Source organism: Niveispirillum sp. CC-CTL257 (genome assembly GCF_059489915.1).
In genome coordinates this window covers 1303627-1418969 of record NZ_JCAJXE010000001.1, presented here as the reverse complement: position 1 = coordinate 1418969, position 115343 = coordinate 1303627, and the positions used below count along the sequence as shown (strand labels likewise).

101 protein-coding genes, 1 pseudogene, 1 riboswitch and 1 other annotated feature (1 of these 104 running past the window's edge) are annotated in these 115343 nt (G+C 62.3%); of the genes and pseudogenes, 44 read left to right on the top strand and 58 right to left on the bottom strand.

Annotated elements, in window-relative coordinates; all coding sequences use genetic code 11:
* From ABC729_RS06755 to ABC729_RS06740, 4 genes are all read right to left on the bottom strand, one after another.
* Positions 1–223, bottom strand: partial view of a circularly permuted type 2 ATP-grasp protein gene (locus ABC729_RS06755; RefSeq protein ID WP_495606871.1) — the beginning only. The gene continues 1364 nt to the left of window position 1, outside the view; the window shows 223 of its 1587 coding nt (coding positions 1–223); its start codon is at positions 221–223; the stop codon falls past the left edge of the window.
* Between the two features lie 619 nt (positions 224–842).
* Positions 843–1289, bottom strand: coding sequence for a hypothetical protein (locus ABC729_RS06750; protein ID WP_495606870.1), 447 nt, complete (start codon positions 1287–1289; stop codon positions 843–845).
* A 206-nt stretch (positions 1290–1495) separates the two neighbouring features.
* Complete coding sequence (locus ABC729_RS06745; protein ID WP_495606869.1) at positions 1496–2635, bottom strand: UvrD-helicase domain-containing protein; 1140 nt, start codon at positions 2633–2635, stop codon at positions 1496–1498.
* On the bottom strand, positions 2632–4260 hold the full coding sequence (locus ABC729_RS06740) for an ATP-dependent nuclease (protein ID WP_495606868.1): 1629 nt from the start codon (positions 4258–4260) through the stop codon (positions 2632–2634). The genes ABC729_RS06745 and ABC729_RS06740 overlap by 4 nt, the downstream gene beginning before the upstream one ends.
* 563 nt (positions 4261–4823) lie before the next feature.
* Between ABC729_RS06740 and ABC729_RS06735 the strand changes: the two genes are divergently transcribed.
* Entirely contained in the window at positions 4824–5201 is a 378-nt protein-coding gene (locus ABC729_RS06735; protein ID WP_495606867.1) for a hypothetical protein, read from the top strand.
* A 371-nt stretch (positions 5202–5572) separates the two neighbouring features.
* Here the strand turns inward: ABC729_RS06735 and ABC729_RS06730 are convergent, their stop codons facing one another.
* The 3 genes from ABC729_RS06730 to ABC729_RS06720 form a co-directional block, all read right to left on the bottom strand.
* Positions 5573–6340 (bottom strand): substrate-binding periplasmic protein, encoded by a 768-nt coding sequence (locus tag ABC729_RS06730; protein WP_495606866.1) that lies wholly within the window; start codon positions 6338–6340, stop codon positions 5573–5575.
* A 215-nt stretch (positions 6341–6555) separates the two neighbouring features.
* The gene (locus ABC729_RS06725; protein WP_495606865.1) at positions 6556–10143 is read right to left on the bottom strand and encodes an ABC transporter permease/M1 family aminopeptidase; all 3588 of its coding nucleotides are present in this window, start codon (positions 10141–10143) and stop codon (positions 6556–6558) included.
* Positions 10144–10160: 17 nt separating this feature from the next.
* Positions 10161–11039, bottom strand: coding sequence for an ABC transporter ATP-binding protein (locus tag ABC729_RS06720; RefSeq protein ID WP_495606864.1), 879 nt, complete (start codon positions 11037–11039; stop codon positions 10161–10163).
* Positions 11040–11216: 177 nt separating this feature from the next.
* On the opposite strand from ABC729_RS06720, the gene ABC729_RS06715 reads away from it, so the two are divergent.
* On the top strand, positions 11217–11753 hold the full coding sequence (locus tag ABC729_RS06715) for a hypothetical protein (protein WP_495606863.1): 537 nt from the start codon (positions 11217–11219) through the stop codon (positions 11751–11753).
* A gap of 42 nt (positions 11754–11795) precedes the next feature.
* Here ABC729_RS06715 and ABC729_RS06710 read toward each other — a convergent pair whose 3' ends face one another.
* Positions 11796–12200 (bottom strand): GreA/GreB family elongation factor, encoded by a 405-nt coding sequence (locus ABC729_RS06710; RefSeq protein ID WP_495606862.1) that lies wholly within the window; start codon positions 12198–12200, stop codon positions 11796–11798.
* Between the two features lie 182 nt (positions 12201–12382).
* On the opposite strand from ABC729_RS06710, the gene ABC729_RS06705 reads away from it, so the two are divergent.
* The 10 genes from ABC729_RS06705 to ABC729_RS06660 all read left to right on the top strand — a co-directional run bounded on the left by ABC729_RS06705 (position 12383) and on the right by ABC729_RS06660 (position 20949).
* Positions 12383–12535, top strand: coding sequence for a DUF3309 family protein (locus ABC729_RS06705; protein WP_495606861.1), 153 nt, complete (start codon positions 12383–12385; stop codon positions 12533–12535).
* Between the two features lie 80 nt (positions 12536–12615).
* A complete protein-coding gene (locus ABC729_RS06700; RefSeq protein ID WP_495606860.1) occupies positions 12616–13092 on the top strand; it encodes a nucleoside deaminase in 477 nt (158 codons plus the stop codon).
* A 19-nt stretch (positions 13093–13111) separates the two neighbouring features.
* Positions 13112–13744 carry a bifunctional nicotinamidase/pyrazinamidase gene (pncA, locus tag ABC729_RS06695; protein ID WP_495606859.1) on the top strand — a complete coding sequence of 211 codons (633 nt, stop codon included), beginning with the start codon at positions 13112–13114 and terminating at the stop codon, positions 13742–13744.
* 103 nt (positions 13745–13847) lie between these two features.
* The gene (locus ABC729_RS06690) at positions 13848–14570 is read left to right on the top strand and encodes a glycosyltransferase family 2 protein (RefSeq protein ID WP_495606858.1); all 723 of its coding nucleotides are present in this window, start codon (positions 13848–13850) and stop codon (positions 14568–14570) included.
* Positions 14567–14881 (top strand): lipid-A-disaccharide synthase N-terminal domain-containing protein, encoded by a 315-nt coding sequence (locus ABC729_RS06685; RefSeq protein ID WP_495606857.1) that lies wholly within the window; start codon positions 14567–14569, stop codon positions 14879–14881. The genes ABC729_RS06690 and ABC729_RS06685 overlap by 4 nt, the downstream gene beginning before the upstream one ends.
* Positions 14878–16530, top strand: coding sequence for an ArnT family glycosyltransferase (locus ABC729_RS06680; protein ID WP_495606856.1), 1653 nt, complete (start codon positions 14878–14880; stop codon positions 16528–16530). The genes ABC729_RS06685 and ABC729_RS06680 overlap by 4 nt, the downstream gene beginning before the upstream one ends.
* Positions 16531–16608: 78 nt before the next feature.
* Positions 16609–17076, top strand: a complete 468-nt coding sequence (locus ABC729_RS06675) for a RidA family protein (protein ID WP_495606855.1) — start codon at positions 16609–16611, stop codon at positions 17074–17076.
* A gap of 88 nt (positions 17077–17164) precedes the next feature.
* Positions 17165–18340: a GNAT family N-acetyltransferase gene (locus ABC729_RS06670; RefSeq protein ID WP_495606854.1), complete on the top strand. Its 1176-nt coding sequence runs from the start codon at positions 17165–17167 to the stop codon at positions 18338–18340.
* A gap of 188 nt (positions 18341–18528) precedes the next feature.
* Positions 18529–20151 (top strand): tetratricopeptide repeat protein, encoded by a 1623-nt coding sequence (locus ABC729_RS06665; protein ID WP_495606853.1) that lies wholly within the window; start codon positions 18529–18531, stop codon positions 20149–20151.
* A gap of 258 nt (positions 20152–20409) precedes the next feature.
* Entirely contained in the window at positions 20410–20949 is a 540-nt protein-coding gene (locus ABC729_RS06660) for a thioesterase family protein (protein WP_495606852.1), read from the top strand.
* Between the two features lie 25 nt (positions 20950–20974).
* Here ABC729_RS06660 and ABC729_RS06655 read toward each other — a convergent pair whose 3' ends face one another.
* The 3 genes from ABC729_RS06655 to ABC729_RS06645 form a co-directional block, all read right to left on the bottom strand.
* Positions 20975–21826, bottom strand: a complete 852-nt coding sequence (locus tag ABC729_RS06655; protein ID WP_495606851.1) for a GNAT family N-acetyltransferase — start codon at positions 21824–21826, stop codon at positions 20975–20977.
* 87 nt (positions 21827–21913) lie between these two features.
* The gene (locus ABC729_RS06650) at positions 21914–24046 is read right to left on the bottom strand and encodes a prolyl oligopeptidase family serine peptidase (protein WP_495606850.1); all 2133 of its coding nucleotides are present in this window, start codon (positions 24044–24046) and stop codon (positions 21914–21916) included.
* Positions 24047–24167: 121 nt separating this feature from the next.
* Positions 24168–25250 (bottom strand): anhydro-N-acetylmuramic acid kinase, encoded by a 1083-nt coding sequence (locus ABC729_RS06645; protein ID WP_495606849.1) that lies wholly within the window; start codon positions 25248–25250, stop codon positions 24168–24170.
* 83 nt (positions 25251–25333) lie between these two features.
* Between ABC729_RS06645 and tyrS the strand changes: the two genes are divergently transcribed.
* On the top strand, positions 25334–26605 hold the full coding sequence (gene tyrS / locus ABC729_RS06640) for a tyrosine--tRNA ligase (protein ID WP_495606848.1): 1272 nt from the start codon (positions 25334–25336) through the stop codon (positions 26603–26605).
* A 345-nt stretch (positions 26606–26950) separates the two neighbouring features.
* Positions 26951–29275: an ATP-dependent helicase gene (locus tag ABC729_RS06635; protein WP_495606847.1), complete on the top strand. Its 2325-nt coding sequence runs from the start codon at positions 26951–26953 to the stop codon at positions 29273–29275.
* Positions 29276–29284: 9 nt separating this feature from the next.
* Here ABC729_RS06635 and ABC729_RS06630 read toward each other — a convergent pair whose 3' ends face one another.
* A complete protein-coding gene (locus ABC729_RS06630) occupies positions 29285–30247 on the bottom strand; it encodes an alpha/beta hydrolase (RefSeq protein ID WP_495606846.1) in 963 nt (320 codons plus the stop codon).
* Between the two features lie 156 nt (positions 30248–30403).
* Between ABC729_RS06630 and ABC729_RS06625 the strand changes: the two genes are divergently transcribed.
* Both ABC729_RS06625 and ABC729_RS06620 read left to right on the top strand, forming a co-directional pair.
* Complete coding sequence (locus ABC729_RS06625) at positions 30404–30817, top strand: hemerythrin domain-containing protein (RefSeq protein WP_495606845.1); 414 nt, start codon at positions 30404–30406, stop codon at positions 30815–30817.
* 42 nt (positions 30818–30859) lie between these two features.
* The gene (locus tag ABC729_RS06620; protein WP_495606844.1) at positions 30860–31210 is read left to right on the top strand and encodes an ArsC family reductase; all 351 of its coding nucleotides are present in this window, start codon (positions 30860–30862) and stop codon (positions 31208–31210) included.
* A 154-nt stretch (positions 31211–31364) separates the two neighbouring features.
* Here the strand turns inward: ABC729_RS06620 and ABC729_RS06615 are convergent, their stop codons facing one another.
* The 4 genes from ABC729_RS06615 to ABC729_RS06600 all read right to left on the bottom strand — a co-directional run bounded on the left by ABC729_RS06615 (position 31365) and on the right by ABC729_RS06600 (position 34926).
* Complete coding sequence (locus tag ABC729_RS06615; RefSeq protein ID WP_495606843.1) at positions 31365–32180, bottom strand: hypothetical protein; 816 nt, start codon at positions 32178–32180, stop codon at positions 31365–31367.
* Between the two features lie 89 nt (positions 32181–32269).
* A complete protein-coding gene (locus ABC729_RS06610) occupies positions 32270–33028 on the bottom strand; it encodes an ABC transporter ATP-binding protein (RefSeq protein ID WP_495606842.1) in 759 nt (252 codons plus the stop codon).
* Positions 33025–33783 (bottom strand): ABC transporter permease, encoded by a 759-nt coding sequence (locus ABC729_RS06605; RefSeq protein WP_102111342.1) that lies wholly within the window; start codon positions 33781–33783, stop codon positions 33025–33027. The genes ABC729_RS06610 and ABC729_RS06605 overlap by 4 nt, the downstream gene beginning before the upstream one ends.
* 126 nt (positions 33784–33909) lie before the next feature.
* On the bottom strand, positions 33910–34926 hold the full coding sequence (locus ABC729_RS06600; protein WP_495606841.1) for an ABC transporter substrate-binding protein: 1017 nt from the start codon (positions 34924–34926) through the stop codon (positions 33910–33912).
* Between the two features lie 490 nt (positions 34927–35416).
* Here ABC729_RS06600 and ABC729_RS06595 point away from each other — a divergent pair, with 490 nt between their 5' ends.
* Positions 35417–35671, top strand: coding sequence for a hypothetical protein (locus ABC729_RS06595; protein WP_495606840.1), 255 nt, complete (start codon positions 35417–35419; stop codon positions 35669–35671).
* 10 nt (positions 35672–35681) lie between these two features.
* Here the strand turns inward: ABC729_RS06595 and ABC729_RS06590 are convergent, their stop codons facing one another.
* Positions 35682–36473, bottom strand: coding sequence for an RNA methyltransferase (locus ABC729_RS06590; protein WP_495606839.1), 792 nt, complete (start codon positions 36471–36473; stop codon positions 35682–35684).
* Positions 36474–36511: 38 nt separating this feature from the next.
* Positions 36512–38137, bottom strand: coding sequence for a citramalate synthase (cimA, locus tag ABC729_RS06585; protein WP_495606838.1), 1626 nt, complete (start codon positions 38135–38137; stop codon positions 36512–36514).
* A gap of 270 nt (positions 38138–38407) precedes the next feature.
* On the opposite strand from cimA, the gene lipB reads away from it, so the two are divergent.
* The 3 genes from lipB (at position 38408) to ABC729_RS06570 (ending at position 39709) form a co-directional block, all read left to right on the top strand.
* A complete protein-coding gene (gene lipB, locus ABC729_RS06580) occupies positions 38408–39100 on the top strand; it encodes a lipoyl(octanoyl) transferase LipB (protein ID WP_495606837.1) in 693 nt (230 codons plus the stop codon).
* Between the two features lie 3 nt (positions 39101–39103).
* Positions 39104–39313: a hypothetical protein gene (locus ABC729_RS06575; protein ID WP_495606836.1), complete on the top strand. Its 210-nt coding sequence runs from the start codon at positions 39104–39106 to the stop codon at positions 39311–39313.
* A 165-nt stretch (positions 39314–39478) separates the two neighbouring features.
* Complete coding sequence (locus tag ABC729_RS06570) at positions 39479–39709, top strand: hypothetical protein (RefSeq protein ID WP_495606835.1); 231 nt, start codon at positions 39479–39481, stop codon at positions 39707–39709.
* Between the two features lie 412 nt (positions 39710–40121).
* On the opposite strand, the gene ABC729_RS06565 is transcribed toward ABC729_RS06570, so the two are convergent.
* Positions 40122–40526 (bottom strand): acyl-CoA thioesterase, encoded by a 405-nt coding sequence (locus ABC729_RS06565; RefSeq protein ID WP_495606834.1) that lies wholly within the window; start codon positions 40524–40526, stop codon positions 40122–40124.
* A 99-nt stretch (positions 40527–40625) separates the two neighbouring features.
* Here ABC729_RS06565 and parE point away from each other — a divergent pair, with 99 nt between their 5' ends.
* The 3 genes from parE (at position 40626) to ABC729_RS06550 (ending at position 44226) form a co-directional block, all read left to right on the top strand.
* Complete coding sequence (parE, locus tag ABC729_RS06560) at positions 40626–42617, top strand: DNA topoisomerase IV subunit B (protein WP_495606833.1); 1992 nt, start codon at positions 40626–40628, stop codon at positions 42615–42617.
* 10 nt (positions 42618–42627) lie between these two features.
* Entirely contained in the window at positions 42628–43212 is a 585-nt protein-coding gene (locus ABC729_RS06555; RefSeq protein WP_495606832.1) for a hypothetical protein, read from the top strand.
* 705 nt (positions 43213–43917) lie between these two features.
* Positions 43918–44226, top strand: coding sequence for a helix-turn-helix domain-containing protein (locus tag ABC729_RS06550; protein ID WP_495606831.1), 309 nt, complete (start codon positions 43918–43920; stop codon positions 44224–44226).
* A 30-nt stretch (positions 44227–44256) separates the two neighbouring features.
* Here the strand turns inward: ABC729_RS06550 and ABC729_RS06545 are convergent, their stop codons facing one another.
* From ABC729_RS06545 to ABC729_RS06525, 5 genes are all read right to left on the bottom strand, one after another.
* Complete coding sequence (locus ABC729_RS06545) at positions 44257–45018, bottom strand: TylF/MycF family methyltransferase (protein WP_495606830.1); 762 nt, start codon at positions 45016–45018, stop codon at positions 44257–44259.
* A gap of 96 nt (positions 45019–45114) precedes the next feature.
* Positions 45115–46065 (bottom strand): ABC transporter substrate-binding protein, encoded by a 951-nt coding sequence (locus tag ABC729_RS06540; RefSeq protein ID WP_495608649.1) that lies wholly within the window; start codon positions 46063–46065, stop codon positions 45115–45117.
* A 2-nt stretch (positions 46066–46067) separates the two neighbouring features.
* Positions 46068–46841, bottom strand: coding sequence for an ABC transporter permease (locus ABC729_RS06535; protein WP_495606829.1), 774 nt, complete (start codon positions 46839–46841; stop codon positions 46068–46070).
* On the bottom strand, positions 46838–47605 hold the full coding sequence (locus tag ABC729_RS06530) for an ABC transporter ATP-binding protein (RefSeq protein ID WP_495606828.1): 768 nt from the start codon (positions 47603–47605) through the stop codon (positions 46838–46840). The genes ABC729_RS06535 and ABC729_RS06530 overlap by 4 nt, the downstream gene beginning before the upstream one ends.
* A riboswitch (TPP riboswitch) is annotated at positions 47598–47702 on the bottom strand. Its footprint overlaps the gene before it by 8 nt.
* A 49-nt stretch (positions 47703–47751) precedes the next feature.
* Positions 47752–49350 carry a bifunctional aminoglycoside phosphotransferase/ATP-binding protein gene (locus tag ABC729_RS06525; RefSeq protein ID WP_495606827.1) on the bottom strand — a complete coding sequence of 533 codons (1599 nt, stop codon included), beginning with the start codon at positions 49348–49350 and terminating at the stop codon, positions 47752–47754.
* A gap of 307 nt (positions 49351–49657) precedes the next feature.
* Here ABC729_RS06525 and ABC729_RS06520 point away from each other — a divergent pair, with 307 nt between their 5' ends.
* On the top strand, positions 49658–52612 hold the full coding sequence (locus ABC729_RS06520; RefSeq protein ID WP_495606826.1) for a phosphoenolpyruvate carboxylase: 2955 nt from the start codon (positions 49658–49660) through the stop codon (positions 52610–52612).
* Positions 52613–52732: 120 nt separating this feature from the next.
* Here the strand turns inward: ABC729_RS06520 and ABC729_RS06515 are convergent, their stop codons facing one another.
* Positions 52733–52939, bottom strand: a complete 207-nt coding sequence (locus tag ABC729_RS06515; protein WP_495606825.1) for a hypothetical protein — start codon at positions 52937–52939, stop codon at positions 52733–52735.
* A 134-nt stretch (positions 52940–53073) separates the two neighbouring features.
* Between ABC729_RS06515 and gcvA the strand changes: the two genes are divergently transcribed.
* Positions 53074–54048 (top strand): transcriptional regulator GcvA, encoded by a 975-nt coding sequence (gene gcvA, locus ABC729_RS06510; protein WP_495606824.1) that lies wholly within the window; start codon positions 53074–53076, stop codon positions 54046–54048.
* A 4-nt stretch (positions 54049–54052) separates the two neighbouring features.
* Here gcvA and ABC729_RS06505 read toward each other — a convergent pair whose 3' ends face one another.
* From ABC729_RS06505 to ABC729_RS06450, 12 genes are all read right to left on the bottom strand, one after another.
* Positions 54053–54412, bottom strand: coding sequence for a hypothetical protein (locus ABC729_RS06505; RefSeq protein ID WP_495606823.1), 360 nt, complete (start codon positions 54410–54412; stop codon positions 54053–54055).
* A 167-nt stretch (positions 54413–54579) separates the two neighbouring features.
* The gene (locus ABC729_RS06500; RefSeq protein WP_495606822.1) at positions 54580–54963 is read right to left on the bottom strand and encodes a hypothetical protein; all 384 of its coding nucleotides are present in this window, start codon (positions 54961–54963) and stop codon (positions 54580–54582) included.
* Between the two features lie 91 nt (positions 54964–55054).
* Positions 55055–56908: a DNA mismatch repair endonuclease MutL gene (mutL, locus tag ABC729_RS06495; RefSeq protein WP_495606821.1), complete on the bottom strand. Its 1854-nt coding sequence runs from the start codon at positions 56906–56908 to the stop codon at positions 55055–55057.
* Between the two features lie 48 nt (positions 56909–56956).
* Positions 56957–58243 (bottom strand): pentapeptide repeat-containing protein, encoded by a 1287-nt coding sequence (locus ABC729_RS06490; protein ID WP_495606820.1) that lies wholly within the window; start codon positions 58241–58243, stop codon positions 56957–56959.
* 129 nt (positions 58244–58372) lie between these two features.
* Positions 58373–59263, bottom strand: a complete 891-nt coding sequence (locus ABC729_RS06485; RefSeq protein WP_495606819.1) for a DUF817 domain-containing protein — start codon at positions 59261–59263, stop codon at positions 58373–58375.
* Between the two features lie 66 nt (positions 59264–59329).
* Positions 59330–59716 (bottom strand): type II toxin-antitoxin system VapC family toxin, encoded by a 387-nt coding sequence (locus ABC729_RS06480; protein WP_495606818.1) that lies wholly within the window; start codon positions 59714–59716, stop codon positions 59330–59332.
* A complete protein-coding gene (locus ABC729_RS06475; protein ID WP_495606817.1) occupies positions 59713–59976 on the bottom strand; it encodes a type II toxin-antitoxin system Phd/YefM family antitoxin in 264 nt (87 codons plus the stop codon). The genes ABC729_RS06480 and ABC729_RS06475 overlap by 4 nt, the downstream gene beginning before the upstream one ends.
* A gap of 65 nt (positions 59977–60041) precedes the next feature.
* Positions 60042–61685, bottom strand: a complete 1644-nt coding sequence (pgi, locus tag ABC729_RS06470) for a glucose-6-phosphate isomerase (RefSeq protein ID WP_495606816.1) — start codon at positions 61683–61685, stop codon at positions 60042–60044.
* Between the two features lie 194 nt (positions 61686–61879).
* Positions 61880–62428 (bottom strand): hypothetical protein, encoded by a 549-nt coding sequence (locus ABC729_RS06465; RefSeq protein WP_495606815.1) that lies wholly within the window; start codon positions 62426–62428, stop codon positions 61880–61882.
* Positions 62428–63057: a hypothetical protein gene (locus ABC729_RS06460; RefSeq protein WP_495606814.1), complete on the bottom strand. Its 630-nt coding sequence runs from the start codon at positions 63055–63057 to the stop codon at positions 62428–62430. Before ABC729_RS06460 ends, ABC729_RS06465 begins: the two co-directional genes overlap by 1 nt.
* A gap of 277 nt (positions 63058–63334) precedes the next feature.
* Complete coding sequence (locus ABC729_RS06455) at positions 63335–64069, bottom strand: SDR family NAD(P)-dependent oxidoreductase (protein ID WP_495606813.1); 735 nt, start codon at positions 64067–64069, stop codon at positions 63335–63337.
* A gap of 168 nt (positions 64070–64237) precedes the next feature.
* Positions 64238–67285, bottom strand: coding sequence for an Rne/Rng family ribonuclease (locus tag ABC729_RS06450; RefSeq protein ID WP_495606812.1), 3048 nt, complete (start codon positions 67283–67285; stop codon positions 64238–64240).
* 603 nt (positions 67286–67888) lie between these two features.
* Here ABC729_RS06450 and ABC729_RS06445 point away from each other — a divergent pair.
* From ABC729_RS06445 to ABC729_RS06435, 3 genes are all read left to right on the top strand, one after another.
* Entirely contained in the window at positions 67889–69121 is a 1233-nt protein-coding gene (locus ABC729_RS06445; RefSeq protein ID WP_495606811.1) for an N-acetylmuramoyl-L-alanine amidase family protein, read from the top strand.
* A 110-nt stretch (positions 69122–69231) separates the two neighbouring features.
* A complete protein-coding gene (locus ABC729_RS06440) occupies positions 69232–71754 on the top strand; it encodes a penicillin-binding protein 1A (RefSeq protein ID WP_495606810.1) in 2523 nt (840 codons plus the stop codon).
* 180 nt (positions 71755–71934) lie between these two features.
* The gene (locus ABC729_RS06435) at positions 71935–73296 is read left to right on the top strand and encodes a hypothetical protein (protein ID WP_495606809.1); all 1362 of its coding nucleotides are present in this window, start codon (positions 71935–71937) and stop codon (positions 73294–73296) included.
* Between the two features lie 2 nt (positions 73297–73298).
* On the opposite strand, the gene ABC729_RS06430 is transcribed toward ABC729_RS06435, so the two are convergent.
* The 3 genes from ABC729_RS06430 to ABC729_RS06420 are packed head-to-tail and all read right to left on the bottom strand — an operon-like array spanning position 73299 to position 75369.
* Entirely contained in the window at positions 73299–73616 is a 318-nt protein-coding gene (locus ABC729_RS06430) for a type II toxin-antitoxin system RelE/ParE family toxin (protein WP_495606808.1), read from the bottom strand.
* Complete coding sequence (locus ABC729_RS06425; protein ID WP_495606807.1) at positions 73616–73939, bottom strand: type II toxin-antitoxin system ParD family antitoxin; 324 nt, start codon at positions 73937–73939, stop codon at positions 73616–73618. Before ABC729_RS06425 ends, ABC729_RS06430 begins: the two co-directional genes overlap by 1 nt.
* 8 nt (positions 73940–73947) lie before the next feature.
* Positions 73948–75369, bottom strand: coding sequence for a methyl-accepting chemotaxis protein (locus ABC729_RS06420; protein ID WP_495606806.1), 1422 nt, complete (start codon positions 75367–75369; stop codon positions 73948–73950).
* A 308-nt stretch (positions 75370–75677) separates the two neighbouring features.
* On the opposite strand from ABC729_RS06420, the gene lpdA reads away from it, so the two are divergent.
* On the top strand, positions 75678–77087 hold the full coding sequence (gene lpdA, locus ABC729_RS06415; RefSeq protein ID WP_495606805.1) for a dihydrolipoyl dehydrogenase: 1410 nt from the start codon (positions 75678–75680) through the stop codon (positions 77085–77087).
* A gap of 61 nt (positions 77088–77148) precedes the next feature.
* Here the strand turns inward: lpdA and ABC729_RS06410 are convergent, their stop codons facing one another.
* Complete coding sequence (locus tag ABC729_RS06410) at positions 77149–78975, bottom strand: alpha-amylase family glycosyl hydrolase (protein WP_495606804.1); 1827 nt, start codon at positions 78973–78975, stop codon at positions 77149–77151.
* A gap of 264 nt (positions 78976–79239) precedes the next feature.
* Between ABC729_RS06410 and lipA the strand changes: the two genes are divergently transcribed.
* Positions 79240–80199 (top strand): lipoyl synthase, encoded by a 960-nt coding sequence (gene lipA, locus ABC729_RS06405; RefSeq protein WP_495606803.1) that lies wholly within the window; start codon positions 79240–79242, stop codon positions 80197–80199.
* 26 nt (positions 80200–80225) lie between these two features.
* Positions 80226–80657 carry a type II toxin-antitoxin system RatA family toxin gene (locus tag ABC729_RS06400; RefSeq protein ID WP_495606802.1) on the top strand — a complete coding sequence of 144 codons (432 nt, stop codon included), beginning with the start codon at positions 80226–80228 and terminating at the stop codon, positions 80655–80657.
* A gap of 2 nt (positions 80658–80659) precedes the next feature.
* On the opposite strand, the pseudogene ABC729_RS06395 reads toward ABC729_RS06400, so the two are convergent.
* Positions 80660–80979, bottom strand: a pseudogene (locus ABC729_RS06395) (DUF29 family protein).
* A gap of 164 nt (positions 80980–81143) precedes the next feature.
* Here ABC729_RS06395 and ABC729_RS06390 point away from each other — a divergent pair.
* Both ABC729_RS06390 and ABC729_RS06385 read left to right on the top strand, forming a co-directional pair.
* A complete protein-coding gene (locus ABC729_RS06390) occupies positions 81144–81800 on the top strand; it encodes a DUF2975 domain-containing protein (protein ID WP_495606801.1) in 657 nt (218 codons plus the stop codon).
* The gene (locus tag ABC729_RS06385; protein WP_495606800.1) at positions 81800–82048 is read left to right on the top strand and encodes a helix-turn-helix domain-containing protein; all 249 of its coding nucleotides are present in this window, start codon (positions 81800–81802) and stop codon (positions 82046–82048) included. The genes ABC729_RS06390 and ABC729_RS06385 overlap by 1 nt, the downstream gene beginning before the upstream one ends.
* A gap of 32 nt (positions 82049–82080) precedes the next feature.
* Here the strand turns inward: ABC729_RS06385 and purU are convergent, their stop codons facing one another.
* Complete coding sequence (purU, locus tag ABC729_RS06380; protein ID WP_495608648.1) at positions 82081–82953, bottom strand: formyltetrahydrofolate deformylase; 873 nt, start codon at positions 82951–82953, stop codon at positions 82081–82083.
* 194 nt (positions 82954–83147) lie between these two features.
* On the opposite strand from purU, the gene ABC729_RS06375 reads away from it, so the two are divergent.
* The 4 genes from ABC729_RS06375 to ABC729_RS06360 all read left to right on the top strand — a co-directional run bounded on the left by ABC729_RS06375 (position 83148) and on the right by ABC729_RS06360 (position 89219).
* The gene (locus tag ABC729_RS06375) at positions 83148–83582 is read left to right on the top strand and encodes a MerR family transcriptional regulator (RefSeq protein WP_495606799.1); all 435 of its coding nucleotides are present in this window, start codon (positions 83148–83150) and stop codon (positions 83580–83582) included.
* Positions 83583–83708: 126 nt separating this feature from the next.
* Positions 83709–84851 (top strand): thiolase family protein, encoded by a 1143-nt coding sequence (locus tag ABC729_RS06370; RefSeq protein ID WP_495606798.1) that lies wholly within the window; start codon positions 83709–83711, stop codon positions 84849–84851.
* A gap of 29 nt (positions 84852–84880) precedes the next feature.
* A complete protein-coding gene (locus ABC729_RS06365) occupies positions 84881–87223 on the top strand; it encodes a 3-hydroxyacyl-CoA dehydrogenase/enoyl-CoA hydratase family protein (RefSeq protein ID WP_495606797.1) in 2343 nt (780 codons plus the stop codon).
* 202 nt (positions 87224–87425) lie between these two features.
* Complete coding sequence (locus tag ABC729_RS06360) at positions 87426–89219, top strand: acyl-CoA dehydrogenase C-terminal domain-containing protein (RefSeq protein WP_495606796.1); 1794 nt, start codon at positions 87426–87428, stop codon at positions 89217–89219.
* Between the two features lie 140 nt (positions 89220–89359).
* On the opposite strand, the gene ABC729_RS06355 is transcribed toward ABC729_RS06360, so the two are convergent.
* The 4 genes from ABC729_RS06355 to ABC729_RS06340 all read right to left on the bottom strand — a co-directional run bounded on the left by ABC729_RS06355 (position 89360) and on the right by ABC729_RS06340 (position 93422).
* Positions 89360–89731, bottom strand: coding sequence for an argininosuccinate lyase (locus ABC729_RS06355; protein WP_495606795.1), 372 nt, complete (start codon positions 89729–89731; stop codon positions 89360–89362).
* Between the two features lie 74 nt (positions 89732–89805).
* Complete coding sequence (locus tag ABC729_RS06350) at positions 89806–90609, bottom strand: DUF2189 domain-containing protein (RefSeq protein WP_495606794.1); 804 nt, start codon at positions 90607–90609, stop codon at positions 89806–89808.
* Between the two features lie 213 nt (positions 90610–90822).
* Positions 90823–92985 carry a TonB-dependent receptor gene (locus ABC729_RS06345; RefSeq protein ID WP_495606793.1) on the bottom strand — a complete coding sequence of 721 codons (2163 nt, stop codon included), beginning with the start codon at positions 92983–92985 and terminating at the stop codon, positions 90823–90825.
* 101 nt (positions 92986–93086) lie between these two features.
* Positions 93087–93422 carry a DUF1491 family protein gene (locus ABC729_RS06340; RefSeq protein WP_495606792.1) on the bottom strand — a complete coding sequence of 112 codons (336 nt, stop codon included), beginning with the start codon at positions 93420–93422 and terminating at the stop codon, positions 93087–93089.
* An 86-nt stretch (positions 93423–93508) separates the two neighbouring features.
* Between ABC729_RS06340 and surE the strand changes: the two genes are divergently transcribed.
* Entirely contained in the window at positions 93509–94273 is a 765-nt protein-coding gene (surE, locus tag ABC729_RS06335; protein WP_495606791.1) for a 5'/3'-nucleotidase SurE, read from the top strand.
* A 62-nt stretch (positions 94274–94335) separates the two neighbouring features.
* On the opposite strand, the gene ABC729_RS06330 is transcribed toward surE, so the two are convergent.
* From ABC729_RS06330 to ABC729_RS06315, 4 genes are all read right to left on the bottom strand, one after another.
* Positions 94336–95916 (bottom strand): peptide MFS transporter, encoded by a 1581-nt coding sequence (locus ABC729_RS06330; protein ID WP_495606790.1) that lies wholly within the window; start codon positions 95914–95916, stop codon positions 94336–94338.
* A 107-nt stretch (positions 95917–96023) separates the two neighbouring features.
* Positions 96024–97061 (bottom strand): patatin-like phospholipase family protein, encoded by a 1038-nt coding sequence (locus tag ABC729_RS06325; RefSeq protein ID WP_495606789.1) that lies wholly within the window; start codon positions 97059–97061, stop codon positions 96024–96026.
* A 40-nt stretch (positions 97062–97101) separates the two neighbouring features.
* The gene (locus tag ABC729_RS06320; RefSeq protein ID WP_495606788.1) at positions 97102–97884 is read right to left on the bottom strand and encodes a 3-hydroxybutyrate dehydrogenase; all 783 of its coding nucleotides are present in this window, start codon (positions 97882–97884) and stop codon (positions 97102–97104) included.
* Between the two features lie 69 nt (positions 97885–97953).
* Positions 97954–101184: an AsmA family protein gene (locus tag ABC729_RS06315; RefSeq protein ID WP_495606787.1), complete on the bottom strand. Its 3231-nt coding sequence runs from the start codon at positions 101182–101184 to the stop codon at positions 97954–97956.
* Between the two features lie 80 nt (positions 101185–101264).
* On the opposite strand from ABC729_RS06315, the gene ABC729_RS06310 reads away from it, so the two are divergent.
* Positions 101265–101438, top strand: a complete 174-nt coding sequence (locus ABC729_RS06310) for a DUF4169 family protein (protein ID WP_495606786.1) — start codon at positions 101265–101267, stop codon at positions 101436–101438.
* 173 nt (positions 101439–101611) lie between these two features.
* The gene (locus ABC729_RS06305) at positions 101612–103741 is read left to right on the top strand and encodes a KAP family P-loop NTPase fold protein (protein WP_495606785.1); all 2130 of its coding nucleotides are present in this window, start codon (positions 101612–101614) and stop codon (positions 103739–103741) included.
* A 104-nt stretch (positions 103742–103845) separates the two neighbouring features.
* On the opposite strand, the gene ABC729_RS06300 is transcribed toward ABC729_RS06305, so the two are convergent.
* The 6 genes from ABC729_RS06300 to ABC729_RS06275 form a co-directional block, all read right to left on the bottom strand.
* Entirely contained in the window at positions 103846–104247 is a 402-nt protein-coding gene (locus ABC729_RS06300; protein WP_495606784.1) for a GFA family protein, read from the bottom strand.
* 30 nt (positions 104248–104277) lie between these two features.
* Positions 104278–104670, bottom strand: coding sequence for a type II toxin-antitoxin system VapC family toxin (locus tag ABC729_RS06295; protein WP_495606783.1), 393 nt, complete (start codon positions 104668–104670; stop codon positions 104278–104280).
* The gene (locus ABC729_RS06290) at positions 104670–104882 is read right to left on the bottom strand and encodes an AbrB/MazE/SpoVT family DNA-binding domain-containing protein (RefSeq protein ID WP_495606782.1); all 213 of its coding nucleotides are present in this window, start codon (positions 104880–104882) and stop codon (positions 104670–104672) included. The genes ABC729_RS06295 and ABC729_RS06290 overlap by 1 nt, the downstream gene beginning before the upstream one ends.
* A 294-nt stretch (positions 104883–105176) precedes the next feature.
* Positions 105177–105578 (bottom strand): DUF1398 domain-containing protein, encoded by a 402-nt coding sequence (locus ABC729_RS06285; RefSeq protein WP_495606781.1) that lies wholly within the window; start codon positions 105576–105578, stop codon positions 105177–105179.
* 171 nt (positions 105579–105749) lie between these two features.
* Positions 105750–108596, bottom strand: a complete 2847-nt coding sequence (gene uvrA / locus ABC729_RS06280) for an excinuclease ABC subunit UvrA (protein ID WP_495606780.1) — start codon at positions 108594–108596, stop codon at positions 105750–105752.
* A gap of 106 nt (positions 108597–108702) precedes the next feature.
* On the bottom strand, positions 108703–109065 hold the full coding sequence (locus ABC729_RS06275) for an MmcQ/YjbR family DNA-binding protein (RefSeq protein WP_495606779.1): 363 nt from the start codon (positions 109063–109065) through the stop codon (positions 108703–108705).
* 179 nt (positions 109066–109244) lie between these two features.
* Between ABC729_RS06275 and ssb the strand changes: the two genes are divergently transcribed.
* The 4 genes from ssb (at position 109245) to ABC729_RS06255 (ending at position 114050) form a co-directional block, all read left to right on the top strand.
* Positions 109245–109850 carry a single-stranded DNA-binding protein gene (ssb, locus tag ABC729_RS06270; protein ID WP_495606778.1) on the top strand — a complete coding sequence of 202 codons (606 nt, stop codon included), beginning with the start codon at positions 109245–109247 and terminating at the stop codon, positions 109848–109850.
* Between the two features lie 132 nt (positions 109851–109982).
* Positions 109983–111269, top strand: coding sequence for a tyrosine-type recombinase/integrase (locus tag ABC729_RS06265; RefSeq protein ID WP_495606777.1), 1287 nt, complete (start codon positions 109983–109985; stop codon positions 111267–111269).
* Positions 111244–112764 carry a site-specific integrase gene (locus ABC729_RS06260; protein WP_495606776.1) on the top strand — a complete coding sequence of 507 codons (1521 nt, stop codon included), beginning with the start codon at positions 111244–111246 and terminating at the stop codon, positions 112762–112764. The genes ABC729_RS06265 and ABC729_RS06260 overlap by 26 nt, the downstream gene beginning before the upstream one ends.
* Positions 112761–114050, top strand: a complete 1290-nt coding sequence (locus tag ABC729_RS06255; protein ID WP_495606775.1) for a hypothetical protein — start codon at positions 112761–112763, stop codon at positions 114048–114050. Before ABC729_RS06260 ends, ABC729_RS06255 begins: the two co-directional genes overlap by 4 nt.
* Before the next feature lie 36 nt (positions 114051–114086).
* On the opposite strand, the gene ABC729_RS06250 is transcribed toward ABC729_RS06255, so the two are convergent.
* Positions 114087–115315, bottom strand: a protein-coding gene (locus ABC729_RS06250; protein ID WP_495606774.1) for an IS3 family transposase whose coding sequence is annotated in 2 segments (ribosomal slippage) — positions 114087–115027 and positions 115027–115315 — 1230 coding nt in all. Because the reading frame shifts where the segments join, the coding sequence is not laid out codon by codon here.
* Positions 114918–115034 (bottom strand) — a sequence feature (AL1L pseudoknot). (Overlaps the previous gene by 117 nt.)
* Positions 115316–115343 lie beyond the last annotated feature (28 nt).

The following is a 115343-nucleotide window of genomic DNA, read 5'->3' as shown; positions in this document are numbered from 1 at the left end:
TGGCATCGCTATACACCAGAAAGGTGATGCCAAGGTTATACAGCTCCCGCTCCGCGTCAGACGCGCGCCGTCGCAGATCGTCATATTGAAGTTGTCGAAGCCGGTCCTTCACGGCCTCGGTATGCGATGCCGGTTTGCTGGCAGAGCCGAACAGCTCATCATAGAAGCCGTTGGCGTCATAGGACGACAACAGGTCGTCAACACCTTTTCCAGACCCGCTCAACAGAGCCCCCTGCGCCCTTCGTGCCTTGCGATCCGTTGTCGAGGGCGATGCCGACACCGGTTTCGTTTCGCATGCGCGAGATTGAGATTAACAGATCAGTAAGGTTTGACCAGAGGCTCTGTGACCGCTCGCAACGGTTTTACTGCCTGTGCCCTTTTTGCCTGCCGAGACAGTAAGACAGCGGCGGGTTTGCCGGCCCACGCAACCAAGTGAAACACGAAATCCCTGTCTGTTTCAGAAGGGCGGCGGCGACCCCGACAGGCCCCGGCACCGGCGGGGCAGGGCGGATGTGAAACGCTGTGCAACATCGCAGGACAGGATGTTTCACAGGGCGTGGGCTGCCACGGGGCGGCGGCCTACGCAACCATGTGAAACACGAAAACAGGTTTTGTTTCGCAGCAACGGCGGTGGCCGGGATGCGGACATGGGTGGGGTGTTGAGGGGCGCAGTATAACACGGGGGCGGGGGGAAGTCAGCGGTTGGGGTGCGGGTGTTGCCGGACGCAGGCACCCCTTCCCTTATCCGCATGTAGGCCGTAACCCAATGGGCATGCGCCTGAAAAGGTGGGTGGTGTTGTGGTGAAGGGGCGGGAGTGATGGTGTGCCGGGGCGTTGGCAGGCTACAGACAGTCACCGAATGTCGGATTGCCCGGCCGTTCCAACAGTTTGCCCACCTCTTCGCGTAAGAGTTCAGCACCCCTGGTACGGAACTTGTCCCATAAGCCCACCATCTTAGGGGTGCAAAGAAATGCAGGATCAGCGCCCACCCTGGCGTTATTTCGCTTGAACGCCGCGATCTGGGCATCGTCCCATCCACCATTCACCGCGACATAGCGGTCCATAGCGGCGACATTCTCCTCCAGGGCGGCTTGATAGGCCGGATCGACCGTAACGGGACAACGCTTGCCCACCTCCGCCGCCGTCGTGGCAATGGCCCAGAGGCACAAAACCCCTTCTCCCGGCTTGCTCTCCCACGCCGCAGCCATCACGGGCGCGCTCGCCGTCAGTACGGCCCCGGCAAGCAGGGTGGCGGCAACGATGGTGTGGCGGAGTGTGGAAGAGGTCATACGCCGATCATGTCAGGTGTGGAGGGGCGGGGCAAGGTAAGGCGCAGGTAGCAGGGAGGCGGACGAAGGTCTGCTTCGCGCTCCATCGTGGTCGTTGAGCCCTTAACTGCAATAGCCTCAAAGCGGACATTACTCACGACTAGGGCAGTTTGCGGCTGGAGCTTTTAGCATGCAGGTGGCTCCGGAAACATGTTCCGGTGATGTGCCTATTCGAAAACGGAAAATCCTGAAATGACCTCACCGTCGGCGGGGTCGTAGACCACTGCCACCTCATGCCTCGCGCGGGTGAGACCGACATATAGTTTTGCGCGGGTTTCGGGCTTCAACTCCGATTGGGTATTTTTCAGCCAGTCGATCATTTCTTTGGTGGGATAAATAATGACACGGTCGAAGCCGAGGCCCTTTGACCGTCCAAACGTTAGCGCCGGCAGATCGGGAGATGCGATCTGGACGGTCGAGCTCCACCGGAGCTGCACCGGTCGCCTCGTCTCGAGATAACGGGGCAGATCCTTTCGCCGGACGATGAAGAGACCCGCATCATCGGGGGCCGGCTGCCGGCAGTCAGGACATTTGCAAACGGTCGCAGCAGCCAATTTTGGATAGAGCTTTGACGACAGTTCGCAGATAGCGGCGCTATTTCGGTGCGATGTCATGAGGCTGTTATTATCAATATCACAGGTAACCTTTCGCGGAAGTTCCTCCCGAATGAAGTCGGCAATGCCTCCACCCCTGTATTTCTTAAGGCGAGCCTCCAGATGGGTCACATAGGTGACCTGGCGGGGATCACCCACCATGACGACGTTGGCGGGGCTTTGGAAGAGCGCTACCAAAACGTCGAGGTCATAGCCTGCCAGATCTTGCACCTCATCTACGAAAATAAAGGGATAGATACGGGAAAGCCGTTCGATTACAGCACCGTCCGACACCTTGTTGCACCGTATCATCAGCCTCGACAATTTGTCTGAATAGACGCGATTTCGACGATCGAAGTAGCAGAGTCTGAAATCGGCCTCACCCCAATACATGGGACGGCCCTGCTTGTCATGCCCGCGAAAGCCGGACCTTTGAGAAACCAGATTCATGCCAGCGACGTCCCAATCGAACAGCTTTCCTTGAAAGGGTTTGATCCCGTGCTCGATCAGCAGACTGAACCACGTTTGGATATGCACGTTGCCCGGAACCGAGCCATTGATTTCAAAAAATTTGTGCCGAATCTCTTCCTCGTTCGATTCCGTGTAGGTGGTGACGAGGACCCGCTTTTGTTCAACCGCAAGCGCCTGCCTGACGAGGTAGGTGGTCTTCCCCGAGCCTGCCGCAGCAATGAAGAGCTTATTCGGCCCCATCATTTGGCAATCGCATCCAATATATATTTCGGATAACTGATTTTGGTCTTTGCTGAGAAAATCGCCAGCGCACACTCAGTCTTATTGTTCTTCATATAACGATGAAGATTATCGAGATCATGTTTGGTGCCGAACAGTGTATTGAAGGTCTCGACGCTATTGGATTTGACCAGCTTCGGCTCTAGAGTGTTGTAGTTGAAAGGCTTGCCGCTGACTAAGTCGCCATCATCGACCACAGTATCATAGCAAATTGTGATATGATCAACGCCCTTGTATTTGGCGTACTTCTTTTCGAGTGCGGCAATATCCCCATCGTTGTCGGTTACAACCACAACGGGGATTTTCAGCTCCGTCGCCAGTTCGAGAAAACGCAGGAACGAAAGCCCTACCGAGATGACATCAATCTCGTCTTCAATCGGCAATTTTCCGCCGTTGGCATCCATGTAGGCCCGTTGAACGACCAGTTCGTCCGCATCGCCCTCTACAAGAATCGACTTCTGCGACAACACGAGACGCAGCGTGTCATAGCCAGGCAGCTTATGGAAAAAGTCGCTCGCGTCCAGAGCCTTGATCCTCGTGACCTTCGCTTCCCGCAACAGTATCAGGTGGTCCAATCCAAGTTTGTTCGCTACGAAGCTACTATGCGTGGTGATGATGACTTGCTTGCCGCTATTATCGGTGCTGATATCGCTGATGAGCTGATTGAGCTTCGAGTGTGAGAGGTGGTTTTCCGGTTCCTCGATCAGCAATACGGTCGCTTCCCTATTCTTTTTGCTACTCAGCGCGAGGCGCGTTTTGACGATGCATTGCTCGCCCTTGCCGATATAGTGGAAGGGCACATCCTCAATATAAGTCATAAGGCTGTTTTCCCAGGCATTATGAGACGACATATCGACCGAGATACTGACCTTCTTTCGGCTAATCTTCGCCGCCTCCGCCAATCTTTCATTAATGGCGCCGACATTGCCGTCGGCTTTAAAGGCGTCTTTCAGCTTGCGGTGGGCTTGGGATATCGCAACACGTTCCCTGTCGTCCAACAACTCTCTGACAATGCGAGAGATGTACATATCCGAACCGCTTTGCACACGCGCGTTCGTTGAATCTATGAGGGCCGACTTGACAGGAATGGTGCGGGCTGTTGCTGGCTGGCGGGAGAATTCCAACCATTGGACCTGATAGAATTCCAAGGGTATAGAGTTGATCTCTTTGCTTTTCAGCAACTCTGTATAGGCGCCGTCGTATTTCTTATCAAACTCGATTGAGAAAAGGAGGCCACGTGCCTTGTCATTCTTCTCGGAGTTGCCGTTTCCACGAAGGTCTTCCAGCGCCTCGTCATCACCGTTAAGAAACAGTTCGATCTGTATCTCCGGCGGCCGTAGAGGGGATTTAGTGACGAGACTCTCTAGATACGCCCGCTCGATAATCCTATTAAATAGATAGGGAGATAGTTCGTTGCGAAGATACTTTCCATTCAGCATACCCGTTAGGCACAGATGGATCGCTTCGAGCAGCGTGGATTTTCCAGCCTCATTATTGCCAACAATGATATTAACGCCCTGATTGAAATCAACCTCGAACCAACCTTCGAAGCATTTGAAATTCTTGATTTTGACCTTCTCGATGTACATCGATCACCTCACTTCCCGCGAGGCCACTATAGCTTGTTCCCAAAAAAGCGGCGAGCCAAAACGACCGATAATTGTGCATTGATAGCTGCCGTTCTGATGTCGGAACCTGTTGATACACTTATACTCCATGGGATCAGCATCGCTGACCTTGGGCCGAAATCGGACCGCAGCAGCAGATTCTTTGATGCCTGCTTTCGACTATAGATACCCGGACATTGGACTGTCCGCATTCGGCCCCATATTACCTCTACCCCCGCCACCTGATCCGATACCGCCTAGCAGGCTGCTCCTCCGACATTTCCCGCCGTCGTAACTCCGTCTCCACGGCGGCGCGGACCAGAGAAGCGCGGTCTTCGCCGGGGTGCAGGAGCGTGTCCATCCGCTCAAAGGTCCCCTCGGGGAAGCGGGCGAGCATCTGCTGAACATATTTCAAGGGACGGGCCATAGGGCGTGTGTCGCCGATATCCGGGCAGGGGTCAAGGCGATATCGGGAGCTGATTTAATGGATATCCTCCTTGATATTTAATAGATATCTATTAATGTCTTTGCCGGATATCGCGAGCGTGGCCTTCCCACTAGCGGAGCGGGTGCGCGGAACGGGTGACGGGGTGGGAATGATATCGGGTGATGAGACATCGGTGGGCCGTGTCTATGGGCGGGTGCAGGCCCTGTCATTGCCCGTGGCGGGATTGGATGAGGAGGAGCGCGCCGCGCGTAGCCGGGGGCTGGCCGATCTGGTGGGAGAACTGGCGGCGGCACGGGCGATATGTGCCGGAGATGTCCGGTTGAAGCTGTTGATTGTCGCGGACAGGCTGCGTCTGCAAGGACATGTGCGCAGTGCGCCGTTCGGGGGCCTGACGATGCGGTTGCTTGATTCCGCCTGTGAAGATTTGCGGGTGATGGATGGTGTGGTGGAGAGTTCGCGGATTACGCTTCGCTAATCCGCGCTACGGGGTTGGTTCAGTGGCGGGGCGAGCCTGCTGCTTGCTCGCGCCGGTATTGAGTCATATCGGCGCTGATCGCGCCTTATGCTGGGTCCCGGCTTTCGCCGGGATGACGATGGAGGACGGGGCGGGGTGATGGCAGAGGGAACGGCGGCGGGGAAGGGCCGGTTGCCGTGAGTGAACGACCTCATGGGGGTGCCCACCGGTGCCCCCCCGTGTGCCTTTTCGGCCAACTTCACCTTGACCTTCACATCCCCGGTGCTGGCGGCGGGGCATGTCGGTGTCCTGCTGGACCTGCACCGCGCCATTGATGCGGCGATGGCCGTTACGCGGCGTGACGGGACCGTTGTCGGGCCCGTCCGCCACGGTCACTCCGTTACCACAGGTGTCAGGGTGCCGACGGCGGACAGGTCGCGGTAGGCGAGGCGGACGCTGTCGATCAGGGCGGGGTCGGTCGTGCGGCTGAAGGCGAAATAATGGTCGGATTGCAGGCCGGGGATCGGCAGCGTCGGTTCCAACGGCGCACAATCCAGGGCGATTGCCTTGCATCCACTGGTCAGCCCCAGGGACGTGAAGGGGGCAAGGTCGATATTGCCGGCCAACAGCTTGCGGATGTTCAACTCCACCTCCCGTACCGGCACCAGGCCGCCGCCCGCCGTCTCTGGCACAAAACCCTGCTGTTCCAGATAGCGGTGCGTGAAATCGCCCAGGGTGACGCCGACGCGATAGCGCTTGGCATCTTCCATGCTGGTGGGGTTCACATCCTTCCGGCTGCGCAGCCGATAAAAGCTGAAGCTGACCGTGGTGAGCCGGCCGCCCCATTCAAACAGGTCCTCCCGGTCCGGGCGACGGGCCATGGAATAGATCATCACATTCGGCTGGGTCAGCGCCATCTGATAGGCGCGTTGCCAGGGCAGGACCCTGATCGTGTACCGGACCCCAGCCTTTTTCAGCACCGTCTCCACCATCACCGTCAAGACGCCGGTGACCTTTCCCGTGGGACGGTCAATATAGCTGAAGGGGGGAAATTCCTCTGTCACGACAACGAGGTCGGGCGCCGGGGTGGCGCGGGCCAATGGCGTCAGCACCATGATCAGCAGTACGCCGATAATCCCAAGGCGCAGAGCGGTAGCCATGTACCCGGTCTCCAGGGGCGTGAAAAATACCGAATGGGTGGGGCGGTTTTTCGCCCGCATCGATGCCGGTGCCAATCGGCGATTGATGTCTCAAATTTATGACAAGTGCAATATGTCCTGCCATCCACCACCCCGAATGGGGTGGTTGGACGAGGGGGCGCCGGAGCATGCTTCCGTAGACTGAAAACTGCCCTGACGCCCCCCGCTGGTCCGTTTTACTTCACCTCGACCTTCACGATGTTGTCGTCGGAGTTGCGGTCGATCAGTTTGTTGTAGGGGTCGATGCCGGCGTGGGTGGGGAGTTTGTCGGTCACGAACTCGATGACCGACGTGCTGTCATCCACGGGGCGTTTTTCCAGGGCCACGACCTTGGAGGCGTCGAACCCGTCATCGCCGGGGCTGGCGGTGAACAGGCCGATATCGATGGGCAGGGACAGGGGCACCTTGGTTTCCTTGCCCTGGCCATCGGCCTCCACCTTGCCGGCCTTGACGGTCAACGACAGTTTGTAACGGCCATCCGCCTGCTTTTCGGCGCTGGCCGACACGGCCTTCAGATCATATAGCGTGATCTTTTCCAGCGTGTCGGTGATCAGGTCGGCCTTGTCCGGCCCCGCCTCTGCCTTCAGCAGGCGGACAAGGTCGGTGGAGCGGGGGTAGGGGTCGGCTTTGTATTTGGTCTCCGCCACCAAACGGGCCAGGGCGCGGTTGACCACATCCTCCCCCAACTGATCGCGCAGGAAATAGAGCGCCACCGAGCCCTTGCGGTAATGGATGTATTGCTGGTTTTCCACCCTTGCCAGCGGCTGTTCCTCCCGATCCTCCCCACCGCGGGAGCGCAGGTAGCTGTCCAGCTCATATTTCAGGAAGCGGCGGATCTTGTCCGGCCCATAGGCGCGTTCCATCACCATCAGGGCGCTGTATTGCGACAGGCTTTCCGACAGCAGCGTGCTGCCCTGAACGTTGGCGCCCATCACCTGATGCGCCCACCATTGGTGCGCCACCTCATGCGCGGTGACGTAATAGACATAATCGATCTTGTCCGGGTCGCGCACATCGGCGATGAAGCCGATGCTTTCCGAATAGGGGACGGTGTTGGGGAAGGCCTGGGCAAAGGTGGCGTAGGCCGGGAATTCCAGGATGCGCATCTGCCGGTGCTGATAGGGGCCGAAGGCAGTGCTGTAGTAATCCAGGCTGTCCTTCACCGCCGTGATCATGCGGTCCACGTTATAGGCGTGGGGCGCATGATAAAGGACGGAGACGTCCACATCCTTCCACTTGTCCTGTTTGACGGTGTAACGCGCCGACAGCCAGGAATAGAAATGCAGGATGGGCGCATCCATACGGTAATGGAAATACCGCCGGCCATTCTCCGTCCATTCCTTTTCCAGGTAACCCGGTGCCATGGCGATCTGGTCCGGGCTGGTGGAAACGGTGGTCTCAAAGGACACGAAGTCGCTGTCGCTGCGCAGGTAATTGTTGCGCCACTGGCTTTCATCCTCCAGTGCCGCCATGCGGTCATTGGGGGGAAGGTCATATTTGCGGCGGTCGGCGCGGCCCTGCAACATCATGCCGTCGACAAAGCCGATGCCCGGCGTCACCGCCATGTTGTTGATGAAGGTGCCGTTGGGGACAATCTCCGTCGGCCCGCCGCCATTGGTGAAGCCCTGATTATGCAGGCGCGTCACGAAATCCAGCGCCAGCCGGTCCCCCGGCTTCATCGGCGTGGGCAGGGTGATGGAATAGAGATTGTATTTGGCGTCGGTTTTGATGTCGCCGCCATTCTGAATGTCGAGCTTCAGCACTTCCAGCCCCGATTGCGGCGGCTGGAACTGCACATGGATGACGGGGATGTCGCCGCCGGTCTTGTTCTCCAGCATGTAATGGCCGCGCACCTCCATCCGCCGTTCATCGGGGAAGATGTCGGCGTCGGTGCGCACATCGGTCACGCGCGGCTGTGGCAGGTTTTCCAGGGCGGCGCGGTAGGTCTTTTCGTAATCCACCCGGAACTGCTCGCCCTCCTTCTTGGTGACGATCTCGTTCAGGATGTGGGTGTTGTAGAAAATATGGCTGCCCACGGCGGCGAAACCGAGAAGGCAGACGGCGACCAGACCACGTTGTGCATGCGTCCAGCCCTTGCCCAGGGACATCAGACGCTGACCGATGGGGGCCATGGTGCCGCGTGTCCAGGCGCGCTGTGCCAGGACCATCAGGATGACGGCCATGAAGGCCCAGTAGAGGCTGAACCAGGCATTGGCGGGCCCGAAATGGCCCATGCCGTTCATGTCGGACAGGGGGATGTTGGGGGCACCGCCATAGAGCAGCAGATTATCCTCCAGCCCCAGACGGCCCGCCACCATGTTCAGGATCATCCAGGCGACCATGATCAGCATGCCGACATATTTATTGCCGGCCAGGACCTGGAAGAACATGGACAGGACCGCGAACAGCAGGAACTGCGCCGCGGTGGCACCCAGCAGATAGCGGACATAGAGGCCGAATTCGATCTGCCCGCCAAAGCCGCGGAAGACCTGGACACCAATGCCCATGGCCATGCCCACCAGCATCAGCAGGATCAGGACCACGGCCATGGCGGCGAATTTCGACAGCACGAATACCCAGTTGGGGGTGGGCGTGGCGTCGATGATCTCGTGAAACTTCGCGCTGCGTTCGCGCCAGATCAGCTCGCCTGCGAAATAGACGGAGACGACCAGGGGCACGATGGAGAAGGCACCATTCAACAGCTCCACCACCTCCCGCGTGACGGGGTAGATGTCGGTGCCATACAGCATGCTCATGCGCGTCAGGGCGCCCAGGGCGTTGAAGGCGCCCAGCGCCAGCAGCACGATGAAGCCCAGGTTCTTCACGCCGGCCTTCACCTCAAACGCGGTGCGCAGGCGGAACTGCGCCAGCGTGTCGGCAAAGGCGTGGCGGGTAGCCACACGGGGCAGGGCGGGGGCGACGATGGGGGCGGCAGCATCGGCCTTGGCCTTCTCCGCCTTGCGCGGCACCCGTTCGGCAAAGCTGAACCGCCAGATGGTCAGGGCGGTTACGGAAAGCCCGATCCCGGTCCAGAGCAGGCGGTTCCAGAGCAGCATGCCCTCCAGCGGCACCATCTGCGTATTGCGTTCCACCACGGTCCAGTAGCGCACGATATTGCCGATGGCGGGCAGGCCGAACGGGTCCAGCAGGGCGCGGATGTCGCGGAATTCTGGGTCGCTGAACACCCGGCCTGTCACCAGATAGATGATCAGGACGGCCACGAGGCTGACATAGGTCAGCATCAGGCTGCGCGTGGCGGTGGCGACCGCAAAGAAGATGGCGCCCATGGCCAGAAGGTTGGGCACGGCCATGACACCCAGGGTGAACAGATAGTCGCCGGGCCGGAACGGTCCCACCGTTTCCGGGTCCAGCCACCACATGGCGCTGCCAAGCGCCATGCCCACCGCCGTCATGGAAAAGGCCAGCACCACCGCCGCGAAGGCACCCGTGAAGCGGCCGATCAGGTAGGGATACTTGCCGACCGGCAGGGAATGCATGATCCCCGCCATCTTCGTCTCATGATCGCGCAGCACCACATTGGCCAGGATGGCCACGGGGATGAACATGCCGAAGATGGACAGGATGGAAATGGTCTGAAGCACCGCGAAGGGCGAATTGATATGGACCGCGTCGCTGGACCCGATCTGGATATTGTCGATGGTCGCCGACAGAAAGGTCATCAGGCCGAAGACCAGCGCATTCACGATGAAGACGGGCTGGCGTATCTGGTAACGCAGCTCGAACCAGGCGATCTTGCCAAACATGGGCTATGCTCCCCGGCTCAGGCGGCGGCGCGGCTGGCGCGCAGGGTGGAGAAATAGACATCCTCCAGGCTGCCGGGTACGGGTTCAAACCCATCGCCGGGGTCATTGTCGCTGACCACATGCACTACACTGCGGCCTGCGAACAGGCGGGTGGAGATGACCTGATGGCGGGCCTGATGGTCGGCCACCTCGGCCTTGTCCACCACCTTGCGCCAGATGCGACCGCGCATGCCCTCAATCAGGGCCAGCGGCTCCCCCTCCGCCACGATGCGGCCACCGACGATGATCGCCATGTTCTGACAGAGGTCGGCCACATCCTCCACGATGTGGGTGGAGAGAATCACCACCACATTCTCCCCGATCTCCGACAGGAGATTGTGGAAGCGGTTGCGCTCCTCCGGGTCCAGGCCGGCGGTCGGTTCGTCCACGATGATCAGCTTTGGGTCGCCCAGCAGGGCCTGCGCAATGCCGAAACGCTGCCGCATGCCGCCGGAATATCCAGCCAGCGCCTTCTTGCGCACCTGATAGAGGTTGGTCTGCTGCAACAGGGCGGTCACCACCTCGCGCCGTTCCTTGGCGTTGGTCAGGCCCTTCAGCACGGCCAGATGGTCCAGCATGTCCTCTGCCGAGATGCGCGGATAGACGCCGAATTCCTGCGGCAGGTAACCCAGCGTGCGGCGCAGGGCCACGGGGTCGGCCAGAACGTCGATTCCATCAAAAATGATCTGGCCGGATGTCGGCTGCTGCAACGTGGCGATGGTGCGCATCAGCGTGGATTTGCCGGCACCATTGGGGCCCAGCAGACCGAACATGCCGCGCGGCACCGACAGGGTCACGTCGGTCAGCGCCTGGACGCCATTGCCATAGATATGAGACAGGCCCTTGATGGAAAGCATTATTCCCCCAAATGTCACTGATCACGGTGTCCTCGCAGTCCCCTTGGCTCTGCGTTGACGGATCGTTAACCATTTCGCCATGAAGCCATGGAAACTTGCGCCCGCGCAAGGACCGCTTCTGCCATTCCCTTCGGAACCCTTCCTGTCGGACCTGCAACCGCCTATATAGGTCGCGCAATGATGCTCCGGCTGGTGGCGATTACCCCGATCATGAAGCGTACCTACACTCGCAAGGAAGTACAGGACCTGCTGGGCGCCCTGGAAGGTCAGGCGCGTGAGGCCATCCGTCTGGCCAAGAACGCCGAGGAAGAGGCCGCCAAGGACAGTTTCCTGGCCTATAACGACTTCCGCAACAAGGTGGGGGAGTTCCGGGCGCTGTGCATCCTGATTGAGGGGCGTCTGAAATCCGTGGATACGGCGCGCGTCGATGATCTGAAGGAAGAATATGCGCGGCTGGACACGCTGATGCTGGGCCTGCTGGTCCGCGCGTCGATGCGATTCTTCTTCGTGCTGTCGGCCAAGACCATGCTGCCCATGGGTGCCCGCGACATCTTCATCTCCGAACTGCGCAGTCTGCACGATGCGGCGGAGAAGCTGCGCCGCCCGGAATATGCCGCCACCATGGGCGACAAGCTGAAAGGTGATCTGGAGACGGCCGAGCTGATCCTGGAAGAGATCATCGACAAGGCACCGGGCCTGCTGAATTTCGGTTGATGACGGGGCGGGAGATGTTTCCCCGCCCCGTTCAGGATGGAATCACGCGGCGTCCACCACCCTGGTCACGGTGATGCGTTTTTCCCGCCGGTCCACGGTCTGGTAGGTAATGCTCTGCCCCGGCGACAGGCCCAGCAGGGCGCAGCCCACGGGCGTCAGGATCGAAATCGCGTCGGGTGGCACCGGACAGCCTTCTTCCGGCATATGCAGGGTGCCGCTATGGTCGATGCCGGCATCGTCGGTGAAATGCACCCGTGAGCCCAGCCCCACAAAGGGGCGGCGCGTCTGCCGGTCAACGATGTCGGCGCGCAGAACCTCCTGCTGCAGGAACATCGAAATCCGCGCGTAGGAACGGTGCATACTGTCAAGCAACGTCTCAAGCTTCTGCAAATCATCGCGCAGGATGCGGATGGGCGGGTCGCCAATCTGGACTTTACGGTTCATCATTTCCTCTATGCGAAAAGGCACCCGGTACTGGGTGCCGAGGCCAGCAAGCATCATGGCAATGGAAAGGTCAACCCGCCGCGACGTCGCGCCGCGAAAGGGGTAGCCCGTAATTGCCGGCACCCATCCGTGCTTCTGTGTTGTTGAGAAGGTGGGCGTAACGACAACAGAAGATGGAGTGCCCCATGACCACGATCCTTTTGATCATCCTGATCCTTATCCTGATCGGTGCCTTGCCCGCCTGGCCCTATAGCCGGGGATGGGGTTACGGCCCGTCGGGCCTGCTGGGTACCGTTCTGATCGTGCTGTTGATCCTGATCCTGCTGGGCCGGATATAAGCGGTGCAATATCCCCGTGACAGGGAGAGGGCGCGGACGCTATCCCTTGTGATTGTTCCAAATTCAAAGGGTGCGTCCGCATGTCCGATCAAGACCATTATTTCCTGTCGCTGGCCGCCGACATGTCCCGCCAGGGCATGGAAGGTGGCCAGGGCGGCCCGTTCGGGTCCGTCGTGGTGATGGATGGGGAGGTGGTGGGACGCGGCTGCAATCAGGTCACGTCCACCAACGACCCCACCGCCCACGCCGAAGTGGTGGCCATTCGCGATGCCTGCCGCAACCTGGGCCGTTTCGATCTGCGTGGTGCCGTTCTCTATGCCAGTTGCGAGCCGTGCCCCATGTGCCTGTCGTCGGCCCTGTGGGCGCGGGTGGACCGCATCGTCTATGCCAATGACCGGTTCCAGGCCGCCGATATCGGCTTTGACGACGCCTTGATCTATGAACAGGTGGCAAAGGCCCCGGATCAGCGCATCATCCCCTGCGACCACCGCCCCAATGACAATGCCCTGTCGGTGTTCCGCGACTGGGCTGGCAAGGCGGACCGGGTTCCGTACTGACCCGCGACGGAGGGGGAGCATGGCGATGCTGGGCGTGAATGACCTGCTGGTCCTTGTTGATATCCAGAATGATTTCTGTCCCGGCGGCGCCCTGGCCGTGCCGGATGGCGATGCGGTGGTACCGCTTGCCAATGATCTGGCGCGGCGGTTCCATGCCGCCGGCGGTGGCGTCGTCCTGACCCAGGATTGGCACCCTCCCGGGCATTCCAGTTTTGCCGGCAGCCATCCGGGCATGGCCCCGTTCCAGAGCATCAACCTGTCTTATGGTGAGCAGACGCTGTGGCCCGCGCATTGTGTGCAGGGCACAGACGGGGCCTCGTTTCATCCCGGTCTGGATGTGCCCATGGCCGCCCTGGTGCTGCGCAAGGGGTTCCGCTCCGGCATCGACAGCTATTCCGCCTTTTTCGAGAATGATCGCCGGACGCCGACGGGTCTTGCCGGCTATTGCCGGGAACGCGGTTTCACGCGCCTGTTCTTCGCTGGTCTGGCCACGGATTTCTGTGTCGCCTATTCAGCGGAGGATGCGGCGCGGGAAGGGTTTGAGTCGGTGCTGCTGTCGGGTGCCAGCCGGGCCATCGACCTGAACGGATCGCTGGACGCGGCCCTGTCGCGCCTGCACAGCGCCGGGGTGACGGTACGGCACGATCTGTGATCCCGACGCCTGTGCATCCCCGCCGCATCAAAGCGTCACTTTCCTTTCCCATCCAATCGGATTATGCCGCCATGCATGGTCGTCGGCGCGGGCGGGAGGTCGCGTGCAGCTTTCGGTTTTGATCCCGGTTCTGGATGAGCAGGATAACATCCTGCCCCTGCTGGATGAAATTTACGCCGCCCTGGCCGCCGCCCCGGATTTCGAGGTGGTGGTGATCGATGACGGGTCCACCGACGAAACCGCCGCACGGGTGACGCGCGCGCTGGCCGAATATCCGACCCTGCGTCTGATCCGCCATGCTGGTCGCGCCGGGAAAAGTGCGGCCCTGATGACCGGTGCGCGGGTGGCGGCGGGTGAGTGGCTGCTGTTCATTGATGGCGACCGGCAGAACGATCCCGCCGATATTCCCGGCATGCTGGACCGTTGCGAGATAGATCCTGATGTTGTCCTGGTGAACGGCATCCGCACGCGTCGGCAGGATACGCTGTCCAAGCGGCTGGCATCGCGCATTGCCAATGCGGTTCGCGGTGCGTTGCTGCGGGACGATTGTTCCGATACGGGATGCGGGTTGAAGCTGATCCGTCGTGACCTGTTCCTGGATCTACCAGCCATCGATTGTCTGCACCGGTTCATCCCGGCCCTGGTGAAGGGCAGGGGGCTGACCTATGCCAATCATCCCGTGAAGGACCGGCCACGGGCCACGGGTGTTTCCAAGTATACCAATTGGCAGCGGGCCTTGGTCGGCCTGTCCGACCTGTTCGGCGTCATGTGGCTGATCCGCCGTCAGAAGCGGCCGGGTGGCAGCACGGAGATCAAGGCCCCATGATCTGGACCCATATTGAGGCCTGGTGGCATGCCGCCATTGACGGCCAGGGCTGGCTGGTGCTGTTCGGGATGGCGGCCCAGGCCATGTTCATGATGCGCTTTGTCGTGCAATGGGTCAGTTCCGAACGCGCGGGCCGCAGCGTGATGCCCACGGCCTTCTGGTGGTTCAGCCTGGGCGGCGGCCTGCTGCTGACCATTTACGGGTTTTTGAAACATGAGCTGGTGATCATCGCGGGGCAGTTGCCGGCCCTGATCATCTATACCCGCAATCTGCACCTAATCCGCCGTGAACGGCGGGAGGCGGGGGCATGAGCCCGGAACGGGCCATGCGCAAAGTCTGGCTGCTGCTGGCCCTTCTGGCCTTTGCCGCCTTCGGGCAGGGGTTCTTCACCATTCCGCCGTTCGACCGGGATGAAAGCCGCTATGTTCAGGCCAGCCACCAGATGCTGGAAACCGGTGATTTCATTGATATTCGGTTTCAGGAAGAGGCCCGGCATAAGAAACCCGTGGGCATCTACTGGATGCAGGCCGCCACCGTCCATCTGTTGACGGGGGGCGAGGATACGGGACCGGTGTGGATGTACCGCGTGCCGTCCCTGATCGGCGCCATTGCCGCCGTGCTGCTGACGGCCTGGGCTGGACTGGCGCTGTTCGGGCCGGGGGCGGGCTGTATCGCCGCCATGATGATGGCGACCTGCGTCATTCTGGGCGTGGAAGCGCGCATGGCCAAGACGGATGCGGTGCAGCTGGCCTGTATCCTGGGCTGTATGGGCGTACTGGCACGGGCCTATATGCGGCCGGACCGGGAATTGCCCCTGTCCACGGCGCTGCTGTTCTGGGTGGCGCTGGGCATCGGGGTGCTGGTCAAGGGCATTATTCTGATGGTGGTGGGGACTGCCATCCTGGCCCTGTGGCTGATCGATCGGGAGGTATGGTGGCTGCGCCGGTTGCGTCCGGCCCTGGGGCTGCCGCTGTTCCTGGCGATCATCCTGCCCTGGCTGATCGCCATTGCCATTGCCACCAAGGGGGCGTTTTTCGGCACGGCGGTGGGGCATGAATTCCTGGGCAAGGCCGGGACGGGCCAGGAAAGCCACGGCGCGCCGCCTGGATATTTCCTGGCCACATTCTGGCTCAGCTTCTGGCCCTGGGCACCCTTGGTGTTCCTGTCGCTGCCCCTGATCTGGGCGCGGCGTCATGAGGTGGCGGTGCGCTTCTGTCTGGCCTGGATCATCCCGACCTGGGTGATCCATGAGGCGGTGGTGACCAAGCTGCCGCACTACACCCTGCCGGTGCTGCCGGCGCTGGCCCTGCTGGCGGCGGCCATGGTGATTAATAACCGTCGCCCGGTCTTGTCGCGCGGTTGGGTCTGGGTAGCCACCGGGATGACGGTGATCGTTTCCGTCGCCTTTGCCGGGGCCATTATCGGCTTTCCGGTGCAGTTGATGGGGCAGGTGCAGGCCGGGTCGGTGCTGGCGGCTGTTGCCATCCTGGTCGTCGCCGGCCTGATAATCTGGTTGATCCGGTCGGGTCGTGGCGATGCGGCGGCCTATGCCGTGGTCGGTACCGTCTTTGCCTATGTCGGCATCTTTGCCATGGCATTGCCCAACCTGACGCCCATGTGGTTAAGCCCGCAGGTGAAGCAGGTTTTCGACGAGAACAAGCCGTGCCCCGGCAGCATCCTGGCCGCCGGCGGCTATAACGAGCCGTCGATGGTGTTCCTGGTGGGGACCCGGACGCGGCTGGGCGGCGGGGAGTTGGTGGCGTCTCATCTTCTGTCTGATCCGGCCTGTGCCATTGGCATGGTCACCACAGGGCGGGAGGAAGAGGCGTTCAGCGCCGCCCTGCGCGCAGCGGGGCGTGAGCCGTTTCTGGTTGCCGAGCTGTCAGGTTTCAACTATTCGCGTGGCAAGAAAGCCATTCTGCATTTTTACACGCTGTCAGACCGGGTTATCGCTCCATAAGGTGCCGCCAGGGGGCTTTCCCGGCGGGGGCACCTGCTGCTATCAAGGCCGCCACGTATTCTTGTGATGGAGGTTTTTATGGCGGGTCGTATCGATGCGCGTCTGGCCGAACTGAATATCGAGCTGCCCAAGGCCGCCGTGCCGCTGGCCGCCTATGTGCCTGCCGTGCGCACCGGCAATCAGCTTTTCATCTCGGGCCAAGTGCCGATGTGGAATGGCGAGCTGCGCCATGTCGGCAAGCTGGGTGACGGTTATTCCATTGAGGACGGGCGCGAGGCGGCCCGCACCTGCGCCCTGAACATCATCGCCCAGGCCAAACTGGCGCTGGAGGGCGATCTGGACCGGATCGTGCGGGTGGTGAAGCTGGTGGGCTTCGTGAATTCCACGGGTGATTTCAATGACCAGCCCAAGGTGATCAACGGCGCGTCGGAACTGTTCGGCGAAGTGTTCGGCGATGCCGGCAAGCATGCCCGCTCCGCCGTGTCCGCCGCCTCGCTGCCCTTCGGTGTGGCGGTGGAGATTGAGGCCATTCTGGAAGTAGAATAAGGCTTTATGCTGGACGGGCGGTGTCGCGGCGCTTGGCCTTGACCCCGCCCGTTCTATATCCTGACCTTGCAACTGCACGGCGACGCCCATGCCCGATGGTCAGGAACTGGACAATCTCAGCATCGACCTTGTCGATGATATTCGCACCATCCCCGCCGCTGACTGGGATGCCTGTCTGCTGGACACGGGCGGCGGGGCCGATAACCCGTTTCTGCGCCACGCCTTTCTGGCGGCGCTGGAAAGCAGCGGGTCGGTCGGGGGCGATACGGGTTGGGACCCACGGCATATTGCCGTGCGGGACGCGGCGGGCCGTCTGGTCGGCGTGGCCCTGCTTTATGTGAAATACCATTCCTATGGCGAGTATGTGTTCGACCATGGCTGGGCCAATGCCTTGGACCGGGCGGGCGGACGCTATTACCCCAAGCTGCAATCGGCGGTACCCTTCACCCCCGTGACGGGGCCGCGCCTGCTGGTCCGCGCCGATGCGCCGCCGGGCGTGCCGGGGGCGATGATCGCCACCCTGTCCGGGCTGGCGCGGCGCAACGACCTGTCCAGCGTACACGTCACCTTTCCCAACGAGGCCGACCATGACCGGTTCGTGGGGGCTGGCTGGCTGTCGCGCATCGGCACGCAGTACCATTGGGACAATCGCGGCTATCGCAGCTTTGATGATTTCTTGAGCGCCTTCAGCAGCCGCAAGCGCAAGATGGTGCGCAAGGAACGGCAGGCGGTGGCCGATAGCGGGCTGGACCTGTTCACCCTGACCGGGGCCGACATCAGGGACGAGCATTGGGACGCGTTCGACCGGCTGTACCGGTCCACGTCCGACCGGAAATGGGGCTCGCCCTATCTGACGCGGGAGTTCTTTTTCCAACTGGGTCAGGACATGGCCGACCGTGTCGTGCTGGTCATGGCGCGCGATGGCACGCGCTGGGTCGGTGGGGCGCTGAACATGCGGGGAGAGACCACACTCTATGGCCGCAACTGGGGTGGGTCGGAGGCGTATCCGTTCCTGCATTTCGAGGCCTGCTATTACCGCGCCATCGATTTCGCCATCGAACATGGTCTGACACGGGTGGAGGCCGGGGCGCAGGGGGAGCACAAGATCCAGCGCGGCTATCTGCCCGTGAAGACCTTTTCTGCGCATTACATCGCCCATCGCGGCCTGCGCTATGCCGTTACCGATTTCCTGCTGAAGGAACGCGCGGCGATGGAGGCGCATATGGCGGAACTGACGGCGGAAAGCCCCTATCGCCAAGCGTGACGGATTTGCCGGGGAGGGCGCGGAAAATTCCGCCCCTGTCGGGGAATGCCCACCCGGCATCTTTTGCCCCTTGATCGAAAAGTGGCGGATTTCCTGGGTATTTTGCAGTTGGCACACCCTTTGCTTTTATGGCTTCGAACCGATTTGGCCCGGATGGGCCGTGAAGCGCCAAGCCAAGGAGCACCAACATGTCCTTCGTCCAGGATTGCGTCAGCATCTCCCGTCAGCACCTGATGGCCGGTTACCTGGCCGAAGCCGAAATGAGCTGCCGCACGGCGCTGCAGGCTGAACCGGCCCATTCGGAGGCCACACACCTGCTGGGCATCATCGCGCTGCGTTCCAACCGCGCCGCAGAAGCCAACGAGCTGTTTTCCAAAGCCATCGCGCTGGACGGTGCCAAGGCCGAGTTTCATAACAGCCGTGGCGTCCTGATGTATGGCTGCCGCCGGTTCGAGGAGGCGGAGGTTGAGTTCGCCCAGGCCGTGTCCCTGGATGAAAGCGATCCGCTGTCCTACAACAATCTGGGCAATGCGCTGCGCGCCCAGGGCAAGCTGGCGGAGGCCGAGCCCTGCTTCCGCAAGGCCGTCGAACTGCGCCCGTCCTATGCCGAGGCCCACAACAACCTGGGCAACACGCTGCGGGAGATGGGTTCCCTGGCCGAGGCGGAATTCTGCTTCCGCCACTCCCTGGCCCTGCGTCCAAAGAACCTGGATGCGGCCTACAACCTCGCGGCCCTGCTGCTCTATACCGACCGTCTGGACGAAGCAGGCCGCCTGTTCGCCAATGTCCTGGCCGGTGATCCCAGCCGGGCGGAGGCCGCCATCGGTCTGGCCCAGGTCTTCCAGGGTCAGGGCCGCATCGACGATGCCATCGCGTTGCTGACCGGCGCGCATAACCGCATGCCCGACAATGCCGCCGTGCTGTTCGCCCTGCAGCTTCTGCGCTCCACCCAGATCCCCGCTTGGCACATCCCGATGATCAATGATCATGAACGCAACGACGCCTATGAGGCGGCGCTGCTGAACAATGTGAAGCCGGGTGATACGGTGCTGGAGATCGGCACGGGTTCCGCCCTGGTCGCCATGATGGCGGCGCGCGCCGGTGCCGGCCATGTCTATACCTGTGAGATGCACAAGCCGCTGGTCGAGGTGGCCCGCGAGACGGTGGCGCTGAACGGTTATGACAAGCACATCACCGTCATCGGCAAGAAGTCCACCGATCTGGTGGTGGGCCAGGACATGCCGGAAAAGGCCGATGTCTTCGTGTCCGAACTGATCAATGTCGGCATGCTGGCCCCCGATATGCTGACCATTTTGCAGCATGCCCGCCAGAACCTGTTGAAGCCCGATGCCAAGATCATCCCGGCGGCGGCCACCGTCTATGCCAGCCTGATCCAGGCCGATGATATGCGCCGCATCAGCCCCGTGCGCACCGTCTCCGGCTTTGATATGTCGAAGTTTGACCAGTTCCGCACGCCGGGTTACTGCACCATTGATCTGGCCGCCGATGCCCATCGCATGCTGTCCGAACCGGAAAAGGCCTGGTTCTTCGATTTCTACAAGAACATGCCCGACAGCGACGCCAAGGTCCTGACCGTCACCGCCTCGGAAACGGGTGTGGCCCATGGCATCGCCTTCTGGTTCGACCTGCATATGGATGAGAAGGTCGATTACCATTCCAAGTCGTCGACCCGCACCAACCACTGGAAGCAGGCCGTGTATTTCTTCAATCACGACCTGCCCGTCGTGAAGGGCCAGCCGGTGATGATCGGCACGGGCTATGACCGGACGCAGATCCACTTCTACATCTGAACTTCTGATGCGGGCGTCCCAACGGTCATTCTCCATGACCGTTGGAGGCCGCCGACTGGCGGCCCGGCGCCCATGCGCCGTAAGCCAAGGGCGCGGACGCGCCCGCCCGGCGTTTGAGGGCGTCAGCGTCAGCTGAAAGCAAGGATGGTTGGGGCTTGATTTCTTGCCGGACCTCAACCCCTATCATCCTTGCCCAAAACAAGGGGCGGCTCCAAAAGGGGGCCGCCCTTTGTCTTTTCCGCTGTTCCGGTGCTGTCGATGAATTTGATCTTCCGCCTGCTGCGCGTCTTGCTGACGGCCCTGTTGTCGGGACGGCGGGTGGAGCCGCTGGGGACGTCTATCCTGGGCTTTCGTGTCTGGTTGAACGATATCGACACGAACCTGCACATGAATAATGGTCGGTACTTCACCATCGCCGATCTGGGCCGCGTCGATCTGATGATCCGCACCGGCATGTTGAAGATGCTGATGACTCGCAAATGGGCGCCGGTGCTGGGCGGGGCCATGATCCGGTTCCGGCGGGAGTTGAAGCCGTTTCAGCCCTATCGCCTGAAAACCCGCGTGTTGTGCTGGGAAGGCAAGTGGATCTACCTGGAACATGTGTTCGAGGCGATGGACGGCCATCTGGTTGCTGTCATTGTCGTAAAGGGCGTGTTCCTCGAACGGGGCCGCTCCATCGATACCTCGGTCCTGATGCACCATATGGGCATCGACCTGGATAGCCCGCCCATGCCCGACGATATCCGCGCCTGGCAGGAAGCGCAGCAGGTGGCCAGCGACCGGGCGAAGGAGGGGTGAGTTACAACAGCGCCACGACGGTTTGCTACCGCCGCCCGTCGGAGCCGATGCCGGTTGACAACGGGACTATCGGCTTCAAATGGTAATAGGGTATCGCACGGTCCTGACGAAAGCCAAGCGCCCCTGCCAGTTGGCATGACGCGGTATTCTCCAGGCGGCAGGACCAGACCGGTCGTAGATTCGCTTGCAGAATGTCGGAGATCAGACAGGCGGCCACCGCGCGGCCAAGGCCCTGGCGGCGCGCGTGGGGGAAGGTCTCAATACCGATTTCAAACTCGTCACCCCACCGGTAGGAGACGAACGCGATCGCTCCAACCTGCCCGTCCTGTTCGGCGCACCAGCCGCCGCCGGCCGCCAGGAACCGCCGGGCATCGCGCCAGAACCATCGGGGCACGACCTGACCGGGCAGGTCGAAATCGTCGGGGGTGGCGAGGCGGAAATGCCATCCATCCGGTGCTGCCCGCTTGGCGTCGAGTTGCCGGAATGCCTCCATCTCGAAGCGGAAATTCAGCCGTGTGTGGCGGCGGCAAGGGTCGGATTCGACGGCCAATGCCGACGGTACCGCACCAAGGCGCTGATCCCAGTCCAAATCCTGCCAACGGGGATCGATCTGAAGCCATTCATCGACAATGGTGCGGTAGGCCCCGGTGCGGAGATGGCCGATGACCGGTTCGAAACCGTCTGCAACGGCGTCGCCCCAGATCAGTGACATGCCGTAGGTGTGCATGGCATGCAGCACGCGCGGCGCTTCGGCGCGATCCACCCACAGGGCACCGTCCGATGTGCCGTCAAGAACGGTACGGATGAACCCAGTGTTCAGGGGGGCTGAGTCCAACGTGGCGAGCGCCCAAGGGGCGGGCACATTCATACGGATCATGGTTGTTCCCGAAGGGAGCGTGGATCATCAATCGGCGCGTTGAAACGGGGACATGAAAAAAGGGGGGCCGCAGCCCCCCTTTGCATCTTACCGATCAATCAGCTTCTGCGTCAGGTACACGACCTGCAGGGCCGTCACTTCCGCCCGCTGTTTCAGGTTGGCCGCCGCTGAATGGCCGCCTTCCATGTTCTCGTAATACATAACCTTGTGGCCCTGACTTTCCAGCTTGGCCACGAACTTGCGGGCGTGGCCGGGATGGACGCGGTCATCCTTGGTGGAGGTATAGACGAAGGCCTCCGGGTATTTCACATTCTTGCGAACGTTCTGGTAGGGGCTGTATTTCGCGATCCAGGCGCGTTCATCGGCCTTTTCCGGGTCGCCATATTCACCCATCCAGGAGGCGCCGGCCAGCATGGTGTGGTAGCGCATCATGTCCAGCAGGGGCACGGCCACGATGACGGCACCGAACAGGTCCGGTCGCTGGGTCATGGTGACACCGGTCAGCAGGCCGCCGTTGGAGCCACCCTGAATGCCCAGGCGGGCCGGCTTGGTCACCTTGGTCTTGATCAGGTCTTCGGCCACGGCCTGGAAATCATCATAGGCGCGCTGACGGTTTGCCTTCAGCGCCGCCTGATGCCAGCGGGGGCCGAATTCGCCGCCGCCCCGGATATTGGCGACGACATAGGCTCCACCCTGTTCCAGCCAAGCCTTGCCGAACACCGACATATAGGCCGGCGTCATCGAAATCTCGAACCCGCCATAGCCATAGAGCAGGGTCGGATTGTCGCCGTTCAGTTTCATGTCCTTCTTATGGACGATGAAATAGGGCACGCGGGTGCCATCCTTGGAGACCGCAAAACGCTGTTCGGCAGTCAGGTTGGCGGCATCAAACCGGGCGGGCAGGGACTTGATGGCCTGGGGCGTGCCGCCATTTTCCATGATGTACAGCGTGTCGGGCTGCAGGAAATTGGTGTAGTTGACCAGCACATCGGTGCTGCTGCCATCGGTCGATACGATGTTCAGGCTGCCATTGGCGGGCAGGGCGATGTCGGCCTGGGTCCAGCCGGACGTGCCCTTGCGGGCGGCGACCAGACGACCGACGACATTGTCCAGCAGGTCCAGATAGATGGCATCCTTGGCGATGCCCACGCCCTGGATGGCCGCTGTCTCACCGGGGGAATAGATCACATCGACCTTTTCCACCTTGCCCGCCGCCGCCTGGGCCAGCGGTACGGCGATCAGGTCACCCTTTTTCAGGGACTTGCCGGCAACGGACCAGTCATCACGCAGGGCCACAATCAGGTCGTCCTTCATGACGCCCTTCATGTCCACACCCAGCGGCAGGGCCAGCTTCACGACCTTACCGTCGGCTGTCAGCTGGAACCATTCCTCGGTGAAGAAGTCGGGGCCGCGTTGCAGCAGGATGGTGCTGCCCTCAGGCCGGTGGATGCCCCAGGGGCGTGCCCAGACATCCTTGACGCCCACTTCCAGCACCACCGGGGCGGCGGCCAGATCGGTGCCGCGCTTCCACAGACGCACCTGACGGGCATAGCCGCTGTCGGTCATGGTGCCGGGGCCGAAATCGGTGGCGACCAGCAGCGTGTCCTTGTCCATCCAATCCAAAGTCTGTTTGGATTCAACGGTCTGGAACCCATCCTTCACAAAGGACTTCGTCGTCACGTCAAATTCACGGACGACAACGGCATCCTTGCCGCCATCGGACAGATAGACCAGACAGCGGCTGGCATCGGCACCGAAGCAGTTATGGCCCTTATAGACCCAGTTCTTGCCCTCATCCGCCGACAGCTTGTCGATATCCAGGATGGTGTCCCAGGCGGTGTCGGCGGCCTTGTAGCTGTCCAGGGTGGCGCGGCGCCAGATGCCGCGCACATGCGTCTGGTCCTGCCAGAAATTATCGACCTTGCCGCCCTCCAGGCTGCCATAGGCGATGCGGTCCTTGGCGGTCAGAACCTTTTCGGCCTCTGCCCGGATGGTTTCGAAGCGCGGGTCGTTCTTCAGGCGGGCGAAGCTTTTTTCATTATGCGCCTTGCCCCAGTCCAGCGCCTTCTGGCCTTCAACCTCTTCCAGCCAGAAGAACGGGTCCTGCTTGGCCTGTGCCTCCGCGAAAGGATGGCCCGCCGGCGCATCGGCCGCCAGGGTGGGGGTCGCCGAAAGGGCGATAAGGGCCGCCGCCGTCATCAACGCGCTCCGTACTGACATTATCCGCGTATCCTTTGTTGCCTCCATTGGCCGTCCAAAGCCAACGGTTCTTATGGCTTCCTGCGTATCATCGCGGCGCGGGCGGGGTAAGCGGGTGATACAAAGCTGAAACAAATCAGCGTTACGGCTTGGCGCAGAACCGCCCGCCCGTCATCGGTTGCGGCACGCCCGTCGTGCCGGGCAGCGACAGGGGCAGGCCCAGGTGGGATCGTACCGCCAGATAGGCGAATGCTTCGGCCTCCAACGCATCGCCGTTCCATCCTTGACCATCCACGGGGGCGACGGGCACCCCATCCAGCCGGTCGGCCAGCATCCACATCAAGGTCTCATTCCGCCGCCCGCCGCCGCAGATCAACCAGCGCTTGGGCTTGGCCGGCACATGGTCCAGGGCGCGGATGATGGTTTCGGCGGTAAAGGCCGTCAGGGTGGCCGCCGCATCCTCCGTCGACAGGTTGGACATGGCCGCCTTGGCCCAGGCATCGCGGTCCAGTGATTTGGGCGGCGGGGCCGCGAAATAGGGGTGGTTCAACAGGCGGGCCAGCATGTCATCATCGACATGACCCGCACCCGCGATACGCCCGCCATCATCATAGGGCTCACCCGTGCGCGACAGGACCAGATCGTCGATCAGGGCGTTGCCGGGACCCGTATCAAAGGCCACCACATCCAGCGGCCCTTCGCCCAGCCAGGTGATATTGGCGACACCGCCAATATTCAGGATGGCAAGCGGACGGTCCATGTCACTGGCCAGCGCCTGATGGTAGAGCGGGACCAGGGGCGCGCCCTGGCCGCCGGCCTTCACATCCGCTGTGCGAAAATCATGCACCACGTCGATGCCTGTGGCCGCCGCCAGCCGGGCGCCGTCCCCGATCTGCCAGGTGTGGCGGCGGTCGGGGGCGTGCAGGATGGTGTGGCCGTGAAAGCCAATCAGATCCACGGTCGCCGCATCAACCTCCTGCACGCGCAGCAGGCTTGCCACCGCCTCGGCATGCAGGTCGGTCAGTTCCTCTTCCACGCCCTGCACATCGCCACCCCCCCCCAGAACGGCGCGCAGCCGGTCGCGGAACGCGCGGCGGTAGGGGGTGAAGATGAAGCCCAGAGGCTCCACAAAGCCATGGCCATCGGTGCGGACCAGGGCGGCGTCGATACCGTCCATGGAAGTGCCGCTCATCAAACCGACCGTCAGGAAACGCTGCAATGCCATCACGCACCATGCTCTAGATATCTAGATGTGCTACCACGCCCTTGGCCATTGGGGCCATTCTCGAACATCAAGGTCTATGAAAGATGAGCACCACCACCGTTCCCGCGAACATCAAGTCCGAATTCCTGCGCGTGATGGTGGAGCGTGGCTATTATCATCAGGCCACCGACCTGGAGGCGCTGGACAAGCAACTGCTGGATGGGATCGTCACCGGCTATATCGGGTTCGACGCGACGGCGACCAGCCTGCATGTCGGCTCGCTGATCCAGATCATGATCCTGCGGCGGTTGCAGCAGGCGGGCCATCGCCCCATCGCCCTGATGGGCGGCGGCACGACCAAAATCGGCGATCCGTCCGGCAAGGATGAAGCACGCCAGCTGCTGACCAACGACATCATCAACGAGAATATCAAGGGCATCCTGACGCCGTTCAACAATCTGTTGACCTTCGGCGACGGGCCGACCGATGCGCAGCTGGCGAACAATGCCGACTGGCTGGACGAACTGCGCTACATCCCGTTCCTGCGCGATGTGGGCCGGCATTTCACCATCAACCGTATGCTGACCTTTGACAGCGTCAAGCTGCGCCTGGACCGTGAACAGCCGCTGACCTTCCTGGAATTCAATTACATGATCCTCCAGGCCTATGATTTCGTGGAGCTGCAGCGCCGCTTCGGCTGCACCTTGCAGTGCGGCGGGTCGGACCAGTGGGGCAACATCGTCAATGGCGTCGAACTGGGCCGCCGTATCGCCAATACGCAGCTGTTCGGCCTGACATCTCCGCTGCTGACCACGGCGTCGGGTGCCAAGATGGGCAAGACGGCGGCGGGTGCCGTCTGGCTGAACGAGGACCGGCTGTCGAACCTGGATTTCTGGCAGTTCTGGCGCAACACGGAGGATGCCGATGTTGGCCGCTTCCTGAAGCTGTTCACCGATCTGCCGCTGGACGAGATTGCGCGGCTGGCGGCGTTGCAGGGGGCGGAGATCAACGAGGCCAAGAAGATTCTGGCCACGGAAGTCACCGCCCTGGTGCGCGGTCGTGGGGCGGCGGAGCAGGCGGCGGAAACCGCGCGCCGGACCTTCGAGGAAGGAGCGGCCGCTGAAGGCCTGCCCACCATCGAGCTGGCGGCGGGTGCCCTGGCCGACGGTGCCTATCTGGCCGATCTGATGGTGCAGGCTGGTCTCTCGGCCAGCAAGGGCGAGGCGCGCCGCCTGATCAAGGGCAATGGCGTGAAGGTCAATGACGGGGCGGTGTCGGACGAGGCGTACAAGCTGTTCGCCTCCCATGTCGGCGATGACGGCGTCATCAAACTGTCGGCCGGCAAGAAGCGCCACGCGCTGGTGAAACTGGTGTGACCGGCACAGGTCTTTCTGGTCAGACGGGAAGATTTGTCTTATAGTCGGGAGAAGGTGGGACGGTGCTTGGAACACCGGCCCACCCTCCTTATGCCCGGTGGATCGTGATGGTGACGTGGATGACACGCCGCCGCCAGATCGTGAACCGGAGCAACAGGATAAAGGGCATATTCCTCATGCCGCTTTACCTCCGTTGACGGCGGTCCGGCCAATTCCGGGCCGCCGTTTTCGTTTTTGACAGAACTCGCTGCTGATCATAAGGGGAATTTTATAGACTTATACGCGCTATGCGATTGGCGTGATCCCTTTGTCATGGCCGAGAATTCTGTATATGTTCTCCCCACCATGATTGACGATCTGATCGACGAGCCGTTTCCGGCGCACCCGCCCGCCACCGCGCACCGCCCCTATCTGGACGGGTTGAACCCGGTCCAGCGGCAGGCGGTGGAGGCGTTGGATGGGCCTGTCCTGGTGCTGGCCGGGGCGGGAACGGGCAAGACGCGCGTGCTGACCACGCGGCTGGCGCATCTGCTGCTGTCGCGGCGGATCAGCCCGTGGAACGTGCTGACCGTGACCTTCACCAACAAGGCGGCCCGCGAAATGCGCGACCGCGTCGATAACCTGCTGGGCAGCCAGTCGGAAGGCTGGTGGATGGGCACGTTCCATTCGCTGGCCGCCCGTATCCTGCGCCGCCATGCCGAACTGATCGGGTTGAAGCCCAGCTTCACCATCCTGGACACTGACGATCAGATCCGTCTGGTGAAGCAGTTGATGGAGGCGGAGAATATCGACAGCAAAAAATGGCCGGCGCGCATGCTGCTGTCCATTATTGAGCGCTGGAAGGACCGGGCCCTGACGCCCGACAAGCTGAAGCCCGAGGATGCGGGCGACGCCGCCAATGGCCGCATCCTGGCGATCTACAAGCAGTATCAGGACCGGCTGCTGTCCCTGAACTGCTGTGATTTCGGCGATCTGCTGCTGCACAATATCACGCTGTTCCAGCAGCATAATGATGTGCTGATCGAGTATCAGCGGCGGTTCAAATATATCCTGGTGGACGAGTATCAGGACACCAACGTTGCCCAGTATCTGTGGCTGCGCCTGCTGGCCCAGTCACACAAGAATATCTGCTGCGTGGGTGATGATGACCAGTCGATCTATGGCTGGCGCGGGGCGGAGGTGGGGAACATCCTGCGGTTTGAGCATGATTTCCCCGGTGCCCAGGTGATCCGCCTGGAACAGAATTACCGCTCCACCGCCCATATCCTGGGCGCGGCCCATGGCATCATCGCCAATAATCAGGGCCGGCTTGGCAAGCAGCTCTGGACCGAGACAGAGGGCGGGGAGAAGGTGCGCGTCCGCGGCCTCTGGGACGCGGAGGAGGAGGCGCGCTGGGTTGGCGACGAGGTGGAAGCGCTGCAGCGTCAGCGCGTCAGCCTGGGCCAGATGGCCGTGCTGGTGCGTGCTGGTTTCCAGACGCGCGAGTTTGAGGAACGGTTCATTACGCTGGGCCTGCCGTATCGCGTCATCGGCGGTCCGCGCTTCTATGAACGGCAGGAAATCCGTGATGCACTGGCCTATCTGCGCGTGCTGGTCAGCCCGGAGGATGACCTGGCGTTTGAGCGCATCATCAACACGCCCAAGCGCGGCATCGGGGCGACAACCATCCAGAGCCTTTATGTGGCGGCCCGCACGCTGGGTGTGCCACTGACGGAGGCCGCGTGGCAGCTGTCGCAGACGGATGAACTGAAGCCCAAGATGCGCAGCGCCATTTCTGGCCTGTCGCAGGATTTCTTCCGTTGGCGGGCCCTGATCGACCGGGTGCCGCATACGGAACTGGCCCAGACCATCCTGGATGAAAGCGGCTATACCCGCATGTGGCAGGAGGATAAGAGCCCGGAGGCCCCCGGACGGCTGGACAACCTCAAGGAACTGATCAACGCCATGGGAGAGTTCGAGAACCTGACCGGGTTCCTGGAACATGTCTCCCTGGTCATGGAAAACGCGCAAGGATCGGGCGATGAGCAGGTGTCGCTGATGACCCTGCATGGGGCCAAGGGTCTGGAATTCGATGTGGTTTTCCTGCCGGGGTGGGAGGAGGGGGTATTCCCCAGCCAGCGCACCCTGGATGAGAACGGCATCGCCGGCCTGGAGGAGGAGCGGCGGCTGGCCTATGTCGGCATCACGCGCGGGCGCAAGCGCGTCTATATCAGCCACGCCGCCAACCGCCGCATCCATGGCACCTGGGCCACGGCCATCCCGTCGCGCTTTGTCGAGGAACTGCCGGGGGAGCATATCGAGACGGAGAACAATCCCGGCATTGGTGGTGCTGGCTTCGGTGGCAGCGCGCGGGAAAGCGCCTATGGCGGCGGTTTCGGCGGCGGCTGGGGCGGCGGTGGTTTTGGCGACCGGTTCAACCGCATGGGCCAGAAGGCGGCCCAAGCCCCGGCGCGTGCCGGGGGCCGTTTGATCGAGGGGACAGCCATCGACGTAACCCCGCGCAAACGGCCCGACCGCGCCTTCAACCCCGGCGACCGCGTATTCCACACAAAGTTCGGTTATGGCACGGTCAAGGCGGTAGAGAATGACAAGCTGGAAATCAGTTTCGATGTCGCCGGCATAAAGAAGGTGATGGACAGCTTCGTGGTACCGGCGGACAAGGCGGGCTGAGGGGGGGTGTTAAGCCCGCCCGTACCATTCCAGAAACAGTTCCGGCCAGCGGCGGAGCGGATTGTCGGCGGCGATGCGGGTCCCATAGCCGAAGCCGTGGCCACCGCGCGGGTAAAGATGCATCTCCGCCTCCACCCCTGCCTTGCGGCAGGCGGCATTGAACAGCAGGCTGTTCTCCACGGGCACGGCGTTGTCATCGGCGGCGTGCAGTTGGAAGGTGGGCGGCGTGCGGCCCGTGACGGCGCGGTCAGGCGATAGTCGCTCCACCTCATCCGGTGATGGGTTGGGACCCAATAGTCGATCCCGCGAACCGGGGTGTGCGCTGGCTCCCATATCAATGACCGGATAAATCAGCGCCAGCCGGGTCGGGCGGGCCGACAGCTTGTCCGCTGCATCGACCGGGTCATAGACCGCTTCGTCAAAGCGGGTGCCCAGGCTGGCCGCGACATGTCCGCCGGCGGAAAAGCCCATGATCCCCACCATTTCCGGGTTGATCGCCCAGGTCTTGGCCCGGTGGCGGATCAGGCGGAGGGCACGTTGCGCATCCTGCAACGCCACGGTCGGCCCATGTTGCGGCGCTTCCCCCGGCAGGCGGTAGGTCAGGATGAAGGTGGTGATGCCGGCGGCGGTGAGGATGGGGGCCAATTCGCCCCCTTCCTTATCCACCACCACCCGCTGATAGCCGCCGCCCGGCGTGATCAGAACGGCGCGGCCATTGGGGTTGGCGGGGCGGTGGATGGTCAGGTAGGGGCGGGTGATCCCCTCCATATAGCGGTCGGGTTTGGACGGGTCCTGGCTGCGTTCCACCATCCGTTGCTGCAACGAAGCGCCCTTTGACCCCGGCCCCACGCCGCCGGGCCAGATTTCCACGGTTTCACTGGTGGTTGCCGCCGCCGTGGCCAGCCCTGGTGATGCCATCATTCCCGCCAGCATCGCCGATCCGCGCAGCCAATCGCGCCGTGACACCGCCATATCCGTCCCCCGAGGTTCTTCTTATGGTAACCGGTGGACAATGATGCCTGTGCAGGGGCCATCAATCAAGTGCCGCCGCGACACCCCGCCACATGGTGAGCGAGCGTTGCCGCATATAACATGCATATTAAATGCATCTTTTGTGGAGTTTGCATCATGCGCCCCATCGTCCCCCAACTGAAACATGACCATGCCGAGCTGAAGGCCATTCTGGAGCAAGTACGCCAGCAGGGGATCGGCACACCGGCGGGACGCCAAACCCTGCTGGCGGCCCGCGACCTGTTCGTGGACCATATCCGGCGGGAGGATGAGGAATTCTATCCCGATTACCGCCGTCTGGCCCGGCAGGACCCGATGCGCGCCGCCACGGCGGACCAGTTCAGCCAAGAGATGGTGGCTCTGGGCGGCCAGATCCTGGCCTTTTTTGACAAGTATCGGGATGGCGGGTCGGGCATTGAATTCGCGGTCGATTTCGGTCGGATGTCGGCGCTGCTTCAGTCGCGCTGGCACAAGGAGGAGGCGATCCTCTATGCGCGGTATGAAGAGATGGCGGTGCGCTCGGCCGTCTGATCTGTTACACCCGCGCCAGCATCGATGAAACGGAGCGGACCCATGTCGGGCGGCGTCACCCTGTACGGTATCAAGAACTGCGACACGATGAAAAAGGCCTGGACCTGGCTGGACGACAAGGGCGTCGCCTATCAGTTCCACGATTACAAGAAGGCCGGTATCGACCGCGACACCCTGACGGGCTGGGTCGATAAGCTGGGCTGGGAGGTTCTGTTGAACCGGGCCGGCACCACCTTCAAGAAGCTGCCGGACGCGGCCAAGGCCGATATCGACCGCGACCGCGCCATTGCCCTGATGCTGGAACAGCCCTCTATGATCAAGCGGCCGGTCCTGGACCGGGCCGGCCACCTGACGGTCGGGTTCAAGCCGGAAATCTATGGGATGCTGTTCTGATCCGAGGTCCTGTCGGTAGTTTGGCCGCGGTGTTCCGCGGATTACGGCTGCGCCTAATCCGCGCTACGAATGCTACCCGCCGAGTAGATTAACGGGCATCGGCGATGAGGTCTGTAGCGCGGATTAGCGAAGCGTAATCCGCGGAGCCGCAGGCTTACCCGAAATAGCCCGTATCGACATCGGCGATCAGGCCGATCAGGCCGACATCCAGCACCTGATCGTGGAAGGTCTGTAGGCTGTAGGTCGCGATGTCGCCCTGATGGTCGGTCACGGTCACTACCTTGGTATCCAGATCGACCACCACGGTGCTGTCCACGGCCACGCCATCGGCGGTGGTGCCTTCAATCGTGTAGGTCTGGGTGTCGCCGTCGCGGCTCAGGGAATAGTCGAGCGTGCCGGCATCGCCATCAGCCTGGACCAGCGTATAGGTGCCGGTCAGACCATCATCAGTATGGGTCTGCACCAGCGTGACATGGTCGCCATCGGCCTGTACCCGGTCGGTGGTACGGGTGTCATCGTCCCGCGTCACTGTCGTGGTGGTGGTGCCGCTGCTGTCGGACAGGACCGTCTTTACGGTGTTGTCATCCACATGGGTCACGGTCTGCGTCGTGGTGTGGACGCTGCCATCGGCGGCGGTGCGGGTGCTGGTCGTCGTCATGCTGTCATCATTGTGGCTGCGCACCACGACAAGGCTGGACCCATCCTCGAACTTTATCGTCGTCGTACTGCCGCTGTCGCTGCGCACGGTTTCACTGCTGTCGATACCCGGCCTTTCCGTGTGCGTTTCGCCCGGATTGGCTTGATCAGACAGCAGATCCAGCAGGTTGAGACGCAGCACCCCCTCGGCCAGGGGCTGATGCAGGCCGACATGGCCCAGCGCGATATGCTGGGCATTGGTCTGGCTGTTATCGCCGGACGGGGCGGGGCGGTTGGCAGAAGCAGTGCCGACAGGGGCGGGTCGGGATGCCATGGGAACCTCCGAAAAGGGATGATGGGCGATACCGGTTGGCCGGCATCATCCCTTTCACGGATGTTAAGCGACTTACTGTCGTGTAATTTTTAAATGCCTTCGCCATCCACCACGGTGCCGGACAAACGGTCGCGAATGGCGTTCGCGGTATGGCGGGCGGTGGCGTCATCGCGCAGGCGGGGGCGGGAGGCGTCAATCCGGTCGGTGGAGCGCACGCCCGCCGGGCTGCCGGCCAGCAGGATGACGCGGTCGGCCAGATAGACGGCCTCATCAATGTCATGGGTCACGAACAGGATGGTCTTACCTGTGCGTTGCCACAGATCGACCAGTTCATCCTGCAAGCCCTGGCGCGTGATGGCGTCCAGCGCGCCGAACGGTTCATCCATCATCAGCAGATCGGGATCGACCGCCAGGGCGCGGGCGATGGCCACGCGTTGGCGCTGCCCCCCCGACAATTGATGCGGCCAGCGGTCGGCCTTGTCGGCCAAGCCCACCAGTTCCAGCGCGTCCAGCGCGCGGCGGCGACGGGTAGCCTTGTCCAGGCCCAGCCCCTCCAGCCCGAATTCCACATTCTTCACCACGCGCCGCCAGGGCAGCAGGCGCGCATCCTGAAACACCAGCGCATAGGGGCGGCGGCCCGGCGTTTCGGGATTGTCGCGGGTGACCGTGCCCGATGTCGGCTTCACCAGACCGGCGATGACTCGCAGCAGGGTGGATTTACCCACGCCCGAGGCACCGACAACCGCGATGAATTCCCCATCGGCAATGTCGAGTTGGAAATCCTTCAGGACGATAGTGCGGCCACGGTCGCTGTCGAAGGAGAGCGTCAGGTCCTTGATCGAGATCATGCTTTCCACGCCAGCAAACGGTCACGCAGGGCCACGAAGCCCGCATCCACAACGCCGTACAGCACGGCCATGGTGATCATGTAGACGACGACGATATCGGTGGCCAGCAGCGACGATGCCTGCATCATCCGCTGACCCAGCCCCGCCACGCCAAACAGTTCGGCGGCAACCACGGCCATCCAGGCCTGACCCAGGCCGGTCCGCAGGCCCGCCATAATCGGCTGTACCGAGGCGGGCAGGATCACCTTCACCAGCCGCGCCAATGGGGAGCGGTGGCCGAAGGCATTGGCCAGTTCGATCAGGTCCCGGTCCACGGCCTGCACCGCGCTGAGCGCCGAGAAGTAATTGATCCAGAACACACCGACGATGATGATGAAATTCGCCGCTGTCGGTGACACGCCGAACCAGATGATGGCAAACGGCACCCAGGCCAGACCAGGGATCGGGCGCAGCAGGCGGACGATCCAGTTGGTCATGTCCTCCAGCGTGCGCGACATGCCCGTCGCCACGCCCAGCGCGACGCCCAGGGCCGATCCCAGTACCAGACCGGACACATAGTGCCGCAGGCTTTGCAGCACCGCCTCTCCCCAGGCACCCGAGCTTACCTCCTGCCAGAAACTGGCCGGGATGCCGCTGGGTGCCGGCAGCAGCATGGATTTCACCAGTCCCAGGCGGGGCAGGGCCTCCCACAGGGCGAAGAACAGCACGACGCCGAGCAGTGACAAGGACAGGCGGAGGGCGCGGGGGCGGGCCATTTGGTTTGACCGGTAAAAAGGACAGGGGCTTGAGCATAGCGTAGGTCAGGTCGAGCGCGACGCGCGAGCCCTGACAGATAAGGCTTTCAATCCATCTCTGTCAGGGCTCGCTCCGCTCGACCTGACCTACTTCTTGAGCTTCTGATAATAGGACAGGTCGAAAATCTGTTCCACCGGGGTGGCTTCCTTCACGGTGCCCAGCTTCACCTGATAATCCTGCACCAGGGCTGTTTCCTTCAGGATGGAAGCGGGGTCGGTGTTGAACTTTACAGCGGGCGAGGACAGGGCCTGTTCGATGATGGCGGCGGGCACCAGGCCCTTGCCGATGGCGGCCTCAATCGCGGCCACGGCCACCTTCTTGTCCTTCTTCAGCACCTCGGTCGCCTTAGCGGTCAGTTCGACCAGCTTTTGGGCGATGTCCGGGTGCTTGGACGTGAAATCATCGGTCAGGGCGATGACATTGCCGGGCTGATTCTTCAGGATGTCCTGACCATAGGCCAGAACCTTCACATCCGGGTTGCGGCCCGTGATGATGGTCAGGGCCGGTTCGCGGATGATGGCGCCGTCCACCGCGCCGACCAGCAGCGCCTGCTGCGTGGCGTCGATGCCCTGCGGCACCAGTTCCACATATTGCTTATCGACCTTGGCCACTTCCCACAGCCAGTATTGCAGGAAGGTGTTGGGGACCGAACCGGCGGGCTGCGTCGCCAGTTTCAACGGGCGGCCCAGCTTCTTGGACAGGGCCTCGATGGCCTGGGCCGGGCTGCCGCCCGTCTTGGCCAGATCGGGGCCGGCGGCCACCACCAGTTCCTCCACCGCCGTGGAGGCGACGACGCGGATGCCGATGCCCTTGCCGCGCGCCACCACAACGGGAGCGACGCCGGCGATATAGGCGTCCAGCGTGCCGGACGCCACGGCCTGGATGGCGTTGGGGCCGCTGTCAAACTGCTTCAATTGCAGGTCGAAACCGTTCTGAAGGTCCCAGCCCTGATTGTCGATGACAAAGGCCTGTGCCGCACCCAGCACCGGGATATAGCCGGCGCGCACCACCACCGGATCGGCGGCCTGGGCGGAGCCGGCAAAGGCCAGACCCGTCAGGATGGTGGCAGCGGCGAGGCGGGTGGCGAAACGCGAGAGCGACATGGGTGGTGGCCTCCTTGGGGGCATTGGGTTCGGCATGTCCGCCGTCCAGCCCAGGGTTTTACATCCACCGGTTTTCGTCAATCAGAATTGTGGAATATCTTAAATAACGCAAAACATGTGTGATATGCGGAATTAGGCATCTTGAAATCTACGCGAATTGTCACTTGACAGTGGCGGGCAGATCACCAAATCTGAACGCAGACCAGATGGTCCGGCCTGACCCACCAGCAGGGTTCGCGGGAATTTGACGAACAGCAGCTTGCGCCGCGTCACCAAACGCTAAAGCGCCACGAAGGTCCTTCGTGGTTTGGTTCAAACCATTGTGAAGGAGGGCGAAATGGCTACCCATATCGCGCAGAATACCAACATGACCTCTGGTGCTGACGGCTTGATGCGGGGCTGTTGACGCGGGTCTTTTCCGCCTTAACCACCACATCAGCGCTTTGTACAGCGCGGCGACGTTGTTTCGCTGCGACAGGGGGAGTTTATCATGACGAACCAGGCATTCAGCATTGAAACCAGCCGGCATCAGGCCGGTCTTGCCGTGGCCGATGGCCAGGGTTTCCGCTTCTATTCCGCCCATCCGCTGTTCAGCAGCCTGGACGGACGGCATTTCAACTCCGTGGCCGCCGTGGAAAAGGCCGCCCGCCGCCGCGAAAATGAGGCCCGCCATGCGGGCAGGCGGCAGGACAGCCGGGGACAGGTGTTCCGGTCATGGGGTCTGAAGGCAGAGGCGGTGGCGTAACGGGAGACCGTTACCCCTCCACCTTCCGCTGCTTCTTGCGGCCCGTCAGCGCGGCAATGATGCCGTGGAAGGTGCGAACTTCCTGTTCGGTCATGCCGCAGCGTTGCAGGGTGTTGCGCACGTTGCGGATCATGGAGGGGCGCTTATCGGGGTGGGTGTAGAAGCCCGACTGTTCCAGCTCCCCTTCCAGATGGTCGAACAGGTTCTGCAATTCGGCCTTGGTGGCGGGTTCGGACTGTCCGGTATGGAGGTAACGATCCTCCACATCCACGCCCGTCATCCACCATTCATAGGCGATAAGCAGCACCGCCTGACCCAGGTTCAGCGATGAGAAGCCGGGGTTCAGCGGTACCGAGATCAGCGTGTCCGACAGGGTGATATCGTCATTGACGAGCCCTGTGCGCTCCGGCCCGAACATCAGCCCGACCTTGCGCCCCGCCGACCAATGGCCGCGCATCTCATTCGCCGCCTCACGCGGGGTCACCACCGGTTTCACCAGATCGCGCACGCGGGCGGCGGTGGAAAACACCTTATGAAGGTCGGCAATGGCGGCTTCGGTGCTGTCGAACACCCGCACCCGGTCCAGCACCAGGGTGGCGCCAGCCGATGCCGACACGGCCTTTTCATTGGGCCAGCCGTCGCGCGGGCTGACAAGGCGCAGGTCGGTCAGGCCGCAATTCAACATGGCGCGGGCGCAGGCACCGATATTCTCCCCCATCTGGGGATGGATCAGGATGACGGCGGGGCCGTCCCCGTCCGCCTGCATCTTGGCCAGTTCGCGCTTGTTCGTCCCGCTCGACATCACACTGATACCTGATTGCCCATCAAGCGGCCTGAATATCAGGCCGCCTGGGTGCTGTCGAGTGCGGCACCGGACCGGTAAAGGCAATAGGTGATGCTGTCGGAAAGCGCGTTGAAGCTGGCGTCGATCACGTTGGCCGACACGCCGACCGTGGCCCAGCGGTTGCCGTGCCGGTCCGCCGTTTCGATCATGACGCGGGTGACTGCCTTGGTCCCGTCCTGGGCATTCAGGATGCGGACCTTGTAATCGACCAGCCGCATGCCCTCCAGCGCCGGATAGACGGGGATCAGGGCCTTGCGCAGGGCCTGATCCAGTGCGTTCACGGGGCCGTTGCCTTCGGCCACCGTCATGACATTGTCGGGGCCGTTGGGGCCGGGGACCTCCACCTTGGTCGTCGCCTCCGACAGGGTCACCAGATCGCCCTTGGCGTTCCAGCGGCGTTCGTCGAGGACACGGAAAGCGGCGAGGCGGAAATAGTCCGGTACTTCGCCCAACGCGCGACGGGCCAGCAGTTCAAAGCTGGCCTCGGCCCCGTCAAAGGCGAAGCCTTCGAATTCCTTCTGCTTCACCAGATCGACCAACTGTCCCACCCGGTCATCCTTGGGATCGACATTCACCCCCACCTCGCGCAGGCGGGCCAGGATGTTGGAGCGGCCTGCCTGATCGGAGACCAGGACATGGCGTCGATTGCCGACCAGCGAGGGGTCGACATGCTCATAGGAGGTCGGGTCCTTCTCCACCGCCGAAACATGCAGCCCGCCCTTATGGGCAAAGGCGCTTTCGCCGACATAGGCGGCGTGGCGGTTGGGCGTGCGGTTCAGGCGTTCATCCAGCATGCGGCTGATATGGACCAGCCGCCCCATACCTTCCTTGCTGATGCCGACATCAAAGCCCATCTTCACAGACAGGCTGGGGATCAGCGACAGGAGGTTGGCATTGCCGCAGCGTTCGCCCAACCCGTTCAGCGTACCCTGCACCAGCCGCACCCCGGCGCGCACAGCGGCCAGCGAGTTGGAGACGGCGTTTTCCGTGTCATTATGGGTGTGGATGCCCAAATGGCTGCCGGGGATACGCTTGGCAACCTCCGCCACAATGGCCTCCACCTCATGCGGCAGGGTGCCGCCATTGGTGTCGCACAGAACCACCCAGCGGGCCCCGGCCTCATAGGCTGCCTGAACACAGGACAGGGCGTAGTCAGGATTGGCCTTGAAGCCATCAAAGAAATGTTCGGCATCAAACAGGGGTTCGCGGCCCCGCGCCTTGATCTCCCGGATACTGTCGGCGATCAGGGTCAGGTTTTCGTCGCGCGGGATGGCGAGTGCCACATCGACATGGAAATCCCAGGTCTTGCCCACGATGCACACGGCCTTGGCGGGGCTGTTCAGCAGGGCCGACAGGCCGGGGTCGTTCGACGCGCTGTGCCCTGGCCGACGGGTCATGCCAAAGGCCGTGAATATGGCGCGGGGCAGTTTCGGCGGATCGGCGAAAAAGGCATTGTCGGTGGGGTTGGCACCGGGCCAGCCGCCCTCGACATAGTCAATGCCCAGCGCGTCCAGCTCCTGCGCGATGGCGATCTTGTCCGCCACGGTGAAATCAACGCCGGAGGTCTGCGCCCCATCGCGCAGGGTGGTGTCGTAGAGATAGACGCGGTTCGTTTCGTTCATAATCACAGGGCCAATAAGCAATGACGTTGCCGAATGTGGCGCATCGGCGCGTGCGGATCAATGGGCATGTGCGCATGGGGCGGCTGTCCCTTGGTATCGCCAGCCTGCCACCGGCAGGTTGGCTGGCGCGTTGAGCGCCCGCGCACCCATGTGCGCGTGAAGCCAAGCCGCCGGATGGCGGCGCCCGGCGCCTGAGGGCTTAACCTGAACATCCCATTGGTGTTCGGCGCGTTTTGCCCTAAATAGGCGTCACCCCCAGCTTGCAGGTTGATGATGATCGAGTGGCGGATCAGCGACCAGACCGTAGACTATCCCGACGCGATTGCCTTCATGGAGGCGCGCGTGGCCGAGATCCGGGCCGGTACGGCACCGGAGACGGTATGGCTGCTGGAACATCCCCCGCTTTACACCGCCGGGACCTCGGCCAAGGAGGCGGACCTGCTGGTGCCCATGCAGTTCCCGGTGTTTCAGGCCGGGCGCGGGGGCCAGTACACCTATCACGGACCGGGGCAGCGCATCGGCTACACCATGCTGGACGTGCAGGCCCGTGGCGGCGACCTGCATGATTTTGTCTGGCGGCTGGAGGAATGGCTGATCCGCACGCTGGCGCAGTTTGCCGTGAAGGGCGAACGCCGCTGTGGCCGCGTCGGCGTGTGGGTCGATATGACGCCCTATGGTCAGCCGGGGGTGGAGAACAAGATCGCCGCCATCGGCGTGCGCGTGCGGCGCGGCGTGTCCTTCCACGGCGTGTCGTTGAATGTGGAGCCCGACCTGACGCATTTCGGCGGCATCGTGCCCTGCGGCATCCGCGAACATGGCGTCACCTCGCTGGCGGCACTGGGCCATATCGTCACGATGCCAGAGGTGGATATGGCGATGCAGGCGGCGTTCGAGGAGGTGTTTGGTGACGACGCGGTGACGCGCGAACCGGTGGCCTGCGCCGCCAGCGTCGCGGAGGGTTGAGCCATGGGCGCGCGGCGCAGCATCACGGCCCTGGTGCTTTACTTTGTCGGTGCGGCAGCGCTGATCGTGTCTGCCTTCATGCTGATCGCACCCACGCCCGACAGCTATGGCCCCGCCCTGGTCGGGCTGTTGCTGGGCGTGCTGCTGCTGGGCGTGGGACGGGCCTGCCAGCACCTGTCGCGCATCCGCGACCTGATGGAGGGCAGGGGGTAGAGTGTGATCGGTTCAAATGGTATCGTTTGAACCGTGAAACACACGACCAACACTCTCTGTAAATCATTCTCCAGTTATTTCCCGCCCCCATCTTGCAGCTTATGTAATTGGTAAGAAATAAGAAATAACTAATAGCGCCTTTCATTCAAATTTTAAGGATAATGGATGATGATCAATATCAAAATTGGAACAATTGGCAATATTGTTGCTGGAGATTGCATTGGAAATTTCGTAAAGATAATTGATGACAATGATAATACTGGAGGTTTTATTATAATAACCTCTAATAATAGTGATTTTATTGGTGGGCATGACGACTGGGTTGAAAATATGGAGGGGCTTCAGCGCTATTTTTATGAATCTGGATGGCTTGTCAACTGGCGTTGTATTGGATGAATACTTTTCCGCCGACCAAGGCAGATATTGGGGCCGTGAGATCCGGGGGACGCCACCCCTGGGAGGCCATGAAAGGCCTGCGTGTTGGAGGTTTTCTAAGACCCGGCGGGCCTAAGCGCATTGAACGCTCTGCTGTGGACACCGATCTAGTGCAAGACAGCGCCAGCTATACCTAACGGGCGCATGTGTCGTCCGCACCATCACTGACCCGCGCGTTTATGTCCTGCCCCATGCCTATGACGGGTTCGGGCGACTGTCGATCCCGTCCTATGCCGATGGCGCGTCGGAGAGCTAAGCTTACGACAACAACGACAACCGAACGGGCTTTACGCAGCGTGACGGCACGGATTACACAATCAGCACCATAACCTATGACGCACTGCACCGCCCGATAAGCATCGAATGCGGTCCGTCAAACCGCCACCGACCCCGGCACCACGGGGCGCGGGCGGCCATCCTTGCCCAGGGCGACATAGGTGAACACGCCTTCCGTCACCTTATAAGCGGTGCCGTCATAGCGGCGAACCCAGACATCGACGCGCACGCGGATGGAGGTGTTGCCGATCCGCTCCACCTCCGTATAGCAGTTCACCTCGTCACCCACGGCCACGGGGCGGTGGAACTTCATGGCCTCCACGCCGACCGTCGCCACGGGGCCGCGTGCCACGCGGACGGCGGGTGCCGCCCCGGCCAAATCCATCTGCGACATCACCCAGCCGCCGAACACCTGCCCATTGCCGTTCAGATCGGCGGGCATGGCGAAGGTGCGCATGGAGGGCGCGTCGCGGTCGAAATCCGGCATCCGGTCCTGGCTCATGCCCTTAAACTCCCTCTGTCATCAAAATGTAGGGGTCTATGTCGTCGGGAGATACCGCATCTCCTTGAACAAGACCGCGACCCATTCCTATAATGGCGCATGAGCGACCTATTCCAGAACTCCGCCGCCAAGCAGGACAGCTATTCCGCCCAGGACATCGAGGTTCTGGAGGGGCTGGAACCTGTCCGCCGCCGTCCCGGCATGTATATCGGCGGGACCGATGACCGTGCCCTGCACCATCTGGTGGCCGAAATCCTGGACAACGCCATGGACGAGGCGGTGGCAGGCCATGCCAGCCGCATCGACCTGGACCTGTCCGCCGACGGGACTGTGACGGTGCGCGACAATGGCCGTGGCATCCCCACGGACGAGCATCCGAAATATCCCGGCAAGTCGGCGCTGGAAGTGATCTTCACCACACTGCATTCCGGCGGCAAATTCTCCGGCAAGGTCTATGCGACCTCCGGCGGTCTGCATGGCGTCGGCTCGGCCGTTGTGAACGCGCTGTCCGACCGGCTGCATGTGGAGGTGGCGCGCGACCGGCAACTGTTCACACAGACCTTTTCGCGCGGGGTGCCGCTGGGGCCGCTGGCCCCTGCTGGGGCCGTACAGAACCGGCGCGGCACCACCGTCAGCTTCCATCCCGATGCCGAGATTTTCGGGCCGGACGCGCATTTCAAGCCGGAGCGGCTGTATCGGCTTTGCCGGTCCAAGGCCTATCTCTATCGCGGCGTGGAAATCCGCTGGTCCTGCGATACCGCCCTGATCAGCGCCGATAGCGGCGTGCCGGCGGCAGAGGTGCTGCATTTCCCCAATGGGCTGCTGGATTACCTGAACGGCACCCTGAAAAGCCGGGCCACCGTCACGCCCCTGCCATTTGCCGGACAGGCCGATTTTCCGGGTGAGGCGGGGCGCGTGGAATGGGCCATCGCCTGGCCGGAAGATGATGAGGGCTTCAGCCACACCTATTGCAACACTATCCCCACGCCCTTGGGCGGCACGCATGAGGTGGGGCTGCGCGGTGCCCTGACCCGTGGCATCAAATCCTATGGCGAAATGCTGGGCAATAAGCGGGCGGCGAATATCACCGCGGACGATGTGATGGAGGGGGCGACCATCCTTCTGTCCGTCTTTATCCGCGACCCGCATTTCCAGGGCCAGACCAAGGAACGGCTGGTCAGCGCCGATGCACAGAAGCTGACCGAAAGCGCCATCAAGGACCGGTTCGACCATTGGCTGTCAGGTTCGCCGGACGCGGCCAAGGGCCTGATCGAACGGCTGATCGAAAAGGCGGAAGAGCGGGCGCGCAAGAAGGCGCAGAAGGAGATGGCGCGCAAGACGCCGACCCGCCGCCTGCGCCTGCCCGGCAAGCTGGCCGATTGTTCGCGCCAGAGTGCCGAAGATACCGAGATCTTCATCGTGGAGGGCGATTCGGCCGGCGGCTCCGCCAAGCAGGCCCGCCGCCGCGACACCCAGGCCATCCTGCCCCTGCGTGGCAAGATCCTGAACGTGGCGTCGGCCAGCGTGGACAAGCTGCGCGGTAACCAGGAACTGGCCGATCTGGCGCAGGCCCTGGGATGCGGCACGGGCAAGGAATTCAGCGTCGATAAGCTGCGCTATGAACGCGTCATCATCATGACCGACGCCGATGTCGACGGGGCCCACATCGCCTCGCTGCTGATGACCTTCTTCTATCGGGAGATGCCGGGCCTGATCCAGCAGGGGCATCTGTACCTTGCCCTGCCGCCGCTCTATCGCCTCGCCGGCGGCGGCAATGTCCGCTATGCGCGCGACGACGCGCATAAGGACGAGTTGATGAAGACCGTCTTCAAATCGGTCAAGGGCAAGGTGGAAATCAGCCGCTTCAAGGGCCTGGGCGAAATGCCGCCTGCGCAATTGAAGGAAACCACCATGGACCCGTCCAAGCGCACCCTGCTGCGCGTCGTCGTCCCGGACCAACGCGACCCGGACCAGAAGGACGATGTCGAAGAGACCAAGGCGCTGGTGGAAAGCCTGATGGGACGGAAGCCGGAACTGCGGTTCAAGTTTATTACTGAGAATGCGAAATTTGCGCAGGATTTGGATGTGTGAGGGTTAATCGATGGGGCGGCGCCCGCCACAGAAACTCTACAAGTATGTTGGCGAGAAGACTGCGCTGCTGATCTTGGGGAACGGGCAGCTCCAGTTTTCCGTTCCAAGGCTATTCAATGATGAATTTGATTGTAATTTTTACTCACCAGGAATTGCGAATACTGATAAATACTATATTAAATTAGTTAAAATCATTTCCGAAATTGCGTTCGAGGGCCTGGATTCATCTATTTTTATGGATGATGTTGTTTCTGTTGTTGGGTTTTTTAGGAATATAGCTCCAAAAGACTTTGCTCCGACTTTAGATTTTTGGGAGGATCTTGTATTTGGTGATGATAGCAAAGAGCTTCGCGATAGTTTTCAGTGCTTCATAGAACGAACGGTGAAAGAAATTTCAGATTCAGCTGTTCGTGCGCTCTCTGACTCAAAGCTACTTTGTCTTTCAGCAACGCCTGTTTCCGCTCCAATGTGGGCGCATTACTCAGAGAATTTACAGGGTGCTGTTCTTGAGTTTGATACGGTTCATCCCAGTGATAATTTCTTTCTTACCGCCCGACCAATGAATTACATCTCCCAACCGCCACATTTTTTTTGACGATGATGAGTTTATTGAAATTACCACAAGAAAAAGCGGCTTAGACCAAAATAAGAAGGAAAAAATACTAAATTCAATTATTTTTGGAAAGTATATTTCGTGGGAATATGAGAAAGAATGGCGGATTTTAGCTGGGGCCACAAACCAAAATGAACAACGCTCCTTGGTACCATTTCATCATTTGGCTTTAACGGGAGTGATATTTGGCAGTCGCACGAATGCGGCATTTGAGCAGTCTGTTCGCAATCTTCTCCCCTATTACCCTCTTTGCCGTACATTTAAATTGAAGCGACCGGATATGAGGACGTTTGAGTATAAAATTGTCGAATATCCCTGAGCCTCTCATGAACCCCCTCACCGTCATTGAAACCACTGCCTTCCGCCGGGACGTTGACGATTGGCTGACCGCAGCTGAGCGTGAAGCATTCATCGACTATATTGCGCGCCACCCCGATGCCGGCGTCCTGATCGAAGGAACTGGTGGAGCCAGGAAGGTCCGGTGGGCGCGGCAGGGCGGTGGCAAAAGCGGTGGTGTCAGGATAATCTATTATTTCTACACGGCTGATGCGCCGCTGTTCCTGTTGGCCCTTTACGGCAAGTCCGAAAGGCCAACTTGTCGGCAGCGGAGAAGCAGGCCATACAGAATGTTGTCACGGTGCTGCGCAACCGTATACGCCTTGCCCGCCCGGTCATGGGAGATACGGAATGACCAAGCCAACCCGATCCCTTGCCGCCGATATCCTTGAAGGCTTGAATGAAGCCATCGACTATCTGGACGGCAAGCCAACCGGTGTGCGCGTGACGCAGGTTTTGGTCGTGCCGAAGGTCGATGTCCGGGCCATCCGGCTGGCGACGGGGTTGACGCAGGCTGAGTTCGCGGCGCGCTATGCGCTGCCCATCGACACCTTGCGGAAGTGGGAACGGGGTGAGCGGGAGCCGGATGCAGCCAGCCGCGCCTATCTGACCTTGATCCAGCGGGACCCGGAAATGGTGGCGCGGACGCTGGCCGCATAAGGCCTGCCCTTGCCTGTTATCTGACGCAGGTCAGGGCGATACCTTCGCCTTGAACCAGAACACGCCGCAATAATCGATGGTCTGGATCGGTTCGGTGATGCCGTTGGCGTCGCGGAAATCGTGGACGGCCTGTTTGCAGGCGGGGATGATGTTGTAATCATCGATGATGACCACGCCGCCGGGGGAGACCTTGTGATAGAGGCTTTCCAAGGCGTCCATGGTTGATTGGTACATGTCGCCATCCAGACGCAGGACGGCCAACCTCTCGATGGAGGCGGTGGGCAGCGTGTCCTTGAACCAGCCCTTCAGGAACTTCACCTGATCATCCAGCAGGCCGTATTTCTGGAAATTGGCCTGTACCTCTTCCAGGCTGACGGCCAGTTCGGGGTATTTGGACAGGTCGTCACACTTGGCATCTTCAGGATAGTTTGCCGCGTCGATGGGCGGTACGCCTTCGAAACTGTCGGCGACCCACACGGTACGGTCGGTGACGTTCAGGGCCGCCAGTATGGCGCGCATGAAGATGCAGGCCCCGCCGCGCCAGACGCCGGTTTCGATGAGGTCGCCTGGGATATTCTCGCTCAACACATGGATGACGGCGTCGCGCAGATTGTCCATCCGCTTCTCGCCAATCATCGTATGGGCCTGCATCGGCCAGTCATGGCCCATTTGCCGGGCGAAGGGCCTGAAGGGCTGCGCGAAGGGGCCGATGCCCGGATCCTCATAAATCAAGCCCGTCAGAACCCGCTTCATCAGGTCGATATAGAGAAGGCGGGGATCGGTCAGCGCCATGAGGATGCTCTGCGTCTGGGGTGGCTGCCGGAACAGGCGGACAGGGCTTTCCCCCTGTCTTGCGTGTTCCGGACCGGCCCTGTCAAGCGGGGGAGGTTACTTCACCTCCACCGCATAGGTCGCGACATCCGGCGTGGTCTTGATCAGGCCGCGCGCCTTCAGGAACTGTGCAAAGCGGTCGTAACGGGCATTGTCCAGCGCACGGGGGCTGTGGGCGAAGCGCGCGATGCTGTCCTTCCAGGCGCGTTTATTCAGCTCCGTGTCCAGGTCCTTGCGGCCCTTGATGAACAGGGACCAGGCCTCTTCCGGATGATTGATCAGGAACTGCGTACCGCGCTCAACCGCGTTCAGGAAACGGCCGATGCGCGGGTCGTTGGCGTTGTTCTTGGCTGTGATGAAGATCAGTTCATCATAGGCGGGCACCCCTTCTTCTTCGGGGAAGAAGGCGCGGCCTTCCTTCTTTTCAATCGCCATCTGGTTCAGCTCGAAATTGCGATAGCCGCCGACAATGGCATCCACCTGACCCGCGAACAGGGCTGGCGACAGGGAGAAATTCACGTTGATCAGGGTCACGTCCTTCAGGGACAAGCCGTGCTTTTCCAGCATGGTACCCAGCAACGCATCCTCAAACCCGCCGACGGAGAAGCCGATCTTCTTGCCCTTCAGGTCCTTGAGGGACTTGATGGGGCCGTCCTTCAGCACGATGACGGTATTCAGCGGCGTGGCGACCAGGGTGCCGACGCGGACCACGGGCAGGCCGGCATCGACCTGCAAATGCAATTGCGGCTGATAGGAGACGGCGATATCGCCCTGACCGGCGGCGACCAGACGCGGCGGGTCGTTGGGATCGGCGGGCGCGATCATTTCCACCGCCAGACCTTCATCCTTGAAGTAGCCCTTTTCCTGCGCGACATAGAGCGGGCCATGGTCCGGGTTCACGAACCAGTCAAGCAGCACGGTCATCTTGTCCTGCGCCAGGGCGGGCAGGGTGCCTGCGGCACTGGCGGTCATGGCGGCGGCAACGGCCATCGCGCGCATCCAACGCATCTTCATTGTGTTACTTCCTTGTTCATCACGCTGTCGGGAAGCCAGGGCAGAGCCCGGCGAACGATAAGATCAACCAGCAGCCACAGGCCCACAGCTAGCAGCGCCAGAATGAAAAGGGCGGCAAAGGTCAGGTCCGTCTGTACCCGTGCGGTGGCATGCAGCATCAGATAGCCCAGCCCCGCCGACGCCCCCACCCATTCCCCCACCACGGCCCCAATGGGGGCCACGGCGGCGGCCATGCGCAGACCGGAACCGAGGGCGGGCAATGCCGCCGGCATGCGGATATGGCGCAGGATGGCCCACGGACCGGCCCCCATGGTGCGGGCCAGGTCCAGCCAGCCGGGATCGGTGCGCCGCAACCCGTCAAAGAAGCTGGCCGTCACGGGGAAGAAGATGATCAAGGTTGCCATCGCCACCTTGGACGCCAAACCGTAGCCCAGCCACAGCACCAGCAGGGGGGCGATGGCAAAGACGGGCACCGCCTGACTGGCCAGCAGCAGCGGCAGCAGCCAGCGTCGGGCAGCGGCGGATGCCGTCAGGGCGAGGGCCGCCAGCCCGCCGCACACCGTACCCAGGATCAGGCCCAGCACGATTTCCAGCAGCGTATAGCCTGCATGTTCGGCTAGCAGCGCCCAATCATCGACAAGGCGCAACGCCACCCGTTCCGGACCCGGAATTATATAATGGGGAAGGTCAGCCAGCCGCACCAGCAAAGCCCAGGCGATGATCAGACCCGCCAGGGTCACCATTCCGCGAACGAAACGAGCGCCCCTCATGCCAATCCCCCACCACGCAGGTGCCGCAGCAATTGTCCCTGCAGGGTCAGCAGGTCGGGCTGATCCGGGGGGCGCGGCGTGTCGCCCAATGGGGTCAGGGGCGGGGACAGGCGGGCGGGGCTGCCGCCCAACACCTGGACCTGATGACCCAGACGCAGCGCCTCCAGCGGGTCATGCGTGACCATGATGACGGTGCGGCCCGACAGCAGACGCGCGGCCAGATCCTGCATATCCAGGCGGGTGATGGCATCCAGGGCCGAGAATGGTTCATCCATCAGGACGATGGGCCGATCCTCGAACAGGGTGCGGGCCAGGGCCGCACGTTGCCGCATGCCGCCGGACAGGGCGTCGGGCCGGCAGCCGTGGCGGTCAGCCAGACCCACCGCGTCCAGCAGGGACATGGCGCGGTCGCGTACCTCCGGCCCCACCTTGCCGCCGCGCAGCTTTGCGCCCAGGATGACATTGTCCAGAACGCTGGCCCAGGGCAGCAGCAAATCCTGCTGTCCCATCCAGGCGAAACGGCCCTTCAAGGGCAGGCCATCATCGGCGGTGACCGTCCCCCGACCCGGCAGCAGGCCGGCGATCAGGCGCAGAAGGCTGGATTTGCCAACCCCGCTGGGACCCAGCAGACAGGTGGTCTGCCCTGCCGGTGCCACCATGTCCAGCCCGCCGAACAGCAGCCTTCCGCCAAAGCCGATGGCGGCGTCGGACAGATGGATGGCGGGGGCGGGCGGAGCGGCGGCGCGCCCCGGTACATGGGTCATGGATCACTGTCCCTACGCCGGTATCAGCCGGATCAGGTTCCAGGGGTCGTCCCGTGCAGGACCTCTCAGCCGACCATCGGCTCCCCCCAGTGAGGTGGGTCGGTTATGGCAAAGCGGGGCGGGGGCTGCAAGGCCTAGATATCGGCTCAGCGCGCGATCTGTCGCCGGGCGATGGCCGTTGTCTCATCGGCGTCACCGCTGGCGGGGATCACTTCCCATCGCATCTCGCCCAGGTCATAGGCGGCCTGTCGGCGGACAATGGCGGCGGTGGCGTCCGATGCGTCGCCCCGCCGCCGCGCCACGCGGGCCAGGGTCACGGCCTGATCGGCCACCAGCCATAGGCCGGCAAAGGCGACGCCGGCCTCCCGCGCGACCTGTTCCACCGTCTGCCGCTGCGCCGCATTGGCATAGACGGCGTCGCAGATGACGGCGTGATGCCCGTCCAGCACCAGTCCGGCGCGACCCGCCAGTTCGGCATAGGTGCGGGCGGAATGGTCGGGGCCATAGAAACGGTCGGGCAGTGCCTCTTCCTCCGCCACACCGGCCAGTAGCTTGCGCAAGGCATCGGATCGCAGGATGACGGCCCCCGGTGCCGGCCCCAGAGAGGGGGCCAGTGCGCGGGCCAGGGTGGTCTTGCCCGTACCCGACAGACCACCAATGGCCAGCAACTGTGCTGGCGGCGGCGACAGCAGGCGGTTGGCCAGCACCAGATAGGATTGTGCCTCCGCCCGCATGGCGGCGGCCTTGTCCGCGTCCCCCTGTCCGGCGGCGGCGGATGCCGTCAGATGCGCGCGGATGCCGGCCCGCACCGACATGAACAATGGCAGCAGCGACAGGCCCGACAGATCGCCCGTCAAATCCAGATAGCGGTTGAACAGGATATTGGCATGGGCGCGCAGGCGGCGATGTTCCAGATCCATCAGCAGGAAGGCCAGATCATAGAGAACATCGGTCACCGCGATCCGGTCGCCGAATTCGACGCAGTCGAAGGGCACGGGCCGCCCGTCCAGCATGACGATGTTGCGTAGATGCAGATCGCCGTGGCAGTGGCGGATATAGCCGGCATCGCGGCGGCGGTTGATCAGGTCGGCACCCGCCGCCAGCGCCGCCTCCCCCGCGCGTTCCAACCGGTCGATGGCGGCGGCATCGAACAGGGCATGCTTGCGCATCTCCCGTATGTTGGTGCGGGCCAGATCGGCCATTTCCTCGGCACCGGGCGCATTCGTCCTGGGTTCGGCGGCGTCGTGGAATTCCGCGATGATGGTGGCGAGGTCACGCATGATGGCGGGCGACAGGGTGCCCGCCGCCGCCATGCTGTCCAGCAGGGCCGATTGCGGGAACCGGCCCATGGTCACCAGATATTCCAGCACCGACGGGTCCGGCCCGCCATCGGTGGCCACCGGTGCCTGTTCAACCAGCCGCACCCGACCATCTTCACCCTGCACCAGACCGCCAACGCCGCGATAAAGGTCGGGTGCCGTCCGCCGGTTCAGGACCAGTTCCGCCTCGCACGCGTCCAGGCGTTGCGACAGGCTGGCATAGTCGAAGAAAGGGTAGGTGACGGCACGCTTCATCTTGAAGGCGCGGTCGCCGGCCATGAAGATGCGGGCGGCATGCGTGTCGATGCGATCAACGGTGCCGCCGGGCGGCAGCCCATGGGTTGACGCGTCGTCCAGCAGGGCGATGGCCCGTTGCTGGGCCCCCTCTCCGACACTCTGCGTGCTGTCCCCCGGACTGCTGTGCATGCGCAACACCCTTGTCCCAATCCAACATGTAAGCGAACGACGTTACAAGTAATCTATCGCCTGAGAAGCTGGTCTCCTTTAATCTATCGCTTCAATCCTGGGGGGCAATGCGGATCGATTATGTCCGCCATACCCCTTTCGGCGTTGACAGTTGTAACGGAATTACCGCACCCTTTGACGCTGCGCCGCAACAGAATGCGGTCATTCCGTAGAAGATGGAAGCCACCATGCCGCTGGACCCCGCCATGCCCCAAGCCGCCGCCCCGTCCGATCTGGAATTCCTGGGCACGACCACGGCCAAGGGGCGTTGCTGTCCACTAAACAGGCCCGCTTCCCGGCGCCCAAGGGCCTGGATGTGCGGGCCCTTGCGGCTGATCTGATGGCGCAGTTGGACCGGTATGGTGCCGAGGCGAAGCAGGACCCGTTTGCCAATCCCGTCATGCTGCTGGCCCTCGACATTTCCCGCCGCGTGGGTGCCGGTGAATTGTCGCCCGGCGCCCTGGAGCAGCTGATCCAGTATCTGTCGGCGGAGGGTTTCCTGGCCCGTGCCGCGCGTCTTTCCAATTATTTGGGTGAGGCATCGCCCGAAGCCAATGCCAGCCGCATGGAAGAGTTGCTGGATGTCGCCGCCGCCGGCAGCGGCGGGGAACCGTTGAGCTTTGAGGCGTTCCAGAAGCTGGTGGAGAAGGAGGTGTTCGGTATCGTTATTACCGCGCACCCAACCTTCAACCTGTCCGGCGCGCAGATGACGAGTATGGCCTGTCTGGCCACGGGCCGCGACCAGAATGGCAAGCGCCTGTCGGCGGATGCGCGCGAAAGCCTGATCCGCCAGATGGCGACGGCGGAACATGCGCCCGAAGATATGTCGCTGACCCGCGAACATGAATTGTCGCTGGACGCCATCGCCAATATCCAGATCGCCATCCGCACCCTTTACCGCGCCGTCCTGCGCGTGGGCCGCAAGCATTATCCGGAACGCTGGACCGAGCTGACGCCGCGCCTGCTGACGGTGGCAAGCTGGGTTGGCTACGATCTGGATGGCCGTTCCGATATCCGCTGGTCCGACACGCTGCATAAGCGGCTGATCGTGCAGCAGCGGCAGCTGCGCTACTATCTGTCCAACCTGCGCGATATCCGCGCCGGTGCCCCGGCGCTGGAGGATCTGCGCCATACGCTGGCCTTGATCGAAAGCCGTCTGGCCCTGGCACTCAATCAGGTGACGGACGAGATTGCGGCCTTCGGCGGGTCGGAGGCGCAGGATCTGGACCATCTGCGGCGTATCGCCAAGCGTATGCATGAAGGCCTGCCGCTGCGTCTGGTCGATGCGTCGGAAGCCATTGAGTTCGTGAATCGTGGCATCCGCCTGTCCGCCGCCATCGAGGGCGACAAGGCGCTGGCCACCGTGGAACAGCTGGCGGTTTTGCGCGCTGAACTGGCGACCTTTGGCCTGGGCATGGCGCACACCCATGTCCGCCTGAACAGCACGCAGGTCCATAACGCCATCCGCAAGGCGGTGGGCCTGGATACGGCGGCGGATGACCCGCGTTATCGCCAGTCCTATCTGGCGACCCTGACCGACCTTCTGGACAAGGTGGAGCCGGTCAGCATCAATTTCGGTTCCGTCGTGGCCGAACGCACCAGCGCCAAGCGCCTGTTCATGGTCGTGGCGCAGATGCTGAAATATTCCGATGCGCGCACGCCCATCCGCTTCCTGATCGCCGAAAGCGAAAGCGCCTTCACCGTCCTGTCGGCGCTGTATTTCGCCAAGCTGTTTGGGGTGGAGGAGCGGGTCGATATCAGCCCGCTGTTCGAAACCGAAAAGGCGCTGGAAACCGGCAGCCGCATCATCGAACAGCTGCTGGAGAACCCGCATTACCGCGCCTATGTGCAAAAGCGCGGACGCCTGTGCATCCAGACGGGATATTCCGACGCCGGCCGCTATCTGGGCCAGACACCGGCCAGCGCGTCGATTGAGCGTCTGCGCCTGCGTGTGATGCGGCTGTTCACCCGCCACGCGCTGACCAATGTGCAGCTGGTGATCTTCGACACGCATGGTGAAAGCATCGGTCGTGGCGGTCACCCCGCCGGCCTGCATAACCGCCTGGCCTATGTCAGCCCGCCGGCCACGCTGGCCTTTGCCGCCAAGCACAATATCGAGCTGAAGCAAGAAGTCAGCTTCCAGGGCGGCGACGGCTATACCTACTTTGTCACCCCGGCCTCGGCGCTGGCGGTCGTGACCCGTATTCTGGAATATATGATCGGCACGGCCAAGCCGGACCTGGATCATGACGTCTTCTATGCCAAAGGCGATTATATCCGGGAGTTCTTCACCACCGTGAAGGCCTTCCAGGTCGGGCTGGTTGAAGACCCGAATTATGGTGAGCTGCTGGCCGCGTTCGGCACCAATCTGCTGTTCCCCAGCGGCAGCCGCGCCATCAAGCGCCAGCATGACGCGGCCCCCGATCCAGCGGCCCGCGTCATGGCCGGACAGTTCCGCGCCATCCCGCATAATGCAGTCCTCTTGCAGATGGGCCTGCCGGCCAATGTCCTGTCGGGCGTGGGCGAGGCCATTGACCGTGATCCGGAACAGTTCCGCACGCTCTACGCCACCTCGGCCCGGTTCCGCGAACTGATCGGCATCGTGGTCTATGGTGCGGCGGTCAGCTGCCCCGACGCGCTGAAGGCCTATGTCGATACGCTGGACCCCGGTCATTGGCTGACGCGGGCGGCGCGCACCGACAATCCCATGGAAGCCGACGACATGCGCCGCATCGCGGCCGTGCTGGAGGAAACGCCGACCCAGGCCCGCCTGATCCGCATCTTCCGCAAGCTGTATCGTGATTACGGCGTGTTGCGGCAGAATCTGGAGCGCGCGGGGGCAGCACCCAAGCCGAACCCCGATCTGGACCGGCACCTGTCGCTGCTGCACGCCGTGCGCCTGTCCCTGATCCATCAGGTCTATCGGCTGGCCGTGCATATCCCGGAATTCTCCAGCCAGCATTCGATCACCAACCAGCGGCTGGTGACGCGTCTGCTGCATCTGGATGTGCCATGGGCGCTGGACCAGCTGGCCCGCATCTTCCCGGCGCGTACCGATGTCACCCTGGATGAAGGGTTCGGGGAGGTGGCAACCTATGTCAGCGATGAGAGCCAGGATTACAGCCAGGAAAACCAGAACATTTTCCGGCCCATCGCCTCGCTCTATGAACTGATCCGCCGCACCAGCAACGCCCTGACACAGCGCATCGGGTTCTTTGGATAAGGTATGCGCAAACGCGTAGAGCGGATTAGCGAAGCGTAATCCGCGGAACAACATCGATTGTCGCTCCGCGGATTACGGCTTGCGCCTAATCCGCTCTACCTTTCTCAGCATTCCAAACGCTCACCCCCAGTACCCCACATCCCGCTTCAACTGCGGCGGCACGCCGTAACGGTAGGCTTCCCCGGCCAGCAGTTCGGTCAGCACCGACTGCAACTGTGCGGCCAGTCCGGCCAGCGCGGTCGTCCGACGCGAGGGCGGGGTGGTGAGGGCGAGCAGCAGGGTTTGCGGCGGCAACGCTGCCCCATGGACTAAATTCAGCTTTTGCATTTTATAGGGTCCTTTCCGAACCGATGTGAAGGTTGATGCTTTTGTTGGACCCTTTATCGCTCCATTCCGGCCTGGACGACAAACGAGTAATCCCGATAGGATGCATCAGCTGATTTTGTGCATAAGGGGCCGTGATGGACAAGCGACTGCCGCCATTGAATGCGCTGCGCACCTTTGAATCCGCCGCCCGTCATCTTTCCTTCACCAAGGCGGCGGATGAACTGGCCGTGACGCAGGCGGCCGTGTCCTATCAGATCCGCCAGTTGGAGGAGCATATCGGGCGGGAGCTGTTCCGCCGCCTGACGCGCAAGCTGGAACTGACCCCGGCGGGGATGGAGCTGCAGGTGGCGGTGGAGGATGCGTTCGACCGTATCCGCGCCACCATGCATAAGCTGACCGACGCGGCGGAGGACAAGGTCCTGTCGGTGACAACCCTGCCCACCTTTGCCTCACACTGGCTGGTGCCACGTCTGGGGCATTTTCAGCTGCGGCGCCCCGATTTGGCGGTACGGCTGGACAGTTCAGTGGGGTTGAGCGATCTGAACCATCAGTTTGATGTTGGCATCCGGTCGGGCCATGGGCAATGGCCGGGGCTGGTGGCTGAACGGCTGGTCGAATATCGGCTGACCCCGGTGATAAGCCCCATCCTGGCCGACCGCGTGGGCGGCATCCACCACCCGTCCGATCTGGCCCGGCTGCCGCTGCTGGATTACAACCATATTGAGGATATTCGCTATTGGCACCAATGGTTTGCCATGGCGGGTGTGGCGGTCGACGGCATGCGCACCGGCCCGCAATATGACATGCAGGCCATGACGGGGCAGGCGGCGGCGATGGGGCAGGGTGTGGCCCTGGTTTGCCCGGCCTTTTTTGCCGCAGATATCGCGTCTGGTCGATTGCGGGTGCTGTTTCCCGATCTGGTGCTGGTAACCGACCGTTCCTACTGGCTGGTCTGTTCGCAGCGTCGGATGGATGAGCCGAAGATCAAGGCCTTCCGCGATTGGATATTGTCGGAGGTCAGCGCCTGCGAGGGGCAATGCGGCGCCTTGGGCGGCATGCTGAATGTGGCGCTGGCCGGGCCACGACCCGTCGCAGCGGTCGGCGACTGAGCTGCTATTCCACGCTGCGCCAACCCATGCTGGCGGCGGTGCGGGCGGCCAGAATGCCGGCGATGGCACCGGCGGCAGCGGGTAGCATGGCAACGGCAGCGGCGATCATGCCGCGTTCCAGCACCGGCATGGAACTGCCGGGCGGCGGATAGGCCATCAGATGGGCCAGCAGCACGCCACCGGCCAATCCCAGCACGCCGAACACGGCGAGGCGCGGCAGGAACAAGGACAGCATGAAGGCGGACGCGGCCAGGATAGCCAGCGTGCCGGACAGCGTATCGGCGGTCAGGTCCCAAAGGCCGGCACAGGCCCCCAGAAGGGCTGCCAGGCTGGAGAGGACCAGTATCTTCGTCGTGAAATTCATGGCACCGCCACCTTGTCATCTACAGCACCGGAACCCCGGCACCGATGAGAACAAGATGGTGGAAGATTAAGGCGAAAGCCGGTCAAGCGCCGGGCGACGAAGGGGCGGGGCGGCGGATTTGCCGTGACCCCACCCCCGTCACCGGACTTGTCACAGGGGTGGGTGCCTTACTCCGCCGCCACAATATTCCGCAAAGCCGGCGTGAACAGCGCCACCTTGGGCGGGGGGCGGTCGGCCATCATACCCTGTTCGGCGTCGGCCCGCTGCATGGCGGCGCGCGTCAGGTCGGCATGTTCGCGGACGAGATTGCGCAGCACGGCCCAATGGCGGCGGATGCTATCTTCCACCTCGCGCAGGCGCATGTCGGGCTTGGCAGGTTCTGCCGTGATGGCGGCAAGAATTTCCGCCAGACCCACATCTGACTTCGCGTCATCCAGCAGGCGCAGGCCGGCGGGCAACCCATCAAAACCGCCAGAGGGCTTGGATTCCCTGGGCTTGGCAAACAGGCCAGACGGTTTGCTGGCGCCTGGACGGTGTAGTCGGTCGTGCATATCAGACCCTCCCGGTGAAAAGGACGGGGAGGGATAAGCAAGCCATGTGCCGGTTTTTATTGGGAAAATTCTGCCGGGTCGGCAGGGGGGCTCAGCGCCGGCCGAACAGCCGCTCAATATCGCCCAGTTTCAGTTCCACATAGGTGGGGCGGCCATGGTTGCACTGGCCGGAATGGGGCGTGGCCTCCATCTGGCGCAAAAGCGCGTTCATCTCGTCCACATTCATGGGCCGCCCGGCCCGCACGCTGCCATGGCAGGCCATGCGGGAACAGATCGCGTCCAGCTTTTCCTTCAGCGCGTGGGCGTCGCCCATCTCTGCCAGTTCGTCGGCAATATCCTTTATCAGGCCGCGCACATCGGCCCGTGCCCCCAGCATGGCCGGCACTTCCCGCACCACGATGGCACCGGACCCGAAGCTTTCCAGGACCAGCCCCATTTCGGCCAGCTCATCCGCCCGCTCCCCCACCCGCTCGGCATCGGCGGGGTCCAGTTCCACCACTTCGGGGATCAGCAGGCCCTGGCGCTTCACACCGCCGCCCAGCATCTCCCGCTTCATGCGCTCATAGACCAGCCGTTCATGGGCCGCGTGCTGGTCCACGATGACGATGCCGTTTTCGGTCTGCGCCACAATATAGGTGGCGTGCAGCTGCGCGCGGGCGGCCCCTAATGGGAAGCTGGGCGGGGTGGCGGCGATGGAGTCGGTTTCCTCCGCGCGGGCGACGGGGGCGAAGCCCTGGGCAGGTGTCGCAATGGGCTGCGGTGCCTGGAATCGCCAGGCCGCCTCCGCCATTTCCCGGCTCACGGGCGGCGGGGCGTGGTGGGTCTGGGCATAGGGCGGGGGCGTTGACGGGCGCTGCGGTTCCCACAGCAGGCTGGTTTGCGGGGCCACGCGCGGGGTCAGGCTGGCCAATGTGTCGGCGGCGACGGTGGTGCTGGCGCGGTGGCCGGCGGCGGCCAGCGCATGTTTCAGGGCACCGACGATCAGGCCCCGGATCAGGGCCTGATCGCGGAACCGCACCTCCGTCTTCGCTGGATGCACGTTGACATCCACATCATGCGGGTTCAGCGACAGAAACAGGGCCAGGACCGGATGCCGGTCACGGGCCAGGAAATCGGCATAGGCCCCGCGTACAGCGCCCACCATCAGCCGGTCCTTCACGGGACGGCCATTGACGAACAGATACTGTCCGGCGGCGGTGGGCTTGTTATAGGTGGGCAGACCGATATGCCCGACCAGCCGCACCCCGGCCCGTTCGGCATTCACCGGGATGGCATTTTCTTGAAATTCCCGCCCCAGGACGGCACCCAGGCGAGACAGGCGCGCCGCCTCATCCTCCCCGCTATTGGCGGTCAGGCGGACGGGGGTTCGCCCTTCATCCGTCACCGTGAAGGCGACATGCGGATGGGCCATGGCCAGACGTTCCACCACATCGATGGCATGCTGGCTTTCCGTGCGGCTGCCTTTCAGGAATTTCAGGCGGGCCGGGGTGGCGAAGAACAGGTCCCGCACCTCCACCCGCGTGCCCAACCCGCCGGGGGCTGGGCCGACGGGATGCACGCTGCCGCCTTCCACCAGGATGGCGCTGGCATGATCGGCACTTTCGGTGCGGCTGGTGATGGTCAGGCGGCTGACGGCACCGATGGAGGGCAGGGCCTCCCCCCGGAACCCCAGCGTGCGGATATCGGTCAGGTCGCCATCGGGCAGCTTGGATGTGGCGTGCCGTTCCACCGACAGCGCCAACTGCTCCGGGTCCATGCCGCAGCCATCGTCGGCGACGGACAGCAGCGCCTTGCCACCATCGCGCAGGGTGACATCAATGCGCCGCGCCCCCGCATCCAGCGCGTTCTCCACCAGTTCCTTCACGGCGGCAGCCGGACGCTCCACCACCTCACCGGCGGCGATCTGGTTGACGAGATTATCGGGGAGGCGGCGGATGATCGGCATGGGGGGGTAATAGCACCGATTGGGGGTGCGCGCCAAGCCGGCCACAAGTTATGGCACTTTAAACCCCACTACCTCCGCCAACTGCTCCCGCTTAACCTTGGTACCCGACAGGCGCGCGCTCGTCAGGTCAGTTTCCTTCAGGTCGGCCAGCAGCAGATTGGCGAAGGAGAGGTCGGCACCCGCGAAATTGGCCTTCACCAGCCGTGCGCCCGACAGGTTGGCATAGCGCAGCCTGGCCCCGGCCAGTTCGGCGCGCACGAAGCGGGTGGCGTCGATCTTCAGATAGCCGAGATTGGCCTCAGACAGGTTGGCGTTGCCCAGTTGCGCGTCGGTCAGGTTGATGCCGCGCAGATCACACCCCGACAGGTTGGCCCCGCGCAGGTCGGCCCCGGCCAGATTGCCCACCTGGATCTGTGCCGATGACAGGTCCATGCCATAGAGGATCACCCCAGGCGCATGTAGGCGGGTGAGGCAGGCATGGGACAGGCTGCCGGCGGTACGCAGATCATAGCCGGTCAGGTCCAGGGCCAGCCCGGCCTGTCCCGCCGTGCCCACCCATTCGGCGTGGAGCTTCAGCATCTCCTCCAGCGGGCGGGGCAGGGCGCTGGCCGGCTTGCCCGCCGGTTTGTCGGTCAGGGCACCGGCCATGTCGGCACCTGCCATTTCCGTCATCACCAGGACGGCCCCGGTCAAAACCGCGCCTTTCAGGCTGGCCCCGCGCACATCGGCCCCCGACATGTCGGCCCCTTCCAGGATGGCCCCGTCCAGGGTGGCATTGCGCAGGTTGGCACGCACCAGCTTGGTTCCGCGCATCACGGCATCGGTGAAGTCGGTATGCTGGGCAATGGCGCCTGACATCTTGGCCTGGGACAGGTTGGCATGGGCCAGCTTGGCACCTTGCATGTCGGCAGGGCTGGCATCGCTTTCCACCACCACCATTTTCAGGCTGCCATCGGCGGCCCGTTCGGCCAGCGACCCGTCGCGCAGATCGGCGCTGACCAGATTGGCCCCCGTCAGGTCGGCACCACGCAGGCTGGCCCCGCGCAGATCAACCTTTACCATGGAGGCCCCGGTCAGGTTCGCTTCCCGCAGGTCGGCGGCGAACAGGGTGCAGCAATCCAGATTGGCACCCGCCATATTGGCGCGGCGCAGAATACAGCCGGTGAGATCGGCATGGGCCAGATCGCGGCCAGACAGGTTCAAGCCAGACAGATCATAGTTAGTCAGAACCGCGCGGGCACCGCCCATACGGGCATTGCGGAACATCTCATGCCGCTTCAGCAGCGCATCGAGCTGTTCCTGCGTCACCTTGTAAAGTGGTCGCTGCTCTGCCAACGCTTGTCTCCCGGCCCCGCTTGTTTACTCAAGGAGAGCCATTCTGTGCGGGTCGTTGCAAAGGAATAATGAAGGCGGAACGCGCCATCGGGTGATTTGTAACGGTTGCGGGCAACCTGTCGGCTTTTGTCACAATGCGGGGGTGCTGTCCCGTTCCCGTGGCCGCCTGATCAGCGCTACCAGGGCGTAGGAGATCAGCATCAGCAGATACCAGGACCCGAACTTCGCAAACGACACCATGGTCCAGCCCTGTTTCTGGCTGGGATAGATCCAGGCACCCGCGAAGGTGCCCAGGTTCTCCGCGAACCAGATGAACAGGGCAACCAGGGCGAATCCAACCAGCAGCGGCATGCGCCGATCCACATCCCACACCCGGAAATAAACCCAGCATCGCCCGAACAGCAGGGCCGCCAGCGCGAACAGGCCCCAGCGCAGGTCCCACCAGTAATGATGCAGGAAGAAGTTGGCATAGATGCCTGCTGCCAGCAGCAGCACGGTCCAGAGCGGGGGATGATGGCGGAACCGGAAATCGAACAGGCGCCAGACCCGCGCGATATAGGAACCGACCGCGGCATACATGAAGCCGGTGAACAGGGGCACACCGCCGATGCGCAGGACGCTCTCCTCCGGATAGACCCAGGACCCCACCGCCGTCTTGAAAATCTCCATGCCCGTCCCGACCAGATGGAAGATCAGGATGACCAGCGCCTCCTCCTTCGTCTCCAGCCGCAAACGGATCAGCGCCACCTGCAGCACCACCGCGGCCAGGGTCAGGAAATCATAGCGGGGCAGGGCGGCATCGCGCGGATAGAACAGCCAGGTGCCTAGCAGCAGGGCCAGCATCAAGCCGCCATAGAGGCATGCCCAGGCCTGCTTCACCCCGAAGCGCAGAAACTCATAAAGCCCGGCCAGCCAGGGGCCGCGTGCCCTTGCGGCCTCGCCCAGGGCAGCCTCCCGCGCGATGAAGCGGGAGAGCAGGGGCCAGTCGCGCGTGGCGCTGAGGGGATGGGGTTTCAGCATGGGGGAGACGCCGGCGAGAGGTTGAGACGGCGTTCTGACAGGCGGGCGCGGCGGAAAGATGGCGGGTTAGTGAGGGGCAACAGGGCGAATGTCGGTGCGACTGAAATCGTCGCCAACAAACAGCAGCGGCCAATCACGTTGTCTTGCCAAAGCGTAGGCAAAACAATCTCCGTAATTCAAAGCCGCTGGGTGGTTGCCCTTGCCCCAACGGGTGTAGGCTGCCGCCACATTGCGGGCGAGCCGGTCATCGACACCGATAACTTCCATTTCCAGCTCGTTGACAAGCTGCTCTGCACGGCCAGTCAAACCACGCTGCCCCGCAACGATCAGCAACTCCGCCAAAGTTCCAGCGGAAATGATGATCTCTGCGGTACATAGCGCCGCCATGCAGGCGGGTGCAGACGGCTCATTGAGCAGGATCGCCATCAACGCCGATGTATCGACGACAATCATTTCGGCAGTCCATCATCGCCATAGAGGAAATGGTCTGCCTGATGTGCTGCCGGCCCTGACGTGGCAATGGCACCGGACTCCTTCGCAAACTTTTGCAGGAACGCCATTCTGCGATCCCGATCGATCACCTTGGGCGCCCGTGCTGGAACCAGTCGCGCCACGGCCTGTCCATGACGGGTAAGGACAATGTCCTCGCCCGTTTCCGCTCGCCGCACCAGTTCCGTCAATTGTGCCTTGGCCTCACTGACTGGAATTTCCATGGGGCACCTCCCGTGTCGCATAGATATGGACCAGATAATGGTCCAATACAATGCAACGGGTACCTTTACCCCACCGCGCCCGCATTCACCACGCCGACCAGCCCCGCCGTGCTGGCGTCATGCGGCTTGGCGCTTTCGCCCTCCAGTTCGGGCAGGATGACCTTGGCCAATTGCTTGCCCAGTTCCACGCCCCACTGGTCGAAGCTGTTGATGTTCCAGATGACGCCCTGAACGAACACCTTGTGTTCATAGAGCGCTACCAGCATACCCAGGCGATAGGGGTCCAACTGGTCGACCAGGATCGTATTGGTGGGGCGGTTGCCGGTGAAGATCTTGTGCGGCAGCAGGGCGTCCAGTGCCGTGCCTGACTTGCCTTCCTTGATCAGTTCGGCCCGCACCTCATCGGCATTCTTGCCGCGCATCAGTGCTTCGGTCTGGGCCAGGGTATTCGACAGCAGCATGGCATGGTGTCGGCCCGTGGGGTTCTGGCTCTGGATCGGGGCGATGAAATCGCAGGGGATCAGGTGCGTGCCCTGGTGGATCAGCTGATAGAAGGCGTGCTGGCCGTTGGTGCCCGGCTCGCCGAAAATGATGGGGCCGGTGGCGTAATCGACGCTGTTGCCCTGCCGGTCCACCGACTTGCCATTGCTCTCCATATCCAGCTGTTGGAGATAGGCAGGCAGGCGGGCCAGATACTGGTCATAGGGCAGGACGGCATGGGCGGCAGCCCCGAAGAAATTGCCGTACCACACGCCCAGCAGGCCCATGATCACCGGCATGTTCTTGGCCAGCGGCGCGGTGCGGAAATGCTCGTCCATGGCATGGGCACCGGCCAGCAGTTCCCCGAACTTTTCCGGGCCCACCATAAGGGCGATGGGCAGGCCGATGGAGGACCACAGGCTGTAACGCCCGCCGACCCAGTCCCAGAAGCCGAACATATTGTCGGTGTCGATTCCGAACTTCGCCACCTCTGTCGCATTGGTGGACACGGCCACGAAATGCTTGGCCACATCATCGGCGCTGCCGCCATTGGCCAGGAACCAGTCGCGCGCCGTGTGGGCGTTGGCCAGCGTTTCCTGCGTCGTGAAGGTCTTGGACGCGATGATGAACAGGGTCGTGGCTGGATCGACACGGCGAAGCACCTCGGCAATATGGGTGCCGTCGACATTGGAGACGAAATGCGCCGCCAGATGCGGATGATGCCAGGGCGTCAGGGCCTGGGTGATCATCACGGGGCCCAGGTCAGAGCCGCCGATGCCGATATTGACGATATCGGTGATGGCCTGTCCGTCATAGCCGCGCCATTCGCCATCGCGCACCTTGTGGCAGAAGGCGTACATGCGGGCCAGCACCTCATGCACCCCCGGCATCACGTCATGTCCATCCACCAAGATGGGGCGGTCGATGCGGTTACGCAGCGCCACATGCAGGACGGCGCGATCCTCCGTGATGTTGATGCGCTCACCCCGGAACATGGCGTCGCGCATTTCCTCCAGGTTCTGCTGATAGGCGAGGTCAACCAGCAGGGACAGCGTCTCATCCGTCACGCGGTTCTTGGCATAGTCCAGCATCATGCCGTCGAACGCGATGCGGTAGCGTTCAAAACGGCCGGGATCGGCGGCGAACATATCGCGCATCGACGCGCCTTCCAGGGCGGCGCGATGGGCGGCAAGGGCCTGCCAGGCGGGGGATTGGGTCAGGGCGGACATGGGCTCTCTCTCCGGCCGAACGCTGAAACTCTGTTTCCGATTGATAGCATGAAGGCAGCCGCCCACAAGCCGCAAACCACGTGAATTCCGCCAAAGGTAACAATTTCACCGCATGCAGGCGGGTTATAATGATTAAAGATGAACGACATGGATTATGTAACATTGCTACATAACGCCGATGATGCCGCCGCCGCTCAGAATGCCTCCGGATCGCCTTCGAATGCGGCCGGTGCACTGACGCGATAGCCCTTATCCTGATTGAAACGCATGCTGGCCTTGGCGATGGCCATCTTCTCGCTGGCAGCCCAGACCATGAAACGCCGTCCCGCCTTCCAGGACTGGATCACCTCGTCCGGAGCGTTGCGGGCCAGCGCGTTAAAATCCGGGTGCGAAATCTGAAAGACATAGGCGACGTCGCCCATATTCTTACGCTCGTCAAAGACATAAATCTGCGACTCGCCCAGCCGCTCGCGCTCTGCAACCTGCTCGCCCTGTTCGATCTGCTGATTGAGGCGGTCCAGCTCCATCCGCATCTGGCGTTCCTCGCGCCGCAGCGACAGGGTCGTTCCTGCCTGCTCCCGCGTGGCCCGGCTGACGGCGGCGACGCGCGTCTGCTGCCCCTGGTGCATCTTCTCAACTTTGCGCAGGCGCTTGCGCGTGTGGTTCATCATCTGAACCGCCACCACGCCGCCGCCCAGAATGCCGAAAAACAGCGGCAGGCTGTCGAACAGTTTGTCCATCATCAGCCGATCCCCCGTTCCTGGCTAGCCGCTTCCAGTTCCACGCTTTCCAGGGCGGTCAGGTCTTCCTCGCCATCCCCCTGCGGTTCGGAGATGGAGGCGATGAAGAAGCCTGTGGCGGGGGGAAACGACTTTTCCACCATGATCTTGGCATCGCCGATGGTGGGGGCCCAGATGGTGGCCTGCTGGGTCCGTGCCCAGGCCCGCGACAGGAAGGGATGTTCCTTCTGGTCCATCTGCGCCCGCTGGACATGGCGATTGACGATATGGGCGATGAATTTGCGGGCCGGGCGCTCGGTGCGCAGAAATGCGTCCTCCTCACCCAGGACACGCATCAACTGCGAACGCGCGGTTTTCAGGTCCAGCAGCTTCTTATTGACCATGTAATGCCGGCGGCGGGCGGATTTCAGTTCCGCATCCAGCTTGGCCAGCCGGGGCAGCATCTTGTCTTTCCGGGACAGCAGCCGTTGTCCCAGGATGCCCAGCTTCTGCAGCCGCCCCTCCAGGCCGACATCGCTCTGCCGCTTGCGCACAGCGTTCTCCGCGGCACTGGCGATCCCTGTACCGACAATGTAGGCAAGGCCAGAGATCACGAGGAAAGCGATCACGGCTTCAGTCAGTTTTTCAAGCATGCTTGATTGTACCGGTTCCCCAGCAACGGCGAAAACCGCCACCTGCATTATAGTGCGAAGGGCAGGGGACGCGGAAGTTTTTGTTAACTAGAAAACGTGCCGAACGTTCGGCATCGGGTGCTTCAAAAGAAAACCCGCCGGCCCGGGGTAGGGCGGCGGGTTCAAGGCGGGGTCGTCGGCGGGATGGGAAAAGGGATGGAACCCATCCGACCACTGAACGGGGAACGGTCAGTGGTCGGAACTTAAGCCCGTGATTCCCCCGCCGCTGTGACCCGTGTCACGCAGTACGTAGATCGATCAACTCACCGTGCAGTGCGCAGGCCGGCACCGTGAACTCCACGATGGCGCGTGCCGTGTCGGCGGGGGTCGGCAAGGTGCCTGCATCCTCACCGGGGAAGGCCTTGGCGCGCAGGCCGGTTGCCACGGGGCCGGGATCGACCAGATTGATGCGCAGATTGGTGTTCAGCGTTTCCGCCGCCCAGGTGCGGGCCATCATGTCCAGGGCGGCCTTCGACGCGGCATAGGCCGACCAGTAGGCGGTGGGCTCGCGGCCTACACGGTCGGTCAGGAACAGCGCGCGACCGGCATCCGACAGGCGCAGCAACGGATCAGTGGTGCGGATCAGGCGCATGCCGGCAGCAATCGACACGCCCATGACACGGTCCCAGTCCTTGGGATCGGAATGGGCGATGGGACCCAGTGTGCCCAGCTGGGCCGCCGCATGGACCAGGATGTCCAGCCGCCCAAACCGCTCATAGAGGGCGGGACCCAGATTATCCAGCTTGGCGCTGTCCATCAGATCCTGGGGGATGATGGTCGCGGCACCGCCCAGCGCCTTGATACGGTCATCCAACTCTTCCAAGGCACCCAAGGTACGGGCCAGCAGGACGACATGCGCACCCTCACGGGCCAGCTGTTCGGCCACGGCAGCACCGATGCCGCGCGAGGCACCCGTCACCAGGGCGACGCGGCCGGTCAGGCGCGGAGAGGAAAGGGGAATGGAACCGGTCATGGCGGGTCTCTGAAGAATTCCGTTCGGGAGGCGTGCTTAGCGCATTCGGATGCCGTGGGAAAGCGGCGGATCGCCGCTCTCTCGATATCCGACTTCATTCCGCATTCGATATGAAAAAGGGGAGGTGCCGAAACACCTCCCCCATTCATTGCGACAGCGGAACAAGCCTTACGACTTGCGGCTCCACCAGCCGCGCTTGGGCTTTTCCACCGTCGGATTCACCTCGGTGGCCAACTCCGCCGGCGTCGGGGCCGGTGCGACCTCTGCCACCGGTTCAGCGGCAGGGGCGGCGGCGTCGACGGCTTCCGTCACGGTCTCAACCGGTGCTGCTTCGGCCTCTGCGGCCTTCTTGCGGCTGCGGGTGGCGCGCTTCTTTGGGGCCGTGGCTTCCTCTGCCGGTGCGGCAGGGGCTTCCTCGGTCACGACAGGAGTGGCTTCAACAGCGGCGGGGGCTTCGGCGGGTGCCGCCTCAGCTTCCGTCACCTTCTTGCGGCTGCGGGTGGCGCGCTTCTTCGGGGCCGTGGCTTCCTCTGCCGGCGCGGCGGGGGCTTCCTCGGTCACGATGGGGGCGGCTTCGACAGCGGCAGGGGCCTCGACCGGAGCATCGGCGGGTGCCGGCTCCGTTTCCGCGACCTTCTTGCGGCTGCGGGTGGCGCGCTTCTTCGGGGCCGGGGCTTCCTCCGCCGGTGCGGCGGGGGCTTCCTCGGTCACGACGGGCGCGGCTTCTGCCACCGGCTCGGCAGTGGCGGCAGCCTCCTCCACGGCAGCAGCGGGAGCCTCGTCGGCACCCTGATCATCGCCTTCGCCTTCGTCGCCAGCGGCGTCAATCACGCCATCCTCGCCACGGCGGCCACGGCGGCGACCGCCACGCTTGCCTCGGCGGCGCTTCCTGGCGCGGGCAGCCTCGTCATCCTCACCAGCGGCGGGCGCGGGGGTTTCGCCATCGGCGGCATCAGCTTCGGCAGTTTCGCCGTCGGTCTGGGCTTCGCCCTCCTCACCGTCGGCTTCATCCTCGCCATCTGCATCGCCGGCATCGGACCCGGTGCCATTCTCGCCGCGTTCACCCCGACGGCGACGGCGACGGCGGCGGCGGCCACGACCATCACGGTCACCATCGCGGTCGCCGCGGGCTTCCGGGCGGCCCTGGGGCTTGGCTTCCTCTTCCTCGCCCTCCACCTCGATCTCGGCGGCTTCGGTCTCGGCCTCGGCTTCCTCGATCTCGATGGCGCGCTCGGTCTGGGCCATCACGCGTTCGGCGCTGACCGGGGCGGCGGCGACAATGTCATCGGCTGCCGTGCGGGCGCGGATACGGTCGATCTGATGGCTGGGGCCGATCAGCTTGTCGTCACCCTGCAGGTAGACGCGCAGGCCGTGACGCCGTTCGATATCCGCCAGCGCCTCGCGCTTGTGGTTGAGGATATAGAGCGTGACATGGCTGGCGCAGGTGACGGTGATTTCCGCCGAGCGCTTGCGGATGCCTTCTTCCTCGACCGCACGCAGCACCGCGAGAGCAGCACTCTCCAGGCTGCGGACCATGCCGGTGCCCTGGCAGTGCGGGCAGCGTTCGAAGTTGATTTCCTGCAAGGACGGGCGCAGACGCTGGCGCGACAGTTCCAGCAGACCGAAGGCCGAAATGCGGCCCAGCTGAATGCGCGCACGATCCGCCTTCATCGCGTCCTTCAGACGCTTTTCAACAGCGGAATTGTTGCGCGGGTCTTCCATGTCGATGAAATCGACCACGACCAGACCGGCCAGATCACGCAGGCGCAGCTGCCGCGCCACTTCCTCGGCCGCTTCCAGGTTGGTGCGCAGCGCCGTCTCTTCGATATTGCGTTCCTTGGTGGAACGGCCCGAATTGACGTCGATAGCTACCAGCGCTTCGGTCTGGTTAATAACGATGTACCCGCCCGAACGCAGCTGCACGATGGGGTTGAACATCGTCTCAATCGCGCCTTCCACCTGGAAACGGTGGTAAAGCGGGATCGAAGGATCGTTATAAAGCTGGATCTTCTTGGCGTGGCTGGGCATCAGCATGCGCATGAAGTCCTTGGCCACACGATATCCGGCCTCACCCTCGACATGCACTTCGTCAATGTCGCTGGAATAGAGATCGCGGATGGTGCGCTTGATGAGGTTCGCTTCCTCATAGATCAGCGCCGGGGCGACGGACTGCAACGTCGTCTCGCGGATGCTGTCCCACAGGCGCATCAGATACTCAAGATCGCGACGGATTTCCGGCTTCGACCGTTCAATGCCAGCGGTGCGCAGGATGACCGACATGCCCGACGGAATGTCGAAATCTTCCAGCATCTCCTTCAGGCGCTTGCGGTCAGCCGGGTTGGTGATCTTGCGGCTGATGCCGCCGCCACGCGGCGTATTGGGCATCAGAACGGCATAGCGGCCCGGCAGCGACAGATAGGTGGTCAGGGCAGCGCCCTTGTTCCCACGCTCTTCCTTCGTCACCTGCACCAGCAGGATCTGACGGCGCTTGATGACTTCCTGAATCTTGTAGGATTTCAGCGGACGGCGGCGCTGCTGCTGCGGCTGCCGTTCTTCCACTTCCTCTTCGACGCTGTCATCGTTGCCTTCGACCTGGGCTGCCTGCGGACGATAGCGGCGCGAACGTTCACGGCCACCACGGCCCGATGAATGCACGAAGGGGGAACCGGTCTCACCGACATCGGCGGTTTCGCCATCGGCATCACCGCCGGCATGTTCTTCTTCTGCCGAAACGCCCTCGGCGTCGCCGGTTTCCACCACATCATGGCCTTGATCAATGCTCACCGGCTCACCGGCGTCATCGGCCACGATGGGGGCCGGGGCAGCACCGCCGATCTCTTCCGGCGGCGGGGCGGGGGGCGCATCTTCGACATGGCCGTTATCGTCCAGGTCCTCGCCCCGTTCGGCGCGGGCCTCCCGCTCTTCCGCCAGTTCCTGCTGTTCACGCAGCAGCGCTTCGCGGTCGGCGACCGGGATGCGGTAATAGTCGGGATGGATTTCGGAGAAGGCCAGGAAGCCGTGGCGGTTGCCGCCATATTCAACGAACGCCGCCTGAAGCGACGGTTCGACCCGGATAACGCGGGCCAGATAGATATTGCCCTTGAGCTGTTTCCTGGAGGCGATCTCGAAATCAAGCTCTTCCAGGCGGTTACCATTCACCACGACGACCCGGGTTTCCTCCGGATGCGTGGCATCGACAAGCATACGCTTGGCCATATGTCTTCCCCGTGACCAGGGCGGCCGCCCTTCCGCGCGACGGGACGGAAGGCGGACCCTGCCACCATTGCGGTGAGGGACCTGTCGGTACCGGCGTCTTGGGTCCTCGAACAGCGCCCGCCGCCATTATCCCGGAGGGGAAGCAGGGGGGAGCAGCCAGGATGGACCAACGCTGATGCCGGGCCTGTACCGGATGAACCGGACTGGCCAGCCCCAAGGTTTCCACTACACCGCGCCCCGTTGGGGTCGAACCCGTGAGGCGTCACATCCTGGGGGCGGCTCGGGCCGGCAATCACAGCCGGCGGCGGGGTCCCCAGGGCGACGCCGATGCCCGTTTCAGGGCCCTGGCGAAGCGCGGTCTGTCGCGGAAGTCACCATAAACACTCCACCCCCCATTCCACAATGGGAGAATTGCCAAAAGCGCATTTGGTCGTGCCCGTTGCGGCCGTATCAGCGCGTTTAAGCGATGCCATTGAGTCGGCAGATGATGATAGGCGTTGAAGTCACTGATTCGGCGTGTTTATAGTGCTTCTGCATTGATCCGCCACAACCGATTCGCCCAGGGGGAAGGGCCGCTTGTCACAGAAGGGGGCAATCCAGTCCATGGCCGTGAGGACGGCGTCGGTGGCGCGTGCGCTGCTGACGATGGGAATGCTTTGTCTTCTGTCGGTCATAGCGGTGCCGGCCCGGGCGCAGACGCCGGTACAGACGGCGTCGGTGGCGTCCGCGCGCATGTTGCCGGAACCAGCGCGGATCGGGGCGGCCCGGCTGGGTGACCATGGCGACAAAACGCGTTTCGTTCTGGAACTGACCCGTGATGCGCCCTTTACCATCTTACCCGATGCCAATGGCGTGGCGGTGGAGATGGAGGCGGCGCTGGACGCCGCGCTGCCGCCGGCCAAGGGTCTGGTCAAAGCCGTGTCGGTGCGACCCGGGGCCAAGACCGGGCATCTGCGCCTTATCCTGGCGACCAATGGTCCGGTGCGGGTGCAACTGGCGGAAATCCTTCCGCCGCGCGACGGCATGCCGTCGCGTTTCGTCATGGATTTGGCGGCGGGAAAGGTTGGTCCGGGTGCCGTACTGACCCCGGCCAGCGCCAGTGTCATGACCCCGCCAATCCCGAAGGAAAAGCCGAAGCCGCCCCTGCCCATGATCGTCATCGATCCCGGCCATGGCGGTCAGGACCCAGGTGCCGTTGCCGTCAGTGGCGGCTATGAGAAGGATATCACGCTGGCCATGGCCAAGGAGGTGCGGCGGCAATTGCTGGCCACCGGTCGTTACCGCGTGGCCCTGACACGCGACAAGGATGTGTTCATCCCGCTGCGTGATCGTCCGGCCATAGCGCGAACCAAGGGGGCGGACCTTTTCATCTCGCTGCACGCCGACAGCATCACGGGCAAGCAGGTCCGGGGCCTGTCCATCTACACCCTGTCGGAAAAGGCATCCGACAGGGAGGCGGAGATGCTGGCACAGCGTGAGAACCAGTCCGACGCTATTGTCGGCATGGATCTGTCGGTGCAGTCCGCGGACATCGCCAATATCCTGATCGGCATGTCCCAGCGCGATACGATGAACCAGTCGCGGCGCTTCGCCTCGCTGGTGCTGAAGAACCTGGACCCCAATGTCGCGGTCCTGCCCGGCCCGCTGCGGTCTGCCGGTTTTGCCGTGCTGACGGCCCCGGACGTGCCGGCCATTCTGGTGGAGATGGGGTATCTGTCGCACAGCCAGGATGCCAAGCTGCTGGGCAGCGATACGCACCGCAAACGTATGGCGGCTTCACTGCTGCGTGCCGTGGATGGCTACTTTACCGGCAATGCGGTGCCGTCGCGGTCATGACCGCGACATAATCAGCGTCATCTTGTACTAATGACCGAACGGTGCCCGTCCATGGCGGGTGTCGCCACTGTTCTATACGGCCCCGACAGGGGCCTTCAGGGGTTGGAATAATGAATCGCGTCGTGAAGGGCTTGGCTATCGCCGGTGTCTCGCTGGCCGTCCTGGGTGCGGCCACCGCCGGGGGTGCCTGGATCTATTTCAGCAAGGATCTGCCCGATCATACGACGCTGGCCAATTACAACCCCTCCGTCGCCACCCGCGTGCATGCCGGCGATGGGCGCCTGGTGGCGGAATTCGCCAGCGAACGGCGGGTGTTCGTGCCGTTCGCGGCCATTCCGAAGCGGGTGACCAACGCCTTCATCTCTGCCGAGGATCAGAATTTCTACACCCATCGCGGGGTGGACTGGTTCGCGGTGCTGCGCGCGCAGGTGCAGAATGTGAAGAATATCGGCCAGGGCCGCCGCCCCATCGGGGCCAGCACCATCACCCAACAGGTTACGCGCATCTTCCTGTTGTCGAACGAGGTTTCCTATGTCCGCAAGATCAAGGAAGCCATCCTGTCCGGCCGTATCGAAGAAGCGATGGGCAAGGACAAGATCATTGAGATCTATATGAACGAGATTTTTCTGGGCAACCGCGCCTATGGCGTGGGTGCGGCGGCCCTGAATTATTTCAACAAGTCGATGGATGAGCTGACCATCGCCGAGGCCGCGTTCCTGGCCAGCCTGCCCAAGGCGCCGGACCGGTATTACCGCGAGCGTCATCGCGGTGCCGCCATTGCGCGCCGCAACTATGTCATCGGCCGTATGGAAGAGGATGGCTATATCAGCCGGGAGGAAGCGGAGGCCGCACGGGCCGAGCCTCTGACCTTCGCCGACCGTTCCAATGACAGCAATGTCCGCGCCGATTATTTCGTGGAGGAGGTGCGGCGCGAGCTGGCCAAACTCTATGGCGAGCAGACGCTCTATGCTGGCGGCCTGTCGGTACGCACCACGCTGGATCCTGATATCCAGGCCGCCGCCTCCACGGCCCTGCGCAATGGTCTGCTGGCCTACGACCGCCGCGACGGCTGGCGCGGACCCATCACCCGCTTTGACAGCCTGGATGCCTGGCAGGAGCAGCTGGAGGATGTGCGCACCCCGCCGGGCGGGGAGGAATGGGACCTGGCCGTCGTGCTGTCGGCGGGGGCGGATGCGGTGGAAGTGGGCTTGGCCGATGGGTCCAAGGGTCAGATCCCGCTGTCGGAACTGAAATGGGCGCGCAAGGTCAAGGACGGCAAGTTTGTAGGCCCCAGCATCCAGAAGGCGTCCGACGCCCTGTCGCCGGGCGAGGTGGTGTTTGTCGAGCCGTTGGACGAGAAAGCCAGCACCCTGGGCCTGCGGCAGATCCCGGAGGTGCAGGGTGCCTTGGTCGCAATGGATCCGCATACGGGCCGTGTCCTGGCCATGTCGGGTGGGTTCAGCGCCCGGATCAGCGTGTTCAACCGTGCCACCCAGGCGCTGCGCCAGCCGGGTTCTGCCTTCAAGCCGTTCGTCTATCTGGCGGCGCTGGATCAGGGTTTCACGCCCAGCACCCTGGTGCTGGATGCGCCCTTCGCATTGGATCAGGGGGCGGGGCTGGGCAAGTGGAAGCCATCCAACTACACCGAGAAATATTACGGCCCGACCCCGCTGCGCGTCGGCATCGAGAAGTCGCGTAACGTCATGACGGTGCGGTTGGCGCAATATATCGGCATGGAGCCGATTGTGGAGGTGGCCCGGCGCTTTGGTATCAAGGATGACCTTCAGCCCACATTGTCCATGGCGCTGGGAGCGGGGGAGACAACAGTTCTGCGCTTGACCGCCGCCTATTCCATGCTGGTCAATGGCGGTCGCCGGATCGAGCCCAGCTTCATTGACCGGGTGCAGGACAAGGCCGGCAAAACCGTCTATCGCCATGACACCCGTGATTGTGCCGGGTGCCAGACGGTTCTGCCCGTGGCGGCAGCGCCCGTGCCCGCCGGAACGGTGCCGGTACAGCCGGCGGCACCCGTCGTCACCCCTGTCGCCGCCGATCCAAACGCCTTGCCGCTGATCCCCGATCCGCGCGAACAGATTGCCGATCCGCGTACCGTCTATCAGATCGTTTCCATGCTGGAAGGCGTGGTCCAGCGTGGGACCGGCGTGCGGTTGCGCGAGATCGGCAAGCCGCTGGCCGGCAAGACGGGCACCACCAATGACGCCATGGATGCATGGTTCGTCGGCTTCTCCCCCGATCTGGCCGTAGGCATCTTTGTCGGTTACGACCAGCCGCGTTCCATGGGCGATCATGAGAGCGGATCGACCATCGCCGTGCCGATCGCCAAGGATTTCATGTCCGCCGCGTTGAAGGACGCGCCCGCCACGCCATTCCGCGTGCCGCCCGGCCTGCAACTGGTCCGCATTGATCCCGAAAATGGGCAGCCGGCATCGCCCGGACAACGCAACGCCATCTGGGAAGGCTTCATTCCGGGAACGGAGCCGAAGGGGCAACAGGGCGTGCTTGATGGCGGCGATGCTGGTGCCGGCTTTGTGCAAGGGCAGCCGGGCCAGCCCACGGGTGCCACCCCCACGCCGCAGCCGACCGTGGGCACCGGGACAGGCGGGGTTTATTGACCGGTTCAAAACCGAATCCCGTCTCGGCTTTCAACTTAGGTGTTGTCCGTCGGTGTCAAGAGATAGCGGGTGCGATCTCTTGATATCAACCAATCTTTAACCTTGTTCAACTTCGTTTGTCTGTTTGACAGTGGCTGATGTCTTTGTATAGTGCCGGCCCTTTTGCCCGCACTGCTGCCCATGCCTGCCGATCCCTCCACGCCGCTTTCCTTCAATCGCCTGCATCTGGTCCGCACTGCGGGCGGGGCGGATGCATTGCGCCGGGGGCTGGCGGCACTGTCGGATGCCGATGTCCGGCATCTGGCCCGCTCCCTGGAGTTCCAGGGGGTGCTGGAGGGGGAGGTGCCTGACCTTCTGTCGCCCCTGCGCCCGCGCCTGCGTCAGGTGCGCCCCGAACGGGTCGGGTCGGTGGAACGCATGTGCTGGCGCCCCCTGGAACGGTTCCTGACCGATCAGACAGAGGTGGTGCCGGGGGCACCCTGGATCGTGCCGCGCCGCATGCTGCGGCCGCTGTGGGAACTGGTGGAGGCGGCGAATGCCGATCTGGTGGACCAGTTGCGCCGCCGGCATTTGACCGCCTGTTTCGACGGTGATCAGATCGCGCTGGATCAGGTCGCGCATCAGGTCGTGGACCTTGCCGCCTTCATCCTGAACAATGCCATCAACATTCCAGCCCGCCTGAAACTGTCGGCGACGGAAACGGCGGTGGTCCGCTTCATCGCGCGCGTGCTGAAATGGCACCGGCTGGTCATGCCTAATGTGCGCTATTTCCAGCAATCGCAGGCCCGGCAGAGCGATCAGGTGCAGGCGCTGCGGCTTTATTCGAACTGGTACAGCGTGTTCGAGCTGCTCGATACACAGTTCGATCTCTATGTCCTGTACCTGTTCGAGGTGACACCCAACCCGGTCGATGTCATCGACGCTTTCCCGTTCTATTTCGACACCATGGCCGAACCGGCGGGCCTGGCGGTGCAGTGGCTTCATCATCGTCTGGACAATCTGGCCGCCGATACCGCCACCTTGTTGGGTCGGCCGCCGCGCACGCAGCCGACCGAGGTTTTGCTCAATCTGGCCGACCGTGTCTTTGCCCTGAACCACCTTGTCATCCGCCTGCGCCGCATCCCGCTTTTCGGGACGGAAGGGGCGGGGTCGGAAGGATTGATGCAGCTGATGCGTCAGCGCCTGGGCTTCGACTCTATCGAGCGTCTAGGCGAGGCGATCATGGACTGGCTGCATGATCTGCTGATGGGGCCGGCGGACAAGCGCATGCGTGCCACCATGGTGGTGGGGCCGCTGACCGGCATTTACCCGGCCTTGCTGATGCTGATCGACAATGGCGAGCGCGGGAACCGGGCTCACAAGCTACGTATGCGCCTCAGCGACAAGGCGGTGGACGATGTCGACCGCTATCTGCGCAGCCACGAAATGGCCCCCCAGGCCCGCCACACCACCGCCGCCAATATCGCCCCGGTCATGGAGATGTGCCGCGCCTTCGGCAAGGCGGAAGCGGTGACGGAGCTGGAACGGCGGCTGCGACGGTAGGGTTAAGGCTCGTCAGGGTCGCTCAGCAGCGTGTCATAATCCTGCCCGCCATAGAAAAGGCGACCAATTTCGACGTCGCCATTATCGAGTATGAGGTAGGCAATAACCACGCGCCGTTCAAAGCTGAAAATTCGTAAGCTTGGGCGAAGATCATTTCGAAGCCTGCCGCCTTCTGGGAAGGTCTGCAGCACTTTGAAACTATGGCGAATGCGGTGGATATAGTTCAGCGCCCGCGCGGGATCACCGCTTCGTTCGGCAATGTATGTGTAAATCTGCTTCAAATCTTCTTGCGCGGAAGGACGCAGACTGATTTTGCGCATCAGGTTTTGCCGACCCTCGCGGCGTGGATTTTTTCAATCTCCGCAAAAGCATCCTCTGCCGGGATGCTGGGTCGGGGATCGTTCCATGCTTCGTCCAGCTTGGCCTTTATATCCTGAAGGCGCCGACGCCGGTCCAGTTCATAATCCTCCAGCATGCGAAGGCCGGCACGCACTACTTCGCTGGCGTTCTGATAACGTCCGCCTTCGATCTGTGACTGCACAAAGGCCTCAAAATGGTTTCCGAGGCTGATACTGGCCATGATGCCCATCAATGCTAATGAATGACATTGGATAACATTATTGAGTGCCTGCTGATCCGTCAATCATCCTCCTACACCCTGTAGGCCAGCCGCACTGCACCCCAGTGTTTCCCCGCGACAATGATGGGGGCGGAGCAGTCCTTCATCAGGGCGAAGGTGCCGTTGCCCATGTCGCGGCGATAGGCCTGCAGCAGGAACGGGTTGGTGTTGCGACCGGCGGCCAGCCCGACGCGGTCGTCAAAGATGCGGCGGTTGCGGCAATTGGCCGTGTTCCAGGCCACATCGCCCGGCCGCTGTGGCTGGCTGAATTTGCGGTTATGGGTGGGCAGATAGCCGTTGCGATCCACGGCGGCGCAGAACACCACCTTGTCCGACAGGGCCAGCGCCGGTTCCTGGATATCGGGCAGCAGACGGTCTGTCAGGTCGGTGAAGCGGGTGCGGTGCTGCACCGGGTCGGTGCCCTGGATCGGCTGATATTTGTCGTCGAACAGGTCGCTGATGGACAATGTGCCATCCGCCACGGCCCGTTCAAACGTGGCGGCCACGCGGTTGGCAATATCGCGCACGGTGCGGATATAGGGCGTGTCCACCGTCTCCACATCCAGTTCCGCGCTGTGCCCGATCAGCCGCTCGGACGTGGTAAGCAGTTTGTTCAGCCGGTCGCCGGCCACCGACAGGCTGCTGGCGCTGTCCTTCACGTCGCCGGCCAGACCGTCGATGCGTCCCTCGACCGTGGCGATGGAGCCGGCGATGGCCTGGGCCGCGCGGTCGATATGGTCCTGCTGACTGTCTACCTCCGCCATGGCGCGGTCCAGGGTGGTCATCACGTCACCGATGCGGGTGGTGTCGTTGCGCACGGCGGTCGCCTTGGCAGCACCGGCGGCCCCCTTGGCCGACAGGGCCTTCACCTGTTCGCCCAGGTCGCGCATGGTGGCGTCAATCTCCTGCGTCGCCTCCGCCGTTTTGTTGGCCAGGGCCTTCACCTCCGTCGCCACCACGGCAAAGCCGCGCCCGGCATCGCCGGCGCGCGCCGCCTCGATGGTGGCGTTCAGTGCCAGAAGGTTGGTCTGCTTGGCGATGGCGTTGATCTCCGCCGCCACGCGCCCCACGCGGTTCAGGGCGTCGGTCAGGCCGGACAGTTGCCGCTCGATGCCGTTCACGTCCTCTGCCAGGGCGCGGATATCGGCCAGGGCATGGTCCACCTGTGACCGGCTTTGCGCCACTTCCTGCCGGGCGCGGGTGGTGGCGTCACGCGCGGCGGAGGCAGCACCCGTCACCTTCCGGTTGCCGTCGGCCATGTCATGCGCCTGCCGGCGGAGTTCCTCAAAAATGGCGGCCTGACGCGCGATGCGGGCGGAAACATCGCCGACATGGCCCGCGACATCGGCAATGGAGACGCCAAGCGTTCCCACTTCCTGTGCCAGTTCAGCAATGGCGTTTTGTGTCCGGTGCGTGGATGTGGCGGTGTCCCGCCAGCCCGTGGCCTGATCCATGTTTTCCTCCCGTGCCCTGCGCCATTGTCGTTCCCCTTGCAGGTGGAACCCGGCTTTCTGATTTAACAGACGATCATCCCATCCTTTCCTGTCCAAAGGTATATAGGCTTTAGTCGATTATTTCTTAACGGGATGGAGAATTTTGCAGATTTTTTCAGGCGAAGGTGCAGATTATGTCCAGCCATGTGCGGGGGCGGCATCTGTCCCCAAGGTCGCGCGATGGACATGGGCGTCAGGGATTGCCATAAATCCCGCGAACAAATTCCAGGACCCTGGACGGGGTCGCACAAAAACGGATGGTCATTCAAATGGCTGATACGCAGTTCGACCTCGTCGTCATCGGTGCCGGTCCCGGCGGTTATGTCGCCGCCATTCGCGCCGCCCAGTTGGGCATGCGCGTCGCGGTCGTGGAAAAGCGCAAGACGCTGGGCGGCACCTGCCTGAATGTCGGCTGCATCCCGTCCAAGGCCCTGCTGGTCGCGTCGGAGAAGTACAGCGAAGCCAAGCACCATCTGGGTGCTTTCGGTGTCAAGGTCAGCGGCGTCGAGCTGGACCTGCCCGGCATGATGAAGCACAAGGACGAGGTGGTGAAGTCCAACGTCACGGGCGTGGATTTCCTGTTCAAGAAGAACAAGATCACCCGTTTCCTGGGCCTGGGCTCCATCAAGGCCGCCGGCATCGTCACCGTCACCAAGGATGATGGCAGCAGCGAAGATGTGGCGACCAAGAATATCCTGATCGCCACCGGTTCCGATGTTGCCCCGCTGCCGGGCGTGACCATCGATGAAAAGCGCATCGTGTCGTCCGACGGCGCCATCGCCCTGGACAAGGTACCGGGTCGTCTGGTCGTCATCGGCGGCGGCGTCATCGGCCTGGAACTGGGCTCCGTCTGGCAGCGCTTGGGCGCTCAGGTGACGGTGGTTGAGTTCTTCGACCGTATCCTGCCGACCATGGATGGCGAAGTGTCCAAGCAGATGCAGCGCATCATGGGCAAGCAGGGCATGTCCTTCAAGACCTCCACCAAGGTCACGTCCGCCGTGACCGAGGGTGAGGTGGTGAAGCTGACGATCGAGGCGGCGGCGGGCGGTAATGCCGAAACGCTGGAAGCCGACATTGTCCTGGTCGCCATCGGTCGCCGTCCCTTCACCAGCGGCCTGGGTCTGGAGGCCGTGGGCGTGGCGCTGGACGAACGCCGCCGCGTGAAGATCGACCATCATTTCCAGACCAACGTGCCCGGCATCTATGCAATCGGCGACGTCGTGGCCGGTGCCATGCTGGCCCACAAGGCCGAGGAAGAGGGCGTGGTCTTCGCCGAAATCCTGGCCGGTCAGACGGGCCACATCAATTATGACGCCATCCCCGGTGTGGTCTACACGTGGCCGGAAGTGGCCTCTGTCGGTAAGACGGAGGAACAGCTGAAGGCCGAGGGCGTCGCGTATAAGGCCGGCAAGTTCCCCTTCACCGCCAATGGCCGCGCCCGGTCGATGAATGCCACCGATGGTTTCGTGAAGATCCTGGCCGATGCCAAGACCGACCGCATCCTGGGTGCCCACATCATCGGTGCGTCGGCGGGTGAGATGATTGAGGAGCTGGGTCTGGCCATTGAGTTCGGCGCGTCGGCCGAAGATATCGCCCGTACCAGCCACGCCCACCCGACCCTGACGGAAGCCATCAAGGAAGCCGCCCTTGCCGTGGATGGCCGCGCCATCCACATGTAATTGGACTTGTCAGGTCGTTGATTGAGAAAGGGCCGGAGCAACTGCTCCGGCCCTTTTGTTTTCAGCGCGCCTTACAGACGACGTAGGACAGGGCAGGGACCGTGACGCTGTAGCTGCCGGGGGCAGCGCTGTTCGCGGCGCAGGTGCCGGCCACGCTGTCCCAGACCATCGACTTCGTCTCCACCATCACCGAGGTGGTCAGCGGCGTTGTGGCGCTGTTGAACATCACCAGCGTTTCACCCGTGCCGTCCAGCAGGCGGGAGAAGCCGAACAGGCCCGGCCCTTCCTCTGTGTAGGCGCGCGTCACCTGCGCCCCCCGACGCAGGGCCGGGTCGGCATGGCGGGCCTTGGTCATGGCGGCGATGGCGCGGTAGAGCGGGTGGCTGGGGTCGAAGTTGGAGACAGCGGTGCTGCTGTCCGACCCGATCAGGCGGTTGTCGTTATAGCTGTCGGTCTTGCTGGGGAACATGTCCTCCCGCGATGGCTGATCGCCTTCACCTTCACCGGTGAAGCCCTGCTCGTCACCGTAATAGAGGGCGGGCACGCCCCGGCTGTGCAGCAGCATGGCATTGGCCAGGATCATGCGTTGCAGCAGTTCCGCCTCACCGGCCTTGGGGTTCTCGGCACGAAGTGTGCGACCCAGGCGCAGGACGTCGTGATTGCCGATCAGGGTGACCAGCTGCCGCGCCGTCGCCTCGCCACCCTTGTACAGCTCATCCCCCCGGAACACCTTGGCCAGCTGCTTGGTGGCCGCGCCCTTGGCCACGACGTCGCTGATGGCCTGGAACAGGGCAAAGTCATTGACGGCGGGCAGGCCATCGACATGGGTGAAGCGGGCCAGTTCGGCGGGGTCGAACTCCATCACCTCGCCAAAGATATGGAAATCCTTGATACCACGCGCCTTGGCGCGGGCCTGGATGGCGGGGATGAAGGCCTGCCAGAATTCCGGGTTCACATGCCGGGCGGTATCGATGCGGAACCCGTCGATGCCGTATTCATCAATCCAGTGGCTGTAGATATCGATGAAGCCCTGAACGACGCGCGGATGCTCCGTCATCACATCATCCAGGCCTGCAAAGTCACCGAACTGGGAGCTTTCACCCTTGAAGATGCTTTCACCGCGATTGTGATAATAGGCGATGTCGTTCAGCCAGGCCGGATTCTTGGATTTCTCCTGCCCCTTGGGCACAAACGGGGTGTAGGCGTAATCCAGGCGCGTCAGGCGGGCAAAATTGGGCAGGTTCTGGCCCAGCGGCCCGACGCCCACGAACCCATCATTGATGGGGGTGCCTGACAGCCCGCCGCGACGGCTATACGGATATTCACCCTGTGACCGGTATTCACAGCCCCGGTCCGGGCATTCACGATAGGCGATGACATCGGCGGTATGGTTCACCACAATGTCGAAATAAATCTTGAAGCCCTTGGTCTTGGCGGCGGCGATGAAGTCCTTGTAATCCTGTTTCGTGCCCAGATGCGGGTCGATATCCAGGAAATCCAGGCCCCAATAGCCGTGATAGCCCGCTGATTGCCGGTCGCCGACGCCCTGCACCGGCTTGTTCTTGAACACCGGGGTCAGCCAGATGGCCGTGGCACCCAGGCCCTTGATATAGTCCAGCCGCTGCGTCACGCCTTTCAGGTCGCCGCCATGGTAGAAGCCCTTATGCGTGGGGTCGAAACCCGTTACCTCCGGCCCGCCCTTCAGACCACCACGGTCGTTCGACGGATCGCCATTCTCGAACCGGTCGGGCATGATCAGATAGATGATCTCATCCTCCACCCGCCGCTGCTCCGGCGGGGCCGGCTGTGCGCTGGTGGCTGTGGTGAGGACGAGCGCCGTCATCGCCGCCGCGATCATCGCGGCGGACCCTTTCAGTCCGCTTTTCATGCTGTTTCCCCCTAAGGTGCCCGGCTGTTCCTGTTGGGTGTCGGGCTTGATGGCCGGCATGGTCACTGTCGGGGTGCCCCCGGTCAAGCCGCGTTCGCCCGTTCCACGACTGAATTCGTATGTATCGCACCGCAATATGGTAATGAAATTACCGGGCCTGACCGAGTTGCAGTGTAAGCGGGGGAGGGTGGCGGAACGCCGCGCTTGGTTCGGGCGCGTGGGCGGCTTATGTTCTGCCCCAAGGCAATTCCCAAGGTCAGGGCCATGATGATCGAAGAACCCCGCGTCCGCCACCCGGAAAAGGTCAACCGCCCGGACAACCCGATCCAGCGCAAGCCCGACTGGCTGCGCGTGAAGGCGCCGACCAGCCGGGAATATGCGGAAACCCGCGACCTGATGCGTGGTCTGAAGCTGCATACGGTGTGCGAGGAAGCGGCCTGCCCGAACATTGGCGAATGCTGGAAGAAGAAGCACGCCACCTTCATGATTCTGGGTGCCATCTGCACCCGTGCCTGCGCCTTCTGCAATGTCGCGACCGGCAAGCCGCTGAACCTGGACCCGCATGAGCCGGAAAAGGTGGCGGAGGCCGTCGGCGGCCTGAACCTGGAACATGTGGTCATCACGTCGGTTGACCGTGACGACCTGCCCGATGGCGGGGCCGACCATTTCGCCCGCACCATCCTGAACATCCGCCAGACGGCCCCGTCCACCACCATCGAAATCCTGACGCCGGACTTCATGCGCAAGGCTGGTGCTGTGGAACATGTGGCCAAGGCCCGGCCCGACGTGTTCAACCACAATCTGGAAACCGTGCCGCGCCTCTACCCCACCATCCGTCCGGGTGCGCGTTACTTCACCTCGCTGGCTCTGTTGCAGCGGGTGAAGGAAGTGGACCCGACCATCTTCACCAAGTCCGGCATCATGGTCGGCCTGGGCGAGACGAAGGAAGAGGTGGGGCAGGTGATGGACGATCTGCGCGCCGCCGACGTCGATTTCCTGACCATCGGTCAGTATCTGGCACCGACGCCCAAGCACGCACCGGTGGACCGTTTCGTGACGCCGGAGGAGTTCGAGAGCTACGCCACCCTGGCACGCGGCAAGGGCTTCCTGATGGTGTCCAGCAGCCCGCTGACCCGCAGCTCCTACCATGCTGGCGATGATTTCCGAAAGCTGCGCGCCGCGCGTGAGGCCAAGCTGGCGGGCAGCCGCCCCGCCGCCGAATGATGCTGTTGCCAGGGTACTGAAGCCTTATGCCGACGCACGCCGAACGGCGCATCCTGCCGCACACGCCGGAGCAGCTCTACGCCCTGGTCGCCGATGTGGAGCGCTACCCGGAATTCCTGCCCTGGGCCGTGGCCTGCCGCATCCGCAAGCGGCAGGAACCGGTGATCTGGGCCGATCTGGTGATCGGCTTCAAGATGATCCGCGAGCGGTTCACATCCAAGGTGACGCTGAACCCCGATGGACGGCGCATCGATGTGGAATATGTCGATGGGCCGTTCCATTACCTGAACAATCACTGGGTCTTCGAACCCCACGCCGACGGCTGCGCCGTCGATTTCTTCGTGGATTTCGAGTTCAAGAACAAGGTCCTGCAGACCATCATCGGCGCGCTGTTCAACGAGGCGGTGAAGCGCATGGTGGCGGCGTTTGAGGGGCGGGCGAAGCAGTTGTATGGGTAGGGTCACTGCTGATCCAGCCAGAAACCCACATCCATGATCTGTTCAAACTGCCAGGGGCATTCAGCCGGAAAACTCGTTTCCGACAGGCCGGTTTCAGCCCCTGCTTCGATTTTTGCGTTATTGTAGACGTAGCTCAAAGCCCCAGGAATCTTGGGATCTAAGCTCGTGTTGCGGTCGATGTGACGGGCAAGGTCGCGGCGCTGAACCCTGATCATTGCGTCCCGCGTAGCCCTCGCCGCTTCGGCTGACATTGCCATTTCAAGAGATGCAGCAACAGGACAGTCAGACGGCTTTCCGGTTCGCGCCGTTGCGTCTTGCCCATGGTCCCGATTTCCTCAGCGATATTTTCGACGTCCGCCGCCTTCTGGCCGTCGTGGCGGCTGGGCGCGTCTGCTCAGGCCTTGGGGTGATATTCATTTTGCGTATTAAATTTTATGTTTTACATAAAAATATGGATGAGATATAGAAAATGCATGTCTGCAACGAATGGGGTTTCAAAACATGTCACTGCGTGTCCTGAACTGGATTTTGACGGCATCCATCTGGTTGCTCGGTCTCGGTATCGTGCTGATCCTTGCCGCCAGCCTTTACGGGGGTTTGGCCGGTAAACAGTGGTTCATGATGCTTCCGGTCATCTTGAGCAATGCCAGTTCCACAGACCTGCTGGGTGATGCCCAGGCGGTGGTTGGCCATCTGGCGGCTGACCGCGCTACCTTGAACGTCGCAGTCGACCAGATGTGGATAAAATTCACGTTTGGCGTCTCAGCGGCGCTGGTTGTCGGGCTGTGGCTCTACGCCGCCATCACCTTGCGGCGGCTGGTCGGGGAGATTGCCGGCGGTGACCCGTTTGCTGCGACGGCGGTGCCGCGCCTGCGTTGGCTGGGTTGGCTGTTGATTGCCGCCAATGCAGCGACAGTGGTCTCCGCCTGCGTATTGCCGCTGATGCTGTCCGGTATCACGGTGGCGGATGGGCGTGCGCTAATAACCAGCCCTCTTTCATTCGGCTTGCCATCCACACCTTATGCTCAGGTCGCAACCGATATCGATGGCTGGCTGGCACTCTGCGGTCTAGTTCTTCTTGCCCTGGCAGAAGCTTTCCGTATCGGCCGCGATCTGAAGGCAGATGGGGAGGGGATCATCTGATGGCCATCATCATCAATGTCGACGTGATGCTGGCACGTCGGAAGATGTCGGTGACGAAGCTGGCGGAGGAGGTGGGGATATCCCTGACCAACCTTTCCCTATTGAAAACCGGAAAGGTGAAGGGCATCCGCTTCGCGACCCTGAACCAGATCTGTACAGTTCTGAACTGTCAGCCCGGCGATATTCTGGAATATCGACCAGACGACCATCCCCCGGAAGCGCGCACCGAAGGCGACGATAGTTTTTAAAAAAGGGGGCCGTTCAGGCCCCCTTTGCTACGTCACTTAAAAATCACCGTCCGCGACCCATCCATGATGATGCGGTGTTCCAGCTGCCACCGCACGGCGCGGGCCAGCACGGCGCACTCCACGTCGCGGCCCATATCGACAAGGTCTTCTGGCGTGTGGCTGTGGTCCACGCGCTGGATGTCCTGTTCGATGATGGGGCCTTCATCCAGGACGTTGGTGACGAAATGCGCCGTGGCACCGATGATCTTCACACCACGCTCATGGGCCTGATGATAGGGCTTGGCGCCCTTGAAGCTGGGCAGGAAGCTGTGATGGATGTTGATGCAGCGGCCCGACAGCACCTCGCAGAATGCCGGCGACAGGATCTGCATGTAGCGGGCCAGCACCACCAGATTGGCGCCGCTGTCTTGAATGATCTTGGTGAATTGCGCTTCCTGCGCTTCCTTGTTGCCCTTGGTCACCGGCAGATGGTGATAGGGGATGCCCGACCATTCCACGAAGCTGCGCATATCGTCATGGTTGGACACCACCGCCGGGATATCCATGCGCAGGCTGCCCGACCGCTGCCGGTGCAGCAGGTCGTAAAGGCAATGGCCGAACTTCGACACGGCGATCACCACCTTGGGGCGGATCGACAGATCGTGCAGTTCCCAATGCATGTCGTACTGGCGCGCGATGGGCGTGAACCCTTCCTTCAGCGCGTCCAGATCAGGGAAGTCCGCCCCATCGGCGCGGAAGACCGTGCGCATGAAGAACAGGTTGTTCAGCGCGTCATTGAAATGGTTCGATTCCGTGATGGAGGCATCATGCTTGGCGAGGTAAGTCGAAACCGCCGCCACGATCCCCTTGCGGTCCGGGCACCGCACGATCAGCACATAATGGCCCTGTTCCCCGATCACCGACATGTCACGCACCCGCCACTTCGTCAAAAATTCGTAAGGGCAGGAGAGTTGCGACTGGCGCACGGCCTTGTCCACCCCCAGATTAGATAAAGTCGGCGAAAGGATGGCCGCCATGCAAAAACCACTTGACGTGCGCGGAAGGCTAACTTAACTATTACGTAAACGTAAGCCACCTGTCAGCGACAAGGGCAGCTCTCATGCTGAACACCATCGATCAGGCCAAGCCGGCCTATAACCCGGCGCAAACCTTCACCATCGGTCAATTGGCGGAGGAATTCGGCCTGACCCTGCGGTCGCTGCGGTTTTATGAGGATGAGGGTTTGATCTCGCCGGCCCGCATGGGCCAGACGCGAATCTATACCCATCGTGACCGTGCCCGGCTGAAGCTGATCTGCCGGGGCAAGCGGCTGGGATTCTCCATAGGGGAAATAAAGGATTTCCTCGACCTGTACGACACGGACGAGGCGCAGGTGGAGCAGATGATGTTTCTGCTGCGCCGGGCGCGCGACCGCATCGTGCATCTGGAACAGCAGCTGCGCGATGTGCAGCAGACGCTCAAGGAACTGCATGAGATTGACGGCATGATCGTGTCGCATCTCCATTCCAAGGGTGTGTCGGTTCCGGCCGAATAAACATCTTTCCCCGGGCGGAATGATTTCATACGCTCGTTTGAATGGTTTATCCTGTCCCCAAAATATGACGGTACCGTCCGACAGAGACGGGCCGCAGCCAACCCCAAGGCGAGGAGTGCTCCAGAGATGAAGAACGTCGTGATTGCCGGTTACGCCCGGTCCCCCTTCCACATCGCCAACAAGGGCGAACTGACGAAGGTGCGCCCGGACGATCTGGCCGCCGCGGTTGTGAAGGAACTGCTGGCCCGTACCGGTGTTGACGGCGCCGCCGTGGAAGACCTGATCATGGGCTGCGCCTTCCCGGAAGGTGAGCAGGGCTTCAACGTCGCCAAGCTGGTGGCCATGATTGCCGGCCTGCCGCAGTCGGTGGCCGGTGCCACCGTCAACCGTTTCTGCGGTTCGTCGATGCAGTCGATCCATCAGGCGGCGGGTGCCATCGCCATGGGGGCGGGTGACTGCTTCATCGCCGCCGGCGTGGAAAGCATGTCCCGCGTGCCGATGGGCGGTTACAACCCGATGCCCAACGCCGTCCTGCATGCCGCCAATCCGGGCGCCTATATGGCCATGGGTATCACGGCGGAAAACCTCGCCAAGAAGTTCGGCTTCACCCGCGCCCAGCAGGAAGCCTATGCCGTTGAAAGCCACGCCAAGGCCGCAAAGGCCCAGGCCGAGGGCCGGTTCGAGGCTGAGATCGTCCCCATCACCGTGCCGGGCGGCAAGGTGGTGAGCCAGGATGGCGGCATTCGCGCCGGTACGACCGCTGAGGGTCTGGCGACCCTGAAGCTGGCCTTTGATGCCGAGAACGGCACCGTCACCGCCGGCACCTCCTCCCCGCTGACCGATGGCGCGTCCGCCACGCTGGTCTGCTCCGAAGATTTCGCCAAGGCCCATGGCCTGAAGGTGCTGGCCAAGATCCGCTCCATCGCCGTGTCCGGCTGCGATCCCACCATCATGGGCTATGGCCCGGTGCCGGCGTCCAAGAAGGCGCTGGCCCGCGCCGGCGTGACCATCGCCGACATCGACATCGTGGAAAGCAACGAGGCGTTTGCCGTGCAGTCCATGACGGTCGCCAAGGAACTGGGCTTTGATGCGTCCAAGGTGAACCTGGATGGCGGTGCCTTGGCACTGGGTCACCCGCTGGGTGCCACCGGCGCCCGCATCACCGGCAAGGCCGCCAGCCTGTTGCAGCGTGAGGGCAAGTCCCTGGCGCTGGCCACCCAGTGCATCGGCGGCGGTCAGGGCATCGCCACCGTCCTGGAAGCGGTCTGATCGGCAGCTTCGAGCGGGAGGAAACACCCATGACCATTAAGAAAGCCGCCGTCATCGGCTCCGGCGTGATGGGCAGCGGCATCGCCGCCCATATCGCCAATGCGGGCATTCCCGTCTACCTGCTGGACATCGTCCCGCAGGCGGTGAAGGACAATGGCGGCGACCGTTCGGTCGTTGCCAAGACCGCCATCGACAAGATGCTGAAGACCGATCCGGCCCCCTTCATGCACAAGAAGGCCGCTTCCCTCGTCACCCCCGGCAATATCGAGGATGACCTGGAAAAGCTGGCCGATGTCGACTGGATCGTTGAGGCCGTGCTGGAGAACCCCAAGGTCAAGCACGACCTGTATCAGAAGCTGGAAGCGGTTCGTAAGGACGGTTCCATCGTCTCGTCCAACACCTCGACCATTCCGCTGTCCATCCTGCTGGAAGGTCAGTCGGAACGGTTCGCGTCTGATTTCTGCATCACCCACTTCTTCAATCCGCCGCGCTACATGCGCCTGCTGGAAGTGGTGAAGGGTCCCAAGACCCGCCAGGATGCGTTCGACACCGTCAGCGCCTTCTGTGACCGCGTCCTGGGCAAGGGCGTGGTGGAATGCAAGGACACGCCGGGCTTCATCGCCAACCGCATCGGCACCTATTTCATGGCCGTCGCCGTGAACGAGGCCATTGATGGCGGCCTGACGGTGGAGGAGGCGGACGCCATCACGGGCCGCCCCATGGGCATTCCCAAGACCGGCACTTTCGGCCTGATCGACCTTGTCGGTCTGGACCTGATGCCACTGATTTCCAAGTCGCTGCTGTCCACACTGCCGGCTGACGATGATTATCGCCGTATCCATCGCGACAACGCGCTGGCCAACAAGATGATCGCCGAAGGCTATACGGGCCGTAAGGGCAAGGGCGGTTTCTACCGTCAGACAAAGGCCGCCGATGGCCGCCGTGTGAAGGAAGCCATCGACCTGACGACGGGCGTTTATCGCAAGTCGGAAAAGGCGACGCTGGCCTCGGCTTCGGCCAAGAACCTAAAGGCGCTGGTGGAAACCGCCGATGCCGGTGGTGCCTATGCCTGGCGCGTTCTGTCGCAGGCTTTGTCCTACGCCGCTGATCTGGTGCCGCAGATTGCCGAACAGATCACGGCGGTCGATGAGGCGATGCGCCTGGGTTACAACTGGAAGTCCGGCCCGTTTGAGCTGATCGACCAGTTGGGCACCGGCTGGTTTGCTGAGAAGCTGACCGCCGAGGGCAAGGCCGTTCCGCACATGGTGAAGGTGGCCGCTGGCCGTCCCTTCTATAAGGTGGAAGGTTCCAAGCTGCTGTTCCTGGGCACTGATGGCAATTATGCCGAGGTGAAGCGTCCGGACGGTGTGCTGCTGTTGACCGATATCAAGCGCGGGTCGAAGCCGGTCGCCAAGAACGGTTCCGCCAGCCTGTGGGATATCGGCGACGGCGTCCTGTGTCTGGAATTCACGTCCAAGATGAATGCCCTGGATCAGGACATCATGGGCATGATCCGCAAGGCCATGGGCATCATCGGCGATGGCAAGTCCGGTGCCTATAAGGCCCTGGTCATCCATAATGAGGCGCAGAACTTCTCCGTCGGCGCCAATCTGGGTCTGGCCCTGTTCGCCATCAATATCGGCCTGTGGCCGCAGATTGAGGCGACAATTGCCGAGGGTCAGAACACCTACAAGGCCCTGAAATACGCCCCGTTCCCCACCGTTGCTGCCCCGTCGGGCATGGCGCTGGGTGGTGGCTGCGAAATCCTGCTGCACAGCTCCGCCGTGCAGGCCCATGCCGAGACCTATTCGGGTCTGGTGGAGGTCGGCGTTGGTGTGCTGCCGGGTTGGGGTGGCTGTAAGGAGATGGTCATCCGCCACCTGGCCAACAAGCGTCGTCCGGGTGGCCCCATGCCGGCCCTGTCGGCGGCGTTTGAGGCCATCAGCACCGCCAAGGTCGCCAAATCGGCATTCGAGGCGCGCGACATGCTGATCCTGCGTCCGACCGACGGCATCACCTTCAACAAGGACCGTCTGCTGGCCGATGCCAAGGCCAAGGCCCTGGAACTGGCAGCGAACTACACCCCGCCGCAGGAACCGGAAATCCGCCTGCCGGGCCCGACGGCGGCCGCCGCCTTCTCCATGGCGGTCGACGGCTTCGCCCAGCAGGGCAAGGCCACCCCGCATGATGTGGTGGTGTCCAAGGCCATTGGCTTCGTGCTGTCCGGTGGCAACACCGACATCACGCAGGTGATGACCGAAGACGATTTGCTGACGCTGGAGCGGGAAGGGTTCCTGGCCCTGACCAAGACCAATGGCACCATCAACCGCATCGAACACATGCTGGAAACCGGCAAGCCGCTGCGGAACTGACATTTACGGCCCCTCCTTCGGGAGGGGCCGTTCCCATGCAACACACCCCGCAAATGTGTTGCACCTTGTTTCACATCTCCTTTGTCCACCCTATCGACGCCCCGAGGTGCCCCATCTGCCATCTTGTCTGAATCCTGATCAGGTGCCGGACATGGTGGGGGATGACGGTCTGCCGCGGTAGCGGTCCACACGGAGAGTTCCCATGCCCGTCTACAAGGCCCCGCTCGAAGATATCTCCTTCGTGCTCAATGACGTCCTGAATGCCGAACAGTTGACTAAGCTGCCGGGTTTCGAGGATGCCACCCCCGATCTGGTCGCCTCCGTTCTCGAAGAAGCCGCCAAGCTGTGCGAGAACGTTCTGCAGCCGCTGAACCGTTCGGGTCACGAGGAAGGCTGCCACTACGAAAACGGTGTGGTGCGCACGCCCAAGGGCTTCAAGGAAGCCTATGACACCTATAAGGAAGGCGGCTGGCAGGGGCTGGCCTTCGATCCTGAATATGGCGGGCAGGGGTTGCCGCACACGGTCGGCTTCGTGCTGGAAGAACTGATGTGTTCCTCCAACATGGCGTTCGCCATGTATCCGGGCCTGACCCATGGCGCCATGAACGCCATCCGCGCCCATGCCAGCGACGAGCTGAAGGCTCAGTATCTGCCCAAGATGGTGTCGTCCGAATGGTCCGGCACCATGTGCCTGACGGAACCGCATTGCGGCACCGACCTGGGCCTGATGAAGACCAAGGCCGTCCCCAATGAGGATGGCAGCTACAACATTACCGGCACCAAGATTTTCATCTCCGCCGGTGAGCATGACCTGACCAGCAACATTATCCATCTGGTGCTGGCCAAGCTGCCCGACGCCCCGCCGGGCATCAAGGGCATCTCCCTGTTCCTGGTGCCGAAGTTCCTGCCCAACGAGAATAATGAACCCGGCATGCGCAACGGCGTGATGTGCGGTTCCATCGAGCATAAGATGGGCATCATGGCCAACGCCACCTGTGTCATGAATTTTGATGACGCCAAGGGCTGGCTGGTGGGTGAGCCGCACAAGGGAATGCGCGCCATGTTCACCATGATGAACAGCGCCCGTCTGGGCGTGGGCATGCAGGGTCTGGGCGTAGCCGCCGTCGCCTATCAGAATGCTGTTGCCTATGCCAAGGACCGTATCCAGGGCCGTTCGCTGTCGGGCGCCAAGGCCCCGGACAAGGCCGCAGACCCCATCATCGTCCACCCGGACGTGCGCAAGAACCTGATGCAGGCCAAGGCCTTCACCGAGGGGGGCCGCGCGCTGGGCTATTGGGTCGGCATGATGATCGATCTGGTGGAAAAGCACCCGGACCCGGTGGTTCGTCAGGAGGCCGACGATTTCGTGGCCCTGCTGACCCCCGTCGTGAAGGCCTATTTCACCGACATGGGCTATGAGGTCGCCACCAACAGCCAGCAGATGTATGGCGGTCACGGCTATATCCGTGAATGGGGCATGGAACAGTTCGTGCGCGATGCCCGCATCGCCATGATCTATGAAGGGGCCAACGGCATCCAGGCTTTGGATCTGGTCGGTCGCAAGCTGCCGCAGAATCTGGGTCGCCTGCTGCGCCGCTTCTTCCACCCGATGCAGGCGGAACTGGAGCAGAGCCAGGAAAACCCGACGCTGTTGGAATTCGTCATCCCCGTTGCCAAGGCCTTCGGCAAGCTGCAGCAGGCGACTGCCGTCGTGGCCCAGAAGGGCATGGCCCGTCCGGACGAAGCTGGTGCTGCTTCCACCGACTATCTGCGCATCTTCGGCCTGGTGGCCGTGGGCTGGATGTGGCTGAAGATGGTGAAGGTGGCCCAGGCCAAGCTGGCCGAGGGCGGCGACGGCAAGGAAAGCTTCTACGACGCCAAGATCAAGACGGCCCGCTTCTTCGTGGAGAAGATGCTGCCGGAGGTGGATTTCCGCTTCAAGAGCCTGATGTCAGGTGCGAAGTCAATGATGGAGCTGGACGTCGAACAGTTCTGATTTTGACAATTCGGACTGCTCTTTAACTCAAAGGCTGCCGGTGCGACCCGGCAGCCTTTTTTCTTTAAAGCCACCTGTCCAAAAGAAAAGGGCCGCCGGTTCCCCGCCGGCGGCCCCTTCTGAACGATCAGGTCCTGGACTTACTCGTACTCGGCCCAGGTCGTGTCCTTCTTGCGGTCGTAGAAGATTTTAATGGTCGAGACTTCGCACAGGTTGAAGCCTTCCCACTCGGCCGGGGTGCCGTCGTCGTAGACCACCTTCAAATCCCACATGCAGGGCTTTTCCTTGCGGCTGAACTGGATTTCATAGGATTCGCCATCGGACATCTGATCGCGGCCCAGGATGTCCTCTTCCCAGCTCGACGCCTTACTGGGCGAGACATAGACCTCAGAGATCGTGTAGCCGGTCCTGTTCTTCAGCGTGAAATTCTGCTTCCCCTCGGCCCATGCGGCAGGAGTTGCGATAATGGTGGTCAAAGAAAGGCCCAGCAGAGCCTTTGTGAAAGCATGCATGATCAAGCCCCAGTTTTTAACAGGTGTTGATAATCTTGCATGCTTTCGTTGCGATTTCAATAAGTTCACTAACGTTATGCGATCAGCTTGCGGTACAGGTGCCAGGTCGCATGCCCCAGGATCGGCATGACTACGGCGAGCCCGACAAACAGCGGCAGGCTGCCCAGCAGCAGCAGGCTGGCCACCATTAGGCCCCAGATGGCCATAGTGACGGGGTTGTGCCAGACCGCGCGGGCCGACGTGATCATGGCATCCAGCACCCCGACGCGGCGGTCCAACAGCATGGGGAAGGACACGACCGTCATGGTCAGCACCAGCATGGCGAACAGGAATCCGACGCCATTGCCGATGATGAACATCATCATGCCCTCGCGCGTGCTGATCAGCGCATTGATGAAGCTGGCGATCCCGTCATGCGGCTGGCTGGCGAGTGTTGCCATATAGATGCGTTCCGCAACACCAAGCCAGACCAGGAATACCGCCAGCAACATCGCGCCGAGCCAGGCGATGGGCATGATCTGCCCGGAATTGCGGACATCCAAAGCGTTGCGCCAGGTGATCTCTACGCCCATTTCGCGCTGCCGCGACAATTCATACATGCCCAAGGCCGCGATGGGGCCCATGATCGACAGGCCAGCCAATGCCGGGTAGAGCAGGGGGACCAGATCATTCTGTGCCGCCGCCGCGGCGGCCAGCCCGCCGACGATAGGATAGATCAGTCCCAGGAACAGAAGCTGTGTGGGTGCGGCCATGAAATCCCGCACGCCCATGGACAGCGCATCCATCAGATCATGCACACTGATATGCCGGATTTCCGGCATGACGACGGAACGATCATTGTTCATCGCCGCCTGATCGGCGGCCATGCGATAAGCCATATCCTCGACCTCCCCAAAAGCCGGCCTGTCCGACATCACCACGGATGGCCGGCGGTCATGGTTCGGCCGGTTGGCCCGGCGAAGAAGGAGCGGTGTTTCCGAAGGGGGGACACCGCAAAGGGGCGATCGGTCGAACCCACTGCGACAAAATATAGCAGGTCCGACCGTGCCTGTACCAGGGAAACGAAGCGGTCGCCCCGTTTCCCCCTTGGTTCAGAAACGTACCGTGCCCGTCAGCACCCATTCCCGTGGCGCTTGTGGGAAATAGGCGAAGGGACCATCATTGTTGGCGACGACAGTGTTGACCCGGCGGTCGAACAGGTTGCGGCCCGTCAGGGTCAGGTCCAGACCGTCCAACGCCGCCCAGGTAACCGCGGCATTGGTCAGTATATAGCCGCCTGCCTTGCGGCTGTTGGCCCCGTCATAAGCGTAATCGCCGGAGATATCGGCCCAGGCGCGCAGGGTGACGGGGACATCCGGCATGGCCTGCACGATCTCCACCCGCCCGGCATGGCGCGGCACGCCTGCCACATCCTTGCCCGTAAAGTCGAAAGGCCGGTTGGTGTCGGGTTCGAGGAAGGCATTCTCCGTCCAGATGGCCTGTGTATAGCCATAGGTCAGGGTCAGGGCGGTGCCGTTGCCAAGGTTGGCGCCTGCCTCCATCTCCACCCCGCGTGACCGCTGGCGACCGCTATTGATGGTGCGGGCCGATCCGCCGACGGGCAGCAACTGCAACAGGTCGGAGCGGCGAAGCTGATAGGCGGTCACGCTGGCCGTGAAGCGGCCATCCGGCGACTGCCCCTTCAAGCCTGCCTCAATATTGCGGGCGATTTCGGGGTTCAGGTCCGTGTCGCGGTTGCGGAAGGACCAGATGGGGCCGAAACCGGGGCTGAACCCTTCGCCCAAGGCGGCATAGGCGGTAAGCAGGTCATTAACCCGCCAGCGCAGGGATGCCTTGGGGCTTATATGGCTGTCGCTGTCCTTGACCGTCACTTCCGGGTCGGGGCCGTAGCCACTGCCAGACGGGCCGTAATGCACCCGGCGCTGGAACCGGTCCAGCCGCGCGCCGATGCTGGCGGCCACGTCGCCCCAATCGGTATCGACCTGGGCAAAGGCCGCCTGCGTGCGGTTGCGGGCCTTGGCGTTCAGCAGGTAATCCGATTGCCACAGGCTGGCATCGACATGCGCGCCGGTCAGGGCGTTGCGCCGCTGGGTGTAGAAACGGGGGCCGAAATCGAACTCCCCGGTCCAGGTCTCGATATGATGGGCATTTACCTGTTCCGCCGACAGACCGGCCAGTACGCGCCAAGTATCGTCCAGGCGGGCATCCACCTGCTGTTCGGCAAAATAGGTGTCGGTGCTGCCATCTACGCGGAAGCCGGTGAAATCCACGGTGCCGCTGGCCGGGTCATACGGGTTGAAGAAACCCTGTTTGCCGGCGGTGTTGGCGTGGCGGGCGTGCAGGCGGGTGGTGGCGCTGACATCATCCGTCACCTCGCTGGTCAGGACCCCTGTCCCCGTCCACATCCGCTTGTCAAAGCCGGCGCCATCTTGGTTCCAATTGCCCTTGCGCCCACCGGGCAGGGATACCGGAATGCCGTTGGCATCGGTCGGCAGTTCGCCGGCCAACCCCTGTTCGGTATTCACATAAGTGCCGGTCAGGTTCAGGATGGTCGCTTCGGTCAGGTCCAGACGCTGCTTCACGAACAGGGTCTGTTCCTCCCGCTCCGTGCGGTCGCGCCAGCCGTCCGACCCCTGCGCCTGGGCAGAGATCAGGATAGCACCGACATTCCCGGTGGCCCGCTGCACCATCGCGGCGGCGTTCCACCAATCGTGTGAACCGATGCCGGCCTGTGCCTGGGACAGCGGCTCGTCGGTGATGTCGCGGGTCAGGTAATTGATGGTGCCGGCAATGGCACCACGGCCATAAAGCGCGCTGGTCGGCCCGCGCACAACGTCGACCTGGCCCACGACGCCAAAGGGCAGCTGTTCCAGGTCCACCTCGTCATCGCCGGTGACGAACGGCACGCCATCCATCAGGACGGTGATGGTGTCGTTATGTACGCGGTTGGGCACGCCACGGATGGTGATGTCGGTATAGGTGCCCTGGTCATTGGTCTTGATGACCAGTCCGGGCAGGCCGCGCAGCTCTTCCCCGATGAAACGGGTCGCCTTCGGCTCAAAGTCTTTACGGTCCACGCGGGATACGCTGGCCGGGACATCGCGGATGGTGGTGGCGCGGCGGGTGGCGGTGACGACGATCTCGTCAAGGTTCGTGCCAGGGGGGGCCGTCTCTGCCAGTGCGGGAAGCGACAGGGCCAGAAGGGCGGTCGTCGCGGACAGAATACGGGCGTAGCGGTAGGCAGGGTGTTTCATGGGTTGCGGAACCAATGTCTGGGGTTCGATCTGGGTTCCGCGCCTGAATTCACGAAATCATCCGCCACTGCAAGGAAAAGCGCATGGGGGGCAGATATGTGTCAGGTTTTGTCTTCGACAAACGGATTGCTGCCATCCCGCGTTTCCACCTCGATCACCCACAGGTCGGGGTCACGCTTGACATGGCGCTCCACGAATTCCCGTGCGGCCATTTCGTCAATCATCTCGCCATTGGCCCCCGGTTGCCAGCCTAGCCGGCCATTGATGTCGCGGCCCTGGGTGAACATGCGGCTGCCCTGAAACGGCACCGTGATCTTCAGCAGAATCAGCCCACTTTCCCGCTCCCCCTTGCGCAGCACATAGGCCGGCACGCCTGCCGCCGACAGCCGCCAGAGGTGGCTTTGCACAAACAGATGGGTGGGCAGGCGTTCTTCCATGGTCTGCGGGTCCTGTTCGCGCTCGACTTCAAACGCTTGTTCGATTTGAATGGATAGTGCCTTTAACCACCATGTCCGGACCCGTCATGCAAGCCCCGACCGCCCCCCTGTTTCGCCGTGCGCTGCTGACCAATGATGATGGCATCGACGCGCCGGGTATGGCGGCCCTGGTGGAGGCGGTAACGCCGCTGGCGGCGGAGGTCTGGGTGGTGGCCCCCGAACATGACCAGTCGGGCGTGTCGCGCGCCATCAGCCTGCATGGCCCCTTGCGTGTCCTTGAACGCGGCCCCCGCCGCTTTGCCGTCACCGGCACGCCCAGCGACTGTGTCGTGATCGGCTTAAGCCACATCCTGAAGGACAATCCACCCGACATCGTGTTTTCCGGCATCAACCGTGGCGCCAATATCGGGGAAGAGGTTGGCTATTCCGGGACGGTCAGCGCCGCCCTGATGGCCCGGCTGTGCGGGGTGCCCGCCTATGCCATCAGCCAAGCCTGGCGCGACCGCAAGAATGTGCGTTGGCAGACGGCCATATCGGGGCTGGAGGCTATTGTCCGCCGCTTTGGCACGGCGCCGGCCAGCGTCTTGAATGTGAACTTCCCGGATGTTGAGCCGGGTGAGGTAGCGGGTGTCAGCATCACACGGCAGGCCGAGCCGGGCAGCATGGTCATGGGCGTGGAAAGCCGGGAGGATACGCGCGGCTTTCCCTATCACTGGCTTTCCATCCGCCGCCATCCGGGGCAGGGGGCTGACGATACTGATATCGGTGCCCTGCGCCGCCGGGAAATCAGCGTCACGCCTATTGGGTTCGACATGACGGACCATGCCATGCTGGCGGCTTTACGGGGATAAAACAAAAGGGCCGCCCGGATTGCTCCGGACGGCCCCTTGTACATCAGCATAAGCCGCAAGGATCAGGCGGCCTTGCTGCCCTTTTCTTCCGTGTGCATGTCGGCGGCGTCCGTATGCATCAGCTTACGAATCAGCGGGGAGGCAATGCAGACGGCAACGCCGATACCGCCGGCCCAAACCAGCAGATCATAGAACACGCCCGCATAGACCTTCAGGCTTTCCTGCGGCGACAGCACGGCACCGCCCTCCGCACTGGCGCTGGCGGCATCGGCGATGAAGCCGGCCAGATAATGCGCGCCAGCCGACGACAGGAACCAGACACCCATCATCATGGCCGTGATGCGGGCCACCGACAGGCGGCTGATCATCGACAGGCCGACGGGCGACAGGCACAGTTCACCGGTCGTATGCAGCAGATAGGCCAGGACCAGCCAGATGATACCGGTCTGGGCATCCTCGCCCACCACGGACGCGCCAACGACCAGGGCACCGAAGCCCAGGGCCACCTGGATGATGGCCAGACCGAACTTCATCGGGGTCGAAGGCTCCAGACCCTTGCGGGCCAGTGCCACCCAGCCCCAGCTGAACACAGGGCCCAGCAGCACGATGAACATCGGGTTGAAGACCTGCACCACCGAGGCCGGAATGACCATCCCGAACAGCATGCGGTCTGAATTGCGGTCCGCGAACAGGGTCAGCGAAGTGCCGGCCTGTTCGAACAGGGTCCAGAACACCACCGACAGCGAGATCATGATCATCATCGCGATCAGGCGTTCACGCTCGATCTTGGTGCACTGGCTGATGGAGAACCAGATCAGGCCAACCACGACCAGCGCCACAACGGCCAGCAGCAGCGAGCCGACGACATGGTGGTTCTGCACCAGTTGCCAATTGATGACCACACCGACCAGGGCGGCGATATAGATCATCCATTCCAGCGACAGGCCAAAGGCGCGCGGCTTGGACAGTTTCACCGGATCGGGCGCTTCGGAATTGCGGTACCACTTGGTTCCGCGCGCGAACACGATCAGACCGAACACCATGCCCAGACCGGCCAGACCGAAGCCATACTTCCAACCATAGGTCTCGCCCAGGTAACCGCAGGCGATGGTGGAGAAGAAGGAACCCAGGTTCACGCCCATGTAGAAGATCGTGTAGCCGGGGTCACGGCGGGGGTCGTCCTTGCTGCCATACAGCTTGCCGACCATGGTCGAGATGTTCGACTTCAGGAAGCCGACGCCGGTGATGATGAAGGCCAGCGACAGGAACATGATCTGGTCATAGGGCGACTGACGCACGACGACACCGTCGATCACCTGCGCTGGCGATCCTTCAAAGGCCATGCCGATATGGCCGCAGACCAGAAGGATGGCGCCCAGCATCACCGCCTTGCGGCTGCCCAGATACCGGTCGGCGATCAGGCCGCCGATAACCGGCATCGCATAGTTCAAGGACGCGTAGCTGGCATAGATGAAGCCAGCGGTCCCATCGCTATAGAGGAAATGCTTGACGAGATAGAGGGTCAGGAGCGCGCGCATGCCGTAGAAGGAGAAACGTTCCCACATTTCGGCGAAGAACAGCGGCGCCAGACCACGCGGATGCCCGAAAAAACCCCGTTCAGGGTCGTTTGATATCCAAGCCATTGCAGCCTTGTTGTGTTTGGATGCTGAGGAATGGCCGCTATACCATGTTTGTCACGCCCGACATAGGGGGCAACTGCGACAAACTGTGACGCCCGTCACAGGCCATTTCACACGAAAAGCGGGCCTGTTTCGAAGCTGCTGCGCTTGCCCAGATCCTTCTCATGTCGGGCCAGCCATTCATCCGCCGCCGCCCGGCCCGTATCGCGCAGGTCGCTCAGAAATCCCCAATCGGCGTTCAGTTTGCTGGACACGCCCAGATGGCCCATCCGTTCCTCCGCCTCGATCCGGTGCAGGTGGATGGGCCGCATGCCCGACGCCTCTTCCGTCATCGCCCCCTTGGCCAGCAGCCGATTCACCAGCTCAATCGACCGCAGTTCGCGCAGGAAGATGGAATTGAAACTAACCTCGTTGATACGGTCGACAATGGCCGTGGGGTTCTTCGGCACTTCGGGCCGTTCGATGGGCGTCACCTGTACGATCAGGATGTCGTTGGTCTGGCACTGCTTGATCAGCGGGTCCAGCACCGGATTGCCCATATAGCCGCCGTCCCAGTAATGCTCCCCCTCGATCCGCACGGCCTGGAACAGGAAGGGCAGGCAGCCCGCAGCCAGCAGGCAATCCGCCGACAGGTCTTTGCCCTGGAACAACCGCATGCGCCCGCGCGCCACATTGGTGGCGCTGACGAACAGCCGCATCTCTGCCGCCTCACGCAACAGCTTGAAATCGATCAGCCCTTCCAGAACATCGGCCAGCGGGTTCAGGCCCAGCGGGTTGAACTGGTACGGCGACATCATGCGGATCATCAGGTCGAACCCGGCATAGACCGGGTGCGCCTCTACATTGGGATTGCCGGTCAGCTGCGTCAGGAAGGACGGCGACAGCGGGCCAAACGCGTTGGCCTTGGCGACGCGCCGCCAGAACCGGTACAGCAGATCGCGCGCCGCCTGTGGTCCACCGCTCAGCCAGCCATAGGCCATCAAGGCCCCGTTCATGGCCCCGGCGGAGGTGCCAGAGATGGCCTCTACATCCAGCCGGTCCAGTTCCAGTAACCGGTCCAGCACCCCCCAGGTAAAGGCCCCATGCGACCCGCCCCCCTGCAACGCAAGACCAACACGGGGGCGAACAACGGATTTGGATCGGGTCATGATGGACTTTAACTGGGGGAGGGGAATTGGGAGTGGGGAGTTACTGCGCGGTCCAGCCACCATCCACCGTCAGGGCAGCGCCCTTGATGTTGGCGGCGGCCTGGGACGACAGGAAGACGGCGAGATCGCCCAGTTCCTCGGGCGTCGTGAACTGCTTGGACGGCTGCTTTTCCGACAAGAGCTTCACCTTGGCTTCGGCCTCGCTGATCCCCTCGCGCGCGGCCAGCGCGTCGATCTGCTTCTGCACCAGCGGCGTCAGCACCCAGCCGGGGCAGATGGCGTTGCAGGTGATGCCACCCTCGGCATTTTCCAGCGCCACCACCTTGGTCAGGCCGATGACGCCATGCTTGGCAGCGACATAGGCAGCCTTGTTGACGCTGGCCACCAGCCCATGCACCGACGCGATATTAATGATGCGGCCCCAGCCCCTGGCCTGCATATGCGGCAGGGCGGCTTGGATGCCATGGAACACCGCCGACAGATTGATGGCGATGACGCTGTCCCAGCGTTCGGCGGGGAATTCCGTAACGGGGGCTGTGTGCTGAATGCCGGCATTGTTGACCAGGATATCGACGGAGCCGAGGGTCGCCACCGTCTCATCCACCATGGCCTTGATCTGGTTCGGCTTGGTCATGTCGGCGGCGGAATAGCGGGTCTTGACGCCGAATTCCGTCTCAATGGCGCTGCGCACCGCCTCGATCTCCGCTGCATCGCCAAAGCCGTTCAGCACGACATCGGCGCCGGAGGCCGCCAGCTTGCGCGCCACACCCAGGCCGATGCCGCTGGTGGAGCCGGTGATGATGGCAACCTTACCCTTCAACATGATGGCACTCACTCCCTGCTGGCTCATGGTTCTGTTGGTTGGAACTTGAATACCTATTCGACTTTCAAATCAAGGGTTCCCTTTCAACCGGTCCAGGATTCCCTTCACCGTCCCGTCCTTGTTTGGCTCCGGCGTCGGCTTTGCCTCTGGCTTGGGTGCTGCCGGTGCGGGGGTGGCGGGCTTGGGCTTGGCCGCCTCCGCCGCTTTCGCCTTTGCGGCCTCGGCTGCTTCGGCGGCGGCCTGTTTGGCCAGCCGTTCGGCCTCCCGCTTGCCCAGCCAGCTATCGGCGGCGGCCACGTCCAGGGTTCGCACGGTCGACTGGTCGGGGCCGCTCAGGTTGACACTCATGGCCGGCGCGTCGGGCGGGGTGGCGGCCTTCACCGTCAGGCCCAGGTCCAGGGTGCGCGCCTGCCAGGACCAGCGTCCGGCCCCGTCGATCCGCCCCGCCGGCCCCACGGCCTCAATCCCGCTCAAGGCCGCCACCTTATCGGCCAGGGTGAAGGACAGGGACAGGCTGTCGACGCCCGTCACCCCCTTGGCACGCAGCGCGGTGCGCAGTTGCGTTGGTCCCTTCGGCCCGCCCTCGGCCAGTTTCTTGGCCACCAGCGCCAGATCCAGACCCGTGATGGAGCCATCACGCAGGCTGGCCTTGCCCTCGCCGGCCAGGGCGGAAAGGATGGCGCGCGGCGTCGGCCCGGCCCCGGTGCCCGTCACCGACAGGTCGAAGCGACCACCGCCGACCCCCAGCGCCGGGCCGGACAGCCAGCCGGGCGTCACCGCATCCTTTACGGAAAGGGTCAGCGATCCCGACAGGGGCACCGGCCCCGGTTCCTCATCCGTCGCCAGACCGGATCGTTCCGTCTGTTCCAACGCGCCGGTCAGGGTGACGTCACCACCCTGCCAGCGGGCCGTCGCCCCCTCCACCCGGATCAGGCCATTGCCGATGGTCAGCGGCAAGGCGACAGTGCCCAGCTTCTCGCCCCCCAATGTCAGCTGCGGCACGCTGATATCCAGCTTTGCGTTCAGGTGGCGGGTCCAGCCCAGGTCCCAGGCGGCCCCCTCTCGCGTCAACGCCGGCATCACCAGATCGGCATCCAGCACCGACAGCGACAGCTTGCCGTCCAGCCGCGCAGGCCCAGACCCATCCGTCGGGGCCGGCGTCCAGGTCAGGGTGCCATTGGCATTATGCCCCGCGAACTGCCCCGTCACCCCGTCCATCACCAGCGCGCCGCGCACAGGCCCCGTGATGCCGGCATAAAGGTCCAACGGACCCAACGGCCCGGCAGGGCGCCAGTCCGGCATCAGCAGGCGCAGCAGATTGGCGCTGTCGGGCAGGGTGCTGCGCAGCTTCACATCCAGTTGTGCTTCGTCCCTGGCGGTGGGGTTGCCGATGCTGCCCCCCACCTGCGTCGTGCCGCCCAGGGCGTCGGCGCGGATATCGACCGCCAGCTTGGCCGCATCACCGACCAGCCGCGCCTCCAGCGATACCGGCCCCAACCGGTCGGCCAGCACCGGGTCGGGCCGGCCCAGGGCGCGCAGCAGTGGGGCCAGCGTGCCGCCCGACGCGGTCAGGGTCAGGTGCGATGCCTCTCCCTCCTTATCTGACAGGTGGCCGCTGGCCTTCATCTTGATGCCGGCCACCCCATCCGCCGCCGCATCGCGTAGGGTCAGCGTGCCCCCGGTCCAGCCTGCATCCAGCGACAGCCCGTCCAGCGGCAGACCCGCCACCACCAGCTGCCCCGCCTTGCCCTCCAGCGTCAGATCAACCCCGTCCAGCAGCGGTTTCAGCACAGGCCAGAGCGGCGGTGCCTCCTTGGTGCGGTAGGCGTCAAGGTCCAGCCGGTCCAGGTCCAGCCGCAGGCCCAGGCCCGCGCGGTCGCGCCGCGACAGGGTAATGGCCCCGGTGAAGCTGGTCGTATCGACGCTGCCCTTGGCATCCGTCAGGGCGATATCCTGCGGCTTGCCGGACAGACGCCCCGTCAGCCGCGCCTGGCGCAGCCGTTCCAGGGGCACCGTCTCCATCCCCACCCCGGCCCAGGACAGCGTGTCGCGCAGGCTGTTGGCGGCAAGGTCGATATCGGCACCCAGCAGCGGTTGTTCCCCGCTGAAATCGGCGGCCCCCTTCAAGGTGACATTGGTGCCGCCGGGCAGGGTGGCGGACAGTTCCGCATCGCCCAGCACCCCGCCGCCCAACCGCCCGATCAGCCGCAGGTCGCGCACAACATCCCCGCGCCACCGCCCCTGATCGGCCAGCAGGTCCAAGGTCAGGTTGGCGCGCAGCAGCCAGGGCGACAGGCCCGGCAGGTCGGCGCCCAACCCATCCAGGTCCAACGCGGTAAAGGCCAGCACGACCGACCCGACCCCGTCGCCCGCACGCGGGATTTCCACGCTGCCCGTGGCGCGGCTATCGCCCCATTGCAGGTCGATCCCGTCCATGCCCATGCTCTGCCGCGTCAGCGACAGCCGCCCGCGCAGCGACAGGGCAGGGGCCTTGCCCCCCGCCGTCCCCGTTCCGCCCAAGGCCTCCGCCGGCAGTTCCAGGCCCGCCAGATGCTGTACCAGCCGCAGCACGGGGGCCGCATCCGGCCCCTGCAGCGCCACATCGCCATCCAGGCGCAGATCGCCACCGGCGGGCGGCAGGGTGCCGGTAAAGCGCAATTCAGCCTTGGCATCGGTCAGCGCCAGCAAGGCCCGCACCGGCACGGCCCCATTGGCCGATTTGCGGGCGGCATTCAGGCTGAACCGCGCCGGCGCGCCATCCAGCCCACCCGTGGCCGTCACCTCGAACGGTCCCGTGGGGCCGCCCGCCGTCAATTCACCCGACAGGCCCGCCAACCGGATGACATCGCCGCCCGCGCGCTCCAGCACCAGCGAACCCGCCGACAGGGTCACCCCCTCCACCTGCACCGCCCCGCCAAGCGATGACAGGGCGATGGGCCAGCGTGCCGGCCCGTCGGCGGGCAGGATGGCCCGCATCTCCGCGTCATCCAGCGCCAATTGCTCGATATGCACCTGTCCTTGCAGCAGGGGCCAGGGCCGCACCCGCATGCCCACCCGCCCGATCCGGGCCAGCGGCTCCCCATTATCCAGGAGCCGGACATCGCCCGCCGTCAGGGTGGGCACCGGAAGCAGGGTCAGGTTCAGATCGCCATCAATGACCACCTGCCGCCCCGTCAGCCCGGCCAGCCCATCGGCCACGCGGGAGCGAAACTCGTTCCAGGGCACCAGCGCCGGTCCCACCAGCACCACCAGGATCAGAAGGGCCAGCGTCAGCCCCAGGGTCACCGCGATCCGCTTCACACCCAGCCCATCCCTCTTGCCATCCCCCCATATCCGGGTCTTAACCTATAGAACCGGTGCCCGACAGGATAGGGAATGAAATGGGCGAAATCGTGAATCTCAACCGCGCCCGCAAGGCCAAGGCCAAAGCCGACCGTGAGGTCCAGGCCGCCGAAAACCGCGTGAAGTTCGGCCAGACCAAGGCCGAGAAAGAGAAACGCCGCGCCGAGGAAGAGGCCGCACGGCGGCGGTTGGAGGGGCATCGGGTGGAGTGAGGGGGTTTTGGGGCTGTTTGCTGATCGACTGTTTCTGGAATGACACCGATAAACTCTGCCGAAGCGAACTCATAACTGCCAATCCATTTAAGTTGTAAATTGTAACATGAAAGATCATTTTGTGGCTTCAACTGTGGAAATTTTGTTGTTGTGACTACATGATGAGGCAACAAATGACTGCTCTGTCAGCTGACCGTCCTAGCAACGACCCGAAGGATGATCTTTTCGGACATGTGCCTTTTGCAAAGAGCTTAGCTGAGAGCATCTACCGTTATCAAGGCAGCGACGGATTGGTGCTTGCGCTTCACGGAGCATGGGGCTCGGGCAAGTCCACGGTTCTGAGTTATGTCCAACACTTCCTCGAGCAGCGTCCAGAGGAAGAGCGGACAATCATCGTAGTTTTCAATCCATGGTGGTTTTCTGGGCACGAAAATCTTGCACGTGCGTTTCTTGGTCAGTTACAGGCCGTCCTTCCCAAGAAGAGTGAGAAGTTAAAGGAACTTGGTGATTTGTTCGCCGATTTCGCCGAGGGGGTAGGTGGCCTGATCGATCTCACTGGGATTTCGGGCGGTATCGGTGAGAAAATAGGCAAGCTATTGGGTCAAGCGAAGCGTAAACCCAAGGATGTTCCAGAGCTTAAGAGTTCGATTGCTGGAATTCTGCGAAAAGCTGGTAGACGTATCCTAGTAATCGTTGATGATATTGATCGATTGGCGCCTGATGAGACTCGACAATTGTTTACGGTCATTAAGGCACTAGCTGACTTCCCTAACGTTATTTACTTGATGGCTTTCGATCGAGAGGTTGCTGCAAAAGCTATCGAAAGCCATAGTGGCTTGCCCGGCGAGAGGTACTTGGAGAAGATCATTCAGGTACCCTTTGAATTGCCGCCAGTCGATCGTGTGGCGCTACGCTCAGCATTTTTCAAAAGGCTCCGCGAAGTAATAGGTGACACATCAGAAGGGGTATTTGATCAGTCATACTGGGAGAACGTCTATTATGATGGAATAGACGCGTTGATTCGGGTGCCTCGTGACATAGTTCGATTCACGAATACCATAGCCGTCACCTATCCGGTGGTCCGTGGTGAAGTAAATACTGTGGATTTTATTGCACTAGAAGGACTTCGGGTGTTTTTGCCCAGCTTGTATGACGTGATTCGTACCAACCCGGATATGTTCTCGGGCTACCACCATAACTCCCGCTATGATGCTGACGAGCGAGCCAGAGAAGCTTTCCATGCCAGTTGGAAAGAGACCGTACCAGATTATTTTAGAAGGAATTGCCAGTCGTTGATCGAACGTGTATTTCCGAAAGCAGGAAACACAATTTACGGCCCGGATTGGCTTGCAGAATGGCGAAGAAATTTACGGGCCTGCCATCCAGATTTATTCCATATCTATTTTCGGCTTACTGTACCAACCGGGGTTATGCGCCGTAGTGAAATCATAGAACTGCTAGAGTCGATCGCGTCACCTTCAGATTTCCGAAATTTACTTGTTCAGTCCAAGGAAGAACGGCGGCCTGATGGCATATCTAAGGCGCGGGCGTTACTAGAAAGACTGATGGATCACGTCGAGAAGGACATCCCAGACGCGCAGATTGAAGTGGTCATCCAAGTACTCTTCGATATAGGTGACATGTTGATTGATCCTGCTGACGAGCGTGTAGGATTCGACTTCGGTAATGTCTCGCGGGTTTCGCGTCTCGTCTATCATCTTCTAAAGCGGATGTCTGCCGATCAACGTGCTGGCATCTTGGAGGCCAAGATGCGAGCTGGCGATGCGGTTGCAGTCCAGTCGTGGCTTTTGAAATCGTTGGACGATCAAGTCACTAAGGGACAAGCTGCCGCTTTGCTGACGGCCGACGAAGTCAAGCAACTGAAGATTGTATGGATAGAACGAGTACGGAGTCTTGCAATTCGGCCTAGCTTCATGGAACATCCGGAAATGCAGTGGCTACTTGCCACCTGGGAAAAGTGGGCAGACAGTGCCGAAGTGCGAATATGGTGTGACCGCGTTACTAACACTGACACGGGGTTACTGAATCTGCTGCAAAATTTTCTGCGGCACTCGAGATCCCAAACGGTAGGTGATTGGGCGGTTCATATTCAACCCCGCCTTAATCCGACTTGGTTGGAGAGTTACGTTGACACCGTTGCTGCTGCGAACCGACTTTATCAGATGCAGCGGGATGGCACGATTCCTGACTACGCTCAGAAAGCCGTAGAGCAGTACCTTACGGAATTCGAAATGCTCAAGTCTGGCAAGAATCCAGATGGCATTGGTGCGTTTGACGACTGATACCAAGCTGCGGTGAGTGGAACTTATTGTTGCTGGTACAATTTCCGATTTTAGCAAGCGAAGAGGTCAGTGAACGACCACGGCGGCGCGCAAACCCCTAAACCTCACCCCAACCGCTCCATCCCCAGCCCCTCTGCCGACAGCGCCCAGGGGTGCATCCTGTCCTCATAGACCATCACAGTCGGCGGCGGGAAAGTCGGGTCGGCGAAGGCACCCACGGCGATGGCAAGGGAATCGGGTGCCCAGTCCATCTCCCAATAGACGGTGGAGCCGCAGGTGGGGCAGAAATGGAAGGTGGCGGTGCCGCCGCTGTCGCCCTGGCGGGCCCAGGTGCTGGTGCGGCCTGTGATGCTCACGCCGTCGCGCGGGAACCTTGCCTGGGTGCTGAACACGCTGCCGGTGCGTTTCTGACATTCCAGGCAATGGCACATGGACACCCGCCCCGGCTCCCCCTGGCAGGTCAGGTGCAACTGGCCGCAACTGCATGAGGCGATCCGGGTGGTCATAAGCTTCTCCTGTCCCTGTTCTGTCTGGTTTTAGCGGCCGGACTTGGCAAACAGTGTGACGCCGGCCAAGCCCTTGAAATGGGCGTCACAGGTCAGCAGTTCCGCCCCCCGTTGGCGCGCGGTGGCGTAAACCACGGCGTCGGCGGTGGCGAGCCGGTGTTCACGGTGCAGGTCCGCCGCCATCAGGGCGATATTGGTGTCCAGCGGCACGACAATGCATTTCTGGGTATAGGCGATGACCTGATCGGCCTGATCCTCGCCCAACTCCCGCACCAGCCATTTTGACAGTTCAAGCTGCACGATGGTCGGCACGATGCACTGGGATCTGTCCGGGAACTCTGTTTCCAGCCTTCTGCCCAGATCACTGTCCACCAGCCATTCGATCCAGGCCGAGGTATCAACCAGCCGCATTGCCGGGACCATCAGTAACGATCCGCGCGATCGCGGTAGCCTTCCTTATTGGCACCCCTGGCGATGCCGGCAAGCTGGTCCAGTTCGGGCACCGGCATCACCAGCACGCCCTTGCCCTTCGGGATGAACACGAATTCCTGCCCGGCCTGCCACTGCTGTTCGTCGCGGACGGCCTTTGGGATGGATATCTGAAACTTGCTGGACAGGGTGGCCGTGGCTGCCATGTCATACCTCTGCCGCTATCGATCATGCTTCGGTAAGAATATACCTGTCGGCGGTCCCGTGCCACCGCGCATCTGGGGCTGTCGAGCCTCACTCTGCCGATGAGTATCTGCCTCCCCGGCGAAGGCCGGGGCCCAGGGGGCGCAAGCATCAACCTCACAACCGGTCTGCTGTCCGTTGCACAAAGATCGGGCATGTGGCCCCTGGGCCCCGGCCTTCGCCGGGGAGGCGGTGAAGGAATTTCAAAGGTATAGCAAGCAGCATTCCTTCAATCTCAAAGCCCCCGGCACCCCCCATCACCCCGGAAAATGCTCCACATGCATGTCGCCCGTCCGACCGTAATAGACGACGCGGCGGCCCAGTAACGTGACGAGGTAGCCGGCGCAGCCTGCTTCCTTCACCTGTTCGCAGAAGGCCGGATAGGAATAATCCGGCCCGTCGGCCTGGGCCCAGCGGATCAGGCGTTCCACCGAGGCGGCGTCGAAGATGGGCGCAATGGTGCCGGCGCTGTGCGGCAGGGGCAGGGTGACAGCATCGCCATCGGGCAGGTAATAGCTCTGCGTGCTGCAGCGATAATCCACAAGATACCCCTCGAACCCCGCCGCGAGCAGGCGGCCGATGATGGCGGGGAAATTCATACTGCCCGTATGGGCGGCCTCCAGGCATTCACGGGCAATGGCGATCCGTTCCGCATCCATGACGGCTCTCCTTTCGAGATAAATTAATTGACTAGGAAACTATATCGATATGGTTTCCTAGTCAATTATATTAACCCCAGCTTATACGTCATCCCGGCGACAAGCCGGGATGACGAGAGAGGAGGGGGCGGGCAAAGCGAGATCACTCTGCCCCCGCCCCCCGCTCCATCCTCACCCCGCCTTACGCGTCGGTTGCTTCACATAAGGCGCCAGGTAATGCCCCGTGTGGCTGCGCGCCACCTTGGCCACCTGTTCGGGTGTGCCGGCGGCCACGATCTCGCCGCCGCCATTGCCGCCCTCCGGTCCCATATCGATGATCCAGTCGGCGGTCTTGATGACCTCCAGATTATGTTCGATCACCAGCACGGTATTGCCCTGATCCACCAGGGCATGCAGCACTTCCAGCAGCTTGCGCACATCCTCGAAATGCAGGCCCGTGGTGGGTTCGTCCAGGATATAGATGGTGCGCCCCGTGGACCTGCGGGCCAGTTCCTTGGCCAGCTTCACACGCTGCGCCTCACCACCCGACAGGGTGGTGGCCGGTTGTCCGATCTTGATATAGCCAAGGCCGACCCGGTCCAGCGTTTCCAGCTTGTCGCGGATGGACGGCACGGCGCGGAAGAACTCCGCCCCTTCCTCCACCGTCATATCCAGCACCTCTGCGATGCTCTTGCCCTTGTAATGGACCTCCAGCGTTTCGCGGTTATAGCGTTTGCCGTGGCAGACATCGCAGGTGACATAGACATCGGGCAGGAAATGCATCTCGATCTTGATGACGCCGTCGCCCTGGCACGCCTCGCACCGCCCGCCCTTGACGTTGAAGCTGAACCGCCCCGGCCCATAACCGCGCGCCTTCGCCTCCGGCAGGCCCGCGAACCAGTCGCGGATGGGGGTGAAACAGCCGGTATAGGTGGCGGGGTTGGATCGCGGCGTGCGGCCGATGGGCGACTGGTCAATATCGATGACCTTGTCGATATTCTCCAGCCCATGGATGGCGTCATGTTCGCCCGGATGCTCCCGCGCACCCATCAGCTTCTTGGCCAGCGCCTTGTACAGCGTCTCAATCACCAAGGTCGACTTGCCGCCGCCCGACACGCCGGTGACGCAGGTGAAGGTGCCCAACGGCACCTTGGCCGACACATCGCGCAGATTGTTGGTGCGGCAGCCGGTGACCTCCAGGAACTGTCCCGGATGGCCGGGCCGGCGATGCTTGGGGATCTCGATGCGGCGGCGGCCCGACAGATATTGCGCCGTCAGGCTGTCCGGGTGGGCCATCACCTCCGCCGGCGTGCCCTGCGCCACGACCGTGCCGCCATGCACCCCGGCCCCCGGCCCCATATCGACCAGATAATCGGCGATACGGATCGCATCCTCATCATGTTCGACGACGATGACCGTATTGCCGATATCGCGCAGGCGTTTCAGCGTCGCCAGCAGCCGGTCATTATCGCGCTGATGCAGGCCGATCGACGGCTCATCCAGCACATACAGCACGCCCGTCAAACCCGACCCGATCTGTGACGCCAGCCGGATACGCTGGCTTTCGCCACCCGACAGGGTGCCCGACGCACGGTCCAGCGCCAGATATTCCAGGCCGACATTATTGAGGAAGCCCAGCCGCTCATTGATCTCTTTCAAGATGCGCACGGCAATGTCGCGCTGCTTCTGTGTCAGGTGCGGGGCCAGCGCCAGGAACCATTCGCCGGCCTGGCGGATGGACATGCGGCTGATATCGGCGATGGACAGGCCCTTGATCTTGACGGCCAGGGCCTCCGGCTTCAGACGCGCGCCGTTACAGGCCTCGCACGGCTGCGACGACTGGTACTTGGACAATTCCTCGCGCACCAGGGCGCTTTCGGTTTCCTTCCAGCGGCGCTGGAGATTATTCACCACGCCCTCGAACGGCTTCTTCGTTTCATAGGAACGAAGGCCATCATCATAGCGCATGGTGATCGCCACCTTGCCCGACCCGAACAGGATGCAGTTGCGCACCTCTTCCGGCTGCTTCTCCCAGGGCGTGTCGATCTTGCTGCCATAATGGGCGCAGATACTTTCCAGGGTCTGCAGGTAATATTGCGAGGTGGAATTGGCCCAGGGCGCGATGGCGCCCTCCCGCAGGCTCAACCGCTCATCCGGGACCACCAGCATCGGGTCGAAATAATGCTTTGACCCCAGCCCATCACAGGCCGGGCAGGCGCCAAACGGATTGTTGAAGCTGAACAGGCGCGGTTCCACCTCCTCAATGGTGAACCCGCTGACGGGGCAGGCGAATTTGGCGGAAAACACGGTACGCTCGCCATTGTCGGCATTCTCGGCAAAGATCAGGCCGTCAGACAGTTCCAGGCCGGTTTCGATACTGTCCGCCAGCCGGTTGCCCAGGTCCGCCTGCACTTTCAACCGGTCGACCACCACCTCGATATCATGCTTCAGCTTCTTATCGAGGGTGGGGGCCTCCTCGATCTCATACATCTCGCCATTGATCTTCACGCGCTGGAACCCGCGCTTGCGCAGCTCCGCCAGTTCCTTCTTGAACTCCCCCTTCTTGCCGCGCGCGATGGGGGCCAGAAGGTACAGCCGCGTGCCCTCCGGCATGGCCAGGATACGGTCCACCATCTGGCTGACCGTCTGGCTTTCAATGGGCAGGCCCGTGGCCGGGGAGTAGGGTACGCCGATGCGCGCGAACAGCAGGCGCATATAGTCGTAAATCTCCGTCACCGTGCCGACGGTGGAGCGGGGATTGCGGCTGGTCGTCTTCTGTTCGATGGAGATGGCGGGCGACAGGCCCTCGATGCTGTCCACATCGGGCTTCTGCATCAGTTCCAGGAACTGCCGCGCATAGGCCGACAGGCTTTCCACATAACGCCGCTGCCCCTCGGCATAGATCGTGTCGAAGGCCAGGGAGGATTTGCCCGAGCCGGACAGGCCGGTAATGACGACGAGGCTGTCGCGCGGCAGGTCGACATCGACATTCTTCAGGTTATGTTCGCGGGCGCCACGGACGGAAATATGCTTGTTCATCGGCTTTGATCTTCGGCTTTCTGTCCCGTGGGGCGGGCGGATGCTGCGGTGCGGTTAAGGATAGGCGATGCGGTCAGTTTGAAAAGGCCACGCGAACGCGGCCCCGTCATGTGGGCAATTGGGCTGATAACCGTTTGGGGGCGACGGCGCGGTAGCTTTCCAGCGTCCAGCGGCGCAACCGTTCGACATCGATCTCGTCACCCGGCTGAAACTTGAACGTGACCCAGCCAGCCTTGCCCAGCCCGTAACCCGTGGGTGCGGCACCCGGCATGTCCAGCGCGAAGTCGCGGGAGTGGGGGAGTTTCAGGCTGACCCGGAACAGGCCCTCGTAATGGTTCACGAAGATGAATATCTTGCCGCGCACCTTGATTACCCGCTCCCCCCAGGGGAAATCCTCCGCCGCCTCGGGCAGTGTCAGGGCATGATCCTTCAAGGCCTGCTCGGCATCGGCAAAGGGTTGGTCGCTCATGGTCGTGTCCGGGTGGTCATAGGACGCACTGACAATGCCCTGTCCATTAGCGGAATGCAATGTTCTTGTATTGTTCCCATTAAAAATGTAGAAAGCAGCAGGGGGCAGCGTGTAGGCTGCGAGCCATTCGGCGGCGGGCGACTTCCGCCGACGATCCCTTTTTGCGAAAGAGCGACAGCATGGCGGGCAGCGTCAACAAGGTCATCCTTATCGGTAACCTGGGCAAGGAACCGGAAGTCCGGTCATTGCAGAATGGCGGCAAGGTCTGCACGCTGCGCATCGCCACGTCGGAGACCTGGAAGGATCGCGGCACGGGCGAGCGTCAGGAGCGCACGCAGTGGCACAGCGTTGTGATCTTCAATGAAAATCTGGTCGGCGTGGCTGAGCGTTTCCTGAAGAAGGGAAGCAAGGTTTATATCGAAGGCCAGCTGGAAACCCGCAAGTGGCAGGATCAGCAGGGCCAGGAGCGCTATACGACAGAGGTCGTGCTGCGTCAGTTCCGTGGCGAGCTGACCCTGCTGGATGGCCGTGAAGGCGGCGGCATGGGGGCCGGCGGCGGCGGCAGTTATGATGACCGTGGCGGCGATTATGGCGGCGGTGGTGGCGGCAGCTATGGCGGCGGTAGCAGCGGTAGTGGTTACGGCGGTGGGGGCGGCGGCTCCTATGGCGGTGGCGGCGGCGATTACGGCGGTGGTGCCAGCCGGGGCGGCGGTTCGCGCGGCGGCTCCGGTGGCGGCAGCCGCCCCAGCCCGGCGGCCGACCTGGACGACGAAATCCCGTTCTGAAATTGACCTAGAAATCTTGTGTAAAGTTCGCGCTCGGAGGACTGCGTAGTAACTGAGAAGCTATGTTGCACCCCCCTCTCGGTTGGCCCAATATCACGTGTCTGAGATTGGTACCGGGAGGGTTTGTAAAGAATGCCCGGATTTCGTATCCAAGTGATCATGATGGAGCGGGGAGAGCGCCTCCCCCTCCTGATTGGCGAAGACGGTGTGCCCCTCTTCCGGCCAACCATCTGGCTTCTCACGATGCGCAGGCCCGCGCATCCCGCCAGCAATACCCTGCTAGCTAATTGCTATGCCCTGAAATTCCTCTACCTGTGGAGTGACCGGTGCGGCATCCGACTAGAAGATCGGATGCTCTCTGGCGATTATCTCAAGAGCCACGAACTCACCGGCTTGGCGGGTGCGGCATCCCAATACATGGACGAACTCAGCGGCGAGTTGGCGAAGCCAGTGACGGCAGCCGAGCCTGCCTCCCTTGAGAGGGTTCGTATGGTGGTGCCGAAGGGCGCCCGAAGCGTCGCCAAGGACACTGCTGCAAACCGGCTCAGAACCATCTCGCAGTATCTTCATTGGCTAGGACAGGAGGGCTGCTCAAACCTTGATATAGCGGAGGCCGAGCGCCGAAGGGGATGGCTCAAGGAGATGTTGGCCATCCTGGGGGCTAAGATTCCTCCCGCGAAAAGGCGGAACGTTGTTGGCGACCGGGAGGCCCCGCCGATTGAGGTGATCGACCGGCTGCTTACTGTCCTTGAGCCATCCTCCGCAGAGAATCCCTGGAGCGATCTCGGACTACAACTGCGAAACCGGCTCCTAATCCACCTCTTGTACGCTCTTGGTATCCGCCGGGGGGAGGCTCTAGGTATTAAGATCGGCGATCATGTGCATTGGCAGGCGAACAAGATTCTTATCGCTCGCAACGCGGATGACCATACCGATCCTCGAAGACGCCAACCGGTTGCCAAAACCCGAGATCGATTCTTGCCTGTGAAGAATAGCTTGATGCAGATGATGCACGAGTATGTCACTCATGTGCGCTTCAAGATTCCGGGAACAAGGGCTCATCAGTTCCTCTTCGTGTCGCATCAAACGGGACGCCCTTTAAGCGACGCCAGCCTTAACAAGGTGTTCAGATCCCTTCGTGAACGGGTGACGGACTTGCCGAAAGACCTAACACCTCACATCCTCCGGCATGCCTGGAATGATGCCTTCAGCCGCCTGATCGATACGAATGGAGGCAGAATCGATCCAGCGCGTGAGGCTCAAATGCGCTCCGAAATGATGGGGTGGTCGCCAACATCTGGAACTGCGGCCACTTACAATCGTCGGAAGATCCGGGAGGACGCAGAAAAGGTCTCTCTTGATCATCAGCGGAGACTTGTTGCAGGGGGGGTGAATGAGCGACCCGCGCAGATACGCTGAACTTGATTTATTTCCTCAAACGGCTGTTAGCCGAGATGGTGTTGAGTTATCTATTTCTACAGATACTTGGAAAATTGTCGGCCCATCGCGCATTCATTATTATTCATTTAAGCGACTTAAAAATTTGGTATCGATAGAAATTTATAATTCGGTGCGGTGGCTGACACTTCATTACATCGAAAAGTATTCGCTTGGGCAAGCATCGAGTTTACTTGATCGCCTAAAGGCCCTGCTCCGGTTCGCATCTGTTAACGGTCCTTTAGAGGTTCTCAGCGCCTCACACATCCTATCATACGGAGCTACGTTGGGTGCGAGAACCGAGTGGTATCTAGGGGCGCTGCGACCACTGTTCAGAACTTGGCATGCACTCAAGTTGCCTGGCCTTGACCCGGAAGTCGTCTCGGTCATGCGCGAAACGCGTTTTAAGGGGGCCAGAAAGGGCGATGCGGTAAGAAGCTTTGACCCACGTAAGGGACAATTCACTGACCTGGAGTTGCAGGCGATCATCAGCGCCGTCAACGATGGGTTTGCTTTGGGAAAAGTCGCGACCGAAGACTACATTCTTGTTTGGCTCTTTCTTGCCCTAGGTGCTCGCCCCATCCAGTTGGCCACCCTCAAGGTGGGTGACTTTTCTGTCGTCCAGGCCTCGGGTGGGGCGACGACTTACATCTTACGGCTGCCGCGAGCCAAGCAGCGCCACCAAGCGCCACGGACCGAGTTCCGGAATCGGAAGCTTGTTCCTGAAATCGGCACCATTGTCGCTGAATACTGCCGGTCCATGCTTCATCGGTGGTCCGATCTCGGTCTGGACGCAGCGGGATTGCCGTTCTTCGTCAATGAGCTGAACCAAGATACTGTGCCGAGCCTAAGGTATCACTGCATGAGCGATAATCTCCGGGAGAGACTCAAGGAGGTCTTTGCCGCACTGCATGTGGTGAGTGAGCGGACGGGCGAAGCACTGGAGGTCATATCCCGTCGCTTTCGCTACACCGTTGGAACCCGTGCGGCCATGGAAGGCGCATCCGAACTGGTCATCGCTGAGTTGCTGGATCACAGCGATACCCAGAACGTGGGTGTCTACGTCGAGGCTGTTCCATGCATCGTCGAGCGTATCGATAAAGCGATTGCGATGCATGTGGCCCCTTTAGCGCAGGCGTTTACCGGGCTTCTAATCGAACGTGAGGAGGATGCTGTCCGTGCAGGTGACCCTAGGGCGAGGATCGCGGCACCGAGCGATCTCCTGCATCCGGTAGGCAGTTGCGGCAGCTTCGGTTTCTGCGGCGCCATGGCGCCAGTTGCCTGCTACACGTGCAGAAACTTCCAACCGTGGCTTGATGGTCCACATGAGCAGGTTCTGGAGCAACTGATTGCGGACCGAGACCGAATCATGGAACATACCGGAGACGCCACCATCGCCGCAGTCAACGACCGTGTTATCCTGGCGTGCGCTGAAGTCGTTCGCCTCTGTGCGAGCAGAAAGGCGCCCCGGCTATGACAAGCGTGGTCCACTTCGTCCCGAAATGTCAGGTGAGCGCCCAGAATAATCTTGATGCGTTCATCCATATTACACGACCGCTTCTATCCAGATATCCGGCCGCGACGTGCTGGGACAAGACTCCTTGGGATCTTGAGCGAGTGGTGGAGTGGAGCGGGCGAGGCAGAAGTCGGCTTGCTGTATCCTTCACAAGTTTCGATGCCGTCGCAAACGGGGAAACGGGTGAGATGTCCAAACCCTTCCTTGACTTCGCGAAGGCGTACTTTCTGTATCAGCAGTCTATGCGTCCTTCACAGGTGATACACCATAGATTGAGCGCGCTGAGGGCGCTTGAGAAGGCACTGGTTGAAGCTCATGGTGACTCAAGCCCGTACCGGACGACAGCGGCCATCTGCAATCGCGCCGCGTTCTTGGTGACTGAGCAGTTTTCTGATGGCGCAGCATACAGGATAGGCAGGGAGATCACCGCCCTTGCCCGGTTCATCTCGGACAAAGGACTAGCTACGCCGTTCCAGTGGATCGCCCCTATAAACCGTCCCCAGGACAGGAACCGGGTTGGCAAGGAGGCCGACGAGGCGCGGGCCGGGAAACTGCCTTCCAGCGCCGCCCTCGACGCCCTTCCGCGGTGTTTCGTCATGGCGAACGAGCCTAGCGCCATCGTCGTGTCGTCAGTCGCGGCACTGCTCTGCACGGCCCCTGATCGAATTGGCGAACTCTTCTCCTTGCCCGTCGACTGTGAGGTTGAGGACGTACACAGGGGCAACCCCATCTACGGTTTGCGCTGGTGGCCAGAAAAGGGCGCGGATCCGATGGTCAAGTGGATTGCGCCGACGATGGTGGAGGTTGCAAGGGCTGCGGTCCAGAAGCTACGGCACGTAACACAGCCTGCCCGCGAGATTGCGGCCTGGTACGAGCAGAACCCTGGCCAAATTTACCTGCCCCGGGAACTCAGGCATCTACGGCAGCAGGAGTATTTGTTCTTAGAAGATGTGGCCCGTGTTCTCGGGCTGTCACGTGTGGCCGCCGCTCGGCAGTGGGTCGACGGTAACAATGTGCCACTGTATGACAGGCCAGCCGGGGGGCGCTCCATCGTCCGCTTCGTGGAATTCGAGCGTGCTGTCCTGGCACGGCTGCCGGCAGGGTTTCCCATCATCGATCAACGGACGGGGCTTAAGTTTTCTGAGGCACTGTTGGTCATGAGGACCAACGAACTGCATGCCCAGCGAGGCACCCTTGTTTGTCTTGTCGAACCGATCAGCACGAACAAGGTGAATGAAGGGCTGTGAACCGCTCCGAGTTTGCCGGAGGCTTGAATTTAATAGTTATGCGGCCATGGCTTTAGTTTCCAGCGCTGCGTAGAAGTTGGCTTCGGCTTCCGCAGGCGGGATGTTTCCGATTGGCTCGAGCAGGCGTCGGTTGTTGAACCAGTCGACCCATTCCAGGGTGGCATATTCCACGGCCTCGACGCCACGCCAGGGACCGCGACGGTGGATGACCTCTGCCTTGAACAGCCCGTTGATCGTCTCCGCCAGTGCATTGTCGTAACTGTCTCCGACGCTGCCGACCGAAGGCTCGATACCGGCTTCCGCCAGCCGCTCGGTGTAGCGGATGGACAGATATTGAGACCCGCGGTCGCTATGGTGAACCAGGCCCATGGCCTTGGCGGGGCGGCGGTCATGGACGGCCTGTTCCAAAGCGTCGAGCACGAACCCTGCCTGCGCAGAGGTGCTGACGCGCCAGCCCACGATCTTGCGGGCATAGGCGTCGATGACGAAAGCCACATAGACGAACCCTTTCCAAGTGGCGACATAAGTGAAATCCGACACCCACAGCCTGTTCGGCGCAGGTGCCCGGAACTGCCGGTTCACCTTGTCCAGCGGGCACGGTGCTTTCTTGTCGGGTATCGTCGTCCTGTGCGGCTTGCCACGGATGATGCCCTGGATACCCATGCCCTTCATCAGCCGGGCGACCGTGCAGCGGGCCACATCGAACCCCTCGCGCCCCAGTTGCCGCCAGATCTTCCGCACGCCATAGACCCGCCAGTTCTCCTCGAACACGCGGCGGATCTCCGGTCGCAACGCCGCATCCCGGCGCGCCCGGTCCGACAGCCGTTCCGGATCGGACCGCCCGGCCAGATGATTGTAGTATGTAGATGGGGCGATCGGCAGAACCCTGCAGATCGGCTCGACCCCGTGCGCATCGCGATGCGCATCGATGAACGACACCATCATTTCGACCGGCGGTCGAGCTCCGCCATCGCAAAATACGCCGACGCCTTGCGCAGGATTTCGTTCGCCTGGCGCAACTCACGGTTCTCCCGCTCAAGCGCCTTCATCCGCTCGGCCATCTCCGTCGGGATGCCGGCACGCCGGCCGCTGTCCACCTCGGCCTTCTTGACCCAATCGTTCAGGGTGGGGGCTGAACAGCCGATCTTGGCCGCAATCGACAGGATGGCCTGCCAACGTGAGCCATGCTGGCCCTCATTGTCCAGAACCAGCCGCACCGCGCGTTCGCGCACCTCAGGGGAAAACTTGTTCGTCGTCTTGCTCATGATGGCTCCATCCTACTCAAGAGTTGGA

Bases quoted from the DNA above. Each gene is read 5' to 3' on its own strand.
- ABC729_RS06750 (WP_495606870.1), bottom strand. From the start codon at position 1,289: ATGACCTCTTCCACACTCCGCCACACCATCGTTGCCGCCACCCTGCTT.
- ABC729_RS06745 (WP_495606869.1), bottom strand. From the start codon at position 2,635: ATGATGGGGCCGAATAAGCTCTTCATTGCTGCGGCAGGCTCGGGGAAG.
- ABC729_RS06740 (WP_495606868.1), bottom strand. From the start codon at position 4,260: ATGTACATCGAGAAGGTCAAAATCAAGAATTTCAAATGCTTCGAAGGT.
- ABC729_RS06730 (WP_495606866.1), bottom strand. From the start codon at position 6,340: ATGGCTACCGCTCTGCGCCTTGGGATTATCGGCGTACTGCTGATCATG.
- ABC729_RS06725 (WP_495606865.1), bottom strand. From the start codon at position 10,143: ATGTTTGGCAAGATCGCCTGGTTCGAGCTGCGTTACCAGATACGCCAG.
- ABC729_RS06720 (WP_495606864.1), bottom strand. From the start codon at position 11,039: ATGCTTTCCATCAAGGGCCTGTCTCATATCTATGGCAATGGCGTCCAG.
- ABC729_RS06715 (WP_495606863.1), top strand. From the start codon at position 11,217: ATGATGCTCCGGCTGGTGGCGATTACCCCGATCATGAAGCGTACCTAC.
- ABC729_RS06710 (WP_495606862.1), bottom strand. From the start codon at position 12,200: ATGATGAACCGTAAAGTCCAGATTGGCGACCCGCCCATCCGCATCCTG.
- ABC729_RS06705 (WP_495606861.1), top strand. From the start codon at position 12,383: ATGACCACGATCCTTTTGATCATCCTGATCCTTATCCTGATCGGTGCC.
- ABC729_RS06700 (WP_495606860.1), top strand. From the start codon at position 12,616: ATGTCCGATCAAGACCATTATTTCCTGTCGCTGGCCGCCGACATGTCC.
- pncA (WP_495606859.1), top strand. From the start codon at position 13,112: ATGGCGATGCTGGGCGTGAATGACCTGCTGGTCCTTGTTGATATCCAG.
- ABC729_RS06685 (WP_495606857.1), top strand. From the start codon at position 14,567: ATGATCTGGACCCATATTGAGGCCTGGTGGCATGCCGCCATTGACGGC.
- ABC729_RS06680 (WP_495606856.1), top strand. From the start codon at position 14,878: ATGAGCCCGGAACGGGCCATGCGCAAAGTCTGGCTGCTGCTGGCCCTT.
- ABC729_RS06675 (WP_495606855.1), top strand. From the start codon at position 16,609: ATGGCGGGTCGTATCGATGCGCGTCTGGCCGAACTGAATATCGAGCTG.
- ABC729_RS06670 (WP_495606854.1), top strand. From the start codon at position 17,165: ATGCCCGATGGTCAGGAACTGGACAATCTCAGCATCGACCTTGTCGAT.
- ABC729_RS06665 (WP_495606853.1), top strand. From the start codon at position 18,529: ATGTCCTTCGTCCAGGATTGCGTCAGCATCTCCCGTCAGCACCTGATG.
- ABC729_RS06660 (WP_495606852.1), top strand. From the start codon at position 20,410: ATGAATTTGATCTTCCGCCTGCTGCGCGTCTTGCTGACGGCCCTGTTG.
- ABC729_RS06655 (WP_495606851.1), bottom strand. From the start codon at position 21,826: ATGATCCGTATGAATGTGCCCGCCCCTTGGGCGCTCGCCACGTTGGAC.
- ABC729_RS06650 (WP_495606850.1), bottom strand. From the start codon at position 24,046: ATGTCAGTACGGAGCGCGTTGATGACGGCGGCGGCCCTTATCGCCCTT.
- ABC729_RS06645 (WP_495606849.1), bottom strand. From the start codon at position 25,250: ATGGCATTGCAGCGTTTCCTGACGGTCGGTTTGATGAGCGGCACTTCC.
- tyrS (WP_495606848.1), top strand. From the start codon at position 25,334: ATGAGCACCACCACCGTTCCCGCGAACATCAAGTCCGAATTCCTGCGC.
- ABC729_RS06635 (WP_495606847.1), top strand. From the start codon at position 26,951: ATGATTGACGATCTGATCGACGAGCCGTTTCCGGCGCACCCGCCCGCC.
- ABC729_RS06630 (WP_495606846.1), bottom strand. From the start codon at position 30,247: ATGGCGGTGTCACGGCGCGATTGGCTGCGCGGATCGGCGATGCTGGCG.
- ABC729_RS06625 (WP_495606845.1), top strand. From the start codon at position 30,404: ATGCGCCCCATCGTCCCCCAACTGAAACATGACCATGCCGAGCTGAAG.
- ABC729_RS06620 (WP_495606844.1), top strand. From the start codon at position 30,860: ATGTCGGGCGGCGTCACCCTGTACGGTATCAAGAACTGCGACACGATG.
- ABC729_RS06615 (WP_495606843.1), bottom strand. From the start codon at position 32,180: ATGGCATCCCGACCCGCCCCTGTCGGCACTGCTTCTGCCAACCGCCCC.
- ABC729_RS06610 (WP_495606842.1), bottom strand. From the start codon at position 33,028: ATGATCTCGATCAAGGACCTGACGCTCTCCTTCGACAGCGACCGTGGC.
- ABC729_RS06605 (WP_102111342.1), bottom strand. From the start codon at position 33,783: ATGGCCCGCCCCCGCGCCCTCCGCCTGTCCTTGTCACTGCTCGGCGTC.
- ABC729_RS06600 (WP_495606841.1), bottom strand. From the start codon at position 34,926: ATGTCGCTCTCGCGTTTCGCCACCCGCCTCGCCGCTGCCACCATCCTG.
- ABC729_RS06595 (WP_495606840.1), top strand. From the start codon at position 35,417: ATGACGAACCAGGCATTCAGCATTGAAACCAGCCGGCATCAGGCCGGT.
- ABC729_RS06590 (WP_495606839.1), bottom strand. From the start codon at position 36,473: ATGTCGAGCGGGACGAACAAGCGCGAACTGGCCAAGATGCAGGCGGAC.
- cimA (WP_495606838.1), bottom strand. From the start codon at position 38,137: ATGAACGAAACGAACCGCGTCTATCTCTACGACACCACCCTGCGCGAT.
- lipB (WP_495606837.1), top strand. From the start codon at position 38,408: ATGATGATCGAGTGGCGGATCAGCGACCAGACCGTAGACTATCCCGAC.
- ABC729_RS06575 (WP_495606836.1), top strand. From the start codon at position 39,104: ATGGGCGCGCGGCGCAGCATCACGGCCCTGGTGCTTTACTTTGTCGGT.
- ABC729_RS06570 (WP_495606835.1), top strand. From the start codon at position 39,479: ATGATGATCAATATCAAAATTGGAACAATTGGCAATATTGTTGCTGGA.
- ABC729_RS06565 (WP_495606834.1), bottom strand. From the start codon at position 40,526: ATGAGCCAGGACCGGATGCCGGATTTCGACCGCGACGCGCCCTCCATG.
- parE (WP_495606833.1), top strand. From the start codon at position 40,626: ATGAGCGACCTATTCCAGAACTCCGCCGCCAAGCAGGACAGCTATTCC.
- ABC729_RS06555 (WP_495606832.1), top strand. From the start codon at position 42,628: ATGGGGCGGCGCCCGCCACAGAAACTCTACAAGTATGTTGGCGAGAAG.
- ABC729_RS06550 (WP_495606831.1), top strand. From the start codon at position 43,918: ATGACCAAGCCAACCCGATCCCTTGCCGCCGATATCCTTGAAGGCTTG.
- ABC729_RS06545 (WP_495606830.1), bottom strand. From the start codon at position 45,018: ATGGCGCTGACCGATCCCCGCCTTCTCTATATCGACCTGATGAAGCGG.
- ABC729_RS06540 (WP_495608649.1), bottom strand. From the start codon at position 46,065: ATGCGTTGGATGCGCGCGATGGCCGTTGCCGCCGCCATGACCGCCAGT.
- ABC729_RS06535 (WP_495606829.1), bottom strand. From the start codon at position 46,841: ATGAGGGGCGCTCGTTTCGTTCGCGGAATGGTGACCCTGGCGGGTCTG.
- ABC729_RS06530 (WP_495606828.1), bottom strand. From the start codon at position 47,605: ATGACCCATGTACCGGGGCGCGCCGCCGCTCCGCCCGCCCCCGCCATC.
- ABC729_RS06525 (WP_495606827.1), bottom strand. From the start codon at position 49,350: ATGCACAGCAGTCCGGGGGACAGCACGCAGAGTGTCGGAGAGGGGGCC.
- ABC729_RS06515 (WP_495606825.1), bottom strand. From the start codon at position 52,939: ATGCAAAAGCTGAATTTAGTCCATGGGGCAGCGTTGCCGCCGCAAACC.
- gcvA (WP_495606824.1), top strand. From the start codon at position 53,074: ATGGACAAGCGACTGCCGCCATTGAATGCGCTGCGCACCTTTGAATCC.
- ABC729_RS06505 (WP_495606823.1), bottom strand. From the start codon at position 54,412: ATGAATTTCACGACGAAGATACTGGTCCTCTCCAGCCTGGCAGCCCTT.
- ABC729_RS06500 (WP_495606822.1), bottom strand. From the start codon at position 54,963: ATGCACGACCGACTACACCGTCCAGGCGCCAGCAAACCGTCTGGCCTG.
- mutL (WP_495606821.1), bottom strand. From the start codon at position 56,908: ATGCCGATCATCCGCCGCCTCCCCGATAATCTCGTCAACCAGATCGCC.
- ABC729_RS06485 (WP_495606819.1), bottom strand. From the start codon at position 59,263: ATGCTGAAACCCCATCCCCTCAGCGCCACGCGCGACTGGCCCCTGCTC.
- ABC729_RS06480 (WP_495606818.1), bottom strand. From the start codon at position 59,716: ATGATTGTCGTCGATACATCGGCGTTGATGGCGATCCTGCTCAATGAG.
- ABC729_RS06475 (WP_495606817.1), bottom strand. From the start codon at position 59,976: ATGGAAATTCCAGTCAGTGAGGCCAAGGCACAATTGACGGAACTGGTG.
- pgi (WP_495606816.1), bottom strand. From the start codon at position 61,685: ATGTCCGCCCTGACCCAATCCCCCGCCTGGCAGGCCCTTGCCGCCCAT.
- ABC729_RS06465 (WP_495606815.1), bottom strand. From the start codon at position 62,428: ATGATGGACAAACTGTTCGACAGCCTGCCGCTGTTTTTCGGCATTCTG.
- ABC729_RS06460 (WP_495606814.1), bottom strand. From the start codon at position 63,057: ATGCTTGAAAAACTGACTGAAGCCGTGATCGCTTTCCTCGTGATCTCT.
- ABC729_RS06455 (WP_495606813.1), bottom strand. From the start codon at position 64,069: ATGACCGGTTCCATTCCCCTTTCCTCTCCGCGCCTGACCGGCCGCGTC.
- ABC729_RS06450 (WP_495606812.1), bottom strand. From the start codon at position 67,285: ATGGCCAAGCGTATGCTTGTCGATGCCACGCATCCGGAGGAAACCCGG.
- ABC729_RS06445 (WP_495606811.1), top strand. From the start codon at position 67,889: ATGGCCGTGAGGACGGCGTCGGTGGCGCGTGCGCTGCTGACGATGGGA.
- ABC729_RS06440 (WP_495606810.1), top strand. From the start codon at position 69,232: ATGAATCGCGTCGTGAAGGGCTTGGCTATCGCCGGTGTCTCGCTGGCC.
- ABC729_RS06435 (WP_495606809.1), top strand. From the start codon at position 71,935: ATGCCTGCCGATCCCTCCACGCCGCTTTCCTTCAATCGCCTGCATCTG.
- ABC729_RS06430 (WP_495606808.1), bottom strand. From the start codon at position 73,616: ATGCGCAAAATCAGTCTGCGTCCTTCCGCGCAAGAAGATTTGAAGCAG.
- ABC729_RS06420 (WP_495606806.1), bottom strand. From the start codon at position 75,369: ATGGATCAGGCCACGGGCTGGCGGGACACCGCCACATCCACGCACCGG.
- lpdA (WP_495606805.1), top strand. From the start codon at position 75,678: ATGGCTGATACGCAGTTCGACCTCGTCGTCATCGGTGCCGGTCCCGGC.
- ABC729_RS06410 (WP_495606804.1), bottom strand. From the start codon at position 78,975: ATGAAAAGCGGACTGAAAGGGTCCGCCGCGATGATCGCGGCGGCGATG.
- lipA (WP_495606803.1), top strand. From the start codon at position 79,240: ATGATGATCGAAGAACCCCGCGTCCGCCACCCGGAAAAGGTCAACCGC.
- ABC729_RS06400 (WP_495606802.1), top strand. From the start codon at position 80,226: ATGCCGACGCACGCCGAACGGCGCATCCTGCCGCACACGCCGGAGCAG.
- ABC729_RS06390 (WP_495606801.1), top strand. From the start codon at position 81,144: ATGGGGTTTCAAAACATGTCACTGCGTGTCCTGAACTGGATTTTGACG.
- ABC729_RS06385 (WP_495606800.1), top strand. From the start codon at position 81,800: ATGGCCATCATCATCAATGTCGACGTGATGCTGGCACGTCGGAAGATG.
- purU (WP_495608648.1), bottom strand. From the start codon at position 82,953: ATGTCGGTGATCGGGGAACAGGGCCATTATGTGCTGATCGTGCGGTGC.
- ABC729_RS06375 (WP_495606799.1), top strand. From the start codon at position 83,148: ATGCTGAACACCATCGATCAGGCCAAGCCGGCCTATAACCCGGCGCAA.
- ABC729_RS06370 (WP_495606798.1), top strand. From the start codon at position 83,709: ATGAAGAACGTCGTGATTGCCGGTTACGCCCGGTCCCCCTTCCACATC.
- ABC729_RS06365 (WP_495606797.1), top strand. From the start codon at position 84,881: ATGACCATTAAGAAAGCCGCCGTCATCGGCTCCGGCGTGATGGGCAGC.
- ABC729_RS06360 (WP_495606796.1), top strand. From the start codon at position 87,426: ATGCCCGTCTACAAGGCCCCGCTCGAAGATATCTCCTTCGTGCTCAAT.
- ABC729_RS06355 (WP_495606795.1), bottom strand. From the start codon at position 89,731: ATGCATGCTTTCACAAAGGCTCTGCTGGGCCTTTCTTTGACCACCATT.
- ABC729_RS06350 (WP_495606794.1), bottom strand. From the start codon at position 90,609: ATGGCTTATCGCATGGCCGCCGATCAGGCGGCGATGAACAATGATCGT.
- ABC729_RS06345 (WP_495606793.1), bottom strand. From the start codon at position 92,985: ATGAAACACCCTGCCTACCGCTACGCCCGTATTCTGTCCGCGACGACC.
- ABC729_RS06340 (WP_495606792.1), bottom strand. From the start codon at position 93,422: ATGGAAGAACGCCTGCCCACCCATCTGTTTGTGCAAAGCCACCTCTGG.
- surE (WP_495606791.1), top strand. From the start codon at position 93,509: ATGCAAGCCCCGACCGCCCCCCTGTTTCGCCGTGCGCTGCTGACCAAT.
- ABC729_RS06330 (WP_495606790.1), bottom strand. From the start codon at position 95,916: ATGGCTTGGATATCAAACGACCCTGAACGGGGTTTTTTCGGGCATCCG.
- ABC729_RS06325 (WP_495606789.1), bottom strand. From the start codon at position 97,061: ATGACCCGATCCAAATCCGTTGTTCGCCCCCGTGTTGGTCTTGCGTTG.
- ABC729_RS06320 (WP_495606788.1), bottom strand. From the start codon at position 97,884: ATGTTGAAGGGTAAGGTTGCCATCATCACCGGCTCCACCAGCGGCATC.
- ABC729_RS06310 (WP_495606786.1), top strand. From the start codon at position 101,265: ATGGGCGAAATCGTGAATCTCAACCGCGCCCGCAAGGCCAAGGCCAAA.
- ABC729_RS06305 (WP_495606785.1), top strand. From the start codon at position 101,612: ATGACTGCTCTGTCAGCTGACCGTCCTAGCAACGACCCGAAGGATGAT.
- ABC729_RS06300 (WP_495606784.1), bottom strand. From the start codon at position 104,247: ATGACCACCCGGATCGCCTCATGCAGTTGCGGCCAGTTGCACCTGACC.
- ABC729_RS06295 (WP_495606783.1), bottom strand. From the start codon at position 104,670: ATGGTCCCGGCAATGCGGCTGGTTGATACCTCGGCCTGGATCGAATGG.
- ABC729_RS06290 (WP_495606782.1), bottom strand. From the start codon at position 104,882: ATGGCAGCCACGGCCACCCTGTCCAGCAAGTTTCAGATATCCATCCCA.
- ABC729_RS06285 (WP_495606781.1), bottom strand. From the start codon at position 105,578: ATGGATGCGGAACGGATCGCCATTGCCCGTGAATGCCTGGAGGCCGCC.
- uvrA (WP_495606780.1), bottom strand. From the start codon at position 108,596: ATGAACAAGCATATTTCCGTCCGTGGCGCCCGCGAACATAACCTGAAG.
- ABC729_RS06275 (WP_495606779.1), bottom strand. From the start codon at position 109,065: ATGAGCGACCAACCCTTTGCCGATGCCGAGCAGGCCTTGAAGGATCAT.
- ssb (WP_495606778.1), top strand. From the start codon at position 109,245: ATGGCGGGCAGCGTCAACAAGGTCATCCTTATCGGTAACCTGGGCAAG.
- ABC729_RS06265 (WP_495606777.1), top strand. From the start codon at position 109,983: ATGCCCGGATTTCGTATCCAAGTGATCATGATGGAGCGGGGAGAGCGC.
- ABC729_RS06260 (WP_495606776.1), top strand. From the start codon at position 111,244: ATGAGCGACCCGCGCAGATACGCTGAACTTGATTTATTTCCTCAAACG.
- ABC729_RS06255 (WP_495606775.1), top strand. From the start codon at position 112,761: ATGACAAGCGTGGTCCACTTCGTCCCGAAATGTCAGGTGAGCGCCCAG.